This is a genomic window from Microbacterium sp. nov. GSS16 (assembly GCF_028198145.1).
Taxonomy (GTDB): Bacteria; Actinomycetota; Actinomycetes; order Actinomycetales; family Microbacteriaceae; genus Microbacterium.
The window spans coordinates 2,617,236-2,729,642 of the sequence record NZ_CP116338.1 but is presented as its reverse complement, the minus strand read 5'-3'; the positions used below and the strand labels follow the sequence as shown (position 1 = coordinate 2,729,642).

The 112,407-nt window shown below is 68.7% G+C and carries 107 protein-coding genes and 1 tRNA gene (2 of these 108 running past the window's edge); 55 read left to right on the top strand and 53 right to left on the bottom strand.

All coding sequences use genetic code 11. The features are described 5' to 3' along the window. The 3 genes in view from PGB26_RS13010 to PGB26_RS13000 are tightly spaced (at most 46 nt apart) and all read right to left on the bottom strand, a layout consistent with a single transcriptional unit that may run on beyond the window. Positions 1–394, bottom strand: partial view of a hypothetical protein gene (locus tag PGB26_RS13010; protein WP_271638069.1) — the start only. Its footprint begins 1,022 nt before the window's first position; the window shows 394 of its 1,416 coding nt (coding positions 1–394); the start codon lies at positions 392–394; its stop codon lies off the left edge, out of view. 46 nt (positions 395–440) lie between these two features. After that, the gene (locus tag PGB26_RS13005; RefSeq protein ID WP_271638068.1) at positions 441–1,181 is read right to left on the bottom strand and encodes an ABC transporter ATP-binding protein; all 741 of its coding nucleotides are present in this window, start codon (positions 1,179–1,181) and stop codon (positions 441–443) included. Next, positions 1,165–2,034 carry an ABC transporter permease gene (locus PGB26_RS13000; RefSeq protein WP_271638067.1) on the bottom strand — a complete coding sequence of 290 codons (870 nt, stop codon included), beginning with the start codon at positions 2,032–2,034 and terminating at the stop codon, positions 1,165–1,167. Before PGB26_RS13000 ends, PGB26_RS13005 begins: the two co-directional genes overlap by 17 nt. Before the next feature lie 181 nt (positions 2,035–2,215). Between PGB26_RS13000 and PGB26_RS12995 the strand changes: the two genes are divergently transcribed. Then, positions 2,216–4,141, top strand: coding sequence for a DUF6541 family protein (locus PGB26_RS12995; RefSeq protein ID WP_271638065.1), 1,926 nt, complete (start codon positions 2,216–2,218; stop codon positions 4,139–4,141). Positions 4,142–4,166: 25 nt separating this feature from the next. Beyond that, on the top strand, positions 4,167–5,060 hold the full coding sequence (locus tag PGB26_RS12990) for a glycosyltransferase family 2 protein (RefSeq protein WP_271638063.1): 894 nt from the start codon (positions 4,167–4,169) through the stop codon (positions 5,058–5,060). 13 nt (positions 5,061–5,073) lie between these two features. Here PGB26_RS12990 and PGB26_RS12985 read toward each other — a convergent pair whose 3' ends face one another. From PGB26_RS12985 to PGB26_RS12975, 3 genes are read right to left on the bottom strand one after another with little or no spacing between them, the layout of a single operon-like run. Then, complete coding sequence (locus PGB26_RS12985; protein WP_271638061.1) at positions 5,074–5,838, bottom strand: glycosyltransferase; 765 nt, start codon at positions 5,836–5,838, stop codon at positions 5,074–5,076. A gap of 41 nt (positions 5,839–5,879) precedes the next feature. Next, positions 5,880–6,980, bottom strand: a complete 1,101-nt coding sequence (locus tag PGB26_RS12980) for a glycosyltransferase family 4 protein (protein ID WP_271638060.1) — start codon at positions 6,978–6,980, stop codon at positions 5,880–5,882. Then, positions 6,980–8,251, bottom strand: coding sequence for a lipopolysaccharide biosynthesis protein (locus PGB26_RS12975; RefSeq protein WP_271638059.1), 1,272 nt, complete (start codon positions 8,249–8,251; stop codon positions 6,980–6,982). Before PGB26_RS12975 ends, PGB26_RS12980 begins: the two co-directional genes overlap by 1 nt. A 184-nt stretch (positions 8,252–8,435) precedes the next feature. On the opposite strand from PGB26_RS12975, the gene PGB26_RS12970 reads away from it, so the two are divergent. Beyond that, entirely contained in the window at positions 8,436–9,458 is a 1,023-nt protein-coding gene (locus PGB26_RS12970) for a glycosyltransferase (RefSeq protein ID WP_271638058.1), read from the top strand. Here the strand turns inward: PGB26_RS12970 and PGB26_RS12965 are convergent. Genes PGB26_RS12965 through PGB26_RS12950 form a run of 4 tightly spaced genes read right to left on the bottom strand, consistent with a single transcriptional unit; the run spans position 9,433 to position 13,550 of the window. Then, positions 9,433–10,341, bottom strand: coding sequence for a glycosyltransferase (locus PGB26_RS12965; protein ID WP_271638057.1), 909 nt, complete (start codon positions 10,339–10,341; stop codon positions 9,433–9,435). The two genes, PGB26_RS12970 and PGB26_RS12965, sit on opposite strands and share 26 nt — an antisense overlap. Then, the gene (locus PGB26_RS12960) at positions 10,325–10,735 is read right to left on the bottom strand and encodes a DUF2304 domain-containing protein (RefSeq protein ID WP_271638055.1); all 411 of its coding nucleotides are present in this window, start codon (positions 10,733–10,735) and stop codon (positions 10,325–10,327) included. The genes PGB26_RS12965 and PGB26_RS12960 overlap by 17 nt, the downstream gene beginning before the upstream one ends. Next, a complete protein-coding gene (locus tag PGB26_RS12955; protein WP_271639675.1) occupies positions 10,732–11,454 on the bottom strand; it encodes a glycosyltransferase family 2 protein in 723 nt (240 codons plus the stop codon). The genes PGB26_RS12960 and PGB26_RS12955 overlap by 4 nt, the downstream gene beginning before the upstream one ends. 50 nt (positions 11,455–11,504) lie before the next feature. Next, on the bottom strand, positions 11,505–13,550 hold the full coding sequence (locus PGB26_RS12950) for a hypothetical protein (protein ID WP_271638053.1): 2,046 nt from the start codon (positions 13,548–13,550) through the stop codon (positions 11,505–11,507). A 109-nt stretch (positions 13,551–13,659) separates the two neighbouring features. On the opposite strand from PGB26_RS12950, the gene rfbA reads away from it, so the two are divergent. The 9 genes from rfbA (at position 13,660) to PGB26_RS12905 (ending at position 25,528) form a co-directional block, all read left to right on the top strand. Beyond that, the gene (gene rfbA, locus PGB26_RS12945; RefSeq protein WP_271638052.1) at positions 13,660–14,529 is read left to right on the top strand and encodes a glucose-1-phosphate thymidylyltransferase RfbA; all 870 of its coding nucleotides are present in this window, start codon (positions 13,660–13,662) and stop codon (positions 14,527–14,529) included. Next, positions 14,529–15,527 carry a dTDP-glucose 4,6-dehydratase gene (gene rfbB / locus PGB26_RS12940; protein ID WP_271638051.1) on the top strand — a complete coding sequence of 333 codons (999 nt, stop codon included), beginning with the start codon at positions 14,529–14,531 and terminating at the stop codon, positions 15,525–15,527. The genes rfbA and rfbB overlap by 1 nt, the downstream gene beginning before the upstream one ends. Before the next feature lie 6 nt (positions 15,528–15,533). Next, a complete protein-coding gene (locus PGB26_RS12935) occupies positions 15,534–16,949 on the top strand; it encodes a bifunctional dTDP-4-dehydrorhamnose 3,5-epimerase family protein/NAD(P)-dependent oxidoreductase (RefSeq protein ID WP_271638050.1) in 1,416 nt (471 codons plus the stop codon). Positions 16,950–17,391: 442 nt separating this feature from the next. Beyond that, positions 17,392–18,528: a UDP-galactopyranose mutase gene (gene glf / locus PGB26_RS12930; RefSeq protein ID WP_271638048.1), complete on the top strand. Its 1,137-nt coding sequence runs from the start codon at positions 17,392–17,394 to the stop codon at positions 18,526–18,528. 11 nt (positions 18,529–18,539) lie between these two features. Continuing rightward, on the top strand, positions 18,540–20,435 hold the full coding sequence (locus PGB26_RS12925; protein ID WP_271638047.1) for a glycosyltransferase: 1,896 nt from the start codon (positions 18,540–18,542) through the stop codon (positions 20,433–20,435). Positions 20,436–20,644: 209 nt separating this feature from the next. Continuing rightward, positions 20,645–22,720 (top strand): acyltransferase family protein, encoded by a 2,076-nt coding sequence (locus tag PGB26_RS12920; protein ID WP_271638046.1) that lies wholly within the window; start codon positions 20,645–20,647, stop codon positions 22,718–22,720. 96 nt (positions 22,721–22,816) lie between these two features. After that, a complete protein-coding gene (gene glf / locus PGB26_RS12915) occupies positions 22,817–23,965 on the top strand; it encodes a UDP-galactopyranose mutase (RefSeq protein WP_271638045.1) in 1,149 nt (382 codons plus the stop codon). A gap of 7 nt (positions 23,966–23,972) precedes the next feature. Next, a complete protein-coding gene (locus tag PGB26_RS12910) occupies positions 23,973–24,791 on the top strand; it encodes an ABC transporter permease (protein ID WP_271638043.1) in 819 nt (272 codons plus the stop codon). Further along, positions 24,791–25,528: an ABC transporter ATP-binding protein gene (locus PGB26_RS12905; protein WP_271638042.1), complete on the top strand. Its 738-nt coding sequence runs from the start codon at positions 24,791–24,793 to the stop codon at positions 25,526–25,528. The genes PGB26_RS12910 and PGB26_RS12905 overlap by 1 nt, the downstream gene beginning before the upstream one ends. Before the next feature lie 55 nt (positions 25,529–25,583). Here PGB26_RS12905 and PGB26_RS12900 read toward each other — a convergent pair whose 3' ends face one another. The 4 genes from PGB26_RS12900 to PGB26_RS12885 all read right to left on the bottom strand — a co-directional run bounded on the left by PGB26_RS12900 (position 25,584) and on the right by PGB26_RS12885 (position 29,959). Next, positions 25,584–26,195: a hypothetical protein gene (locus PGB26_RS12900; protein ID WP_271638041.1), complete on the bottom strand. Its 612-nt coding sequence runs from the start codon at positions 26,193–26,195 to the stop codon at positions 25,584–25,586. After that, positions 26,192–27,151 carry a glycosyltransferase family 2 protein gene (locus PGB26_RS12895; RefSeq protein WP_271638039.1) on the bottom strand — a complete coding sequence of 320 codons (960 nt, stop codon included), beginning with the start codon at positions 27,149–27,151 and terminating at the stop codon, positions 26,192–26,194. The genes PGB26_RS12900 and PGB26_RS12895 overlap by 4 nt, the downstream gene beginning before the upstream one ends. Before the next feature lie 70 nt (positions 27,152–27,221). Next, the gene (locus PGB26_RS12890) at positions 27,222–28,547 is read right to left on the bottom strand and encodes an O-antigen ligase family protein (protein ID WP_271638037.1); all 1,326 of its coding nucleotides are present in this window, start codon (positions 28,545–28,547) and stop codon (positions 27,222–27,224) included. Further along, positions 28,544–29,959 carry an O-antigen ligase family protein gene (locus PGB26_RS12885; RefSeq protein ID WP_271638035.1) on the bottom strand — a complete coding sequence of 472 codons (1,416 nt, stop codon included), beginning with the start codon at positions 29,957–29,959 and terminating at the stop codon, positions 28,544–28,546. Before PGB26_RS12885 ends, PGB26_RS12890 begins: the two co-directional genes overlap by 4 nt. 205 nt (positions 29,960–30,164) lie before the next feature. Between PGB26_RS12885 and PGB26_RS12880 the strand changes: the two genes are divergently transcribed. The 3 genes from PGB26_RS12880 to PGB26_RS12870 all read left to right on the top strand — a co-directional run bounded on the left by PGB26_RS12880 (position 30,165) and on the right by PGB26_RS12870 (position 34,979). Beyond that, positions 30,165–30,482 carry a WhiB family transcriptional regulator gene (locus tag PGB26_RS12880; RefSeq protein WP_101187161.1) on the top strand — a complete coding sequence of 106 codons (318 nt, stop codon included), beginning with the start codon at positions 30,165–30,167 and terminating at the stop codon, positions 30,480–30,482. A gap of 67 nt (positions 30,483–30,549) precedes the next feature. Further along, positions 30,550–33,612 carry a glycosyltransferase gene (locus PGB26_RS12875; protein WP_271638032.1) on the top strand — a complete coding sequence of 1,021 codons (3,063 nt, stop codon included), beginning with the start codon at positions 30,550–30,552 and terminating at the stop codon, positions 33,610–33,612. Continuing rightward, positions 33,609–34,979 (top strand): DUF5719 family protein, encoded by a 1,371-nt coding sequence (locus PGB26_RS12870; protein WP_271638030.1) that lies wholly within the window; start codon positions 33,609–33,611, stop codon positions 34,977–34,979. Before PGB26_RS12875 ends, PGB26_RS12870 begins: the two co-directional genes overlap by 4 nt. Positions 34,980–35,015: 36 nt before the next feature. Here the strand turns inward: PGB26_RS12870 and PGB26_RS12865 are convergent, their stop codons facing one another. Beyond that, the gene (locus tag PGB26_RS12865) at positions 35,016–35,444 is read right to left on the bottom strand and encodes a hypothetical protein (protein WP_271638029.1); all 429 of its coding nucleotides are present in this window, start codon (positions 35,442–35,444) and stop codon (positions 35,016–35,018) included. Positions 35,445–35,511: 67 nt separating this feature from the next. Between PGB26_RS12865 and PGB26_RS12860 the strand changes: the two genes are divergently transcribed. Further along, positions 35,512–35,790 carry a DUF3499 family protein gene (locus tag PGB26_RS12860; protein ID WP_442922988.1) on the top strand — a complete coding sequence of 93 codons (279 nt, stop codon included), beginning with the start codon at positions 35,512–35,514 and terminating at the stop codon, positions 35,788–35,790. A gap of 89 nt (positions 35,791–35,879) precedes the next feature. Here the strand turns inward: PGB26_RS12860 and PGB26_RS12855 are convergent, their stop codons facing one another. Continuing rightward, positions 35,880–36,689: an RDD family protein gene (locus PGB26_RS12855; protein WP_271638027.1), complete on the bottom strand. Its 810-nt coding sequence runs from the start codon at positions 36,687–36,689 to the stop codon at positions 35,880–35,882. A gap of 16 nt (positions 36,690–36,705) precedes the next feature. On the opposite strand from PGB26_RS12855, the gene PGB26_RS12850 reads away from it, so the two are divergent. Beyond that, positions 36,706–37,695 carry a stage II sporulation protein M gene (locus PGB26_RS12850; protein ID WP_271639673.1) on the top strand — a complete coding sequence of 330 codons (990 nt, stop codon included), beginning with the start codon at positions 36,706–36,708 and terminating at the stop codon, positions 37,693–37,695. On the opposite strand, the gene PGB26_RS12845 is transcribed toward PGB26_RS12850, so the two are convergent. From PGB26_RS12845 to PGB26_RS12810, 8 genes are all read right to left on the bottom strand, one after another. After that, positions 37,682–38,500: an MIP/aquaporin family protein gene (locus PGB26_RS12845; protein WP_271638026.1), complete on the bottom strand. Its 819-nt coding sequence runs from the start codon at positions 38,498–38,500 to the stop codon at positions 37,682–37,684. The genes PGB26_RS12850 and PGB26_RS12845 overlap by 14 nt on opposite strands. A gap of 136 nt (positions 38,501–38,636) precedes the next feature. After that, positions 38,637–40,133: a catalase gene (locus PGB26_RS12840; protein WP_271638025.1), complete on the bottom strand. Its 1,497-nt coding sequence runs from the start codon at positions 40,131–40,133 to the stop codon at positions 38,637–38,639. Beyond that, positions 40,126–40,563, bottom strand: a complete 438-nt coding sequence (locus PGB26_RS12835) for a Fur family transcriptional regulator (protein WP_271638024.1) — start codon at positions 40,561–40,563, stop codon at positions 40,126–40,128. Before PGB26_RS12835 ends, PGB26_RS12840 begins: the two co-directional genes overlap by 8 nt. A gap of 53 nt (positions 40,564–40,616) precedes the next feature. Beyond that, positions 40,617–41,924: a DUF58 domain-containing protein gene (locus tag PGB26_RS12830; protein WP_271638023.1), complete on the bottom strand. Its 1,308-nt coding sequence runs from the start codon at positions 41,922–41,924 to the stop codon at positions 40,617–40,619. A gap of 1 nt (position 41,925) precedes the next feature. Then, positions 41,926–42,849: an AAA family ATPase gene (locus PGB26_RS12825; RefSeq protein WP_271639672.1), complete on the bottom strand. Its 924-nt coding sequence runs from the start codon at positions 42,847–42,849 to the stop codon at positions 41,926–41,928. Between the two features lie 56 nt (positions 42,850–42,905). Beyond that, on the bottom strand, positions 42,906–44,138 hold the full coding sequence (locus PGB26_RS12820) for a DUF4350 domain-containing protein (protein WP_271638021.1): 1,233 nt from the start codon (positions 44,136–44,138) through the stop codon (positions 42,906–42,908). Further along, on the bottom strand, positions 44,135–44,797 hold the full coding sequence (locus tag PGB26_RS12815) for a DUF4129 domain-containing protein (RefSeq protein WP_271638020.1): 663 nt from the start codon (positions 44,795–44,797) through the stop codon (positions 44,135–44,137). The genes PGB26_RS12820 and PGB26_RS12815 overlap by 4 nt, the downstream gene beginning before the upstream one ends. Then, positions 44,794–46,236 (bottom strand): hypothetical protein, encoded by a 1,443-nt coding sequence (locus tag PGB26_RS12810; RefSeq protein WP_271638019.1) that lies wholly within the window; start codon positions 46,234–46,236, stop codon positions 44,794–44,796. The genes PGB26_RS12815 and PGB26_RS12810 overlap by 4 nt, the downstream gene beginning before the upstream one ends. A 217-nt stretch (positions 46,237–46,453) precedes the next feature. Between PGB26_RS12810 and mtrA the strand changes: the two genes are divergently transcribed. From mtrA to hpf, 5 genes are all read left to right on the top strand, one after another. After that, the gene (gene mtrA / locus PGB26_RS12805) at positions 46,454–47,134 is read left to right on the top strand and encodes an MtrAB system response regulator MtrA (RefSeq protein WP_271638018.1); all 681 of its coding nucleotides are present in this window, start codon (positions 46,454–46,456) and stop codon (positions 47,132–47,134) included. Positions 47,135–47,148: 14 nt separating this feature from the next. Further along, positions 47,149–48,891, top strand: a complete 1,743-nt coding sequence (mtrB, locus tag PGB26_RS12800; protein WP_271638017.1) for an MtrAB system histidine kinase MtrB — start codon at positions 47,149–47,151, stop codon at positions 48,889–48,891. Continuing rightward, positions 48,888–50,606 carry an LpqB family beta-propeller domain-containing protein gene (locus tag PGB26_RS12795; protein WP_271638016.1) on the top strand — a complete coding sequence of 573 codons (1,719 nt, stop codon included), beginning with the start codon at positions 48,888–48,890 and terminating at the stop codon, positions 50,604–50,606. Before mtrB ends, PGB26_RS12795 begins: the two co-directional genes overlap by 4 nt. Before the next feature lie 92 nt (positions 50,607–50,698). After that, the gene (locus PGB26_RS12790) at positions 50,699–51,379 is read left to right on the top strand and encodes a ComF family protein (RefSeq protein ID WP_271638015.1); all 681 of its coding nucleotides are present in this window, start codon (positions 50,699–50,701) and stop codon (positions 51,377–51,379) included. 65 nt (positions 51,380–51,444) lie between these two features. Beyond that, positions 51,445–52,101 (top strand): ribosome hibernation-promoting factor, HPF/YfiA family, encoded by a 657-nt coding sequence (hpf, locus tag PGB26_RS12785; protein WP_271638013.1) that lies wholly within the window; start codon positions 51,445–51,447, stop codon positions 52,099–52,101. Between the two features lie 62 nt (positions 52,102–52,163). Here hpf and PGB26_RS12780 read toward each other — a convergent pair whose 3' ends face one another. Next, a complete protein-coding gene (locus PGB26_RS12780; protein WP_271638012.1) occupies positions 52,164–53,489 on the bottom strand; it encodes a hypothetical protein in 1,326 nt (441 codons plus the stop codon). Positions 53,490–53,578: 89 nt separating this feature from the next. Then, the gene (locus tag PGB26_RS12775) at positions 53,579–54,172 is read right to left on the bottom strand and encodes a PadR family transcriptional regulator (RefSeq protein ID WP_271638011.1); all 594 of its coding nucleotides are present in this window, start codon (positions 54,170–54,172) and stop codon (positions 53,579–53,581) included. Between the two features lie 216 nt (positions 54,173–54,388). Here PGB26_RS12775 and secA point away from each other — a divergent pair, with 216 nt between their 5' ends. Both secA and PGB26_RS12765 read left to right on the top strand, forming a co-directional pair. Continuing rightward, positions 54,389–57,139, top strand: coding sequence for a preprotein translocase subunit SecA (gene secA / locus PGB26_RS12770; RefSeq protein ID WP_271638010.1), 2,751 nt, complete (start codon positions 54,389–54,391; stop codon positions 57,137–57,139). 69 nt (positions 57,140–57,208) lie between these two features. After that, positions 57,209–58,432, top strand: coding sequence for a pyridoxal phosphate-dependent aminotransferase (locus PGB26_RS12765; protein WP_271638008.1), 1,224 nt, complete (start codon positions 57,209–57,211; stop codon positions 58,430–58,432). On the opposite strand, the gene PGB26_RS12760 is transcribed toward PGB26_RS12765, so the two are convergent. Beyond that, positions 58,380–59,585 carry an AAA family ATPase gene (locus tag PGB26_RS12760; RefSeq protein WP_271639671.1) on the bottom strand — a complete coding sequence of 402 codons (1,206 nt, stop codon included), beginning with the start codon at positions 59,583–59,585 and terminating at the stop codon, positions 58,380–58,382. The genes PGB26_RS12765 and PGB26_RS12760 overlap by 53 nt on opposite strands. Beyond that, a complete protein-coding gene (locus PGB26_RS12755; RefSeq protein ID WP_271638007.1) occupies positions 59,585–60,199 on the bottom strand; it encodes an SAF domain-containing protein in 615 nt (204 codons plus the stop codon). Before PGB26_RS12755 ends, PGB26_RS12760 begins: the two co-directional genes overlap by 1 nt. 97 nt (positions 60,200–60,296) lie before the next feature. Between PGB26_RS12755 and PGB26_RS12750 the strand changes: the two genes are divergently transcribed. Continuing rightward, positions 60,297–60,575, top strand: coding sequence for a helix-turn-helix domain-containing protein (locus PGB26_RS12750; protein ID WP_271638006.1), 279 nt, complete (start codon positions 60,297–60,299; stop codon positions 60,573–60,575). A 30-nt stretch (positions 60,576–60,605) separates the two neighbouring features. On the opposite strand, the gene PGB26_RS12745 is transcribed toward PGB26_RS12750, so the two are convergent. Continuing rightward, entirely contained in the window at positions 60,606–61,199 is a 594-nt protein-coding gene (locus PGB26_RS12745) for a hypothetical protein (RefSeq protein WP_271638005.1), read from the bottom strand. A gap of 148 nt (positions 61,200–61,347) precedes the next feature. On the opposite strand from PGB26_RS12745, the gene PGB26_RS12740 reads away from it, so the two are divergent. Together PGB26_RS12740 and PGB26_RS12735 are read left to right on the top strand one after the other, a co-directional pair. After that, complete coding sequence (locus PGB26_RS12740) at positions 61,348–61,740, top strand: Rv3235 family protein (protein ID WP_271638004.1); 393 nt, start codon at positions 61,348–61,350, stop codon at positions 61,738–61,740. A 43-nt stretch (positions 61,741–61,783) separates the two neighbouring features. Continuing rightward, a complete protein-coding gene (locus PGB26_RS12735) occupies positions 61,784–63,262 on the top strand; it encodes a sensor histidine kinase (protein WP_271638003.1) in 1,479 nt (492 codons plus the stop codon). 111 nt (positions 63,263–63,373) lie between these two features. Here the strand turns inward: PGB26_RS12735 and PGB26_RS12730 are convergent, their stop codons facing one another. Then, entirely contained in the window at positions 63,374–63,622 is a 249-nt protein-coding gene (locus PGB26_RS12730; protein ID WP_071641453.1) for a WhiB family transcriptional regulator, read from the bottom strand. 203 nt (positions 63,623–63,825) lie between these two features. Between PGB26_RS12730 and PGB26_RS12725 the strand changes: the two genes are divergently transcribed. Then, the gene (locus PGB26_RS12725) at positions 63,826–64,242 is read left to right on the top strand and encodes a hypothetical protein (protein WP_271638002.1); all 417 of its coding nucleotides are present in this window, start codon (positions 63,826–63,828) and stop codon (positions 64,240–64,242) included. Between the two features lie 145 nt (positions 64,243–64,387). Here PGB26_RS12725 and bcp read toward each other — a convergent pair whose 3' ends face one another. From bcp to aroA, 3 genes are read right to left on the bottom strand one after another with little or no spacing between them, the layout of a single operon-like run. Continuing rightward, on the bottom strand, positions 64,388–64,861 hold the full coding sequence (gene bcp / locus PGB26_RS12720) for a thioredoxin-dependent thiol peroxidase (RefSeq protein WP_271638001.1): 474 nt from the start codon (positions 64,859–64,861) through the stop codon (positions 64,388–64,390). A gap of 9 nt (positions 64,862–64,870) precedes the next feature. Next, positions 64,871–65,914 carry a ribosome small subunit-dependent GTPase A gene (gene rsgA, locus PGB26_RS12715; RefSeq protein ID WP_271638000.1) on the bottom strand — a complete coding sequence of 348 codons (1,044 nt, stop codon included), beginning with the start codon at positions 65,912–65,914 and terminating at the stop codon, positions 64,871–64,873. Beyond that, positions 65,911–67,236: a 3-phosphoshikimate 1-carboxyvinyltransferase gene (gene aroA / locus PGB26_RS12710; protein ID WP_271637999.1), complete on the bottom strand. Its 1,326-nt coding sequence runs from the start codon at positions 67,234–67,236 to the stop codon at positions 65,911–65,913. The genes rsgA and aroA overlap by 4 nt, the downstream gene beginning before the upstream one ends. Positions 67,237–67,285: 49 nt before the next feature. Between aroA and PGB26_RS12705 the strand changes: the two genes are divergently transcribed. The 4 genes from PGB26_RS12705 to PGB26_RS12690 all read left to right on the top strand — a co-directional run bounded on the left by PGB26_RS12705 (position 67,286) and on the right by PGB26_RS12690 (position 69,525). Then, entirely contained in the window at positions 67,286–67,954 is a 669-nt protein-coding gene (locus PGB26_RS12705) for a sigma-70 family RNA polymerase sigma factor (protein WP_271637998.1), read from the top strand. Beyond that, a complete protein-coding gene (locus tag PGB26_RS12700; protein WP_271637996.1) occupies positions 67,951–68,193 on the top strand; it encodes a zf-HC2 domain-containing protein in 243 nt (80 codons plus the stop codon). The genes PGB26_RS12705 and PGB26_RS12700 overlap by 4 nt, the downstream gene beginning before the upstream one ends. A gap of 37 nt (positions 68,194–68,230) precedes the next feature. Beyond that, entirely contained in the window at positions 68,231–68,776 is a 546-nt protein-coding gene (locus PGB26_RS12695; protein ID WP_271637994.1) for a GNAT family N-acetyltransferase, read from the top strand. Positions 68,777–68,838: 62 nt separating this feature from the next. Then, a complete protein-coding gene (locus PGB26_RS12690) occupies positions 68,839–69,525 on the top strand; it encodes a sterol carrier protein domain-containing protein (RefSeq protein WP_271637992.1) in 687 nt (228 codons plus the stop codon). 38 nt (positions 69,526–69,563) lie between these two features. On the opposite strand, the gene PGB26_RS12685 is transcribed toward PGB26_RS12690, so the two are convergent. Further along, a complete protein-coding gene (locus PGB26_RS12685) occupies positions 69,564–73,235 on the bottom strand; it encodes a multifunctional oxoglutarate decarboxylase/oxoglutarate dehydrogenase thiamine pyrophosphate-binding subunit/dihydrolipoyllysine-residue succinyltransferase subunit (RefSeq protein ID WP_271637991.1) in 3,672 nt (1,223 codons plus the stop codon). A 249-nt stretch (positions 73,236–73,484) separates the two neighbouring features. Here PGB26_RS12685 and PGB26_RS12680 point away from each other — a divergent pair, with 249 nt between their 5' ends. Then, a complete protein-coding gene (locus PGB26_RS12680) occupies positions 73,485–74,801 on the top strand; it encodes a hemolysin family protein (RefSeq protein WP_271637990.1) in 1,317 nt (438 codons plus the stop codon). Further along, on the top strand, positions 74,798–75,859 hold the full coding sequence (locus PGB26_RS12675; RefSeq protein ID WP_271637988.1) for a hemolysin family protein: 1,062 nt from the start codon (positions 74,798–74,800) through the stop codon (positions 75,857–75,859). The genes PGB26_RS12680 and PGB26_RS12675 overlap by 4 nt, the downstream gene beginning before the upstream one ends. Positions 75,860–75,918: 59 nt before the next feature. Here PGB26_RS12675 and PGB26_RS12670 read toward each other — a convergent pair whose 3' ends face one another. After that, entirely contained in the window at positions 75,919–77,001 is a 1,083-nt protein-coding gene (locus tag PGB26_RS12670) for an NADH:flavin oxidoreductase/NADH oxidase (protein WP_271637986.1), read from the bottom strand. A gap of 52 nt (positions 77,002–77,053) precedes the next feature. Here PGB26_RS12670 and PGB26_RS12665 point away from each other — a divergent pair, with 52 nt between their 5' ends. From PGB26_RS12665 to PGB26_RS12645, 5 genes are read left to right on the top strand one after another with little or no spacing between them, the layout of a single operon-like run. After that, positions 77,054–77,905, top strand: coding sequence for an ADP-dependent NAD(P)H-hydrate dehydratase (locus PGB26_RS12665; RefSeq protein WP_271637984.1), 852 nt, complete (start codon positions 77,054–77,056; stop codon positions 77,903–77,905). Between the two features lie 19 nt (positions 77,906–77,924). Continuing rightward, positions 77,925–79,130: a hypothetical protein gene (locus PGB26_RS12660; RefSeq protein ID WP_271639670.1), complete on the top strand. Its 1,206-nt coding sequence runs from the start codon at positions 77,925–77,927 to the stop codon at positions 79,128–79,130. Between the two features lie 46 nt (positions 79,131–79,176). Next, positions 79,177–79,509 (top strand): thiamine-binding protein, encoded by a 333-nt coding sequence (locus tag PGB26_RS12655; protein ID WP_271637982.1) that lies wholly within the window; start codon positions 79,177–79,179, stop codon positions 79,507–79,509. Between the two features lie 41 nt (positions 79,510–79,550). Next, positions 79,551–80,762 carry an MFS transporter gene (locus PGB26_RS12650; protein ID WP_271637980.1) on the top strand — a complete coding sequence of 404 codons (1,212 nt, stop codon included), beginning with the start codon at positions 79,551–79,553 and terminating at the stop codon, positions 80,760–80,762. 9 nt (positions 80,763–80,771) lie between these two features. Further along, entirely contained in the window at positions 80,772–81,416 is a 645-nt protein-coding gene (locus PGB26_RS12645) for an NUDIX hydrolase (protein WP_271637978.1), read from the top strand. A gap of 57 nt (positions 81,417–81,473) precedes the next feature. Here the strand turns inward: PGB26_RS12645 and metX are convergent, their stop codons facing one another. Beyond that, positions 81,474–82,679: a homoserine O-acetyltransferase MetX gene (gene metX / locus PGB26_RS12640; protein ID WP_271637976.1), complete on the bottom strand. Its 1,206-nt coding sequence runs from the start codon at positions 82,677–82,679 to the stop codon at positions 81,474–81,476. 902 nt (positions 82,680–83,581) lie between these two features. Here metX and PGB26_RS12635 point away from each other — a divergent pair. Beyond that, entirely contained in the window at positions 83,582–84,079 is a 498-nt protein-coding gene (locus tag PGB26_RS12635; RefSeq protein ID WP_271637975.1) for an endonuclease domain-containing protein, read from the top strand. Between the two features lie 302 nt (positions 84,080–84,381). Here PGB26_RS12635 and PGB26_RS12630 read toward each other — a convergent pair whose 3' ends face one another. Further along, positions 84,382–85,704, bottom strand: coding sequence for a bifunctional o-acetylhomoserine/o-acetylserine sulfhydrylase (locus PGB26_RS12630; protein ID WP_271637974.1), 1,323 nt, complete (start codon positions 85,702–85,704; stop codon positions 84,382–84,384). Between the two features lie 152 nt (positions 85,705–85,856). Here PGB26_RS12630 and PGB26_RS12625 point away from each other — a divergent pair, with 152 nt between their 5' ends. Genes PGB26_RS12625 through PGB26_RS12615 form a run of 3 tightly spaced genes read left to right on the top strand, consistent with a single transcriptional unit; the run spans position 85,857 to position 87,837 of the window. After that, entirely contained in the window at positions 85,857–86,639 is a 783-nt protein-coding gene (locus tag PGB26_RS12625) for an SDR family oxidoreductase (protein ID WP_271637973.1), read from the top strand. Beyond that, positions 86,639–87,337, top strand: a complete 699-nt coding sequence (locus PGB26_RS12620) for a uracil-DNA glycosylase (protein WP_271637972.1) — start codon at positions 86,639–86,641, stop codon at positions 87,335–87,337. Before PGB26_RS12625 ends, PGB26_RS12620 begins: the two co-directional genes overlap by 1 nt. Next, complete coding sequence (locus tag PGB26_RS12615; RefSeq protein ID WP_271637971.1) at positions 87,334–87,837, top strand: GNAT family N-acetyltransferase; 504 nt, start codon at positions 87,334–87,336, stop codon at positions 87,835–87,837. Before PGB26_RS12620 ends, PGB26_RS12615 begins: the two co-directional genes overlap by 4 nt. Before the next feature lie 28 nt (positions 87,838–87,865). On the opposite strand, the gene PGB26_RS12610 is transcribed toward PGB26_RS12615, so the two are convergent. From PGB26_RS12610 to PGB26_RS12585, 6 genes are read right to left on the bottom strand one after another with little or no spacing between them, the layout of a single operon-like run. Next, positions 87,866–88,681: an ABC transporter ATP-binding protein gene (locus tag PGB26_RS12610; protein WP_271637970.1), complete on the bottom strand. Its 816-nt coding sequence runs from the start codon at positions 88,679–88,681 to the stop codon at positions 87,866–87,868. Next, positions 88,678–89,481 carry an ABC transporter ATP-binding protein gene (locus PGB26_RS12605; protein WP_271637969.1) on the bottom strand — a complete coding sequence of 268 codons (804 nt, stop codon included), beginning with the start codon at positions 89,479–89,481 and terminating at the stop codon, positions 88,678–88,680. The genes PGB26_RS12610 and PGB26_RS12605 overlap by 4 nt, the downstream gene beginning before the upstream one ends. After that, positions 89,478–90,344: an ABC transporter permease gene (locus PGB26_RS12600; protein WP_271637968.1), complete on the bottom strand. Its 867-nt coding sequence runs from the start codon at positions 90,342–90,344 to the stop codon at positions 89,478–89,480. Before PGB26_RS12600 ends, PGB26_RS12605 begins: the two co-directional genes overlap by 4 nt. Next, complete coding sequence (locus PGB26_RS12595; RefSeq protein WP_271637967.1) at positions 90,344–91,297, bottom strand: ABC transporter permease; 954 nt, start codon at positions 91,295–91,297, stop codon at positions 90,344–90,346. Before PGB26_RS12595 ends, PGB26_RS12600 begins: the two co-directional genes overlap by 1 nt. Next, positions 91,294–92,820: an ABC transporter substrate-binding protein gene (locus PGB26_RS12590; protein ID WP_271637966.1), complete on the bottom strand. Its 1,527-nt coding sequence runs from the start codon at positions 92,818–92,820 to the stop codon at positions 91,294–91,296. Before PGB26_RS12590 ends, PGB26_RS12595 begins: the two co-directional genes overlap by 4 nt. A gap of 32 nt (positions 92,821–92,852) precedes the next feature. After that, positions 92,853–93,764 carry an alpha/beta fold hydrolase gene (locus tag PGB26_RS12585; RefSeq protein ID WP_271637965.1) on the bottom strand — a complete coding sequence of 304 codons (912 nt, stop codon included), beginning with the start codon at positions 93,762–93,764 and terminating at the stop codon, positions 92,853–92,855. 188 nt (positions 93,765–93,952) lie between these two features. Here PGB26_RS12585 and PGB26_RS12580 point away from each other — a divergent pair, with 188 nt between their 5' ends. Both PGB26_RS12580 and PGB26_RS12575 read left to right on the top strand, forming a co-directional pair. After that, positions 93,953–94,657 (top strand): tyrosine-protein phosphatase, encoded by a 705-nt coding sequence (locus PGB26_RS12580; RefSeq protein WP_271637964.1) that lies wholly within the window; start codon positions 93,953–93,955, stop codon positions 94,655–94,657. 67 nt (positions 94,658–94,724) lie between these two features. Continuing rightward, positions 94,725–95,186 (top strand): SIP domain-containing protein, encoded by a 462-nt coding sequence (locus tag PGB26_RS12575; protein ID WP_271637963.1) that lies wholly within the window; start codon positions 94,725–94,727, stop codon positions 95,184–95,186. Here the strand turns inward: PGB26_RS12575 and PGB26_RS12570 are convergent. From PGB26_RS12570 to PGB26_RS12555, 4 genes are all read right to left on the bottom strand, one after another. Next, positions 95,165–95,629, bottom strand: a complete 465-nt coding sequence (locus PGB26_RS12570; RefSeq protein ID WP_271637962.1) for a Fe-S oxidoreductase — start codon at positions 95,627–95,629, stop codon at positions 95,165–95,167. The two genes, PGB26_RS12575 and PGB26_RS12570, sit on opposite strands and share 22 nt — an antisense overlap. Beyond that, positions 95,626–96,432: an arginase family protein gene (locus PGB26_RS12565; protein WP_271637961.1), complete on the bottom strand. Its 807-nt coding sequence runs from the start codon at positions 96,430–96,432 to the stop codon at positions 95,626–95,628. Before PGB26_RS12565 ends, PGB26_RS12570 begins: the two co-directional genes overlap by 4 nt. A 58-nt stretch (positions 96,433–96,490) precedes the next feature. Then, entirely contained in the window at positions 96,491–97,231 is a 741-nt protein-coding gene (locus PGB26_RS12560) for a PspA/IM30 family protein (RefSeq protein WP_271637960.1), read from the bottom strand. 73 nt (positions 97,232–97,304) lie between these two features. After that, positions 97,305–99,281 carry a TPM domain-containing protein gene (locus PGB26_RS12555; protein WP_271637959.1) on the bottom strand — a complete coding sequence of 659 codons (1,977 nt, stop codon included), beginning with the start codon at positions 99,279–99,281 and terminating at the stop codon, positions 97,305–97,307. A gap of 170 nt (positions 99,282–99,451) precedes the next feature. Here PGB26_RS12555 and PGB26_RS12550 point away from each other — a divergent pair, with 170 nt between their 5' ends. The 7 genes from PGB26_RS12550 to PGB26_RS12520 all read left to right on the top strand — a co-directional run bounded on the left by PGB26_RS12550 (position 99,452) and on the right by PGB26_RS12520 (position 103,295). Further along, positions 99,452–100,291, top strand: a complete 840-nt coding sequence (locus PGB26_RS12550) for a DUF3097 domain-containing protein (RefSeq protein ID WP_271637958.1) — start codon at positions 99,452–99,454, stop codon at positions 100,289–100,291. 62 nt (positions 100,292–100,353) lie between these two features. After that, positions 100,354–101,079, top strand: a complete 726-nt coding sequence (gene trmB, locus PGB26_RS12545; RefSeq protein WP_271637957.1) for a tRNA (guanosine(46)-N7)-methyltransferase TrmB — start codon at positions 100,354–100,356, stop codon at positions 101,077–101,079. Further along, the gene (locus tag PGB26_RS12540) at positions 101,076–101,942 is read left to right on the top strand and encodes a CPBP family intramembrane glutamic endopeptidase (protein ID WP_271637956.1); all 867 of its coding nucleotides are present in this window, start codon (positions 101,076–101,078) and stop codon (positions 101,940–101,942) included. The genes trmB and PGB26_RS12540 overlap by 4 nt, the downstream gene beginning before the upstream one ends. Positions 101,943–102,006: 64 nt before the next feature. Beyond that, entirely contained in the window at positions 102,007–102,333 is a 327-nt protein-coding gene (locus PGB26_RS12535; RefSeq protein ID WP_271637955.1) for a DUF1304 domain-containing protein, read from the top strand. 68 nt (positions 102,334–102,401) lie between these two features. Further along, positions 102,402–102,474, top strand: a tRNA-Arg gene (locus PGB26_RS12530). Between the two features lie 71 nt (positions 102,475–102,545). Further along, complete coding sequence (locus PGB26_RS12525) at positions 102,546–102,761, top strand: DUF2945 domain-containing protein (RefSeq protein WP_271637954.1); 216 nt, start codon at positions 102,546–102,548, stop codon at positions 102,759–102,761. Between the two features lie 3 nt (positions 102,762–102,764). Next, positions 102,765–103,295 (top strand): DUF488 domain-containing protein, encoded by a 531-nt coding sequence (locus PGB26_RS12520; protein ID WP_271637953.1) that lies wholly within the window; start codon positions 102,765–102,767, stop codon positions 103,293–103,295. Here the strand turns inward: PGB26_RS12520 and PGB26_RS12515 are convergent, their stop codons facing one another. The 5 genes from PGB26_RS12515 to PGB26_RS12495 all read right to left on the bottom strand — a co-directional run bounded on the left by PGB26_RS12515 (position 103,296) and on the right by PGB26_RS12495 (position 108,444). Next, positions 103,296–104,090: an SGNH/GDSL hydrolase family protein gene (locus PGB26_RS12515; RefSeq protein ID WP_271637952.1), complete on the bottom strand. Its 795-nt coding sequence runs from the start codon at positions 104,088–104,090 to the stop codon at positions 103,296–103,298. 23 nt (positions 104,091–104,113) lie between these two features. After that, positions 104,114–104,947 (bottom strand): carbohydrate ABC transporter permease, encoded by an 834-nt coding sequence (locus PGB26_RS12510; protein ID WP_271639669.1) that lies wholly within the window; start codon positions 104,945–104,947, stop codon positions 104,114–104,116. Positions 104,948–105,024: 77 nt separating this feature from the next. Next, a complete protein-coding gene (locus PGB26_RS12505; RefSeq protein ID WP_442922987.1) occupies positions 105,025–106,044 on the bottom strand; it encodes a carbohydrate ABC transporter permease in 1,020 nt (339 codons plus the stop codon). Continuing rightward, complete coding sequence (gene ngcE / locus PGB26_RS12500; RefSeq protein ID WP_271637951.1) at positions 106,041–107,459, bottom strand: N-acetylglucosamine/diacetylchitobiose ABC transporter substrate-binding protein; 1,419 nt, start codon at positions 107,457–107,459, stop codon at positions 106,041–106,043. Before ngcE ends, PGB26_RS12505 begins: the two co-directional genes overlap by 4 nt. Positions 107,460–107,517: 58 nt before the next feature. Continuing rightward, positions 107,518–108,444 (bottom strand): MurR/RpiR family transcriptional regulator, encoded by a 927-nt coding sequence (locus tag PGB26_RS12495; RefSeq protein ID WP_271637950.1) that lies wholly within the window; start codon positions 108,442–108,444, stop codon positions 107,518–107,520. Between the two features lie 187 nt (positions 108,445–108,631). Here PGB26_RS12495 and PGB26_RS12490 point away from each other — a divergent pair, with 187 nt between their 5' ends. Both PGB26_RS12490 and PGB26_RS12485 read left to right on the top strand, forming a co-directional pair. Further along, on the top strand, positions 108,632–110,296 hold the full coding sequence (locus PGB26_RS12490) for an arginine--tRNA ligase (RefSeq protein WP_271637949.1): 1,665 nt from the start codon (positions 108,632–108,634) through the stop codon (positions 110,294–110,296). Positions 110,297–110,300: 4 nt separating this feature from the next. Beyond that, positions 110,301–111,068 (top strand): LmeA family phospholipid-binding protein, encoded by a 768-nt coding sequence (locus tag PGB26_RS12485; RefSeq protein ID WP_271637948.1) that lies wholly within the window; start codon positions 110,301–110,303, stop codon positions 111,066–111,068. An 82-nt stretch (positions 111,069–111,150) separates the two neighbouring features. On the opposite strand, the gene PGB26_RS12480 is transcribed toward PGB26_RS12485, so the two are convergent. Beyond that, the gene (locus PGB26_RS12480; protein WP_271637946.1) at positions 111,151–112,149 is read right to left on the bottom strand and encodes a YihY/virulence factor BrkB family protein; all 999 of its coding nucleotides are present in this window, start codon (positions 112,147–112,149) and stop codon (positions 111,151–111,153) included. Positions 112,150–112,325: 176 nt separating this feature from the next. On the opposite strand from PGB26_RS12480, the gene lysA reads away from it, so the two are divergent. Continuing rightward, positions 112,326–112,407, top strand: the beginning of a protein-coding gene (lysA, locus tag PGB26_RS12475) for a diaminopimelate decarboxylase (RefSeq protein ID WP_271637945.1). Its footprint extends 1,310 nt past the window's final position; the window shows 82 of its 1,392 coding nt (coding positions 1–82); it begins with the start codon at positions 112,326–112,328; the stop codon falls past the right edge of the window.

Genomic DNA, 112,407 nt, shown 5'->3' with positions numbered 1-112,407 from the left:
GAGTGCGCCCTTCACCCTTCGCAGGACCAACACCGGAGTAATGCCGGGGGATGGTGACAACCACGGGATCGAACTCCGCGTCGCGCTGCATGAGGTCGATCAGTTCGGCGATGGAGCCCCACGCCGTGGCGTTGTGCACTAGGAAGACGACCCGGATACGGGCTCGGATGGAGCCCAGACGTCTGACCGCGATCATACTGGCGCGCCGAGATTCGTCGACAGTCTCCGAAGTGGCGCGTGTGAGCGCGGTGAGAGAGGAGAGGTCCCCTGCCATCGACTCGAGCTGTGTTCGCAGTCCCGCCTGCTGTTCACCCAGCTGCTCAAGCGAGGCATTCACGCGTCGCATCCACGCAACGGCACGTTGAACCGCAGTCAACGGATTGAGATTCGGCATATCTCGCATTATGGCTTCTGAAGGCGTGGGCTGCGAAAGCTGGAGGTCACGCCCGCATGACCTCCACCGCCTCCTTGCTGGGGCCGTCGAAGCCCACTTTGCCGTCTCGTAGCAGGATCCCACGCTCGCAGAGGGTTGACACCATGTCGAGGTCGTGGCTCACGACCACGAGGGTCTTGCCTTTCGAGTGCAACTCCCGGATCCGCGCCAAGCACTTCTTCTGGAAAGGCTCGTCACCGACTGAGAGGATCTCGTCGATCAGGAGGATGTCGACTTGCGTATGAATCGCGACTGAGAAGGCGAGGCGGAGGAACATGCCGGAGGAGTAGTGCTTGACCTCGGTATCGATGAACTTCTCGATCTCACTGAACTCCACGATGGAGTCGAACTGCGCCTGAGTCTCCTGCTTCGACATCCCGAGGATGGCCGCATTGAGGTAAACGTTCTCGCGCCCGGAGAGGTCGGGGTGGAATCCCGCACCGACCTCGATCAGCCCAGCCACGCGTCCACGGGTCATGACCTTGCCCTGGTCGGGGCGGAGGACGCCGGAGATCATCTTGAGCATCGTCGACTTGCCGGAGCCGTTGAAGCCGAGCAGGGCGACGGACTCGCCCTCGCCGATCTCAAAGGACACGCCGTCGAGCGCTTGGAACTCCGAGGAGAGAGCCTTGCGTCGCATGGCGGCGACGAAAGTCTCCTTGATCGAATGGGTATGGCGCAGTTTGAAGTGCTTGTGGACATCGTCGACGACGATGCGCGGTGTCGACGGTTCAGAGGTCCTGGGCAAAACGACCCTCCAGGCGACGGAAGACGGCCTCGCCGATGACGAGGACGAGGATGGAGACGACGACGGCGATCAAGGCGTGGACCCACATAGCGGGGAGGGCCCCGGCATCGGCAGGGCTCAGCGCGTGCCAGATCCCGTAGTGGAACAGCTCCACAGCGACGGTGATCGGGTTTAGCGCGTAGAGCTGGAACAGCCAGTCCGGCACCTTGGAGGCGACCATCTGCCATTGGTACATCACGGGCGACGCCCAGACAGAGATCATGACGATGATTTCGACGAAGCTCTGCGCGTCGCGGAACGTCACGTTGATCGCACCGAAGAGCATGCCGAGACCGGTGGCGAGGAGCGCGATGATTGTTAGGCCCAGGAGGAGGGCGGCCACGCCGATGGGAGTCGGCGTCCACCCGAAGAACAACGCGATCACGATGACGACGATGATCTGCGGGATCGTGTTGATGGCCGCGACGAACGTGCTCGCGACGGGGAACATCTGTCGCGGGAAGTAGATCTTCTTGATCAGCGCGGCGTTGTCGACCAGCGATCTGGTGGCGTTCTGGAACGACTCGTTGAAGAACGTGACCGCCGTGATTCCCGACAACAGGTAGATGGGATAGAACTCGATGGTCTTGTTCAGATTGAGGAAGACGCCGAGGGCGAAGTAGAAGACGAGAAATTGAATCAGCGGCTTCACGTACGACCAGAGCCAGCCGAGTAAGGAACCTCGGTAGCGGATGCCGACCTCCTTACGGACGATCAGGCTGAGCAAGTAGCGACGTCGGAACACGTCGAAGAGACCGTTGGTTCCGCCGGGCTGCGCGAGCCTCTGGTCGGACGGCACGGATGTCTGGGACACGGCGGTTCCTCACCTCTTCCCGGCGCTCTCGGGCGAACGCCTCACCAATCATAGGTTGTCGCCGTTGGTTGAACCGTGAAGGCGCACGTCGGCAGGTGTGTCGGGTGTCGTCCAGCAGCTCACCGGTAGGATCAACGCCGGTGTGTCTCTTCTCGGCCGCCGAACAGGAAGGCGTTCGTACATGGGATGGTTGAACCTCGCGCTGGCTGTGATCACCGTGATCGGTGTCATCCTGATCCCCGGATTCCTGCTCTCCTCCGCCCTGGGAATGCGGGGCTTCGCACGACTTGCGCTGGCCGCCCCCGCAGGTACGACCGTGGTGGTGATGGCAGCGCTGATCGGCCCCGTCGTCGACCTGCCTTGGGGACTGCTGCCGATCGCGGTGACGGCCCTTGCGCTGACAGCCGTGGTCGCTGTGATCCGGCTGGTCCTGACCCGCTTCTCCGCGGCCGAGCAAACGTCGGAACGGAGCCCGACTCCGTTCCTCCTGCTCGGTGGCGCAGCCATCGTCGTGCTGATCCAGCTTTCCCTCGTGATCGAGTCTCCCGAGAACTTCTCGCAGACGTTCGACAACATCTTCCATCTGAACGCCGTCCGGTACGCCCTCGACACCGGATCGGTGTCGCCGCTGACCATCGGGTCGATGACTAGCGCGCCCAGCGGCGGGCTTCCGTTCTATCCATCAGGATGGCACGCAGTCACCGCCATCGCTGTGCAGATCGCTGGGGTGAGCATCCCGGTCGCGTCCAACGCGGTGATGTTCTTCTATGGCGCGGTTGCGTGGCCGACAGCGATCCTGTTCCTCGTGTCGACGCTGTTCGGTAGCGGACGCTCACTGCTCGTCACCGCGGCAGCGATGAGCGTCGCCACACCGGCCTTTCCGCTTCTCATGATTGACTACGGCGTCCTGCTCCCCTACATGATGGGGTTGAGCCTCGTTGCGGTGCCGACCGCCATGCTGATCCAAGCGAGCAGATGTACGACGTGGGGCGAACGTGTGCGGCTCATCGTTGCCGCCCTTGGCTCGTTGCCTGGTATCGCCGTGGCGCATCCGGGGGCCCTCGTGGTGTTCCTGGTCTTCACCGGAGCGATTCTTCTGATCCTGTGGGTACGCCTGCTCGCCGCCAATGCCTCACCCCGCGCGAAGATCATGGCATCGATCTGGATGGCGGCATTCGTGATCCTCGCCGCCGGCTTGTGGTACGTCTTGCGGCCGCCGGCCGCTGCTCGCACGTGGCTCACTACCGAGACTGTCGGGCAGGCGATCGGTGAGGTGCTCACGGGCTCCGTCTGGTTCGCGCCCGTGAACATCGTCCTGGCCGGGCTTGTCGTCATGGGAGGCGGGGTCGCCCTGCGACGTCGCCGCACGACCGACTGGATCGCGATCGCCTTGTTCGTCGTGGCAGCCGGCCTCTACATCGTCGTCTCGGGTTTGCCGTATCTGGAGCTACGCGACATCATCACGGGTGCCTGGTACAACAACGCACCGCGGCTGGCAGCGGTCCTGCCGCTCGCGTGGATTCCGCTCGCGGCGATCGGTGGCGAACGGCTGTGGTCACTGACCCATCGCGCGTACGACCGGGGCTCGAGCGCTTACGCGGGGCGAGTGCTTTCGGCCGCCTCGGCGGTGATCGTGCTCTTCGTGGTGCCTCAAGCCTGGAGTATGAGACAGGCAGTGACGAGCGCGCACGGCGCCTTCGCCGTCACCGACACGGCGCAACTGGTGACGTCGGATGAACTCGCGCTGATTGAGCGACTCGACGACGAGACCCCCGAAGATGCCGTGATCCTCGGCAGTCCGTGGACGGGAACAGGGCTTGCGTACGCGCTGGCGGATCGACGCGTGGTGATGCCGCACACGCTCATGGACATCACCGAGGACATGGAGACCGTGCTCCTCGGTCTCGATGACCCGCGACCGGGATCTGCGGTGTGCGACGCGATCTATCGACTGGGCATCAACTACGTCCTGGACTTCGGCACACAGGAGGTCAACGGTGGTCAACATCCCTATGACGGCCTCGACGAACTGAGCGACTCCGACTCGGTGAAGGAGATCGACAGAGTCGGCGACGCGGTGTTGTACCAGGTGGTGCTGTGCGACTGACTCTCGGGACTCGGACGGACTATTGATGATGACCCTCGACATCTTCGTCCCCTACTGGGGAGATCCCGGACTGCTCTTTCAGACGGTTGATTCCGTCCGGGCGCAGGATGATCCCGACTGGCGGCTTGTGGTCATCAACGACCGGTATCCCGACGAGTCAGTGCCCGCGTACTTCGACGCGATCGATGATCCGCGAATCGAGTACGTTCTCAATGATCGCAACTTGGGCATCACCGAGAACTTCCGAGAATCAGTTCGGCGAGCGACCAGCTCGCACGTCACGATCCCGGGTTGCGACGATCTGCTGCATCCCAACTACGTGCGCGTTGTCAAGAGCGTGATAGGCGGGATGCCCGACGCTGATGTGATCCAGCCGGGCGTGGACGTGATCGACGAGCATGGTCGACGCGTTCTTCCGCTCGTCGACCGAGTGAAGCAACGACTGCTCGCCCCCAAGGCCGTCGACGGCGTTGCGGTTCTCACGGGGGAGGAGATGGCAACCAGCCTCATCCGCGGCGATTGGCTGTATTGGCCGTCCTTGACGTTTCGCACGGAGACCCTGAAGCGAATCGACTTCCGGGACGGATTACCGATCATTCAAGATCTAGCTCTGCTGATGGACATCGCGTTTGATGGAGGCACGCTCGCGTACGTCCCGGAAAAGGCGTTCCTGTACAGGCGGCACGAGTCGAGTGCGTCTCAACGCGCGCTGCTCGACGGACGCCGGTTCCGTGATGAGCGCGACTACTTCGCCTTAGCGGCGCGACTGGCCGCTGAGAAGGGATGGCGGCAGACCGAGCGCGTGGCTCGGAACCGTCTGATCGCACGGCTGCATGGTCTTGCGGTGCTGCCGCATGTCCTCCGTCGCGGGGACGGGGAAGGTCGACGAGCAGCGCTGGCACACGTGTTCGCGCGCTGACACCGCCCGACCGTCAAGAGGAATGCCTGACGCGAGCGTGTGCTTCCCGCCATAGCCGTAGGAGCAGGAACCTCGATCGGAGCGCCTTCGCGACGCCGCGAGGCCTCGACGGAGAGGTGTTGTCGTCGTGAATTCGGCGCAGGATCGACGGTTTGTGGACGTGACGCATTGCTCTGGACGCGTTGCCGACAGTCGCGATCCACAGATCGTGGGACTCGTTGAGGTACGGCGGAAACGGCAGGATCAGATCGAGAGCATCCCGCCGAACCGCCATCGCGCAGCCGAAGTAGGGGGCATTGCCGATGAGCATGAGCAGCTCGTTGAGCAGGAACCTTCGATCGTAGTGGGAGAGCAACCAGGGGTGACCGGTCAGTGGAGAGGGTAGCGGTTGCTGCGTGCCAAGGAGCAGAAGGTTCGAGGCGACGACCGCGGAGTGCCGGGCAGCTTGAACGAGTTCGTCACGTCTTCCTTCGACCCACACGTCATCTTGGTCACTGAGCAGCAGTACGTCCCGCGTCGCGAGGTTCATCGCACGCTCGAAGGTTCGCACGTACCCTAGATTCTCTGAGTTCTGAACGACGACAACGCGAGGGTCATCGACCGCCGACAGGATCTGGAGCGTGCGGTCAGAACTCGCGTCGTCCACGATGAGCAATTCGTCGCCGTCATGAAGCTGGGCGAGGATCGAGTCGAGTTGCTCCTGCAGATACTTCTCGCCGTTGAAGGTGGCCATGCAGATCGAGGCCGAGACGGCGTGCGCGGTGAATTCTGCGAACATCTGACTCAGCGTATCGGTTGCGGCAGCATCATTTGCGGAGTTCAAACCCCGAGGATGCGGCGTATCTCTTGCGCGTTTCCTGCGTACGTCGTTCCCAAGATGCGCGTACGCGCGCGCTCCACGCGCTGCTGCGAGTCCTCGGTGTTGTCCAACGCGACGAGGATCTGTTCGGCTAGGCCGTCAGCGTCGCCGCGTGGCGCGTAGAGGGCATCATCGTTCATTGAGGCTCGCACGCCGCCGATGTCCGTGGACACGACGCTTGCCCCGGACAGAGTTGCTTCGGCGGGAGGTAAATGCCACCCTTCCTCGTCGCTGCCGCAGAGATAAACACGGCATGTCCGATACAGGTGGCTCAGACGGGTCGGGGAAGGGTCGGCCACGTAACGGATGGAGGCAGGCATGTCTGGTCGGTCGAGCGACTGGCCGAAGGTGTACAACTCGGCAGCCGGATCGCGTTCCAGAACACGGCTCAATGTCGCGATGACCACGTCGGGACGCTTGTATCGATGCGGTGCGAGCAGCGACAGAACGCGTCGGGGACGTTGGTCGAGGGACGGGCCAGGAGGGAAGCTCTCCGCGACGAGGGCGTTGGGCACCAAGTGCGAGTCCAGTCCGAGCTCTGCGCACTTCTCGGCCAACCAGGGCGCGATCACGATTCGTTCGTCGACGGCTGACCATGCCGAGGCGATCGCCTCCGGCGCAGCAGCCCACGTCTCATAGTGCTGGATGAGAGCAGCCGAACGAGCATGACGTCTGTCGGCTAATCTGCCGGCGAAGGACATGGTCTGAACCGCCGTCGCGATCACAGCGTCGCCACTAGCCAGTCCGATTCTCGGAAACCATCCGGTGGCGCGCACCGTGACGCGCGGGTCAAGGTCGAACCAGGTCACACCGTTCTTGCCCCAGTCGGCCCTGTGCCCGCGGAGCCACCAGGCTAGGAGACTCTTCACTGCCCGCGGTGTGCGTCGCCGGCTCCCGTAGGCTACCGAGAATGCCTCGGAGTGCCAGACAGTGACTGCGATTCCGAGGTCGACGAGTGCATTGGCGTACTCGTACGCGACCTTGTAGCCGCCGATCGGCGTCTTGGACGGCGCAAGAAGCAGGATATGCACCGCAGGACTGGTGAGCTGTTCAGAATTCATCATGCCTCCGACAGACCTGTCGACGTCTCGTGATGCGCAAGACCGGTGCGCAGGGTCAGATAGATACAGGCGATCAAAGTCGCGATCTCGCTGATCGCGAAGCCCGCCGCGACTCCGACGATGCCGAAATTCGCGCCGAGGAGCGCCATCGCGAGAACACCGGCCAACGCAGCGATCAGAGTGAACACGAACACTTGTCGTTCCTTACGCGCCGGGATCAAAACGTTGCGGATGAGCGGTGTCGACATTGTCACGCCGATGAACGCGATAGCGAAGTAGCCGAACGCGACTGGGTCGCCCTGCTTGTCCGCGCCGAACATCCAGCCGCTGAGCGCCGGCCCGAAGACGGCGAGCACCAGCCATCCGATGACCGCGATCACGGCCATGAGGAGGAGAGCAGCAACGTTGCGTTTCCGACGGTGATGATCCTGCGCCTCCAGAACCCATCCTTGGAGGGCGTTTCCGGCAGCGCCGACACCAAGGATGCCGTACCTGTAGATCTTGTCGTTCGAAGCGAACACTGCCGCAGCAGCGGGAGCCGCCACTATGCCTGCGAGCGGTACAGGAGCGTTCGCATACAAGCTCCCGACGGACTCGGTTCCCCACGCATGCCGCATGTCTTCGACATCGTTGCGAAGCGCCCGAAATCCTGGCCATTCAGGGAAGAGCCGTCCGTGAAGTGTCGTATGGAACGCGATCGTGCCGATGAAGACGGACAGGCAGAGCAGCAGCCCGTAGTAGACCACATCTCCTGTCAGGAGGACGATCCCGAGCGCTCCTGCTGTCGCGATCGTTCGCGGGAGGACTTCGTAGAGCAGCACAAGTCGAGGTGCGGCTACACCCACGGCGTACCAACTGAGGCTGATCCCATTGAGCGCGCTTGCCGTAGCGAATGTCGAGGCGACTGCCCACGTCCCGGATGGAGAGATTGCGCTCGCTACAACGGCGCTGATCGCGCTCGCGATCACGACGACCACGATGCGAATGTAGAACGAGCGGGCATAAAGTCGGTGTCGCTCGTCCTCGCTCTGAGCCAAGGCCACGAGCGGGGTGCCTAGAATATTCCAGCCCACAAGTCCGACGGCGGCTGCAAAGGCGCCCACGCTGAGCCCAACGTTCATTGCGGCCCAATCATCGGTGCTGGCGGCTCTCGCAACGATCGGAAGCGCGATGAGTGGCAGCGCCGAGGCGAGGAATGGCAGAGTGGAGAAGCCGAGCAGACGATGCGCGAGGGCGGCGGCAGGAGAGCCCCCGTTGCGGATGCGACCCATCAGGCGAGCGCGAAGCTGTCGTCCGAGCCGAGCAAGGCCGAGATAGCGAGCTGCGGGTGAGGAAGGCAGGGCATGTATTGATCCTAGGCGGTGGCGTTGTGCCAAACCCTGTCGGTTGCCCCGAGCAGCTGCGTACGCGACCCTAGACTGGGCGTGGAGAAGTCACGGGAGTGGAGCGAGAACGATGGTCAGCAATCCGGGACGCGGGACCATCGTGCTCGCAGCCTACGAGCCCAATCCCGAGCTGTTCGCTCGGCAGATCTCATCGCTGCGGGGACAAACTCTGCAGGACTGGGAATGCGTGATCTCGGTGGACGGGGACGATTCGACCGTTCGACGCGTCGTCGCCGAAGCCGCAGGTGAGGATCCTCGTTTCCGTGTGATCGCTGACGGTACTCGCTTGGGCTTCTACCTCAACTTCGAACGGGGCCTCGCTGCGATGGATCCAACGACGTCGTGGGTTGCTCTCTGCGACCAGGACGATTACTGGTACCCGGAGAAGCTGGAGACACTGGTGCCTCACCTCGATGAGGTAGCTCTTGTGTCCGGTCAAGCGAGGCTCGTGACTCATCCTGACGAGGTGACCACCGGGTTCACCGAGCGCCGTGACCTCGGCGGGATCATGACCACTCTGAACAACCAGTTCACGGGTTCGCTCTGCGTTCTGCGCGGTGAGCTCGCTACCAGGAGCCTCCCCTTCCCACGGATGTCGACCCGCGCAGCCGCCCACGATCACTGGTTGGCGGTACTTGCTGCTGCGGACGGCGGCACTCGCATTCTTGACGACGTCGTGCAGGACTACGTGCAACACGATTCGAATGTCTTCGGCGATCCGAGCAGGCTCGATGGCAAGGCGGGATTGCGTGCTGTCGTGAGTGCCATCGAGAATGCCAGGGCATTCACGCGGCGGTACGAACCGACCGGCTCGCTACTGTCGATGATGCGTATGTACTTCAAGGTATACGTCGGATGGCGTCAACTGATGGCGATGACCCTTGCCTCCCGCGTACCTGACGGAGACGCACGGATCGTCTCAGTGTTCGGCGTCGAGCGTCGATTCTGGCCGACCTGGCGGATGCTCCGAGATGCGCGTCGTGCAGGTCACGCGCCTGCGCGATTCGTGATCGAGTATCTCGGAAGCTGGATGATGGGGGTGGTGATCGGCGGACGTCGTTCGACCGTCACTCAGCCGTTGTCGACCACGTGATGGATGTCGCCTGCGCACGTGTGCCTTCGGGTATCCGGCCACCGCTTCCGTGCAGGCCGTCCCGGAAGCCGTCGCGGAGGACAGCCCACATCGCTCGCCGAGGTCTTGCAGAGGCGACGATCACCGTGAAGTACGCGAGATCCGTGAGGAGATCACCGAGCAGGCGGCCAGGTGAGGTGCGAGCGTACTTTCGCGTGAGCAGCATCCGGTTTCGCGCGCGATAGTAGTAGCGGAACGGCGTGCTCACCATGGTTGCGATCGTCACTGGAAAGCGGCCAAACGGTCGAAGACGGGCCATGCTTCCCAGCTCGTGATCGATCTTCGTGGGTGCGGCCACGATCCGGCCGCCTGACGCGATGACCCGCAACTCGAACTCGGTGTCCACCAGGTCGATGAAGAGGGCCTCATCGAACGCGCCGATACGCTCGTAAGTACTCGCGTCGATCATCATGCCGGACTGGATGACTCTTCTCGCATCGGGGAGCGGACGATTGGACACCGCCTGTCGCACACCTGCGAATTGCTCGGGGACGACGACGAGGTTAGCGCGCGAATTGAGACGATCGAACGTCCGTCTCAGCTCCCCGATCGTCTCCGCGCCCGGCGCGGAATCCTGGTCGAACGTCACGGCGTATCCAGCGCCGTTGGAGAATGCGTATCGCAGCCCTGCGTTGAGTGCGGCGGCGATCCCCAGATTCATCGGCTGACGGATCAGCCGGGCTCCGGCGGCTGCGACATCGTCGAGCACCGTGGTCGACGTCGTCGATCCATCGTCGACGACGACGACCGGGAAGTCGGCTAGAACAGCTATGACCGTCTCCGTGAACTGAGCGGTGGGGTTGAAGGTGGTGAAGATCACCGCGACATCAGTCGATGTCGTCATGCTCGTGCTCGCCCGATGTCGATGAATCCCGGTCGTCGTGGCTCAGACCCGCGATATCCCGTTCGAGCTGTTCCTGCCTCAGGCGGGTGATCGCCGCCTCTTCAGCGAGCCGCCGAAGCCGCTCCTCTGCGCGGGTGAGTTCCCAGGACAGGTGCAGTGTGACGGCGAGAAGCAGACCGATCGCCAGCGTGAAGATGAGGTTGGCGGGGAGTTGGAACCCCAGCACGGCCGTCAACCAGAAGAGGGCCTGCGGGAACACACCGAGGAGAAGCACGGCCAGTCCGATGGCAAGCCACAGCACCGCATATTTTTCACGAAGCTGCCGGCGCAAGAGCAGCGTCGTCACGGAAACCACGATCACGAGGCCCAGAGCGAGAGCTCCCAAGGAGATCATGCGCGCCCCCTGATGGGACGACGTACGATCGAGAGTGTGAGGGCGAAGACCGACCTGGCGAGATAGACGGTGGAGCTGGCGAAGCCCTGACTCGGATCGCCCGACATGCGGGGGCGCATGGCAACAGGAACTTGGGTGACTCGCAAACCGGCGTGCACAGCGGCGACCAGACTGTCGATCGTGTCGCCGAGATACTCCGCGGGGTAGTAGGCCACGTACTGATCGATTGCTCGCTCGTTGGCGGCGCGAAAGCCACTCGTGACATCCGTCAGCCGAGTCTTCGTTATGCGGGAGATCACGCCCGCGAGGAAGAGCATCGCCCAACGGCGCGGTCCGCTGGCTTTATAGGATCCAACCTCGGCGAACCGAGCCCCGATGGAGATATCGGCATTCTTCAATCCGGCGAGGACCCGACGTATGTCCTCGGGATTGTGCTGACCGTCGGCATCGACCTGGATAGCTGTTCGGTACCCGTTGCGCTGGGCGAAAGCGTACCCGGCTCGCATCGCACCGCCGACTCCCATGTTGTAGGGGAGGGTGAGGACCGCCGCGCCTGCAGCACGGGCCACATCGCCGGTCGTATCGAGGGAGCCGTCGTCGACCACGAGCACGTCCGCATCCGGGATCGCCCTGAGGATCTCACGAACCGTGGCGCCGACGTTGTTCTCCTCGTTCCACGCGGGCACGATGACCAGCAAGTCGTCAGTCCCCGAACACATGTGCTCAAGTCTAGGGGAGCCGTTCACTTGATCCTTGCCGCGCCGCTGGGTCACGGCAGCGGCGTACCGACGCTGTAGGCGGCGCGCCACTCCGGTGCGAGCTTCTCCACTGACGGCCAGGACGGGCTCGCGAGCCGGAGCAGGGTCGCGTTCGACTGCACGTGGCGGATCTTTCCTGCTTCGACATAGAAGATCTCGTCGGTGCCGAAACTCACGAACGTCTTGTCGGCGAGAAGCGGGGCGCCGACGGTGAAGGCTTTCCGAGTGTCCGAAGACCACGAGAAGAAGTAGAGGGCGCGGGTGCCGTTGGCTTCCTGAAGTCGCGCCTGGCTGCGGACATGGCGAAGTTGAGCGCCGGCGATCAAGTAGACAGGATCCGAACCGGGCGTCTGCGCGAAGACCGCTTCGTTGATCGTTCGTCCCGTCTTGGGCAGAGCGGAGCAGATCGAGTCGGGAAGCGAGACGATGGGCGCTCCCGTCGGCCTTGTGAGGATGCGAGTCAGAGCTCCACCGTCGGCGGCGTACACGGTACCTGCGCATTCCGAGAAGGGCGCGAGGTCGCCTGTCACTCGTGGGTTCGCGGAGAGTGTCCCGTCGGGCACTACGGCAGTCCGCCTAACTCCTGCGTCGTAGGCCACACCCCAGGTGGGGATGTGGACGATCTCCGCGCCCACACCAGTCAGGTAGACATCTGGAGAACTCGCTTCGCGGACGAGGGTGCGGGAAGGGAGGATCGACGGTCCATTGGGAATAGCTGCCACATTCGCTGCGGGCAGCGTAGCCACGTAGACACGTTCCGACGTGGGCAGTTCCGACCAGGCCTGTGAGTTCACGATGTGGCGCTTGGCGCCGTTCTCCCACCGGTAATAGGGATCGGATACATCGTCAGTGAACGAGGTGCCGACATTGGCGCCTGTTGGGAACCGGTCGATGACACTGCCGGGAAGAGAAGTGTAGACGGACATGCTGAACCCGAATCGCGTTACGACGTCGGCCGCGGTGAAGCGGTGCTTGGTGCCGTCCGGTTCGAGAAGGTACATCCCGCCGTCACGCGCGTCTCTGATGAAGCGCGTGGCTGAAGTCGCATTCGGAATCGAGGAGATGTAGCTGGAGGCGACCGTCTGGTACCACCCCAGCTGTGCCATGTACGCCGCCAAAGCGGTGCCGTCGGTGATGTGGTACTTGCGCGATTCGGCGAGGAGGTAGATCTCGGCGGAGTTAGACGCCTTGATCAATCTGGTCGCAGGCATCTGAGTGGAGCCGAACCAGTCGGTGAAGTAGTTGAAGAAGTTCCGGTTACCGTACGCGGAGCAGCCGTCGCCGGTGCCGTACCCCGCGCGCAGCGCGGCGGCGTTCGGCTGGTACGGCGTGTAGTAGTACAGCGCTGCGGTCGAGGCGTTCTCGATGTGCACGGGTCCGCGACCGCAAGCACTATCCGGGTTGTAGAGGATGTTCCAGGTCTTGCCGGGCGCGTAGTACGTGAAGTACCGGCCCTCGGTGTAGATCTTCATCTGCCGACCCGCACCGTAGATCTGATAGAAGAACCCTGCGAAGCTCGGGTCACATGGCGCGGTGTCCGGGCATCCTTGCCCGAGTGCCATCGAGTATCGCCAGTCGCTCGGCCACGTGTGCGTGACGAGGCTCTGTTCCTTCTGGAGCATGACGATGAAGACCTGGGGATTGATGTCGCACGATTGCGCGACCTTATGGATGATCGTCGCCGCCGATTCGTTGCTGCTGCCCGTATACCCATTGCAGTACTTGTCGGCGGCGCGATTCGGCGTGCTCTGGCGGTAGTCCTTCAGACACGTGTACCCGGACTGACAGGTAGACACTTTGCTGCGGAAGAACGAGTCGATCTGGGCCGCCGACATCGTCGTGCTGTCCGTGAAGACAGCGTCCGAGATGATGTTTCCCGCGCGGAACTGCGAGAGGTCGGCGGCCTTGACCACGCCGGTCGTCGCGGCGGCGCTGGACGGCTGGCTCGAGGCGCTTGACAGGGCGTCCGCCGGAACGGCAACGAGGACGGATGCGGCGACCAAAAAGGCGGCGGCGGTGGCGACGAGCGCGCGCAGGCGGGGGATGGTGCCATTCACCTGACCCATTGTGGCGGAAAGCCACAGATGTCGCCACTGTGGCTCATGTTACGCAAGTGGACTGAGAGGCGGGCGGAATGACTCAAGCACTGTGTGGCACGATGTTGGGGTGAAAGGCATCATTCTCGCTGGCGGCTCCGGAACGCGACTGCACCCGATCACCATCGGCATCTCTAAGCAGCTCATCCCCGTGTACGACAAGCCGATGGTCTACTACCCGTTGTCGACGCTGATGCTCGCAGGCATCCGCGACATCCTCATCATTACTACACCGCACGACGCCGAGCAGTTCGAGCGCCTGCTCGGCGACGGCTCACAATTCGGCGTGAACCTGACATTCGCTCAGCAGCCGTCGCCTGACGGTCTTGCGCAGGCGTTCGTGATCGGCGCCGACTTCATCGGTGACGACAAGGTCGCGCTCGTCCTCGGCGATAACCTGCTATACGGTCCTGGACTCGGGACGCAGCTCAAGCGTTACAACGACGTCGAGGGCGGGGCGGTCTTCGCGTACTGGGTCGCGGAGCCCAACGCCTATGGCGTGGTCGAGTTCGACGACGGGGGCCGCGCGATCTCTCTCGAGGAGAAGCCTGCCCAGCCGAAGAGCAACTACGCGGTCCCCGGACTCTACTTCTACGACAACGACGTGGTGGAGATCGCACGGAACCTCGAGCCGAGCGCGCGGGGCGAGTACGAGATCACCGACGTGAACCGCGCCTACCTTGAGCGCGGATCACTGCAGGTCGAGGTGCTTCCGCGCGGAACGGCATGGCTCGACACGGGGACGTTCGACCAGATGTCGGATGCCGGCGACTACGTCCGCACGATGGAACGTCGCACCGGACTCCGTATCGGAGTACCGGAGGAGGTCGCCTGGCGTCAAGGCTTCCTCTCAGACGACGAACTACGCGAGCGGGCGGAGAAGCTCGTCAAGTCCGGCTACGGAACCTATCTCCTCGAGACCCTGGAAAGAGGTCGCTGATGTCGAACCTTCTCGTCACCGGCGGCGCCGGCTTCATCGGGTCGAACTTCGTCCACTACGTCGTGGAGAACACCGATCACACGGTCACCGTGCTCGATGCGCTCACTTATGCGGGCAATCGCGCTTCGCTCGACGGGCTCCCCGAAGATCGTCTGACGTTCGTGCACGGCGACATCACGGATGCCGAGCTCGTCGACGGTCTTGTCGCCGACTCCGACGCGGTCGTGCACTACGCAGCGGAGTCGCACAACGACAACTCGCTGCACAGCCCCCGCCCGTTCCTCGACACGAACATCGTGGGCACCTACACGCTGCTCGAGGCGGTCCGGAAGCACAGCACTCGTTTCCACCACATCTCGACCGACGAAGTGTACGGCGACCTCGAGCTCGACGAGCCAGAGCGGTTCACGGAGCAGACTCCGTACAACCCGTCGTCGCCGTACTCGTCGACGAAGGCGGGCAGCGATCTGCTCGTCCGCGCCTGGGTCCGCTCGTTCGGCGTCGAGGCGACGATCTCCAACTGCTCTAACAACTACGGTCCGTACCAGCACGTCGAGAAGTTCATCCCGCGCCAGATCACGAACGTCATCCGCGGCATCCGTCCCAAGCTCTACGGCGCGGGAGAGAACGTACGCGACTGGATTCACGCCAACGACCACTCATCGGCGGTGCTGACCATCCTCGAGAAGGGTCGAATCGGCGAGACCTACCTGATCGGTGCCGATGGTGAGCGGAACAACAAGGAGGTCGTCGAGCTGATCCTCGAGGGCATGGGACAGCCGCGCGATGCCTACGACCACGTGGCGGACCGTGCCGGGCATGATCTCCGCTACGCCATCGACTCCACGAAGCTGCGCACCGAGCTCGGCTGGTTGCCGAAATTCGCTGACTTCGAGTCCGGACTCGCCGACACGATCCGCTGGTACCGCGACAACGAAGCATGGTGGGGGCCGTCGAAGGACTCCACCGAGGCCTTCTACGCGTCGAAGGGACAGTAGGACAGCGTGACTGACATCGATTTCGGCAAGAAGCTGGGCTCGGCTGAGACCGGCATCCCGGGACTGGTCGTATTCGATCTGCCTGTCCACGGCGATTCGCGAGGGTGGTTCAAGGAGAACTGGCAGCGCGAGAAGATGACGGCCATCGGTCTGCCCGATTTCGGTCCGGTGCAGAACAACATCTCGTTCAACGATGCTGTCGGGACCACCAGAGGCATCCACGCCGAGCCATGGGACAAGTGGGTGTCGGTCGCCGCCGGGCGGATCTTCGGCGCCTGGGTCGACCTGCGCGAAGGACCGTCGTTCGGCGCTGTCTACACGACCGAGCTCGATGCGTCCAAGGCGATCTTCGTCCCACGAGGCGTCGGAAACTCGTATCAGACGCTCGAACCCAACACCGCCTACACGTATCTCGTGAACGACCACTGGTCGCCCGAAGCGTCGTACTCGTTCCTCAATCTCGCCGATGAGACCGCCGCGATCGAATGGCCGATCCCGCTAACGGAGGTCGAGATCTCCGATAAGGATCTTGCACACCCGAGGCTGCCCGGCGTGGTTCCCATCCCGCCTCGGAAGGTCCTGGTGATCGGCTCCCGCGGTCAGCTCGGGCGTGCGCTGCGGGCCGAATTCGGGGATGCTTCGAACGTCGAGTGGACAACGCGGGAGGATTTCGATCTCCGTGCTCCCGATCTTAGCTCCGAGCGGCGCTGGCGTGACTACGAGACGATCATCAATGCTGCGGCCTATACTGCGGTCGACCTCGCCGAGACGGCTGAGGGCCGCACCGATGCCTGGTCGGCCAACGCTGCGGGCCCCGCAAAGCTCGCTCGCGTCGCCTCGGAATTCGGCCTGACGCTCGTACACGTCTCCAGCGACTACGTCTTCGACGGCAGCGCGGAGGGCGAATACGACGAGGAGCGAGCGTTCGCGCCGCTCGGTGTCTACGGCCAGTCCAAAGCCGCGGGCGATGTGGCTGTCAGCACGGCCCCGCGACACTACATCCTGCGCACCTCCTGGGTGATCGGCGACGGCAAGAACTTCGTCCGGACGATGGCGAGCCTCGCGGAGAAGGGGGTCGATCCGAAGGTGGTTGACGACCAGCGCGGACGACTGACCTTTGCATCGGAGATCGCGCGAGCCATCGCGCATCTGCTGCGCGAGGGAGCGCCCTACGGGACGTATAACCTCACCGGAGCCGGAGAGCCGCGCACATGGGCGGAGATCGCCGCCGACGTGTTCGACATCACAGGAGCGGAACGCGCGCGGGTTTCCGGTGTCAGCACGGAGGAGTACTTCGCGAACACGATCGGTCCGATCGCGCCCCGGCCCCGGAACAGCGTGCTGTCGCTCGCGAAGATCGAGGCGACGGGCTTTGCGCCCCGGGATGCCGGCCATCAGCTGCGCGAATACCTGAGCTCGTGAGCGCGCCCGCTCCGGCGGGCATCATTTCTCGTGCGGCTGCTCGCCGACAATTATTCCGTCAGGACATCCAAGCGCTGAGGGCTCTGGCGATTTGCCTGGTGGTGCTCAACCACCTCTGGCCTGGGCGTCTGAGCGGCGGTTACGTCGGGGTCGACGTCTTCTTCGTCATCTCCGGGTTCCTCATCGGGTATACGTCCAGGGTCTGCTGACGCGGGTCGGTGAAGCTCACCAGTGGACTTCACGCCGTGATCGTGACTCCGGAAGCCGGTATCGCGTGGATCAGAACGTCTCACGTGCATCGCGTGATACGGCTTCGTGTGGACCTACGGTCTGGTGTGGCCTCAGGCTGATCACATTCACCTCCGGGTAACATTTGCGAATGTGTGCCTCCTCTCCCTAGGGGAGCACCCCTTCGCCGTCTAGCGTCACGAAAGTTGCATACATGGATCTCCTCGTCGTTGGGTCGGGTTTCTTCGGCCTCACCATCGCTGAGCGCGCAGCTGAAGCCGGTCGTAAGGTCACCGTCATCGATCGGCGACGCCACATCGGCGGTAACGCGTACAGTGAGGCCGAGCCCGAGACGGGCATCGAGGTGCACCGGTACGGTGCGCACCTGTTCCACACGTCGAACGCGACGGTGTGGGAGTACGTCAACCGATTCACGACCTTCACGAACTACGTGCACCGGGTCTACACGAACCACAACAGCGTCGTGTATCCGATGCCGGTGAACCTCGGCACGATCAACCAGTTCTTCAACGCTGCCTATTCGCCCGACGAAGCGCGTGCGCTGGTCAGGGAGCAGGCGGGGGAGTTCGACGTGAAGTCTGCGCAGAACTTCGAGGAGAAGGGCATCGCCCTCGTCGGACGCCCGCTCTTCGAGGCGTTCTTCCGCGACTACACCGCGAAGCAGTGGCAGACCGACCCGCAGAAGCTCTCCGGGGACATCATCAGCCGGCTCCCGGTGCGCTACACCTACGACAACCGCTACTTCAATGACACCTGGGAAGGGCTGCCGACCGACGGCTACACCGCGTGGCTGGAGCGGATGGCTGATCATCCGAACATCGAGGTGAAGCTGGATGTCGACTACTTCGATGAGACTCAGCCGCTGAACAAGCGCGACACGGTGGGACAGCTGCCGGTTGTCTATACGGGTCCCGTTGACCGCTACTTCGACTACGCCGAGGGCGAGCTGAGCTGGCGCACGCTGGACTTCGAGCAGGAGGTTCTGAATGTGGGTGATTTCCAGGGCACGAGCGTGATGAACTACCCCGATCTGGATGTGCCGTTCACCCGCATCCACGAGTTCAAGCACTTCCATCCGGAGCGCAAGGCGATCTTCGAGTCTGACAAGACGGTCATCATGCGCGAGTTCTCGCGATTCGCGAACCGCGAGGACGAGCCGTACTACCCGGTCAACACGCCTGCGGACCGCGACGGTCTGCTGGCATACCGCGAGCTCGCCAAGGGCGAGCAGGGCGTGCACTTCGGCGGTCGCCTCGGCACGTACCAGTACCTCGACATGCACATGGCGATCGGCTCCGCCCTCTCCATGTGGAACAACCAGCTCGCGTGAAGGACAGCGACATGACTGACGAACAGAACAAAAACTACATTGCCGTCAACCACACCGTCTTCCCGATCGAGGGAGTGGCGGAGGTCTCTGCACTGTACGTGGACACAGGCTCTGGCGACGGATCTCAGCCCGGGGAGGCCTACGAGATCATCGACCGGCGTAGCATTCGCGTCTACGCCCACCGCCGCGTGTCGCTGAGCACGTACTTCAACGCGTTCCCCGCGAGCTACTGGCAGCACTGGACGCGGGTCCGGTCTGTGCGGCTGGTCGCCACAGTCAAGGGGCGTGGCCTCATCTCGGTCTACAAGTCGAGCGCGCGAGGACGGGCGTCGGCGCTGGCTTCGAAGACGTTCGCCGACGAGATGGTGACCTTCGATCTGCCAATCACATCGTTCATCGATGGCGGTTCGTACTGGTTCGACCTCGCATCAGGCGACGAGGACGTCACTCTCGTATCGGCGGAATGGCAGGTTGCTGAACCCGAGAATTGGAAGCCCGGCAAGACAACCGTTGGCATCACGACGTTCAATCGACCCACCTATTGCCTCAATCAGATCATCGCCGTGGGGCAGAACGAGCACGTGCACGAAGTGCTTGACCGCGTCATCGTCGTCGACCAGGGCACCGACCTCGTGTCGGACCAGCCGGGCTTCGCGGCTGCCGCCGCGGCCCTCGGCGACACCCTTGAGATCGTCCGACAGCCGAACTTGGGAGGGTCCGGCGGATTCTCGCGCGCCATGCTCGAGGGGCTCAGCTCAGAGAATAGCGACTACGTGCTGCTGCTCGACGACGACGCCATCTCCGAGCCCGAGGCGATTGTGCGTGCAGTACGCTTCGCCGACTTCGCGGTGACACCCACCATTGTGGGAGGGGGTATGCTCCACCTCGACGATCGCTCGGTGCTCTACACCCAGGGCGAGGTGTGGGACCCGCGCAAATCCTGGATGCGCCCCTCGGGCGCGAGCGAGTACGACCACGATTTCGCCGAGGAGCCCCTGCGCGAGACGCCCGAGCTGCATCGCTACCTCGGTGCCGACTTCAACGGCTGGTGGATGTGTCTCATCCCGACGTCGATTCTGCGGGAGATCGGCCTCTCGCTCCCGGTCTTCCTGAAGTTCGACGACATCGAGTTCTCTCTGCGGGCGCGGGCGAAGGGGTACCCTACCGTGTGCCTGCCCGGTGTGGCGGTGTGGCACATGGCGTGGCACGACAAGGACCCCACGCGCACGTGGGAGGAGTACTTCATCCACCGCAACCGTGTGATCACCGGTCTTCTGCACTCGGATGTGCGCAACGGGGGATACCTTCCGCTGCACTCCTTCCTCGGCGACATCAAGCTGCTGTTCATGCTGCAGTACTCGGCGGTTCGCCTTCGCCATGAGGCGCTGAAGGACGCGTTCCGCGGGCCGTCCCTCCTCCCGGACCTGCTTCCGAGCAAGCAGGCGGAGATCCGTGAGCTGCGCACGAAGTACGTCGACTCCAAGGTCGTCGACGACTTCTCCACGCTCCCGCCGGTTCGCCGCTCGTCGGTGGCTATCCTCGGCGGCGTGCGCAAGCCGACGAATCCGGTGGCTACTCTTGCCCTCGCCGTCCGCGTCGCCATGCGCCAGCTGCTGATCAAGCAGTCAGTAGGCAGTAGGCGCAACCCCGAGCGCGTCATCCCCGCGCCGGACATCACCTGGTGGCGATTCGCCGACATCGATTCCGCGCTGGTGACCTCTCCTGACGGCCTGGGCGTCGCGTGGTACCAGCGCGACCGCGCGACGATGCATCGGTTCCTCTGGCGAAGCATCCGACTCAACCTCAAGCTCGCCCTCGGATGGAGGCGGCTGGCCGAGCAGTACTCGAAGGGTGCGCCGACGATCACTTCTGCGGAGCAATGGCGCGAGACCTTCGACAGCGTGTAAGACCGCGTCCATTCCGCTATCGCGGGGCGGTCTGATCAGCGCGCAATGGAGATGAGCAGGGCCAGCCTGAAACTCGACTGCGCTTGGGCGCTTGTCTCGCCGCCCTCCGCGCGGCGGACGCGTCACTCGGCGTCGAGCACTAAGGTGGGAAGTTGGCTCGGCCGCGCCGGATGACTGCGGCGGTCCCGTACACGTCACGACAACCTGCTATGAACCTCAATCCTCTTCGAGGTCGCGACAACGCACCAGACGCGACCACTGCTCCCGGCTACCGTGCCGACATCGATGGGTTGAGGGCGCTCGCAATCCTCCTCGTCGTGGTGTACCACGTCTGGCTCGGTCGCGTTTCGGGCGGCGTCGACGTCTTCCTGATGGTGTCGGCGTTCTTTCTCACAGCCTCGTTCGTGCGGCGCGTGAGATCCGACCGGCCGCTCGAGCTCGGAGCGTTCTGGCTCCGCCGCTTTCGCCGGCTGCTTCCGGCGGCGGCCGTCACGATCGCCGGTGTGCTCGCGGTCGCGTTTCTGAGCTACCCGGAGACGGAGTGGCCTCGCGTGTGGTCGGAGGGGTGGTCCAGCCTCTTCTACGTAGAGAACTGGACACTCGCGTTCTCCGAAGTGGACTACTACGCGCGGGATTCTGTGAGACCCAGCCCGTTCCAGCACTTCTGGTCGTTGTCCGTTCAGGGGCAGGTTTTCGTCCTCTGGCCGTTGATCGTCGCGGCCGTCTGGCTGTTTCTCCGAAAGCGTCGGTATGCCATCATCCCGGCGCTAGCGCTCGTGTTCAGCGCCATCTTCGTCGGCTCTTTGGCTTTCTCGATCATCGAGACTGCTCATGCTCAGTCGTTCGCCTACTTCGACACCCGCACACGCTTATGGGAGTTCGCCGCCGGTTCGCTTGTTGCGCTCGCGCTCCCGTTCGTGCGCATCCCGCGGTGGAGTGCAGCCATCCTCGGATGGGTGGGGGTCTTCGGGATCGTGCTGTGCGGTGTCGTCCTCGACGTTCAGGGCGGCTTCCCCGGATATCTGGCGCTGTGGCCGGTCGGCTGCACCGCGCTTGTCATCATCGCGGGAGTCGACCGCGTCCGAAGCGGGCCGTCCGCGTTCCTCGAGTCTGCGGCTCTTCGCTACGTCTCCCGCGACGCCTACGCCCTTTATCTTGTGCATTGGCCTGTGCTGGTGACGTGGATGGTGCTGAGCGGGCGCTCGCAACCGGGGTGGCTCGCCGGTCTGGGGATCGTGGGACTGTCGTTCATACTGGCGCGCCTGGTGTCGGCACTCGTCGAGCAACCCATCCGTGTTGCCCCAGCGTTCGACCGGCTGCCCCGGCTGGGAGCGATGGTGCTCGTCGCGTCTGTCGCGGTCGTCGCGGTTCCCCTCGGAGCATGGCAGCTCGCGATCAAACAGAAGGAGACGACGTTGATGGCCAGCGAGTCGGCGGGCTACCCCGGCGCGGCGCAGGTCGATGGTCCCGTAGACCTTGCGGGCGTCGACCTGCCGTTGAGACCGCTTCCCACCGCGCTTGACGACGAATGGGTGGACCTTGGGCTCTCGTGCTCCGGACCCCTGGAGCCCACGGACTCCGCGCTGAGAGGCAGTTGCGTACAGACGCCGGGTGCCCAGGATCCCGCAACTACTCGCGTGCTCGTGATGGGAGACTCCCATGCGCAGCAGCTCATGTCACCGCTCGTCACGCTAGCCGATGAGCAGGAATGGGAACTGATTTCTCTTCTCAAGGGGGGATGCTCTATCGGCATCGGCGCCCCCTCGTGGTCGGGCAGCGGCCCTCCCTGCGACGAGTGGAGAGTGGCCGCCGTTGACTATGCATTGCGCATTCAGCCGGATGCCGTCTATCTCGTCGTGACACGCGCGACGCCCGCCTCGCCGGAGGTGCTGGTGGAGGGCATCGACGTGGTGATCGATGCTCTGACAGCACAGGGCATCGAGGTGATCGCCGTCAGAGACAACCCTCGCTTCGACTTCAACATGTATGAGTGCGCGCTCGCGGAATCGGAGGCTGTGCCAGGCGAGAACCCAGCGCCTTGCGGCGTCCCCGAGGTCGCCCTGGAGAGCGGGAACGCGCTCAATGCGATCGTGGAGAACCCCGGCGTTACTCTGGTGGATTTCCGCCCTTGGCTCTGCCCCGACGGGGTCTGCCGCGGCATCATAGGAAACATAGCGGTCTATATCGACGACAACCACCTGTCCAGCACGTATGGCCGCACGCTTGCGCCGATGCTGAAGCGAATGCTCGAGGCAGGAGAGCGACTTGATGTGAACGCCGCTTGACAGGTGACACACCGCACGCCCCGGGTAGAGTGGACTGCTGTGTGCCGCGGCCAGTTCCGCGCATCCGTGAGCCTTCATCGGGCAGAAAGCAGGAACATGGATCTCCTCGTCGTCGGGTCGGGTTTCTTCGGCCTCACCATCGCTGAGCGCGCAGCTGAAGCCGGTCGTAAGGTCACCGTCATCGATCGGCGACGCCACATCGGCGGTAACGCGTACAGTGAGGCCGAGCCCGAGACGGGCATCGAGGTGCACCGGTACGGTGCGCACCTGTTCCACACGTCGAACGCGACGGTGTGGGAGTACGTCAACCGATTCACGACCTTCACGAACTACGTGCACCGGGTCTACACGAACCACAACAGCGTCGTGTATCCGATGCCGGTGAACCTCGGCACGATCAACCAGTTCTTCAACGCTGCCTATTCGCCCGACGAAGCGCGTGCGCTGGTCAGGGAGCAGGCGGGGGAGTTCGACGTGAAGTCTGCGCAGAACTTCGAGGAGAAGGGCATCGCCCTCGTCGGACGCCCGCTCTTCGAGGCGTTCTTCCGCGACTACACCGCGAAGCAGTGGCAGACCGACCCGCAGAAGCTCTCCGGGGACATCATCAGCCGGCTCCCGGTGCGCTACACCTACGACAACCGCTACTTCAATGACACCTGGGAAGGGCTGCCGACCGACGGCTACACCGCGTGGCTGGAGCGGATGGCTGATCATCCGAACATCGAGGTGAAGCTGGATGTCGACTACTTCGATGAGACTCAGCCGCTGAACAAGCGCGACACGGTGGGACAGCTGCCGGTTGTCTATACGGGTCCCGTTGACCGCTACTTCGACTACGCCGAGGGCGAGCTGAGCTGGCGCACGCTGGACTTCGAGCAGGAGGTTCTGAATGTGGGTGATTTCCAGGGCACGAGCGTGATGAACTACCCCGATCTGGATGTGCCGTTCACCCGCATCCACGAGTTCAAGCACTTCCATCCGGAGCGCAAGGCAATCTTCGAGTCTGACAAGACGGTCATCATGCGCGAGTTCTCGCGATTCGCGAACCGCGAGGACGAGCCGTACTACCCGGTCAACACGCCTGCGGACCGCGACGGTCTGCTGGCATACCGCGAGCTCGCCAAGGGCGAGCAGGGCGTGCACTTCGGCGGTCGCCTCGGCACGTACCAGTACCTCGACATGCACATGGCGATCGGCTCGGCGCTCTCGATGTGGCGAAACGAGCTGTCGGGTCAGGACGACTGACGGAAATATGAGCAGGACCACCGTCGGCGCGCCCGGCACTCCGCAGCGGTACGTTCATTCGCTGTGGTTGCTGTCGGCGCGCGACCTCAAGGTCCGTTACTCCACGAGTGCGCTGGGGTACCTCTGGTCGGTGCTCGACCCGCTGGTGATGAGCGCGATCTACTGGTTCGTGTTCACGCAGGTGTTCCAGCGTGACGTCGGCGAGGACCCGTACATCATCTTTCTCATCAGCGGCCTGCTGCCGTGGGTGTGGTTCAACTCTTCCGTATCGGACTTCACGAAGGCCTTCAAACGCGACTCCAGGCTGGTTCGATCCACCGCCATTCCCCGCTCGATCTGGGTCAACCGGATCGTGCTGAGCAAAGGCATCGAGTTCCTCTTCTCCTTGCCCGTGATGGCGCTGTTCGTCGTCGTGAACCTGCTCACGGAGAGCGATTCGGGTCACACCGTGCAGATCGGGTGGGGGATTCTGTGGCTGCCGGTGGCGGTGGTGCTGCAGATCATCCTCCTCGTCGGGCTCGGATTGCTCGTGGCACCGCTGTGCGCCCTGTACGCCGATCTCGAACGCACGACCGGACTAATCCTGCGGGCGCTCTTCTACGCGACCCCCATCATCTACAGCGTTTCGAACCTGCCTGAACCGTTCGATGTGATCGGTGCCTTCAACCCCCTCGCAGGCATCTTCACGCTGTACCGGATGGCCTTCTTCCCTGATCAGTGGAACGCGCTCACCGTGGTGATCAGCGCGGTGATGAGCTTGATGATCCTTGCGCTGGGCGTGTGGGTGTTCCGGACGCTCGAGCGCCCCGTGTTGAAGGAGCTGTGATGACCGCAGCAATCGAGGTGAAGGACCTCGGCGTGCACTTCCGGCGCAACCGCCGCGGCCGCCGCAGCTTCAAGGACCTCTTCGCCGGAGCATCCCGTCGCTCCCGGCCCGGCGAGTTCTGGGCCCTGCGTGACGTGAGCTTCACCGTGCAGCCGGGGGAGTCGATCGGCGTGGTCGGCCGAAACGGCCAGGGCAAGTCGACCCTGCTCCGCCTCGTCGCCGGCGTGCTTCTTCCCGACGAGGGACAGGTCGCCGTGCACGGCGGCGTCGCGCCCCTGATCGAGCTCACCGGTGGATTCGTCGGCGACCTCACGGTCCGCGAGAACGTGCGGATGACCGCGGGCCTCCACGGCATGTCGCGCGCCGAGGTCACGAAGCGCTACGACGAGATGATCGAGTTCGCCGAGCTGACTGATTTTCAGGACACGCCGTACAAACACCTCTCGAACGGAATGAAGGTCCGTCTGGCCTTCTCCGTGGTCTCTCAGCTCGACGAGCCCATCCTGCTGGTCGACGAGGTGCTCGCCGTTGGAGACAAAGCATTCCGAGACAAGTGTTACAAGCGAATCGATGAGCTGCTCGCTGAGGGACGCACCCTCTTCTTCGTGAGCCACAATGAGCGCGATCTACGGCGCTTCTGCAAGCGCGGGTTGTATCTCGACAAGGGTGCGCTCGTACTCGATGCATCGATCGGAGACGTGCTCGAGCGTTACAACGCCGATCACAACGCCGGCTGATCACTCCGCTCGGGAGCACCTTGGCGTCGCATGTCACACTCTCATGGCGTGCTGATCACAGCCCGACCAGGTCTCGCAGGCGCTTAGCGGAAACGCGTGCAGCATCGACTGAAACGTCCGATCCCGACGAGACCGCTTTCCTGAGCTCGGTCAGGCGTCCGCTGTAGTCCGACACCGCCTCGCTCCAGTCGGAGCTGATCGAAGACGGCGCGGGTACCTCCGCGAGACGCTGAGCGTCGTCCCTGAGGTTGTCGACGACCGGCACAGCGTCCGACCCCTTGCTGTCCGCGACGATGTCGAGTCCGGTCAGCGCATCATCGAGCCAGCCGCCGACCTGGCCACGGAACGCATCCATGCTCGGGTCGACCGGCGGGGGAGGTGTGGTCACCGGCGTCATCGACGGCTCGGGCGCCTCGGACGGCGCCGCAGAAGGAGTCGCGGACTCCGTTGCAGAAGCAGACGCCGAGGGCGAAACGCTCGCAGACGGCGTCGCGCTCGGCGTCGCGGTCGCACTCGCGAGCGGCGCACCGGGCCGCAGGAACAGCCAGAACACCAGCGCCGCGATCACGACCGCAGCCACCGCCAGACCGACGATCAGCCAGGTGCGGCCGCGCTTGGGCTTCTCATCCGGATACGCCCACACGTACTCGGGCTGCTGCTCGCTCATCGTGCCTCCAGTGTCGGCATGGGCTGCCAGGTGCGGTCGCGGCCGATCCGTCCGCCGTCGCGCAGGCCGCGGAACAGGTTGCTCGTGCCGCGTACCGTCCGCTCGACGAAGAGCAGCCGGATCAGCTCCTTGAAGAACGTCGCCGTGGTGCCGAGGCCGAACAGCACCGGGCTGTACGCCCCGTGCACCCGGTAGTAGTGCTTGATATATGCGCGATTGCGCATGATGTAGTAGCGGTACGCGTTACTCGACGCGTTCATGTGCCGGATGCCCATGTCCCACTGCTTGATCTCACGCGTGCGGCGCAGCACGAACTCGTCGACGATGACGGCAGTGGTCAGGCGTGATGCCAGCCAGCCATACATCTGGTCATCCCAGTAGATGAAGAAGCGCGGGTCGGGCAGGCCGATCTGCGCGACGATCGAGCGATGGATGAACATGCCCTCGAAGCATCCGCTGTTCATCTCCTTGAAACCCGACGAGTCGAACTTCGACGGAGCGAAGGGGATCGGGATGCCCATCCGGTCGGCGATGCGGTACTGCCAGTAGAACTCGCTGCCGTCGTAGTCGTAGCGCCGGCCCTGGATGCTCTTGAAGCGCCGCGACCAGCGACCCATCTTCGCGAGGCCGTCCGGCAGCACCTCGACGTCGTCGTCCATCATCCAGATCCATTCGGATCCCAGCTCGTACGCTGTGCGCATGCCTTCGCTGAAGCCGCCGGAGCCGCCGGTGTTGGTCTCGAGGCGGCGGTAGACGATCTCGGTGCCGATGTCGTCGCGGAAGGAGTCGACGACCTCGGTCGTGTCGTCCGCCGATGCGTTGTCGATGACCACGACGCGGCCGGGCTTCGGATCCATCGACCGGATGCTGGTGAGCAGCCCGCTCAGCAGATGCGAGCGGTTGTACGTGACGATGACGATCGACGCGGTGGACGGATCGAACGCGCTGCCGGTCATGCCCAGCTCTCCGAGCGGGTGCGGATGGGCAGGGATTCTGTCACGGGGGTCACGGGATCACAGTCTATCTTCATGATCCTGTGGCGCCCGGGAGCGGAGGGCGCTCCGACCCGAGCGCCGGGATCGCGCCGGTGTGGGCCGCGTCGATGCTCTCCCGCCACGACCTGGTCTGCCCGGCCCGCAGGGCGCAGAGCACGAGCAGCAGCCAGCCCGTCGAGGTGAGAGCGAAGCTCTCGAACATCGACTCCACCCCGAGCGTGACGAGCACGAGCGGCGCCCACGCGTACACGACCGAGCGGCGCACGCTCGCTACCAGCCACGAGCGCACGAGGGCGACCCCGCCGAGCACGACGAAGAGCGCGAGCCCCGCCCAGCCCAGCTGCAGCAGCAGGTCGAAGTACGCGTTGAGCGCCGACTGGTGGTGATCCGACAGCAGGAAGTTGATGTACGTGAACGGGTACTCGCCCCGCGGCCACGGCCCGAACCATCCGTAACCGGTGATCGGCCGCTGCGCGATGAAGTCGAGCATCATGTTCCACAGGTCGGCCCTGGTCGAGAAGTCGGAGCCGGCATCCAGCAGACGGATGATCTGGTGCCGGAGCGCGAATGCGACGATGAGCCCCAAGACCACCAGCCCTCCCAGCGCCACCTGGACGGCGCTGCGGCGGTGGGCGGGGGTGTGTCGCACGATCACGAGCGCGACAGTTGCCACACCGACGGCTGCGGCGAGCACCACGACGGTCGGCGAGGCGGAGAACAGCGCGAGCGACCCGCCGAGCGCCACCGACAGCACGCCCGCGACGCGACCGATCGACTGCGTGCGCCATTCGATCACGAACGTGATCAGGGCGATCACCGCAATGAAGCCGAGCATGTTCCGGGTGCCGAAGATGCCCTGCACCGGGCCGCCGACCGCGAGCGAGCCCTCGATGCCCAGCAGGCGGAACGGGGTGTCGAGCAGGATGCCGAACACGATCTCGAGCGCCAGCGACAGGCTCAGCAGCCAGCGCAGCGTGTCGCCGATGGCTCGCACGGTCTGCAGCGTGTCGCGCACGTGTCCGATCGTGATCGCGATGACGGCGTAGCCGAGCAGGGTGAACCAGCCGGCGACCGTGCCCCCGCGATCCGAAGACCACAGCACGCTCAGCAGAGCGAGCAGCAGAAAGCCGAGCAGCGACGTCGGTGCGAGCCGAAGCAGCGAGAGCTCCTCGCGGCGCACGACCAGCACCGCGGCGCCGATCACGGCGAGGGCGCCGATGATGGTCGTGAGGCTCACCGGAGACATCATCCGCTCGATGAGGAACGACGAGAAGACGGCGGTGAGCGAGGTCAGCGTGTAGGCGCGGGCGAACAGCGCCGAACCCAGCAGCGAGACGACGAAGCGCCGCGGCGTCATGGCACCTGCCGCGGCTGCGGGCCGTGCGAGATGAGCGGCGTGCGCTCGCCGACCCCCACGCCGATGAGCGGCACCGCCTTCATCTTGAACGAGAGCAGGATCAGCAGCAGCCAGCCCCACAGCATGATCGGCGCCGATTCGGCGAGGCCCTCCACGAGCAGCACGGCCGTGAACAGCACGGGCAGCAGCGACAGGGGGGAGTAGGGGCGACCGGCGTCGAGATCCCACCGTGGCCGGTCGACGGCGAAGAACCACGCCCGCCACAGCAGCGCCAGCCAGGCGACCGCCATCAGCACGACGCCGACCACGCCGAGCTGCAGGAACACGTCGAGCCACATGTCGTGCGCGTGGAAGACGCTGAGCCCGTGGTTCACGATCCAGCCGTCGAACGCCGGATCCCAGGGAACCCAGGGGGAGGAGAAGCCGTTGCCGAACACGGGCCGGGTGATGGCACGCTCCCACACCGCCTGCCAGATCTCGATGCGCCCGGTGAGATCCGAGCCCTTGCCGAGCGCCGACAGGAGCTGATCGCGCAGCAGCACCGCGCCCCCGACGCCGACGACGGCGACAGCGGCGAAGAGCAGGTACAGCCGGCCGCGCCCCCGGGGCGTCGCGGCACGCATCAGCATCACGGCGGCCAGCACCGCCACGACGACCGCGATGCTCAGGTAGACCGTGGCCGACGCGGCTTTGACCAGCAGCACGACGGCGAGCACAGCCCAGAAGATCAGCATGGTGCGCCGTCGCACCTGCGTCGCGTACAGCACGGCGAACACGATCAGCGCGAACAGGCACATCATCGCGAGGGTGTGCGCGTTGCCGACGACCCCCTGGATCCGGCCGTCGTCGAAGAGGTTGCCGCGCACCCAGTAGAGGTGGGGGTCGATCTTCCCCTCCGGCAGATCGACGAAGTTCGGCAGCAGCGGGTGGCGCAGCACGAGCGCGACCCATAGTTCGATAGCGAGGGAGAGCCCCAGGATCAGCTTGAGTGCGGTCGAGATCGCGCGGGCGATCTCGTTCCAGGTAAGGGTGGTCGCGATGAGCACCGCGGTAACGGTGATGGCGGCCAGCAGCGACCAGGTCAGCAGCGTGGCGGCGGGCCAGCGAGACCAGAGGGAGGATGCCAGGGCCAGGGCCGCATAGCCGAGTGCCGCCCACGGCAGTCGGCGCCAGGGGAAGCGGGTGGGACGCTGCGCGACGACCTCCGGCACCCAGATGGCCAGCGCGCCAGCCGTGAGCAGGACGAGCAGGATGCCTGATCCGAGCGCCCCGAAGGTGTTGTACACGGCCGTGTGCGCGAAGACGCAGAACAGAGCCAGGACGCTGTACGCGCGCACCAGCAGGTGCCCGGTCGTCTCGCGGGGCGGCGCCGCGGGGCGAGGGGCCACGGGATGCTTGCTGTACACGGCCATCGGGTTCAGGCTACCGCGCCCGGCCTCGCTCGCACTCGCCTCTAACCGTGCTCGCGTACACCGGCGCGACACGCCGATGGGCGTTCAATGAACCTTAAACGCCCCGTTGAGGGTTTACGATCCGCGACTTGACCGCAGCGAATGACACGGGTGTAATTAGTGGTGCACGGCCCGGAGGGGGCACAAGCAGGGTTGGGAGATCGAGATGACGGGTTACCGGTCAGACGTTCCCGAGAATTGGTTCGTCGATCCAGTGAACCTCGGCGTACCCGGAGTACGCCGGGCTGACGCCGAAGATGATGGCGCGCTCGCCTGGCAGGTCGACGCGCTGTGCGCGCAGACCGACCCCGAGGCGTTCTTCCCCGAGAAGGGCGGCTCGACGCGCGACGCCAAGCGCATCTGCACATCGTGCGACGTGCGGGGCGAATGCCTCGAGTACGCGCTCAGCAACGACGAGCGCTTCGGCATCTGGGGCGGTCTCAGCGAGCGCGAGCGCCGCAAGCTCAAGCGCCGCGCGAGCTGACGGCTTCGCGGGCACGCCGAGGTCGATGATCGGCGCCCCGCGGATGCCTGTCTAGGCTGTCTCTGCCATGCCATCCCGAGTACACGCCATCGTCGTCGCACGCACCGGCGACTCCGCAGCAGCACAGCTCAGCGAGACCCTCGACGCCCTCCGCGCTCAGACGACCCCGCCTGACGCCGTCACCGTCGTGGTGCTCGGCAGCGGTGCCCAGGTGCGTGCCATCGACGGCATCGGGCACAGCGTCGAGGCGATCATCGAGGCGCGGGCGACCACGACGTTCGCCGAAGCCGTCGCCCTGGCGCAGCCGCGCGTGGCGAGTGGCAGCTCGGTGTGGATGCTCACCCACGACTCGAGGCCGCGGCGCAAGGCGCTGCAGCTTCTCGCCGGTTCGCTCGAGCGCTCGCCGTCGGCCGCTCTCGCCGCCCCGAAGCTCGTGCGATACGACGACGACCGCGAGATCGTGTCGATGGGCGTGAGCATGAGTCGGTTCGGCAGAGCCGTCGAGCTCGCCGCCGACGAACTCGATCAGGGGCAGCACGACGCCGCCGAAGACGCCCTCGGTGCAGACGTGCGCGGCATACTCATCCGCGGAGCCGCGCCCGTCGTGCTGCGGCCCGATCCCGGTCTCGGCGGCGCCGATGAGGGTCTCGACCTCGGCGTGCGCGCCCGGCTCGGCGGCGCACGCATCGTGCTCGTGCCGAAGGCGCGCATCGGCGTGCGACCCGACGGCGTCGCCGCACTCCCGCAGAGAGAAGCCGCGCGCACGTGGGCGACCCGTCGCGCCCAGCTGCACCGGCGCCTGGCCTACGCGCCGGCCTTCGCTGTTCCGCTGCACTGGCTGAGCCTGCTGCCGCTGGCCCTCTGGCGGTCGATCGTGCACCTCATCGGCAAGCGGCCGGGTGCTGTCGCCCCCGAATGGGGAGCGGCCCTGGCCGCCATGCTGGCGGTGCCGGCAGTGGCGCGCTCACGACGCGCGATCCGCTCGTTCCGCACGGCGTCGTGGGCCGGGATCGCTCCGCTTCGCGTGACGCGGACCCAGCTGCGGCACCGCCTCGATGACGGGCACGGCAGCGAGCGCGGCGCGGTCAGTGAGCTGCACTTCTTCAGCGGCGGGGGTGCGTGGGCGGTGCTCGCGGCGCTCGTGGTCAGCATCGCCGCGTTCTTCCCGCTGCTCGCCTGGCCCAGCATCGGCGGCGGCGAGCTTCTTCCCATGCAGCAGGCGGTCGCCGACCTCTGGAACGACGCCGCTTGGGGTCTGCGCGATCTCGGCCCCGGCATCATCGGACCGGCAGACCCGTTCGCGGCTGTGCTCGCGGTGCTCGGCACCCTGTGGCCGGGTTCGCCGTCGTTCGCGGTCGTGCTGCTCTGGCTGGGTGCCCTTCCGCTCGCGGTGCTCGGCGGGTGGTTCGCCGCGACCAGGATCACCGACCGTGCCGGCCTGCGGATCCTCGGCGGCGTGCTGTGGGCGCTGGCTCCCACGTTCCTCGCCGCTCTCGTGCAGGGCCGACCGGCGGCGGTGCTGCTGCACCTGCTGCTGCCCTGGCTGTTCCACTCCGCGGCCGTGGCGCACCGATCCTGGGGAGCGGCGGGAGCGGCATCCCTGCTCGCGGCAGCCTCCCTCGCCTGTGCGCCGTCGCTCGCGCCGGCTGTCGTCGCGCTCTGGGGCCTGGCGGTGATGGCGATGCTCGCCGCCGGCCGGGTGCGCGGAGCCGTGCGCGTGTTCTGGCTGCTGATCCCCGCGGCCGCGTTGTTCGCGCCCCTGGTCTACTGGCAGCTACGCCACGGCGAACCGTGGGCGCTGCTGGCCGACCCCGGCGCCGTCGCGCCCCTCGCCCAGGCGGCCTCGGACGCCGCAGGACGCCTGCTCATCGCTCAGGGCTTCCCGTCGCCCGACCGCGGCGGGTGGGAGTGGCTGCTGGGCGGCAGCTTCGCGCCGTTCGCCTTCCTGCTGCTGCTGCCGGTGGCGGTGCTCGCCTTGACCTCGGCGCTCTCTCCGCGGTGGCGCGCGGGCTTCGCCCTTCTCGCGACCACGATGGCCGGACTCGTCACGGCGATGATCGCGGTGGGCGTGCAGGTGTCGTTCGCCCAGGGCGAGGCCGTCGCCATCTGGCCCGGAACCGGACTCAGCTTCGCGTGGCTCGGTGCAGTCGGCGCTGCGCTGGTCACCCTCGACACGGTCGTGGCGGTGCCCGCATTGCGCTCCGCAGCGGCGCTCGTCACCGGCGTCGGGGTGCTCGTGTGCGCTGTGCCAGGCCTGCTCGCGGTCAACCTCGGTGAGGCGCAGATCCGCAACGGAGCCATGAGCACGCTGCCGGCTCTGGTCGCAGCCCACGCCTCCGACGACGCCGACAGCGGCACGCTCGTCATGACGCCCCTCAACGACGGCTCCCTCGCCACCCAGGTGGTGTGGGGCCCCAGCGCCACACTCAGTGCACAGAGCACGATGCTCACCACTGCGACGCGTGTGCGCGACGACTCTCTCGCCGCTGACGCGGTCGACCTGCTCTCGGCGCGCGACTTCGATGCCGCGGCGGCGCTCACCGATCGCGGGATCGGCTTCGTGCTGCTCTCCTCGCTCCCCGGCCAGAGCGATCAGGCTCGCCGCATGAGCGAGACCGCGATCACGGCGATCGACCAGCGCGCCGGTTTCGTGAAGGCGGGCGACACCCCCAACGGGATGCTGTGGCAGACGGCCACGACACCCGCTGAGCGCGCACAGCCCTCGCATGCGCAGAACGCCCTCGGCAACCTCATCGGGCTGGGCCAGCTCATCGTCGTGCTGGCCGCCGTGCTGCTGTCGATCCCGACGCGCGCGTCGCGTCGAGCCGCTCGCGCTCGCTCGCGTGTCGTCGGCCGCTCACTCGACGAGCCGATCGCCCCGCGACGGGCGGATGGCGATGCCGCTGCATCTGATGCCGATGCGCAGGGTTCCGATGCGCAGGGTTCCGGTGCGCAGGATTCCGGTGCGCAGGTCGCCGATGCGCGCGACGGCGACGCCGCTGACGACGACGCACGCCCCGCCCAGTCCGACCCATCGGCCCGGGAGCGTCAGCCCGAACCCGCCGGAGTCGTGTCGCCCACCGCGGCAACGGCGACTCCGCATCCCGCCGCCGAGGAGAACAGCCGATGAAGCAGAGCACGATCCGCCTCGCGGCCACCGGCGCCAGGCTCGCCACCGGGGCGGTCGTCGCCGCGGCATGCGTTCTCGGCGTCGTCGCCGCGGTCGCCACGCCGTGGCCGAGTGTGCAGAACGAGCCCGCCGCCGCGACGGTCACCCCGGTGCCGGGCGATGCGACGATCGTGTGCAACGGAGCCTTCCGTGCGCTGGGGCGCGACTCCAGCCGGGCCGAGTCGCTGGTCTCGGCGGCCGCCCCCACGGTGCGGATCGACGCGCGCGAGCACGAGACGACCACGACCGACCTGGCGATGCCGAACGTGCTGGGCGGCGAGGGCGCGCAGAGCATCACGGCGGCCGTCGCGGATCGCACCGCGCCGCTGATCTCCGCATCGGAAGCGGTCAGCCTCGACGAAGAGGATCTGCGCGGATTCGCCGCCGCGCCGTGCCGCGAGCCGGGGATGAGCTCATGGCTGGTCGGCGGCGACGGGTCGACGGGATCGTCCGACCTGATCCTGCTCTCCAACCCCGCCGACGTCCCCTCCACCGTTCAGCTGAACGTCTACGGCGCCCAGCGCAAGACGACCACCAAGATCGTTCCGCCGAAGACGCAGACCACCCTGACGCTGGCATCCGTCGCGGGTGCCGAGCCGCGTCCGGTCATCGAGGTGATCGCAGCCGGAGCGCCCGTGCGCGCAGCGCTGCAGTCGGCGCACGTGCGCACGCTCGACGCGGTCGGCATCGACGTGCAGGACGGCGTCGGTGGCGCGCAGCGCAGCCTGCGCCTGCTGGGCGCCCAGTCGCAGCCGATCTCCGAGGGAGACGACTCGACCGGCATCCTGCTGCGCATCCTCTCGCCGCGGGAAGACGCCACCGCGACGGTGCGCGTGCGCGGCGCGGACGGCACGGTCGACTCCGACGAGTACGTGATCGATCTCACCGCGGAGACCCCCACCGAGGTCTCCCTGACGGGGATGGGCGCGGGGGCGCACGACATCGAGATCGATGCGACCGCGCAGGTCGTCGCCGGTGCGCGTCAGACGGTGCGTGCCGACGGGCGCGAGGACTTCGCCTGGATGCTGCCCGCCCCGCAGCTGACCGGCACCGTGCCCTTCAGCGTTCCCGGTGGTGCGGCGGCGACGCTGTACCTCAGCAACGCCGAGGACAGCACCGCCACGGTGACCCTCGAGGGCGTCGACGAGCGAACGGTCGAGCTGGCGCCGAACGGCGTGGAGCAGGTCTCGCTGCAGCCCGGCGAGCATCTGCTCACCGCCGACAGGGCGGTTCACGCCGCGGTCGGCCTGCTCGGCGACGCGGCGATCGCAAGCTGGCCGCTGTGGGCGCCGCCGGCGACGCAGCAGCCGATCATCGTGCACCCCTGACGACCCGTCGGGCCCGTCCGGTCCGCGCGCGAGCGATCAGTGATCGCGGCCGTCCGGCCCGAGCTCCCAGGGCTCGCGCCCCACGTACTCGGCCGCCGCATGGAATACGGCGCTCTCGACGGCCATGCGGCGATGGGCCGCGTCGTCGTGTCCCTTCGGCAGCAGGCGCTCGATCGGCACCCGGTACAGCGTCACCCGCTGCGCAGCAGGGTCGGCACGCCACAGCGGGATGCCGTCGGCGCGATCGTGCGCGGGCATCGCGGCGATCTCGAAGCGCACGTCTCGCAGCTCCTCCCAGGTGCCGCGAAGATACTCGACCGCGCTGCCGACCGTGATCTCGAACCGGTCGAGCCGCCCGTCCAGCGGCGGCAGGGGCGGCCTGACCACCTCACTGCGCCCGAGTCGACCGTGGCGGCCGTGACGCGTGCCGCGCCGGGGTGCGGGGGAAGAGCGTCGGTCGGGCATGCCGAAAGTCTATTCGCTGCCGCGCGGCTGCACCCCGCTCGCACGACCCGGTCATAGTGTGGAGGCGATGGACGACAGACTCCGACTCGACGATGCGCCGCGACGCGACAGAGGATCGCGCCTCGACGCGCACCTGGCCGTCGGTGAACGGCTGTGCTCGAAGGTCGCCTGTGCGCGCGAGGCGATCGCGACGCTCACCTTCGACTACGGCGACCAGATGGCCGCGCTCGGTCCGCTCGGGCCCGGTGGCGACCCGCACGCGCACGACCTGTGCGCCCAGCACGCCGATCGGCTGTCGGTGCCCGCCGGGTGGCTGGTGATCCGCCACGAGGCGCTGCGCTCGTGAGCGCCCCCCCTGATGACCACGCCCTGATGACCGCACCGTCAGCCGCTGCGCTCGTCACGGACTGACGAGCGCCGATCGCGGCGACGCGCTCAGAGCCCGATGCGCCGCCCGCTCAGGCGCTCGGCGCGCTCGTCGGCGAGCGCGAGCGCGCGCTGTTCGCGCCGGCGGCGCAGCACGGTCACCCCGAGCAGCAGCTCCTCGGGAGACACCGCCGGCACCGGCGAGATGAACGGCTGCGCTTCGAGGGCGAGCTCGTGCGCGACGCTGGCTCGTGCCGAGGGTGAGAGACGCTGAGCGCCTGCGAGGAACTGCGAGATGCGCCGAGCGAGCCGATCGGGCATCCGCGCGACGTCGGCGACGGCGGCCCACCCCTGCAGCGACGGCGGCAGGTACGGCTGATGCGACGGCAGGGCGGGGGTGCGCACGCGCTGCGAGTAGGTTCCGGCGACCAGGTCGCCGAGTCGCTGCGAGCGGGCGGTGAGCGCACCGGTGATCACGGCGGCCCCGCCGAAGGTCATGTACACCTCGAGCACCCCCACGAGGGCGCGAATGAACGTGTGCCGGAAGGTGATCGCCCCGCCGTCGACCCGCACGATGCGCCCGCCGACCGCGAGCTTGCCGACGCTGCGGCCGCGCATGGCCACCTCGACGGTGATCGGCAGCACGAGAAAGCTCAGCACGGCGGCGCAGATCATCAGGATGCGGAAGGTGTGCTCGGTCAGCAGGCCCTCGGTCATCAGCCACACCTGCACGAACGTGACGGCGAGGAACAGGGCGAACCCGATGGCCATATCGATCAGAGCGCCGGCGGCGCGCAGCACGAAGCCGACCGGCTGCACGTCGATGGCGACGGCCTCGCCCGACAGGATCTCCTGCTCATCGGTGATCGTGGCTGACATGAGTACAGTAAATCAGGTGGATGCCGATGCCCTCGCCGACGCCCGCCGCCCCGAATGGGAACGGCTCGATGCGCTGAGCCGCAGACGCCGCCTGAGCGGCGCAGAGGTCGACGAGCTGATCGTGCGATATCGCGCCGCGTCCGCCGACCTCGCCGAGCTGAAGACGTCGGTGGGTGACTCGCCGCAGGGCGCGTACCTGTCGACGATTCTCGCTGCTGCGCGGCTGCGATTCACCGGGGCGGGCGACAACGTGCTGGCGCAGGCCGCACGCTTCTTCGCGCTGCAGCTGCCCGCGGCGCTGTACCGGATCCGCTGGACCACCGCTGTCATCGCGATCTCCTTCGTGCTCGTGGTGGCGCTCACGACAGCGTGGATCGCCTCCGATCCTGCGCTGATCGCGACGCTGGGGCCGCCCGATGTGCTGCGGCAGTACGCCGAGGAGGACTTCGTAGACTACTACGGCCCGATGGCGTCGTTCGCGGGGATGGTCTGGCTCAACAATGCGTGGATCGCCATGCAGTGCGTGCTGTTCGGCGTGACGGGCATCTGGCCGGTGTGGATGCTGATCCAGAACGCCTTCGGACTCGGCGTCTCCGCCGCGGTCATGTCGGCCTACGGACACCTCGACACCATGGTGCTGCACATCCTGCCGCACGGGCTGCTCGAGCTCACCGCCATCTTCGTCGCGGCCGCTGCGGGCCTGCACATCTTCTGGGCGTGGGCAGCCCCCGGACGGCGGACCAGGGCTGAGTCGCTGGCCGCCGGCGGTCGTGCTCTCGCTACCGTCGCGATCGGCCTGGTCTTCGCCCTGTTCCTCTCGGGTCTGGTAGAGGGCTTCGTGACCGGCTCGAACCTGCCGTGGCCCGTGAAGATCGGGATCGGCGCGCTGGCGCTCGGCGCGTTCCTGTTCTACATGCTCGTCATCGGCAGGCGCGCAGCGCGTCGGGGCGAGAGCGGCGACCTCGTCGAGTACGAGGCGGGCACGCCGACGCTCACGGCTGGGTGAGCGAGGACCACCCTCCGGAGTCGTCGTCCGACTCGCCGCCATCCGGTTCGACTGTGCCATCGAAGAGAGCACGGTACGCGATGCCGATCGCCGCCGCCGCGACGCCGGGGAAGACGAGGAACACCCAGAGCTGAGCGAGCGGGCCGATGCCCCCGTATATCGCCGTGGCGATCGCGCGCGCGGGGTTCGCGGCGCCGCCGGCCACCGGGATGGCGACGAACTGGATCGCCGCGAAGGTGAGGCCGATCGCCACACCGCCCGCCGCGGTTCGGCGCTCGGGGTGGGTCACGCTGAGGAAGACGAGCACGAGAAGCGCGGTGAGGATGATCTCGATGACGATCACCGCGGGCATCCCGAACCCGCCCGGCGAGAGCGTGCCCCAGCCCGTGCTCGCGAACCCGGCATCCTGCACGCGCTCCAGCCACCGCTCCGGGCCGAACAGGCCCACGACGATGAGCGCCGTCGAGGCGATCACCGCGCCGACGACCTGCGCGAGCACGTACGGCAGCGCGTCGCGCCATGCCAGGCGGCCGGCGGCAGCGGCGCCGATGGTCACCGCAGGGGAGAAGTGCCCGCCGGAGATCCCCGCGAACGAGCTGAAGGCGGCGAGCAGTGCGATGCCGAATGCGAGCGCCACGGTCAGATTCACGGCTGAGCCCGCGCCGGGATCGGCGAACAGCGTGGCGGTGAACAGCGACGCGCCCACGCCGAGGAAGACGATCAGGAACGAGCCGAATCCCTCGGCGGTCAGCCGGGCGCCACGGGAAGCGGCCGCGGCTGCGACGGACGTGCGGGGTTCGGTCATGCCGGCTCTCCTCATCATGCCGGCCACGCGCCGGATCGTCCTTCGATGATCCCGCATCACCGGGTGAGCCGGGCGGGCACACGCCGAGGCCCCTCCATCGCGGCGATGAAGGGGCCTCGTGTTCGCGTGAGCGGGATTACTCGCCGATGCCGATCGGCTCGGGCTCGCCGATCGGCGCGCCCGCGAGCGCCCGAAGCTGAGCCTCCAGGTCCTGGTCGACCTGACCCCAGTACCAGAAGAAGCGCTCCTGGATGGCGGGGACGGTCAGCCCGTTGTACTGGCCGACGAGGGTCTGCACGAAGCGCTCGCGCGCCTCGTCGTCGAAGACCTCGCGGTAGAGGATGCTCGCCTGGACGAAGTCGCCGTCGTCCTCGCGCAGCGTGGCGGCGGAGCGCACCAGCTCGCCGTCCGACTCCCAGCTCGCCTCGACGCCGAGCAGCGGGTCGGCCTCGGGGCCGCCTGCGGCACCGTACGAGTTCGGGGTGTACACCCGGTGCTCGGCCGGGGCGTAGTGGTACTGCATCTGACCCTCGTGCATGTAGTTGCGCACCTGGGCCGCGTGCGGCTGGTTCACCGGCAGCTGGTTGAAGTTCGCGCCGATGCGGTACCGCTGCGCGTCGGAGTACGAGAACACGCGGGCCATCAGCATCTTGTCAGGCGAGATGCCGGTGCCGGGAACCTGGTTGCCGGGCGAGAAGGCGGCCTGCTCGATCTCGGCGAAGAAGTTCTGCGGGTTGCGGTTCAGCGTGAACGTGCCCACCTTGATGCGCGGGTAGTCCTTCTTCGACCAGGTCTTGGTGAGGTCGAAGGGGTTGTAGCGGTAGGTCTTGGCCTCTTCGTACGGCATGATCTGCACGTACACGTCCCACTTCGGGAAGTCGCCGCGCTCGATCGCCTCGAACAGGTCGCGGCGGTAGTAGTCGGCGTCCTCACCGGCGATGCGCTCGGCCTCGCCGGCCGACATGCGCTCGACGCCCTGGTGGGAGAGGAAGTGGTACTTCACCCAGAAGCGCTCACCGGCGGCGTTGACCCACTGGTAGGTGTGCGAGCCGTAGCCGTTGAGGTGGCGCCACGAGCGCGACAGGCCGCGGTCGCCCATGACGTAGGTGACCTGGTGGGCCGACTCGGGGGAGAGGGTCCAGAAGTCCCACTGCATGTCGGCGTCGCGCAGACCCGACGCGCCGAGGCGCTTCTGCGAGTGGATGAAGTCGGGGAACTTCATCGCGTCGCGCAGGAAGAAGGTCGGGGTGTTGTTGCCGACGATGTCCAGGTTGCCCTCGGTGGTGTAGAACCGCAGCGAGAAGCCGCGGACGTCGCGCCAGGTGTCGGGCGAGCCCTGCTCGCCGGCGACGGAGGAGAAGCGCAGCAGCGTCTCGCTCTTCGCGCCGGGCTGGAAGACGGCGGCGCGGGTGTACGCCGAGACGTCCTCGGTGACCTCGAACTCGCCGAACGCGCCGCCGCCCTTGGCGTGCGGGTTGCGCTCCGGCACGCGCTCGCGGTTGAACGATGCGAGCTTCTCGACCAGGTAGCGGTCGTGCAGCGCGGTGACGCCGTCGGCGCCGACGGTCAGCGAATGCGCATCGCTTGCGACGGGCGTTCCTGTCTGTGTGGTGGTTGCGGGCTTGTCAGCCATTGCCGTTCCTTTCGCATTCGTGACAGAGGGCTCGGTAGGTGACCGCGGCTTCGAGGATTCGCATGCCGTGGTCGTGAGAGGGGTGCAGGCAGGGGGCGGCGCCGATCGCGCAGGCGACGTCTTCGACGCGCCCGCAGCTCACGCACTGCACGTGGTGATGGTTGTCGTCGGTGCGCAGCTCGTAGAGGGCGCTGCCGACGTCGGGGAGATTCACGCGCTGCACGATGGCGGCGTCGGTGAGATCGTTCAGGATGCCGTGGACCGTGGCGAGCGCGATGCCAGGAAGCGCGTCACGGATGCCGGTGAAGACGACCTCCGCCGAGGCGTGGGGCCTCGCGGCGAGGGTCTCGAGCACCCGGATCCGCTGCACGGTGACGCGCAGGCCGGCATCGCGCAGGCGCTGCTGAGCAGCGACGTCGGAGAGGGGCATGCCCCCACCTTATTCTGAATCAGTCAGAAAAGCGAATGCATCGGGTCAGCGTGTCACAGGCGACCTGCTGCCTTCAGCTCGAGGTAGCGATCGGCGATGCGCGGCGGGAGCTGCTCAGGATCGGCTGCGATCGCCTCGCCGCCCGCGCGCCGGATGGCATCTGCGACGACCTGCGCGTCGGCCATGGTCTGCTCGGCGGCCGCGGCGAGATAGACGTCGGCTCTCGACTCCCGTCGCCGGGCGAGCTCTGCGATCGCGTCGTCCGTCACCGAGCCCACCAGCACGGTCGTCGCCCGCGAGGCCGTCGGGAACGCGCCGAGGAATCCGCGCGCCGTCTCGGCCGCATCCTGTGCGGTCAGCACGACGATCAGCGACGGTCGCGTCGTCAGCGTGCGGATGGCGGCGAAGGCGCCGGCCCAGTCGGTGTCGACCAGGCGTGCGTGCACGGGCGCCATCGCATCGGTCAGTGCCGGCAGCAGCGCCGCACCCTCGACGCCGGTGACGCGCGCGCGGGCCACCCGGTCGTACATGAGCAGGTTGACGTGGTCGCCCGCCCGAGCCGCGAGGGCGGAGAGCAGCAGAGCGGCTTCGAGCGAGGCATCCAGCCGGGTGCCGTCGCCCACGCGGGCGGCGGCGGTGCGGCCCGTGTCGATCAGGATGACGACCTGCCGGTCGCGCTCGGGGCGCCAGGTGCGCAGCATCGTCGTGCCGGCGCGTGCGGTGGCCCGCCAGTCGATCGAGCGGATGTCGTCTCCGCGCACGTACTCGCGCAGCGAGTCGAACTCTGTGCCCTGGCCTCTGACCTGGATGGAGGTGTTGCCGTCGAGCTCGCGCAGCCGCGCCAGGCGTGAGGGCAGATGCTTGCGCGAGCTGAACGCGGGCAGCACCCGCAGCGCCCCCCGCACATCGTGCCGCGCCTGCCGTCCCGCAAGACCCAGCGGTCCGCGCGAGCGCACCACCACGAACTCGCTGACCAGCTCGCCTCGGCGGCGCGGGCGCAGCGGCACATCGAAGCGCCGACGCTCTCCGGCGGGGACACTGAGCCGCACGCGCTCCTCGCCGGCTCCCGCGGTCGGCTGCCAGGCGTCGCGGAGCTGCCCGCGCAGGGTGCGCGTGCCGATGTTCTGCACGGCGACGCTGGTCTGCACCGGCTCGCCGAGCCGTGCACGAGCGGGAATCGACCGAGTGACGATCAGCGAACGCGGATTCGGGGCAGTCACGACGTCGATGGTCACGAGCAGGACGCACAGCAGCACCCAGCCGCCGAACACCGCCCACGGCGGCGCGCCGGCGACGCTCAGCAGCGCCGTCGGCACGACGCCCAGCGCGATCAGCGGGGCGAGAAGAGCGGTGACGAACATGTCAGATCGGCACGCGAGTCTGCTGCACCACGGATTGCAGCACGGCGTCGGCGGAGACGCCCTCCATCTGCGCATCCGGTCGCAGCTGCAGGCGGTGACGCCATACCGGCATGAGCATGGTCTGCACGTGGTCGGGCGTCACCGCGGTCGAGGCGTTCAGCCACGCCCAGGCCTTGGCGGCGGCCAGCAGCGCGGTCGAGGCGCGGGGGCTCGCGCCCAGCTCGACCGAGGGGGAGTGTCGCGTCGCCCTGGCGAGGTCGACGACGTAGCCGAGCACGTCGTCGTTGACCTGCACCCGCGCCGCGGCATCCTGCGCCGCGCGGATCTCGTCGGCGCTGACGGCGGCCTGGACCCCGGTGAGCAGGCGAGGCGAGAATCCGCTCGCGTGCAGGCGCAGCACCGAGACCTCGGCGTCGCGCTCCGGCATGCCGACGACGAGCTTCATCAGGAACCGGTCGAGCTGCGCCTCGGGCAGCGTGTACGTGCCCTCGTGCTCGACGGGGTTCTGCGTGGCGGCGACGAGGAACGGGTCGGGCAGCGGACGGCTCAGGCCATCGGCTGACACCTGGCGCTCCTCCATGGCCTCGAGCAGGGCCGCCTGCGTCTTCGGCGGCGTGCGGTTGATCTCGTCGGCGAGCAGGATGTTGGTGAAGACGGGCCCTGCGCGGAACTCGAATTCGCCGGTGCGGGCGTCGTAGACGAGGGAGCCGGTGACATCGCCCGGCATGAGGTCGGGGGTGAACTGCACGCGCTTGGTGTCGAGCCCCACGGCGCGGGCGAAGCTGCGCACCACGAGGGTCTTCGCCACGCCCGGCACGCCCTCCAGCAGCACGTGCCCGCGCGCCAGCAGCGCCACGAGCAGACCGGTGACCGTGCCGGCCTGCCCGACCACGGCCTTGTCGACCTCGGTGCGCACGCGGTGCATCGCCTGGCGCAGCGCGTCGTCGTCCAGCGTGGCTGTGGGGGTGGTGCACTCGTCGCTCACGGGCGATTCCTTTCGGTATGGGCGGCGTCGACCGCCGTCTCGAGTTCGGCGAGTCGTCTGGCGAGCTCGACGAGCTCGCGGTCGTCGGTGGGGGCGGTGCCGCCGAGCAGATCGTGCAGCGATCCCCGGGGGATTCCGAGTCGATCGGATGCCGCGTCGGCGACCTCCACGGCCGTCGCCCGGGCACTGAGGGCGAGGCGCTGTGCGAGTCTGGCGCGCGTGCCCGCTCGGATCGCGGCGGCGGCATGCGCGGCATCCGCGGCCTTCGCGGTGAGACGGGCACGGCCGTGCATGGTCTCGGACGCCCGCACGGTCACCGGCAGCGACTCGGCGACCAGCGGGCCGAAGCGCGCGCCTCGCCACCAGATCGCGGCGACGCCGGCGACGAGCAGGAGCAGGATGGCCGGGGTGAGCCAGGCCGGAGTGAGCTCGCCCAGAGTCGCAGGGGCATCGGCCACCCGGTCGCCGTCTTCGAGCGATCCGACGTACCAGACCACGTGATCGGTCTGCGCGAGCAGCGCGAGCCCGAGCGCGGCGTTGCCGTCGTCTGCGAGATGACGGTTGGAGAGCATGCGGGTCGCCTCGATGAACGAGATGCGCGCTCCCTCGCGGTCGGCGATCAACAGGGCGGCGCCGCCGTCCGAGCCCCGGAAGCAGCCCTCGACGCCGTCGGCGGGGTCGAACATGCGCTCGGCCTCGACCGTTCCCGTGTCGGAGAACTCCGCGCGATCGCAGCCGGCCTCGACGGCGCCGAGTCCGCCTGCACCGGTGCCGAGCTCGAGCAGCTCGAGCATCCGGGCGCTCGTGCTGAGCAGGATCAGGCGATCGGCCCCGTCGATCAGGTCGAGTACCGCGGTGTCGGTGAGGGCGACGGGGTCGGCCAGCACCAGCGCGCTGCCGGGCTCGAGCGCGGCGGCGGCCGCCGCGCGGCTGCGCACCACCTCCACCTCGGTGCCCTGCTGGCGCACGAGCTCGGCTATCGCCTTCGCGCCGCCCGGCGCCGGCGACTCGGGATTGAGCACGCCGCCCAGCGGAGGAGCGGTGCTGACCAGGCGCAGCGAGAGCAGTGCGATGCCGATCAGCAGGGCGACGACGAAGACCCAGCCGAGCACGTTGCCGCGGCGGCCCGGTCGCCGTGCGGCGGCCGTGCTTCCCGCAGCGTCGGCAGGGGAGGTGTTGCTCGAGTCGGCTGCGCCCGCGCTGTTCGTGCTGATGTCGGTCGTGCTCATGCGTGCACCGTCCCGGCATCGGCGGTCAGGCGTGGCGCGGTGTTCCGGACGCGGTCGTCTGCGGCAGCGAGGGTGCGGTAGTCGGCCTCGCTCGCGGGCGCTCCGAGATAGCGCACCGCATCGAAGAGCGTGGCCGCCTCGTGCAGCGTCTGCGTGAGCTGCGGCAGAGCGGGCGCGGCCTCGCGAGCGATGCCCTGTGCGGTGGCGCCGGGGGCGGGGTCGATGAGGTCTCGCTCGAGCAGTCCGCGGGCGAGTGCGCGGAAGCGCAGCACGACCGCGCCGTCCCAGTCGCCCTCGCGCGCGCGGCGCTCCGCGTCGGTGCGCAGCTGCGCCGCCGAGCGGTCGTCCTTCTCGCCGAGCAGGTCGGCGCGTCCGCGCATCGCCCTGGAGGCGCGGGGCCTGCCCCAGACGAGGAGGGCGACGACCACCGCGGCGACCACGACGATCGTGATCATCGTGAGCGCCAGAGGCGCGACGGCGCCCGTTCCGTCGCCGTCGAACAGCCCGAAGAACCAGTCTGCGACGTCAGCGGCGAGCTGATCGAACCAGTTCGGCTTCGCCGCCTGGTACTCGGGCTTCGACAGCTCCTCCTGCGCGCGACGACGCGCCTCGTCGCCGTCGGGCACGAACACGTCTGCGGCGGCGAGCAGTGCGATCATCCGGCTCCGCCCGGTGCGGCCCAGTCGTCGGAGGAGGACGCGGTCGGCGGTGACGAAGGCGCAGCGCTCGGGGTCTGCGGCATCGGCGGCTGGGGCGGGGCGGCGTAGGGCGGCAGCTGCCCGGACGCGGGCGATGCGCCGGAGGCGGGCGGCTGCACCGGATACGTCTGCCCGGGGTGGCCCTGTGCCGCCTGCTGCTGGCCGGGGTAGGGCTGGCCGGAGTACTGCTGGCCGGCGTAGGGCTGAGCGCCGTACTGCTGGACGGGGTACGGCTGAGTCCCGTACAGCTGGCCGGGGTAGGGCTGAGCGCCGTACTGCTGGACGGGGTACGGCTGAGTCCCATACGGCTGAGTGCCGTACTGCTCGCCGGGGTGAGTGCTCGGTGCGTACCCGGCGTACGCCGGTGCCTGCTGCTTGGGCGGGGGAGTCTTCGACACCGCGCGCGCCGGATCGACCGCGTAGGGGTCGCCGAGCTCGTCGTCCGATGCGCCGTGGGCGCTGCGCTCGACGAAGCGGATCAGGGTCTGGTCGAGGCCCTCGTAGCGCATGCGGCTGTCGAGATAGATGAGAGTTGCGCCCGTGCCCTGCACGACGAGGGTGATGGCCTGCACGGCGAGCACGAGGATCTGCGGCAGGATCGTCAGCGCCAGGAAGCCGATCACCTCGCTCTCATCCGGCGATCCGGACGGCGCCATCACGCCGCCGAGGACGCCGGAGAGGATCGAGCCCGGCACGCTCACCACCTGAGCGGCGAGGCCCATGATCGCGCCGATGAGGAACATCACGCCGAGGGCGGGCCAGAAGCGGCCGCGGATGAGACGCCACGAACGCACGAGCGCCGCGCCCAGCGGCGCCCGCTCCAGAACCAGAGCCGCGGGCACGACCAGCAGCTTCGTGCTCAGCCAGACCACCAGCGGGATGCTCGCCAGCACGAGCAGAACCACCAGGCCGATGGCGAGACCGATCGATCCGCCCGAGAAGTCGCTGCCGGCCATGATCGCGATCGCGGCGCCGGCGATGGCGAGCATCCAGAGCAGCACCGCGAGCCCCTGCAGCAGCGCGAAGGCGAACAGCCGCCAGAACGCGGGACGAACCCGCGACCACAGCGAGCGCAGCGGGGCCCTCCGCCCGAGGGCGGCGAACGACACGTCGGCGGCGACCAGGCCCTGCACGATCGAGGTGAACGCCACGCTCGCCAGAGTCAGCACGATGCCGACGACGATGCCCAGCGCGACGGTCCCGGCGATGATCGGGCCCTGATCCGGCGATCCCGCCGGCACGCTCGCGATGCGGGCGGCCGAGAAGCCCGCGACGAGCACGATCACGACGACGGCGATGGCCGTGATGCCGAACTGCACCGCGACGGCGAATCCGAACAGCACCTTCGGGTTGTGCCTCAGAGCGCTGAACGATCGCCCCAAAATCATCCCGAACGTCATCGGGTGCAATGGGATCGCACTCTTCCTCGGTGCCGGGGTCCAGGTCTGACCGCTCATTCGCACTCCCTCCCTGCGCCCTCCCATCGTGGCACATGCCCCCGACCGGACGCGTGCTCCGCCTCCGCGCGCGAAGAGCATTCTCAAGTAGGCTGATCCGAGTCGCCTCCCCGGGGCGCTGCCGGTGCCGCACAGGAAGAAAGCTGAGGCTGAGCGGAACATGACCTCTCGTATCCTCGTGGTCGACGACGACACGGCGCTCGCCGAGATGATCGGCATCGTGCTGCGCACCGAGGGCTTCGAGGCGCTGTTCTGCGCCGACGGCGCGCTGGCTGTCGACGAATGGCGCTCGAGCCGGCCCGACCTGGTGCTTCTCGATCTCATGCTGCCCGGGATGGACGGCATCGAGATCTGCACCCGCATCCGAGCCGAGTCCGGCGTCCCCGTCATCATGCTCACGGCCCGCAGCGACACGGCCGACGTGGTGCGCGGGCTCGAGGTCGGCGCCGACGACTACATCGTCAAGCCGTTCAACCCGAAAGAGCTCGTCGCGCGCATCCGCACCCGTCTCCGCCCCGCGCCGCAGGCCGAGACCGAGGTGCTTCGCGTCGGCGATCTGACGATCGACGTCGATGCGCACGAGGTGCGCCGCGGAACGGCTCCCATCGCGCTGACCCCGCTCGAGTTCCAGCTGCTCGTCGCCCTGGCATCCAAGCCGCAGCAGGTCTTCTCGCGCGAGATGCTTCTCGAGCAGGTGTGGGGCTATCACTATAAGGCCGACACGCGCCTCGTGAACGTGCACGTGCAGCGCCTGCGGGCGAAGGTCGAACTCGACCCCGACAACCCGCGCATCGTCACGACCGTCCGCGGGGTGGGCTACCGCGCCGGCAGCGTCGGCTAGATCCGATCGTGGCCGTGAATCCTCCGACGCGCGTCACCGCAGCGCTCTGGGGCGGGCCTCGCCGTTGGCCCGACGTCGTCTCCGGCCTGTGGCGCACCTCGATGCGCTTCCGCGCCACGGCGATAACCCTGCTGCTCACGTCGCTCGCGATCTTCATCATCTGCGTGGTGATCGCCCTGGTCATCCGCGGCGATCTCTTCGAATCGCGCAAGGACGAAGCGCTGCACAACGCTCGCGCAGCGGTGTCGGCTGCGCAGAAGCAGCTCGACTCGGGGCAGACCGGAGATGATCGCGCGACGATCGCGGCGGTGTGGGGGGAAGCGCAGCGCGTGCTGGGCCGCACGGCCTCGTCGAGCCGCATCGTCGGCTTCATCTCCGCGGCACAGGGCGACGGCTACACGCCGACCGGTTTCCGCAGCCTGGAGTACTCGTCGGGGCAGCTGGCGCTCAGCGACGAGCTGCGCACGCGCGTGACGCAGGTGACGACGCGCCAGGCCTGGCAGTCGATCGCCCTGCCCCAGCCCGATGGCACCGTCGCCGCGGGCATCGTCGTCGGGCAGTTGCTCGAGTTCCGCGGCGTCGGCACATACGAGGTGTACATCGCGTACGACCTGGCAGACGCCGACGAGACCCTGCTCTTCGTGCAGCGCACCCTCTGGTTCGCCGGACTCACCCTGGTGGCGCTCATCACGGCGATCCTCTGGCTCGTCCTGCGCTCGGTGTCGGCACCGATCGTCGAGGCGGCCGAGACCAGTGAGCGCCTCGCCGCGGGCGACCTCGAGGTGCGCCTTCCCGTGTACGGCGAAGACGAGCTCGCGAGTCTCGGACGCTCGTTCAACGCGATGGCAGACAGCATTCAGAGTCAGATCAGAGAGCTCGCCGAGCTCTCGCTCGTGCAGCAGCGCTTCGTCTCGGACGTCTCGCACGAGCTGCGCACGCCGCTGACGACGATCCGCCTCGCCGCGGAGATGATCAACGACACCAGGCACGATTTCGATCCGGTCACCGCCCGCACCGCCGAGCTGCTGCACACCCAGGTGCAGCGCTTCGAGACCCTGCTGGCCGATCTGCTCGAGATCAGCCGATACGACGCGGGATCCGTGCAGCTCGAGGTCGAGGCGACCAGCCTCGCTCAGCTCGCGGAGGAGATGGTCGATCAGATGCGACCGCTCGCAGCCGCGCACGGCAGCGAGCTGCGGCTCGTGGCGCCGGGTGGCTACTCACCCGTCGACATGGACCCGCGCCGGGTGCGCCGGGTGCTGCGCAACCTCATCGGCAATGCGATCGAGCACGGCGAGGGCGAGCCGATCGTCATCACCGTCGACAGCGATCAGCACGCCGTGGCCATCGGCGTGCGCGACTTCGGGCTCGGCATGCGCCCCGAAGACGCCGAGCACGTGTTCGACCGGTTCTGGCGCGCCGATCCGTCGCGCAAGCGCACGATCGGCGGAACCGGTCTCGGGCTCTCGATCGCACTCGGCGACGCCAGACTGCACCGCGGAACCCTGGACGTGTGGTCGGAGCTGGGCGTCGGTACGAACTTCGTGCTGACCATCCCGCGCGGCCCTGACATCGAGGTCGGGCGCGGTCCTGTGCCGCTGGAGCCGACGGAGGGCGTCGTCGACCTGATCGATGTCACCGAGCCGATCACGCTGCGCGGTGCGCGGGACGAGCCCGAAGCGGGCGCCCCGGAGCCGAGCGACGGCGATCCCGGCCGCCCCGGCGATCTCGGCGAGAAGGGACGGCGGAGACCATGACCTCGCGCACGGGCATCCGTCTTCTGTCGGCGCTCGCCGCCGCGCTGGCCGCCGCGGTCGTGCTGGCCGGCTGCACCGGACTGCCCACCTCCGGCCCTCCCAACGCGGGACTCGCGGTGGGGGAGGAGATCGAGGAGCCCCCCTTCTCGTTCATCGCCGACGATCCCGAGCCCGGCGCGGGCCCCGCGCGGATCGTCGAGGGATTCCTCGACGCGTCGATGTCGCCCGCTGATTCGTGGAAGACGGCCAGGAAGTTCCTCACCGACGACTTCCAGAGCACATGGAAGCCCGACGCCGGTGTCACCATCGACAAGTCGGTTGAGGATCGCGACTACGACTCGACGGTCGAGTCGGATGACGAGGACGCCACCTCGGCGGAGGTCAGCGTGTCGCTCGCGCAGGTGGCGAGCGTGGACGGCACGGGGGCTTACAGCGCCGACACCGGCACGGCGAACGCCACCTACCGCCTCGTGCGCGAGAAGGGCGGCGAGTGGCGGATCGCCGAGGCACCCGACGGCGTCACCCTCGACGTCGAGACGTTCTCGCAGGTCTACGAGAAGTTCTCGCTGAAGTACTTCGACCCCACCTGGACGCACCTCGTGCCGGATGTGCGCTGGTTCCCCCGCCGGGCGGCCATGGCGACGACGGTGGTGCGGGCGCTGATCTCGGGTGAGCCGAGCGAATGGCTCGCTCCGGCCGTGCGGCCGTTCTCGTCCGACGTCGAGATGGTCGGCGATGCGGTCACGGTTGACGCGGCGCAGGTCGCGTCCGTGCCCCTGAACCGCGCCGCGCTCTCTGCCTCGCCGACCGACCTGGCGCGGATGCGCACCCAGCTGGAGGCGAGCCTGCAGGGCGCGGGCGTCGCCGAGGTGCGGCTGCTCGTCGACGGCGTCCCGCTCGACGCGGGTCGCATCACGGTCGACGACCCGATCGTCGACCCCGGGGTGCTGGTGCTCGGCGACGAGATGTTCGGCACCGCCACATCGGGCGGCGAGATCGCTCCGGTCCGCGGTCTCACGGGGCAGATCGCGAAGATCGACGACCCGATCGCCGCAGTCGACGTCTCGGCCGACGCACAGCTCGCCTCCGTGCAGCTGCGCGACGGGCGCGTGTTCGCGGTGAGCGAGGGCCACACGAATCAGGTCGACGGTCGCTCCGGCCTGATCACGCCGTCACTCGATCCGTTCGGGCTGATCTGGACCGTCCCGACCTCGAACCCGACCGCGGTGCAGGCGTCGACCGCGCAGGCCGAGCCATCGGCCGTCGCCGACGCCTGGCCGTCGGCGGATGCCATCAACCAGCTGCGCGTGTCGGCCGACGGCGCGCGGGTCGCGGCGATCGTCACCTCGGGGGGCGAGCGCCGCCTCGTCGTCGCCTCGATCATCCGCGACGAGGAGCAGCGTCCGATCAGCCTCGGCACGCCCTACTACGACGTAGCGCAGCTCTCCGGAGCGGTTCAGGGGCTGTCGTGGGTCGGCGCCGATGCGGTCGCCGTGCTCAGCGCCACACCGGACCCGACGCTGACGACGCACATGATCGGCGGCCCATCGGCGGTCTCGTCGGCGCCGGCGGGGGCGGTCGCGCTCTCGGGAGCGAAGACGGTCACCGGGGTGCGCGTGCTGTCCACCGATCAGTCGGTGTACGCCCTGCGCGGCTCGTTCTGGCAGGAGGCGATCGCAGACGTGCGCGTGCTCGGCACCCGAGCGGGTTACTGAGTCGTCCTGCACCGGGGCGCGGAGCGCCGAGTTGTCCCCGACAGACGCGCTGCGCCGTGCGCGCGTTCCGCGCGATCAGGCACTGTCGACGCATGGACGCGGATTCCTGGCGACGGATCGGCGGCGACGCGCTCGCCCTGCTGCTCGCGGCGAGCTGCCCCGGATGCGACCGCAGCGGCACTCTGCTGTGCGATGGATGCCGGATGCTGCTGCGCGCCGATCCGCAGCAGGTGCGCACGCCGGAGGGCATGCCCGTGCACGCCGCGCTGCGATACGAGGGTGTCCCCGCGCGCGCGATCAGGCGACTGAAGGAGGACGGCGCGACCATGCTCGCCCGTCCGCTCGGCGCGGCGCTGACCGGCATCCTGGGCACGAGCGGCGCCGGGGCTCTCATCGTGCCGGTGCCCACCAGCCGCGCAGCCTTCCGCCGTCGCGGCTACCGGGTGCCGGATCTCTTGGTCCGCCGCGCCGGCGCGAGCGCGCACCGGCTGCTGGTGCCCGCACGGCGCACCGGCGATCAGCGCGGCCTGGGTCGCGAGGCGCGCGCTCGCAACGTCTCGGCCAGCATGCGCGCCGCCCGCCACGGGCGGGGGAGGGTCGTCATCGTCGACGACGTGGTGACCACCGGGGCGACACTCGATGAGGCGGCACGGGCGCTGCGCGCCGCCGGATTCACCCCCGTGTGCGCCGTCGCGCTCGCCGCGACACCGCGTCTGCACGACACGGTGAAATCATCGGGAGCGGATAGTGACATGTCGGTGTACGGCGACTAGCGTAGGGGGTCACAAGGCGACCACGGTCCGCCCTTGGCCGGGCGGACCGGGACAAGGAGACAGTGATGGAAACGAGCATCGTCGGCGTCGGAGTGAGCATCTCCGATCGATTCCGCACCGTTGTCGAAGAGAAGACAGCCCGTATCCAGACGCTCGCCCCGCGGGCGCAGCGACTCGAGATCAAGGTCACCCACCGTGCCTATCGCAACGGCCGGATACCCGATGAGACGGTCGAGCTCACGCTGCTCAGCAAGGGCCCGGTGATCCGGGCTGAAGCGGTCGATCCCGACAAGTTCGCGGCCTTCGACATGGCGCTCGACAAGCTCGCCGAGCAGCTGCGCCGCGCCAAGGAGAAGAGGATCGACGGGCGCAACCACCCCCGCGGTGCCCACTTCGAGAAGGAGAGCGGAGCGCTCGCCGGAATCGACGTGCAGCCGGCTTCGGTCGACGTGCTGCGCGCCGTGGCCACCGGAGCCATCCCCGTCCAGAGCGACGAGGAAGAGGAGTACTCGCCCGTCGTCATCCGCACCAAGAGCTTCGACGCCGAATGGATGACCGTCGAGGAGGCCGTCGATCGCATGGAGCTGGTCGGGCACGACTTCTTCCTCTTCGTCGACGCCCGCACCGACCACCCGAGCGTCGTATACCGCCGCAAGGGCTGGGACTACGGTGTCATCTCGCTGACCACCGCGGCCCCGCCCGAGGAGGCCATCGCCTCCTGATCGCATGAGAGGCGCCTTCCCCTCGGGGAAGGCGCCTCTGTCTGTCTGAGCTTGCCAGAGGGCTAGTCGAAGATGCCGTCGAGGATGCTGCCGATGACCAGGCCGCCGAGGACGCCGCCCATGATGTCGCCGCCGCCCATGCCGCCGCGGCGGCCCCCGCCACCCCAGCTGTCGCCGCCCCAGCCCTGGTTCTGCGGTCGGGACGAGTCGATGTCGCGCTGAGCGAGCTGCAGGGCTTCGGATGCCAGCAGCGCCACCCGCCGAGCGGCGGCCAGCGCCTGCTCGCGGGTGTCTTCGGCGGGGAGCATCGCGGGGACGTCCATGCGCAGCCGCTCGGCTTCGGCGAGTCGCGTGCGCGCATCGGCGCCGATCCAGCCGCGATGCCCGGCGATCAGACCGCGCGCCACGCCCAGCTGGCGATCGGCGTCGTCGAGGGCGTGCTGCACGTGGTCGAGAGAGGGCAACGGGTTCTGTGCGCGGTACTGCGCCTTCGCGATGGCGTCGTCGAGGGCCGTGTTGGCCGCGCGCAGCTGGGTGAGCTCGGCGAACGGATCGTTGCGGGTGCCGGACGGCGCGAGTGCGAGCAGCGCCTCCTCGAGCTCGCCGGTCGCCTTCGCCACCTCTGGCGTCTGCGGTGCGTTGCGGGCGGCGACGATGTCGCCCCGTGAATCGGCGACCACGTCCGCGAGCGTCGACTCGGCGCGCAGGGCCTGGATCTCGAAGTCCTCGACAGCGTCGAGGAGGGCGCCGGCGCGGCGCACGGCTTCGGTCGCCGTCTCGAGCGCGAGGTTCGCCTCCTCGTTCTGGCGGGCGGCCCGGCGACGCTCCGACACGTCGGCGCTGTGCGTGGCGAACGCGAGCAGCTGCTCGGCCTCATCGCCGGACGAGGCGATGCGGCGCATCGCGGTCTCGGAGTACCGCGACGAGAGACGCTCGATCGTCGAGCGCGCCTGGGGGATGCGCGCGGCGAGCGACTGTGCATCCCGACGCACCTGCGCGATGATCTCTGGGGCCCGGCGCACCTTCGCGACCGTCTCGGCGAGCTCACCGGTCTTCTCGTCGAGCAGGCTCTCGGCCCACTCGCACAGCTGCACGATCCGCGCGTTGCGAGTGCGCAGCTCTTCGGTCGTGTCGGGGATCTCGTCGTGGTTCAGCTGGTGCAGCTGGAACGCCTCGCCGAGGTGGGTGCGCACCGACCGCAGCGCGTTGCCGAGGTCGGCGGTCAGCGAGTCGCCCAGCTCGGCCTGTGCGAACGCGAGCTCGTCCGAGGTGGTGCGGATGCGCTCGTCGGCGGCGACCAGTGCCTGCTCGGCGCGGCGCGCCAGATCCGCGTCCTGCGCTGCGAGCGCTTCATCTTCACGTCTGCGTCTGCCCCAGAATCCGGCCATGTGACGATCCTACGGTCGAGGTCGATGCGCGTGCTGTGCATCCGATGCGCCGTGCGCGAACGTCACGGCCGCGTCGGCCGACGTCGACGTCAGGCGGGGGTCTTCGCGGGCCGGCCGCGCTTGGGGCGGTCGGTCGACAGCGCGAGCTGCATGGCCTGCAGCGGCTGCTCGCCGAGGCGCCGCTCGAGGTGATCGAGCCAGCGCGTCTCGGCCTCTGCGGCGAAGATCATCGAGTCGACCACCAGTGAGCGGGCGAGCTCTTCCGGGTCGCTCGCATCGGCACCCGCGCCGCGTGCCTCGGTCAGCTGGTGCAGCTGCTGCAGCGAGGCTGTCCGCTGTCGTCGGATGACGGCGCCGACGTCCACTCCGGGCAGGGTCGCGGCGACCGCCAGCTTGACGGCCAGCTCGTCGCGGGTGCCGTGCGCGCGCTCGACGGGTGATCCCAGCCAGTCGCGCACGTTCGCGCGCCCGGCAGCGGTGATCTCCCAGTACACGTGCCCGCGCTCGTCGACCGCGCCCCTCTCGACGAGGCCGTCGCGCTCAAGGCGCTCGAGCGTGTTGTAGATCTGGCCCACGTTGAGCGGCCAGGTGGAGCCCGTGCGACGATCGAACTCGGCGCGCAGCTGATAGCCGTAGCACGGCCCCTGGTCGAGGATGGCGAGCAGGCTCTGGCGGACGGACATGGTGACTCCTCGACCGGACGCACCGGTATCGCGTTTCTCGGTATATGCATATCCGGCAACATCGGATGCTCGTCGCAGCCCGCCCGGCGTGTCCGTTCGCCGTGAGCGTGCGCCGACCCGCCGGTGCACAGCGTGCGCAGGTCACGCGCCGGTAACATGGCAAAGCATGTCCGGTGCAGACCGTTGTTCCGGGACGTATACCCAAGGGAGACATCCGTGGCGAATCCTCTCGAGAAGCTGCTGCGCGCGGGCGAGGGACGCATCCTCCGCAGGCTCAAGCAGGTCGCGAAGGCCGTGAACGCGCTCGAAGACGACTTCGAGAAGCTCACCGACGACGAGCTGCGGAATGAGACCGCCGAGCTGCGCGCGCGGTTCGACAAGGGTGAGACGCTCGACCAGCTGATGCCAGAGGCCTTCGCCGCCGTGCGCGAGGCCGCGCGCCGCACCCTCGGTATGCGCGCTTACGACGTGCAGATCATGGGCGGTGCGGCCCTGCACTTCGGCAACATCGCCGAGATGAAGACCGGTGAGGGCAAGACGCTCGTCGCGGCCTTCCCCTCCTATCTCAACGCCATCGCAGGCAAGGGCGTGCACGTCATCACGGTCAACGACTTCCTCGCCTCGTACCAGTCCGAGCTGATGGGCCGCGTGCACCGGGCGCTGGGAATGTCCACCGGGACCATCGTCTCCGGTCAGACCCCGGAGGTGCGCCGCCAGCAGTACGCGGCCGACATCACCTACGGCACGAACAACGAGTTCGGCTTCGACTACCTGCGCGACAACATGGCATGGCGCAAGGAGGACCTCGTCCAGCGCGAGCACTTCTTCGCGATCGTCGACGAGGTCGACTCGATCCTCATCGACGAGGCCCGCACCCCGCTCATCATCTCCGGACCGTCGTCGGGCGAGGCCAACCGATGGTTCACCGAATTCGCCAAGATCGCCCGCACCCTCGAGCCCGGCGTCGACTACGAAGTCGACGAGAAGAAGCGCACCATCGGAGTCCTCGAGCCCGGCATCGAGAAGGTCGAGGACTACCTCGGCATCGACAACCTGTACGAGTCGGCCAACACCCCGCTGATCTCGTTCCTGAACAACTCGATCAAGGCCATCGCCCTGTTCAAGCGCGACACCGACTACGTCGTGATGAACGACGAGGTCATGATCGTCGACGAGCACACCGGCCGCATCCTCGTGGGGCGCCGCTACAACGAGGGCATCCACCAGGCGATCGAGGCCAAGGAGTCCGTCCCCGTCAAGGCCGAGAACCAGACGCTGGCCACCGTCACCCTGCAGAACTACTTCCGCCTCTACGACAAGCTCGCCGGCATGACCGGAACCGCCGAGACCGAGGCGGCCGAGTTCATGTCGACCTACAAGCTCGGCGTCGTGCCCATTCCCACCAACCGCCCGATGATCCGCAAGGACCAGCCGGACCTCGTCTACAAGAACGAGCAGGCGAAGTTCGCCCAGGTCGTCGAGGACATCGCCGAGCGGCACAAGGCGGGTCAGCCCGTGCTCGTCGGCACCGTGAGCGTCGAGAAGAGCGAATACCTCTCGCGCCTGCTCGCGAAGAAGGGCGTCAAGCACGAGGTGCTCAACGCCAAGAACCACGCGCGCGAGGCGGAGATCGTCGCGCTCGCCGGAAAGCTCGGTGCGGTCACGGTCGCCACCAATATGGCCGGCCGAGGAACCGACATCATGCTCGGCGGCAACGCCGAGTTCCTCGCGGTGCAGGAGCTCAAGGCCAAGGGCCTCGATCCGGAGGAGACTCCTGAGGAGTACGAGGCCGCGTGGGACGACACCTACGAGGCGATGAAGAAGAAGGTCGCTGAGGACGGCGTCAAGGTCGCCGAGGCCGGCGGCCTGTACGTGCTCGGCACCGAGCGTCACGAGTCGCGTCGCATCGACAACCAGCTGCGCGGACGCTCGGGCCGTCAGGGCGACCCCGGTGAGAGCCGCTTTTACCTCAGCCTCACCGACGACCTGATGCGCCTGTTCCAGTCGGGCGCGGCCGAGGCCATCCTGGCCCGCACGAACTTCCCCGACGACGTGCCGATCGAGTCGGGCCTGGTCAGCCGCGCCATCCGCAGCGCCCAGTCGCAGGTCGAGGCGCGCAACGCCGAGATGCGCAAGAACGTGCTGAAGTACGACGACGTGCTGAACCGCCAGCGCGAGGCGATCTACGCCGACCGTCGGCAGATCCTGCACGGCGATGACATCGCCGACCGCGTGCAGCACTTCATCGAGGATGCCATCGGCGGGATCGTCGACGACCACACCAGCACGGGTCACACCGAGAGCTGGGACTTCGACGCGCTGTGGGCAGAGCTCAAGACGCTGTACCCGATGGACGTGACGATCGACGAGGTCGTCGCCGAGGCGGGCGACCGCAAGGGCGCCATCACCGCCGAGGGCCTCAAGCGCGAGCTGCTCTCGGATGCGCGCATCGCGTACGAGAAGCGCGAGCAGACGCTCGGCGAGGCCGCGACCCGCGAGCTCGAGCGTCGCGTCGTGCTGCAGGTGCTGGATCGTCGCTGGCGCGATCACCTGTACGAGATGGACTACCTGAAGGACGGCATCGGCCTGCGGGCCATGGCGCAGCGCGACCCGTTGATCGAGTACCAGCGCGAGGGGTACGCGATGTTCCAGGCGATGATGGGCCAGATCAAGGAGGAGTCGGTCGGCTACCTCTTCAACCTCGAGGTCGAGGTGCGTCGTGCGGGCGAGGACCAGACCGAGGTCGAGGCCAAGGGCCTGGTCGACGAGCAGCCCGTCCAGAAGCTGGAGTATTCGGCGCCGAACGACGCCGGCGACGTCGAGGTGCGCAACGAGAGCGGCCAGGTGCAGAAGGCGGCCACCGCGCGGGCGTCAGCGCGCGGCGCGTTCGGTCAGTCGGTGGATGCCGATGAGCAGCCCGCCGGCAACCGTGAGCAGCGACGGGCGCAGAGCAAGAAGAAGAAGTAGTGCGCGCGGACGCGGGCGGCGGACGTCGCCCGCGTCAGCTCACTCTGCCGCTGCCGGTATCCTTGCGGAATGACCCGCCGCACACTTGATCAGTCGTCGAAGCTGAGGAACGTTCTCTACGAGATCCGCGGCAAGGCACTGGTCGAGGCGGCGCGCCTGGAGTCCGAGGGGCACCAGATCCTCAAGCTGAACACCGGCAACCCCGCGACCTTCGGTTTCGAGGCGCCACACCAGATCGTGCGCGACATGCTCGCGGCCCTGCCCACCGCGCACGGCTACAGCGAGAGCAAGGGCGTGATCACCGCTCGTCGTGCCGTCGTCAGCCGGTACGAGGAGATCGAGGGCTTCCCGCGCTTCGACCCCGACGACGTCTTCCTCGGCAACGGCGTCTCCGAGCTGATCACCATGGTCATGCAGGCGCTGCTCGACGAGGGCGACGAGGTGCTCATCCCCGCCCCGGACTATCCGCTGTGGACGGCGATGACCTCGCTCGCCGGCGGCACGCCGGTGCATTACGTCTGCGATGAGGAGAACGGCTGGCAGCCCGACCTCGACGACATCCGCTCGAAGGTGACGCCGCGCACCAAGGCGATCGTCATCATCAACCCCAACAACCCGACCGGCGCCGTGTACTCGAGAGAGGTGCTCGAGGGTCTCGTGCAGATCGCCAGAGAGAACGAGCTGCTGCTGCTCTCCGACGAGATCTATGACCGCATCCTGTTCGACGAGGCGACGCACATCCCCACTGCGACGCTCGCCCCCGATCTGCTCTGCCTCACCTTCAACGGGCTCTCCAAGACCTACCGGGTCGCCGGATACCGCTCCGGATGGCTCGTCATCACGGGGCCGAAGTCGCACGCGCAGGGGTTCCTCGAGGGCATCACCCTATTGGCATCCACCCGTCTGTGCCCCAACGTGCCCGCGCAGTTCGCCGTGCAGGCGGCTCTCGGCGGGGTGCAGTCGATCGACTCGCTGATCGCGCCGACCGGCCGACTGCACGAGCAGCGAGACATCGCGTGGCGCGGTCTCGAGTCGATCCCCGGCGTCAGCTGCGTGAAGCCCGCAGGAGCGCTGTACGCCTTCCCGCGGCTCGACCCCGAGGTACACGAGATCCGCGACGACGAGAAGCTCGTCTACGACCTGCTCGTGTCGGAGAAGATCCTGCTCGTGCAGGGCACCGGATTCAACTGGGCGACCCCGGACCACCTGCGCGTCGTGACCCTGCCCGAGGCCCGCGTGCTCAGCGAGGCGATCGAGCGCCTCGGGAACTTCCTCTCCAGCTACCGGCAGTGACCTCGGCGCGAGCGCCGAGGCCGGCGGCGATGCGCCGCACCGAGCTGACGAGCTGAGAGCGCGGCGAGACGTCGGCGATCGCCTTGGCGTGCAGTGCCGCGGCATCGGCCGCACGTTGATCCTGCGGGACGAAGGCGACGTCGTCGATCCCCGCGAACCGGCTCAGCGTGCGACGGATCTGCCCCCTCGCATCGATGCCGAGGGGACCGGGACGCGCCCGGTTGGCCACCACCGTCACGGGCGTGTCTCCCACCAGATGACGCAGCTCGGCGTACCCCCGAAGGAAGCGGCTGACGCCGAGCGGATCCGCACCGAGCACCGCGACAACCTCATCCGCCTCGAGCAGCACGGCGGCGGTGGCCGCGTGGCGCAGCGGCGCATCGGGCCCGAGCAGATCGTCGTCTTCGTCGAAGGCCGCTGCGACGTCGACGACGATCTCGTCCTGCCAGTCCCGGGCGACCGCGAGCGTCGCGCGCACGCGCGCCGCTGCGAGCTCCGGCCACCGGCTGGGACGATTGAGCCCGCTGAGCACGCCGAGCGCTCCCGCCGATGTCTCCAGCGTCACCGCGAGCCGCGCCAGCTCGGCGACGTCGAGGCTGCCCAGCTGCGCTCGCCGGCACGCGGCGGCGAGCCCCGGCGACTCATCGCCCAGCCCCAGCTGCAGCGCGACCGACGGTGCCACGGTGTCGGCATCGACCAGCGCGGTGCGGCGTCCCGCCCTGGTCAACTCCACCGCGAGCTGGATGGCCAGCGTGGTGCGCCCGGGTGCGCCGTGCGGCCCCCACACCGCCAGCACGCGGGGAGGCCGGGCGGGATCGGAAGCTTCGCCGGCGCCGCTGCCGCCGGCGATGGTGGCGAGGACGTGCGCGGCGGGCGTGTCGAACGGCAGGGGAGCGGGCAGCCCGAAGCGCGACGCGATCCGCGAATCGGTCGTGCCGACGGGCACCACGCGCACCGCCGCGCGATCGCAGGCGCTGATCAGCTCGGCCGTCAGCAGCGAGCGGATCGGCGGCACGAGCAGCGCGTCGATCCCGCTCAGCTGCAGAGCGGGCACGGCGTCTGGCGGCACGAGCGCGACCCGCGCCCCCTCGAGCTCGAGATCGGTCGCGAGCAGCGCCGCATCGGGCCCGTCGTCGACGAGGATCAGATTCATCACGAGCCCGCCCCCACAGGGACGATCGAGATGGCGTCCCCGCCCGTGATCGCAGCGAGCACGTCGGCGACATCGGCCCGGTCGACGATGACCTCGACGTCGGTGCGCGCTCCCGCCAGCATCCCCTCCTCCTCCGCGACGCGCGCGACGACCGCGTCGGCGACGAGGATGCGGGGCTCTTCGAACGCGCGGCCGTCCTCGATCGGAGGCGCATGCCACAGCTCGACGAACGCGCCGCTCGTGACATCGGCCGGCACGGCTGTGCTGCCGATCACGACCGACGTGGTTCTCAGGTCGTCGGCGCCTCCGACGGCGGCGAGCGGCACCAGCTCCCCGGCGGCGAGCGTGCGCACCGCGACCGCGCCTGACTCGAGACTGTGCGGGGCGAGATAGGAGTCCCCTAGCGACCCGAGCCCCACCTCCACGACCTGCAGGTCGGCAGAGCTGATCGACTCGCCGGGAAGCACCGTCCGCGTCGCCTGGAGCACCGGAGCGGTCTGACGTGAGGTCGAGACCAGGATCCAGACGCCGGCGACCGAGGCGATCACGAGCGCCACGCCGATCACGAAGCGCAGGTCGCCGAAGAACGGGCGATGGGCACGGGAGCGGATCATCCAGACATCGTCACAGAAGTCGGATGATCGCCGCCGAAGTTATCCACAGCGGCCTGTCCGCGACGGCTTTCATCCACCGGCGGGGGAGAATGAAGGCATGTCCGACGCATCCAGAGAGGCTCCGCGCTTCCTCGCGCCCGCGCAGGTGGCGGAGCTTCTCAGCATCGAGGTCGACGAAGTCATCGACCTCGTGCACGAGGGGCGCCTGCGCGGATCCCGGGTCGGATCGCCGCCGAGATGGCGGGTCGAGCACGCCAGCCTCGCCGAGTACCTCGACGCGCAGTCCGAGGAGGCGCGCCGGATGGCGCTCTGGCGGCAGTCGAACGAGGCCAGCTTCCCCGAGGTGTGGGGGACCGCGCCGCTCCGGAGGGACTGACAGCGTTCCCGGCTCCAGCAGGCCGACCGCTCAGACGACGCCGGAGGCGTCTTCGACGCGCACCCAGCTGAGGGCGGTGAACGGGATGCTTCGGAACCCGCGCACCGCGCGCACGCGTCGAGGTTCGTGCGGATCGTGCAGAGCGAGATCGAGATGGTCCGCACCCGCGCGATCGATCGTGCCGTGCTGCGGGTCGCCCGAACGCCTGCCCACCGTCACGGGCACCCGCCGCCGTGCGAGGTCGCGCAGGACGAACCCGAGCGTCATCCGCCCGCGCAGGCCGCCGTCGGGCGGGTCGGCCGAGACACTGCCGAGCAGGGTGCCGTGGTCGACCGCGACCGAGTCGACAGCCCCCAGCGGCGCGATCCTCATCCGGGAGTCACCGCCCGCGTTCACTCCCACCCAGTCGGCGCCGACCACGCGCAGCACGGCATCCCATCGCTCGCCGCCGACCAGCTCCAGCACCATCCTGCCCTCGGTCGCGCTCATCGCACGCAGGCGGTCGTGCAACGTCAGCTTCGAGATGCGCAGTCGCTCGGACTCGGCATCCAGCGCCGCCCGCTCCGCCTCCCACTCGGCCGCGAGCTGGCCCTCGAGGTCGTCGAAGAGATGATCCCATTCCACGCTGTCGACAGTAGAGGAGAACCGATCGGCATCATGCGGGTTATCCACAGCCGGGTGCGGACGCCCTCGTCACGGCCGAGGCCCTGTGCTACTTTCGTGGGGTTCGCTACGAAGATGAGCAGCACCACGAGCCGGGGGGTATCGCGGAATGACGACGACGTTGAACGAGTACTTCGCTCCGCAGCCGACCTCGGCGGCAGAGCTGCCCGATCCGGTGCCGCTGCTGCGCAGTCTGACGCAGGGGGCGCTGGAGGTGCTCGCCGGTGTGCGCGAGGTCGACCAGCTCGCGCGATGGTTCAGCGAAGACGCGTTCCGCGCTCTCGTCACCAGAGCGAACCTGTCGGCACGCGCTCGCAGCGCGCGCAACCAGGCGCCGACCCGCCCGAGCTTCCAGATCCTGTCGATCCGCGAGAGCGCGCCCGTCGACAATGTGATCGAAGCGGTCGTGGTGGTGGCGGGGCCCGGGCGCACGCGCGCCGTCGCGATCCGGCTGGAGGGCTTCGACGCCAGATGGCGGGCGAGCTCACTCGCCATCCTCTGATCGCTTCTCTGAACGGCGGGCGAGGCGCCAGTAGGCTGAAAGCGTGTCAACACTCAGCGACCTCGTCCACGCCCAGGGTCTTCTCACCGATGCGGATGTCGAGTGGCTCCATCGTCTGGCAGGCGACGGCCAGCTGCTGGCCGATCTCGCCTCGGCCGACATGGTGATCTGGATAAAGACCGCCGACGGCTCGTTCGTCGCCGTCACCCACTCCCGCCCGAGCGGCGCAGCCACCCTGTTCTACCGCGACCTCGTCGGTGAGAAGGTGCGTCCGCAGTGGCGCACACAGGTGCAGTCCGCATTCGAGTCCGGTGCGATCGTCGACTCGTCATCGCCGGACTGGTTCGAGGAGACTCCGACCCGGGTGCGGGCCGTGCCGGTGCGCCGCCGGGAGGGGAAGGATGAGGGGGAGATCATCGGCGTCCTCACGCGGCACACCAACCTCGGTGAGGTGCGGATGCCGTCGCGCCAGCAGATCAGCTTCGACGAGTGCGCGAACGACCTGTTCCACATGATCGCCTCGGGCGAGTTCCCCGACCTGGCCGCACCCACGGCACCGCGCCGCGGAGCGCCGCGTGCGTCGGACGGACTGATCCGTCTCGATGTGGACGGCATCACGACCTTCGCGAGCCCCAACGCGCTGTCCGCGTTCAACCGGATGGGTTTCGATGACGAGCTCGAGGGGGAGTCGCTCGCCGAGGTCACCACGCGCCTCGTGCCGCCGTCGCGCCAGGTCGACGAGTCGCTGCCCGTCGTCGTCACCGGTCGCGCACCCTGGCGCACCGACATGGAGGCGCGCGGTGTGACGGTGTCGCTGCGAGCGATCCCGCTGAAGGATCACGGCACCCGGATCGGTGCGATCGTGCTGTGCCGCGATGTTTCGGAGCTTCGCCACCAGGAGCAGGAGCTGATCACCAAGGACGCCACGATCCGCGAGATCCACCACCGTGTGAAGAACAACCTGCAGACCGTCGCGTCGCTGCTGCGCATCCAGGCCCGTCGCACGCACTCCGATGAGGCGCGCGAGGCGCTCACTCAGGCGATGCGGCGCGTCGAGTCGATCGCGGTCGTGCATGACACCCTGGCCAGCGGTCTCGCGCAGACGGTCGACTTCGACGAGGTGTTCGACCGGGTGCTCAAGCTCGTCGCCGAGGTGGCCGCCGCGCCCAACACCCGCGCGCGCACGCAGCTCGAGGGTCGCTTCGGCGTGCTGCCGAGCGAGTACGCGACCCCGCTCGCCCTGGCTCTCACCGAGGTGGTGACGAACGCCGTCGAGCACGGTCTCGCGGGTCAGGAGGGCACTGTGCACATCGAGGCGACCCGCACTTCGGAGCTGCTGCGCGTGACGGTGGCGGACAGCGGGCACGGCCTGCCCGAGGGGCGGGTGGGCCAGGGCCTGGGCACGCAGATCGTGCGCACGCTCATCCAGGGCGAGCTCAGCGGCAGCATCGAGTGGAAGGGCGCCGAAGGCGAGGGCACCGAGGTGGTCATCGAGATCCCGATGCGCTGGATCTCGGTCTGACCCGGACGACGCCGTCCCGCACCGCGCAGAAGCGCCGGTCATCGCTCAGGATGACCGGCGCTTCTGCGATCGTGGGTGCTTGGGATCGGATCGGGAGGCTGGCGGCCGGGGTCAGCCGGCGCGGCGTGCGCGGGCGGCGCGGCGCTTGAGAGCGCGACGCTCGTCTTCGGACAGGCCGCCCCAGACGCCCGAGTCCTGGCCGGACTCGAGGGCGTACTGCAGGCAGATCTCGGTGACGGTGCAGGTGGCGCACACGGCCTTCGCCTTCTCGATCTGGTCGACGGCCGGTCCGGTGTTCCCGACGGGGAAGAACAGCTCGGGGTCGACGGTCAGGCAGGCTGCTTTATCGCGCCAATCCATACGGGGGGCTCCTCAGAGATAGTGTTTCGGTGCGGGCGCCGTTCGCGCGGCGCTCAGATCGGGTGAGCGGATCGGGGTCGGCTACCCTGGTGATGCGGGCGATCGCCCGCCCCACTCCGATGTGGGAGCACATGGCTTGTTCCATTGTGTTACAGACGCAGTTTGAAATCAAGGGTTTTATGCAGCTCTTGAGAGGAGCACCCGTGCGCCCTTCCGGCCCGACCATAGCCGCCGCCATCGTTCTCGCCCTGGAGGGCATCGCGCTGGGCATCGTCAGCATCATCGAGCTGCTGGCGCTGGGCGGCGGTGGGACGTCGTCGACCATCGGCGGCATCGCGCTCATCGTGCTCACCCTCATCGCCGCCGTCGCGCTCGGCGCGTTCTCGTGGGGCACGCTGCGTCGTGCGTCCTGGGCGCGATCGGGAGGAGTGGTGTTCCAGGTGCTCGGGGTCGCCCTCGGGCTGGCTTCGCTCAGCCTCGAGCCCAGGGTGTGGCTGTTCACCCTCGGAGTCGGCGGGCCCGCGCTGATCGGCCTGGTGCTGCTGATCAGCGCCACGCGCCGCGACGGCGCATCCGATCCGCGGCTGCGGCGCGGCGACGAGCCGGGCCAGCGGGGCTGAGCCGGGCGACCGGGGCTGAGCCGGGCGACCGGGGCTGAGAGGGGCGCCCGCGGCTGAGGCAGGCTGAGCCGGGCGACCGGGGCTGAGCAGGGCGGGAGGGGCTGAGAGGGGCGCCCGCGGCTGAGAGGGGCGCCCCGCTCGGAGCTCAGGCGTCGATGCCGAGCATCTTGCGCAGCCGGGCGACGTGACCGGTCGCCTTCACGTTGTACTGCGCCGCGCTGATCGTGCCCTGCTCGTCGATGACGAACGTCGAGCGGATGACGCCCTCGACGACCTTGCCGTAGTTCATCTTCTCGCCCCACACGCCGTACGCGGTGTGCACCGCGTGGTCGGGATCGCTGAGCAGCGTGAAGGTGAGCCCGTCGCGCTCGCGGAAGGTGCTCAGCTTCTCAGGCTCGTCGCGGGAGACGCCGACCACAGTGTACCCGGCCCCCTGCAGCGACGAGATGCTGTCGCGGAAGTCGCACGCCTGGGTCGTGCAGCCGGGCGTCATGGCCGCGGGGTAGAAGTACAGGATGACTCTGCGGCCGCGCAGATCGGCTAGCGAGACGGTGTTGCCGTCCTGGTCGAGCAGCGAGAAGTCGGGGGCGGGCGTACCGGGTTCCAGGCGTGTCGTCACCGGTCCAGCCTATCCGGCGAAGGTGGCCAGCAGCCGCTGCAGCGACTCCAGCCTGGCCTGTCCGGTCTCGCTCAGCTCACCGTCTGCCGCCGCTTCGTTCAGCGCGCAGTCCTCGGCGTCGGCCAGGTGCGTGCAGCCGCGCGGGCAGTTCTCGGCGATCTCCGCCAGCTCGGTGTAGGCGGTGAGGATGTTGGCGGGATCGACGTGCCCGAGCCCGAACGAGCGGACACCAGGGGTGTCGATCACCCAGCCGCTGCCCGTCGCGCCGACGTAGCGCAGCGACACGGTCGACGACGAGGTGTGCCGGCCGCGGCCGGTGACCTCGTTGACATGTCCGGTCGCGCGGTGCGCCTCGGGTACCAGCGCGTTCACCAGGGTGGACTTGCCCACGCCGGAGTGCCCGACGAACACGGTGGAATGGCCCACCAGGGCCGCACCGATCTCGTCGACCGGCATGTGCCCGCGCGCGCTCGTGAACACCGTCAGGTCGAGACCATCGAAGTGCGCGAGGAAGTCGGCGGGATCGGCGAGATCTGTCTTCGTCACGACGAGCAGAGGGCGGATGCCGGCATCCAGCGCTGCCACGAGGTAGCGGTCGACGAGCCGGGCGCGCGGCTCGGGATCCGCCGCTGCCACGACGACGAGCATCTGGTCGGCGTTCGCGACGATGACGCGCTCGACCTGGTCGGTGTCGTCGGCGCTGCGGCGCAGCAGCGAGGTGCGCTCGACGATGCCGACGATGCGGCCCAGGGTGCCGTCGTCGCCCGACAGGTCGCCGACGACACGGGCTTGGTCGCCGGTCACGATCGGCGTGCGACGCAGTTCGCGGGCTCGGGCGGCGGTGATCATGCGCTCGTCGGCGGTGTCCTCGCCGAGCAGCACGCTGTACCGGCCGCGGTCGACCCCCAGGATGCGCCCGATCTCCGCGTCGTCGTGCGCCGGGCGGCGCTTCGTGCGCGGGCGGTTCGCCTTCGGGTTGGGGCGGGTGCGGATGCGGCTCTCGTCGAACTCCTCGACATCGTCGAGGTCGTCGTCGTCGCCGAGCCAGCTCACGCGATGGCGCCCGTCAGCATGCGCTCCCAAAGCCGGGTGAACTCCGGCAGGGTCTTGGCCGTCGTGCCGATGTCGTCGATCTCGACGCCGGGGACTCGCAGGCCGATGAGCGCGCCGGTGGTCGCCATCCGGTGATCGTGATGCGCAGGCCACACGCCGCCGCGCAGCGGGCGCGGGATGATCCGAAGACCGTCCGAGAGCTCCTCGGCCTCGCCGCCGAGGGCGCGCAGGTTGTTCACGAGCGCCGCGATGCGGTCGGTCTCGTGCGTGCGGATGTGCCCGACCCCGCGGATGGTGGTGGGACCGTCGGCGAACGCTGCCAGACCCGCGATGGTCGGCGTCAGCTCGCTGGCCGCCGACAGGTCGATGTCGAGGCCGCGGATGCCGTCGCCCGCGCGCACCGTGAGAGCACCGCCGTGCCGGCTCGTGTGGGCGCCGAGCGCGTGCAGGATGTCGGGCAGCAGGGCGCCCGGCTGCGTGGAGTGCAGCGGCCACCCCGGAACCGTGACCTCCCCACCGGTCACCAGCGCGGCCGCCAGGAACGGCGCGGCGTTGGAGAGGTCGGGTTCGATCGCCACGTCCTTGGCCCGCGGCACGCCCGCCTCGACGAGCCACTCGCCCGCGGCGGGGCGCTCGATGCGGATGCCCCGTCGGCTGAGGGATTCGATCGTCATGTCGATGTGCGGCAGGCTCGGCAGGCGCTCGCCGGTGTGCACGAGATGCAGGCCGACGTCGAACTTCGGTGCGGCGAGGAGCAGCCCGGAGACGAACTGGCTGGATCCCGAGGCGTCGATCTCGACCCGTCCGCCGCGGATGCGTCCGTGCCCGCGCACGGTGAACGGCAGTGACCAGGTGCCCTCATCGTCGACGTCGACACCGAGATCCCGCAGCCCGGTGATCAGCGCGCCCATCGGGCGGTGCAGCGCGCTCTCGTGCGCGGTCAGGTGCACCTCGTCGTCGGCGAGGCCCGCGAGTGGCGCGATGAAGCGCATCACGGTGCCGGCCTGACCGCAGTCGATGCTCACCCCTCCGCGGAGGCGCGCGGGCGTGATGACGAGATCCGGGCCGAACTCGCCGTCCGACGGCTCCTCCTCGATGCCGACGCCCAGCTGGCGCAGCGCCTCGATCATGCGACGCGAGTCGTCCGAGTGCAGCGGGCGGATCAGCCGGCCGGGACCGTCGGCGATCGCGGCGATCACCAGCTCGCGGTTCGTGAGCGACTTCGAGCCGGGGATCGTGACGGACGCGCGCACGGCGTGCTCGGCGGCCGGCGCGACGTACCGGCCTCGCGAGGATGCGGGGGAATACCGTTCAGTGCTCATCGGTTCTTAGCCTAGTGAAGGCCTGCGACAGAGGGAGAGGAGAAGACGGATGACGGCGAACGTGCTCCTCGACCGCGTCGACGCCCCCTCGGACGCGGTGCGCTCCCGCCTAGACTGGCCCGTGATGGACGAGACAGCTTCCAGCGATCCTCGACGCGACTTCGAGGAGCAGGCGATCCCCTTCATGGATCAGCTCTATGGCGCGGCCATGCGCATGACGCGCAATCCGGCCGACGCCGCCGACCTCGTGCAGGAGACCTTTGTGAAGGCCTACGGCGCGTGGTCGAGCTTCACGCAGGGCACGAACCTCAAGGCGTGGCTGTATCGCATCCTCACGAACACGTACATCAACATCTACCGCAAGCGTCAGCGAGAGCCGTTCCAGGGCACGATCGACGAACTCGAGGACTGGCAGCTCGGCGGCGCCGAGTCGACGACCGCGTCGCACGGCCGCTCCGCCGAAGCGGAGGCGATCGACCGCATGCCGGCGTCGGTGGTGAAGGACGCGCTGCAGGAGGTGCCGGAGGACTTCCGCCTCGCGGTCTACCTCGCCGACGTCGAGGGGTTCTCCTACCAGGAGATCGCCGACATCATGAAGACCCCCATCGGCACCGTGATGAGCCGTCTGCACCGTGGCAGGCGCATGCTTCGCGAGCTGCTGGCCGACTACGCCGCTGAACGGGGAATCCGCGCGGCAGAACCGAGGAGCAGGAAATGAGTGACTGCGGCTGCGAGAAGGCGCGCCGGGATCTGGAGGAGTACCTCCGCAACGAGGTGTGCCGCACCGGGCACCTCGAGATCCGCGAGCATCTCGAGAACTGCGAGGCATGCAAGGACGAGGCGCTCGTCGCCAAGACCCTCACCGAGGTCGTGGCGCGCGCCTGCAAGGAGACCGCACCCGAAGAGCTGCGCGACCAGGTGCTCGCGCGCCTGCGAGCGGCACAGGCGACTCACTGACGGCGGTGGCGGGAGCACGTCCCCCTAGGCTGGACGGATGACCGCATCGGAAGAGACCATCATCTCCGTCGACCTCGAGTCGCAGCGACGCCTGCGCGAGAAGGGCCTGGACTACCGCATCGCCGACATGGCGGTGGATGCCGACGCGGAGGGCTTCCTCCGCGCTGACTCGCGCGGCTTCCTCGATGAGGACCCCACTGACGCCGAACTGGCGCAGACCCGCGAGACCATGCGCATGCGGCGCAACATCGGCGTCTACGACCCGTCGGCCGGCACCTGGCCGATCGCCACGGTGAACAGCTGGGTGACGCCGTTGAGCGTCCCCGGTGGCGAGATCGACATGTGGGCGATCAGCTCGGTCACCGTCGCCGGCACCCACCGTCGACGCGGCATCGCGCGCAGCCTTCTCGAGGGCGAGCTGCGAGCCGCGGCGAACGCCGGCGTCCCGGTCGCCGGGCTCACGGCATCCGAGGCGACGATCTACGGCCGCTACGGTTTCGGCCCCGCCGTGCCCGTCATGCGATTCACCGTCGACACGGCCCGCGCGGGCTGGGGCGGGGTCGAGACGTCGGCCGGCGACTGATCTACGCAGACAAGCAGACTCTCGCCGACGACCTCGAGCGCCTGCACGAGGCATCCCGAGGCGTGCGTTCCGGCCAGATCCCCGGGTGGCGCGGTCGCTGGCAGCGCATGGCGGGCCTCGCCGAGGGCGACAAGGAGGCGGCGGCCGTCCGCGGGGTGCGGTTCACCGACGCGGACGGCGCGCTGCAGGGCGCCATGGCGTACACGCTCGCCGAGGTCCCGGGCGGCTTCCGCTCCGAGATGCGCATCCGCTCGATCATCACGACCTCCGACGACGCGCTGCGCGCGATCTGGCGGTTCGTCGTGCAGCACGACCTGGTGAACAAGGCGCGCGTCGACCTGCGTCCGATCGACGATCCGCTGCCCTGGCTGGTCGCCGATCAGCGCGCGGTGACGGCCGAGGTGCACGACCACGGCTGGCTGCGGGTGCTCGACGTCGAGGCGGCGCTCGCCGCGCGCACGTACCGTGCGCCGCTCGATCTCGTGATCCGCGTCGAGGACCCGCTCGGATTCGCGGCAGGCGACTGGCGGATCACCATCGACGACAGCGGCCGGTGCCGGCTGGGCGCGACGTCGGATTCGCCGGACGTCACGCTCGGCGTGGTCGAGCTGTCGACGATCTACGCCGGGGGAGTGCCTGCCGCGCAGCTCGCCGCAGCCGGTCGCATCCACGGCGCCGACGCCGCGGTCGAAGCCCTCTCCCTGGCGTTCCTGACGACGCCTTCGCCGCTGCTCGGCATCTGGTACTGACCGCCATCCGATGGCGGCCTCTCGCATCCGCTCGAGCGTCAGCCGATGCTCAGCGCGGTCTTCAGCAGAGCGACCTGCTCGGCCGCGTGCACCTTCGACGACCCGGTCGCCGGCGACGCGGCTGCCGGACGGGTCACCGCGTGGAACTGGCGAGGTCCGGGGACCTCGGCGAACTGCAGCGCCAGGAACGGCCAGGCGCCCTGGTTCTCGGGCTCGTCCTGCACCCACACGAGCTCGGCGTTCGGGTACGAGTCGGTGATCGCCTTCAGCTCGTCGATCGGCGTCGGGTAGAGCTGCTCGAGGCGCACCAGCGCGATCTGGCGATTCGGGTTCTTCTCGAGCTCGCTGCGCAGATCCCAGTGGATCTTGCCCGAGTGCACGAGCACCCGGGTGACGGCGTCGCGGTCGAGACCGCGGTCGTCGTCGATCACCGGCTCGAAGCGGCCCGCGGTGAAGTCCTCGACCTCGCTGGTCGCACCGCGCAGACGCAGCATCGCCTTCGGCGTGAAGACGATCAGCGGCTTGCGCGGACGGGCGTAGGCCTGGCGACGCAGCAGGTGGAAGTACGACGCCGGCGTGGAGGGGCGGGCCACGTACATGTTCTCCTGCGCGCACAGCTGCAGGAAGCGCTCCATGCGCGCGGAGGAGTGATCGGGGCCCTGCCCCTCGTAGCCGTGCGGCAGCAGCATGACCACGCTGGACTGCTGGCCCCATTTCTGCTCGGCGGCCGAGATGTACTCGTCGATCACCGACTGGGCGCCGTTGGCGAAGTCGCCGAACTGCGCTTCCCAGAGCACGAGGGCATCCGGGTTCTCGACCGAGTAGCCGTACTCGAACCCGAGCGCGGCGTACTCGCTGAGCAGCGAGTCGTAGACGAAGAAGCGGCCCTGACTGTCGGACAGGTTGGCGAGGGGCAGCCACTCCTGGCCGTTGCGGCGGTCGTGCAGCACAGCATGACGCTGCACGAACGTGCCGCGACGGGAGTCCTGTCCGGCGAGGCGCACGGGAGTGCCCTCGACGAGCAGCGACCCGAAGGCGAGCAGCTCGCCGAACCCCCAGTCGATGCCGCCCTCGCGGCTCATCGCCACGCGCTTGTCGAGCTGCTGCTGCAGCTTCGAGTGCACCGTGAAGCCGTCCGGCTTGTTCGCGTGCGCGTCGCCGATGAGGTGGACGACCTCGAGCGGCACGCCGGTGACGTCGGGGGCGCCCACCTGCGCATCGACCGGCGCCAGGTCGGGGGCGATCGGCGTCGCACCCGTCTCGGCGGCGTGGGTCTCGGCGAAGGCGATCTCGAGGCGGTTCTGGAAGTCCGCCTTAGCCTGGTCGTACTCCTCCTCGGTGATGTCGCCGCGGCCGACGAGGCCGTCGGTGTACAGCTTGCGCACCGACCGCTTCGCCTGGATGAGGTCGGTCATCAGCGGCTGGGTCATCGAGGGGTCGTCGCCCTCGTTGTGACCGCGCCGGCGGTAGCAGATCAGGTCGATGACGACGTCGCGGTGGAAGCGCTCGCGGTACTCGAAGGCGAGACGTGCGACATGGATGACCGACTCGGGGTCGTCGCCGTTCACGTGGAACACCGGCGCCTGGATCGTCTTCGCGACGTCGGTGGCGTACACCGAGGTGCGCGAATCGGTCGGCAGCGTGGTGAAGCCCACCTGGTTGTTCACGACGATGTGCACCGTGCCACCGGTGCGGTAGCCGCGCAGCTGCGACATCTGCAGCGTCTCGACCACCACGCCCTGACCGGCGAACGCCGCGTCGCCGTGCACCAGGATCGGCAGCCAGGCGAAGGTGCCGATGGGCTTGCGGTCCTGCTTGGCGCGCACGATGCCCTCGAGCACGCCGTCGACGGTCTCGAGGTGTGAGGGGTTGGCGGCCAGGTACACGGGCAGCTCGGCGCCGTCCTCGGCGATGAACGTGCCCTCGGTGCCGAGGTGGTACTTCACATCGCCCGAACCGCGCTGGTTGCCTGGGGTCAGCGATCCCTCGAACTCGCGGAACACCTGGCCGTACGTCTTGCCCGCGATGTTCGTGAGCACATTGAGCCGGCCGCGGTGCGCCATGCCGATCGCCGCGCCGTCCAGGCCGGCGTTCGCCGCGCCCTGCAGCACCTCGTCGAGCAGCGGGATGAGCGACTCGCCGCCCTCGAGCGAGAAGCGCTTCTGTCCGACGAACTTCGTCTGCAGGAACGTCTCGAACGCCTCGGCCTCGTTGAGCTTGCGCAGCACGCGCAGCTGCTCGTCGTGGTTGGGCTTGACGTACTTGACCTCGAGCTTCTCCTGGAACCACCGGCGCTGCTCGGGATCCTGGATGTGCATGTACTCGATGCCGAGAGTGCGGCAGTAGGAGTCGCGCAGCACACCGAGGATGTCGCGCAGCTTCATGACGCGACGGCCGCCGAAGCCGCCGGTCACGAACTCGCGGTCGAGGTCCCAGAAGGTGAGTCCGTGGCTCTCGATCTCGAGGTCGGGGTGGGAGCGCTGCACATACTCGAGCGGGTCGATGTCGGCCATCAGGTGACCGCGCACGCGGTAGGAGTTGATGAGCTCCTGCACGCGCGACTGCTTGTCGACTCGCTCGGCGAGGTCGACGGCGATGTCGGCGTTCCAGCGGATCGGCTGGTAGGGGATGCGCAGCGACGCGAAGATGTCCTCGTAGAAGCTGCGCTCGCCGATCAGCAGCTCGTGCACCTTCTTCAGGAACTCGCCCGACCCCGCACCCTGGATGACGCGGTGGTCGTAGGTGCTGGTCAGCGTGATCGTCTTGCCGATGCCCAGCTCGGTGAGCGTGCGCTGGCTCGATCCCTGGAACTCGGCAGGGTAGTCGAGGGCGCCGGCACCGATGATGCAGCCCTGGCCCTTCATGAGGCGGGGCACGGAGTGGACGGTGCCGATGCCACCCGGGTTGGTCAGCGAGACCGTCGTGCCGGCGAAGTCCGCCGCGGTGAGCTTGTTGGCCCGCGCGCGCGCGATGAGGTCCTCATAGGCGGCGAGGTACTCGCCGAACGTCATGGTGTCGGCGCGCTTGATGCTCGGCACGAGCAGGGCCCTGGTGCCGTCGGGCTTGGGGACGTCCACGGCGATGCCGAGGTTCACGTGCGCCGGCGCGACGACCGACGGCTTGCCGTCGACCTCGGCGTAGAACACGTTCTGGCTCGGGAAGTCCTTGAGCGTGCGGATCAGCGCCCAGCCGATCAAGTGGGTGAAGCTCACCTTGCCGCCACGGGTGCGCGACATGTGGTTGTTGATGACGATGCGGTTGTCGATCATCAGCTTCGCGGGGATCGTGCGCACGCTGGTGGCGGTCGGCACCGACAGCGACTGATCCATGTTGGCCGCGAGGGTCTTCGGCATGCCGCGCAGCGGCGTGACGCGCTCCTCCTCGGCCGGCGCCTCGTCCTTCGCCTCGCGCTTGGGTGCCTGCGCCGGGATCGGCGCCTGCTTGGCGGGCTTCGCCGTCGTGCGGGCGACGGGCTGCGCGCCGATCACGGGGATCGGCGCGGTGACGGGGTGCGCGGGTTCGGCAGACGCTGCCGGGGCGCCGCCGGCGGGCTGAGCCGCGGCATCCGGCGTGTACTGCTCGAGGATCGGCCACCACTCCTTGTCGACCGAGTTGCGGTCCTTCTTGAACTGCTCGTAGAGCTCATCCACGAGCCAGGAGTTGGCTCCGAACCCCCCGTCGCCACCGACGCCGGTCACCTGGTTCGACACGCTCTATCGCCCTCTTTCGTCGCTGAAGCTCACGTGCCACCTGGCGCTGGCTGCAGCGCCCGGGTCGCACTTGCGTAACAGTCATCAAGCCTAATGCCAAACGGATTCCGAATCGTCTGGCGCGCTGGCCGTTTCGCCCGATGCGAGCACAGCCGCATTCTGTAAGATCGTGCGCACTATGGACGACCCTCCTTCTTGTAGTACATCGCCCCACTGCCCGCTCCTCGAGGATGTCGAGGGACGCAGCTGATGGAATTCCTGCTGCTGGGCGTGGGGCTGCTGCTCATCGTGGGGACGGGACTCTTCGTCGCCAGCGAGTTCGCGCTGGTCAATCTCGACCGTGCAGAGCTCGAAGCCCGTCAGGCGCGGGGCGAATCCCGGCTCAGCCTGACGATCCGCGCGCTGAAGATCACCTCCACGCATCTGTCGTCGGCGCAGCTGGGCATCACGCTGACGACCCTGCTGACCGGCTACACGATGGAGCCCGCCATCTCGAAGCTGCTCGCGCCGCTTCTCGAGGCGTGGGGCATTCCGGATGCCGCGGCCACGCCCATCTCCGTGACGGTGGCGATGCTCGTCGCGACCTTCCTCTCGATGATCCTGGGCGAGCTGGTGCCGAAGAACTTCGCCCTCGCGCTGCCCCTCGCCACGGCGAAGCTGGTCATCCCGTTCCAGACCGTGTTCACCGCCGTATTCAAGCCCGCGATCGTGGTGCTCAACGGCAGCGCCAACGGCGTGCTGCGCAGCATCGGCATCGAGCCGAAGGAGGAGCTCTCGGGTTCGCGAAGCGCGGAGGAGCTCTCGTCGCTGGTGCGCCGCTCGGCGAGCCAGGGCGTGCTCGAGAAGGACACCGCGACGCTGCTGGATCGCAGCCTGAACTTCGCCCGCCTCACCGCAGACGACATCATGACGCCGCGGCCGAGCATGCACGCCATCTCGGTGGGCGACTCGGCGGACGACGTGATCCGGCTCGCCAGGCGCACCGGCCACAGCCGATTCCCGGTGTACGACGACGACCTCGACGACATCACCGGCGTCGTGCATGTCAAGGCCGCCGTGTCGGTGCCTCGTGAGAAGCGGGCCGAGGTGCCCGTCGGCGCGCTGAGCACCGAGCCGCTGCGCGTGCCCGAGACCGTGCACCTGGACGTGCTGGTCGCCGAGCTTCGCACGAAGGGCTATCAGATGGCCGTCGTGGTCGACGAGTACGGCGGCACCGCCGGGATCGTGACCCTCGAGGACCTCATCGAGGAGATCGTCGGCGAGGTGTCCGACGAGCACGACCGCTCCCGGGCCGGCATCGTGCGCCGGCTCGACTCGATCACGTTCCCCGGCGAGCTGCGTCCGGACGAGCTCCGCTCCCGCACGGGGATCGAGGTGCCCGAGGGTGAGGTGTACGACACCGTCGCCGGCTACATGATGAGCGTGCTCGAGCGGCTCCCCGTGCTCGACGACGAGGTGAGGATCGGCACCGGCGTGCTGCGCGTGGTGCGCATGGACGGCCGCCGGATCGACCGCATCCGGTACACCGCCGACCCGGCACAGGACGCGACGGAGGACGAGCGATGAGCGACTGGGCAGGACTCGTCTGGCTCGTCGTGCTGCTCGCCGCGAACGCCTTCTTCGTCGGCGGCGAGTTCGCCGTCATCTCGGCGCGTCGCTCGCAGATCGAGCCGCTCGCCGAACGCGGCTCCCGCGCGGCCAGGACAGCCCTGTACGCGATGGAGCACGCCACCCTCATGCTCGCGACCTCGCAGCTGGGCATCACGATCTGCTCGCTGCTGATCCTGAACGTCTCGGAGCCCGCGATCCATCACCTCCTCGAGGTGCCGATGCACGCGCTGGGCTGGGATCCCGCGGTGATCTCGGTCAGCGCGTTCGTGATCACCCTCGCGCTCGTGTCATTCCTGCACGTCGTGTTCGGCGAGATGGTGCCGAAGAACCTCGCGTTCTCGATACCCGACCGCGCCGTGCTCGTGCTCGCGCCGCCGCTGGTCTGGGTGTCGCGGGTGTTCCGACACATCATCTGGGCTCTGAACGGCATCGCCAACGGCGTGCTGCGTCTGTTCGGCGTGCAGCCGAAGAACGAGGCGGCCTCGACGTTCACGCTCGAGGAGGTCGCGACGATCGTCGACCGATCGCGGCGCGAGGGCGTGCTGACCGATTCTTCCGGTGCGGTCGCCGCGGCCGTGGAGTTCACCGACAAGAAGGCGCGCGACATCGCCGTGCCGCTCGCCGACCTGATCACGCTGCCCGAGACCGCCACGCCGGACGACGTCGAGCGTGCGGTCGCGCGCTACGGCTTCTCGCGATACGTGATCGTCGACGACGAGCACTCGCCGATCGGCTACGTGCACCTGAAGGACGTGCTGCGCGCGGCCGAGGGGCCCGAGCCCGATGAGAAGATCTCCCAGCCCCTGCCGGCCAAGCGCATCCACCACATGCTGCCCGTTCAGGAGGAGACCGATCTCGAGGATGCCCTGGCCTCGATGCGCCGCGCGGGGCGGCACCTCGCCAAGGTGCGCGACCGCTCGGGCGAGACCACCGCCGTGCTCTTCCTCGAGGACATCCTGGAGGAGCTCGTGGGCGAGGTGCAGGACGCGACTCGTCGCGGCCACGGCCGCTGACCCGCCGCTGACGCACGCCGGCCCGGCAGGGATCGCCTGCCGGGCCGGCTTTCGCGCAGTCAGCGCCAGTGGGCTCGCTGGTACTGCGGCGGCCAGGGCACCTCGGCGCCCAGCTCGTGGGCCGCGCGCAGGCCGAAGTGCGGATCCCGCAGCCACTCGCGTCCCGCGAAGATGGCGTCGGCGGCGCCCGAGGCGAGAACCTCCTCGGCCTGCGCTCCGGTGGTGATCAGTCCGACGGCGGCGGTGGGCACGCGCCCGCCCGCGCGGACGGTCTGCGCGAACGGCACCTGGAAGCCGGGGCGGTACTCGATCCGAGGGTGGGCGACGATGCCGCCGCTCGAGACGTCGACGAGGTCGGCTCCGGCATCCATCGCCCAGGCGGCCACCTCGGCGGCCTCTTCGGGAGTGAAGCCGCCGTCCGCGTAGTCCGTGGCCGAGAGCCGCACGAAGACCGGGGTCGCGTCGCCCGCGACCTCGCGCACGCGCTCGACGATGCGCAGCAGCAGCCGGGCGCGGTTCGCCAGCGGACCGCCGTACTCGTCGTCGCGCACGTTCGCCAGCGGGGAGAGGAACTCGTGCAGCAGATAGCCGTGCGCTCCGTGCACCTCGAGCACGTCGAATCCGGCATCCAGGGCGCGCCGGGCCGCAGCGGCGAACGCATCGACGATCCGCTCGATGCCCGCCGTGTCGAGCGCGGCGGGAGCCGCGTACCCCTCGAACGCGATCGCGGAGGGGGCGACCGTGGGCCAGCCGCCCTCGGCCGCGGGCACGGTGCCGCGCTGATCGGCCCAGGGCCACCACGTCGAGGCCATTCGCCCGGCATGGGCGAGCTGGATGCCGATCAGTCCGCCGCGCTCGTGCACGTCGTCGACGATGCGCGCCCAGGCATCGCGCTGCTCGTCGTTCCAGATCCCGGTGTCGCGCGGCGAGATGCGCCCCTCGGGCACCACGCCGGTCGCCTCGGCGAGGATCAGCCCGGCACCGCCGGACGCGAACTGCGCCAGGTGCGTGCGGTGCCAGTCCTGCGGCACGCCGTCGACGGCGCTGTACATGCACATCGGCGACACCCACAGCCGGTTCCGGACGGTGAGCGAGCGGATGTCGAGCGGGGCGAAGAGTCGTGGTGTCGAGAGTATGGTCACAGATCGACGCTATCGCCCGAGCGGGGGAGCAGGGCGCGCTAGCGTGTTCTTCATGGTGCGGGAGTGGACGAGGGCCGACACCGGTGCGCTGCTGCGGGTGCCGACCGCCGACGACGACAAGTACTCGCGCGGTGTCGTGGGACTGCGCACCGGCTCCGCCGCGTATCCGGGCGCCGCGGTGCTCGGGGTCGAGGCGGCCTGGCGGGCCGGGGCCGGGTACGTGCTCTACACCGGCGGTGCGCGCGATGCCGTGCTGGCCCGCCGGCCCGAGACCGTCGCCAGAGACGAGGCCGGCCGGACGCGGGTCGGTGCATGGGTGATCGGATCGGGGACGGATGCCGAGCACCGCGACGCACGCGAACGCGAGGTGCTCGAGGAGATCCTGCACGGCGACGCCGCCGTCGTCGTCGACGCGGGCGCGCTGGATCTCGCCGCCGACGGCACCGCTCCGATGGTGCTCACACCCCACGCCGGCGAGTTCGCGCGGCTGCGCGCTGGGCTGGGACTCGCGGAGGTCGACCTCGCAGGCGAGGATGCACGGGTCGAGGCGGCGTCCGAGACCGCGTCGCGCCTCGGGGCCACCGTGCTGCTCAAGGGCTCCCGCACGATGATCGCCGGGCCCGATCACGAGCCGATCGTCGTGGGGGACACCACGGCCTGGCTGTCGACCGCCGGCACGGGCGACGTGCTGGGCGGGGTGATCGGCGCGCTCATCGCAGCCGATCCGAGTCGTTCTCTCGCGGAATCGGCCGCAGCAGCCGTCTGGCTGCACGGGCGGGCGGCGGCACGGGCATCCGGAGTCGCGGGCGCATCGACGGCCGAAGGAGGGCGGGCCGGGCATCCGATCGTCGCGCTCGACGTCGCCGAAGCGCTGCCCGGCGCCATCGGCGAGCTGCTGTCATGACGCCGGGGCGCCGGAGGTGATGTCGCGCCCCTGGCCGGTATGGGCAGCGTTCCTCATCGTGCATGCGATCGTCGCGGCCGCCGGGTGGCTGCTGCCGAGCCAGCCGATGGGCGACGTCGTGCTCGTGTATCAGCCGTGGGCGCAGGCGGCGCTCGGCGGCGACGCTATCGTGGGGATCACCGAGAGCTGGGTGTACCCGCAGCTCGCGCTGCCGCCCATGCTGGCCGCGCACGCCATCGCCGTGCCGTTCGTGCCCCTTCTCGGTGGTCCCGGCGCGTACCTGGTGGGCTGGGCGCTGCTGGTGACCGCGTGCGACGCGCTCGGGCTCACCCTGCTGCTGCGAGGTCGCGGACCGCGTCGCCTCGCGGCCGCCTGGTTCTGGGTCGCCGCGCTGCTGCTGCTCGGCCCGATCGCGATGTACCGGATCGACGCGATCACCGTGCCACTCGCGCTCGCCGGAGGACTGTGGCTGGCCTCGCATCCGCGCCTGGGCGCGGCCGCGCTCGCCGTCGGCGCGTGGGTCAAGATCTGGCCCGGCGCACTGCTGGTCGCTGCGATCGCCGCCGGCCGACGCGGACGGGAGCTCGCGGTGACCGCAGCTGCGGTCACCGCCGCGATCGCCGCGACACTGCTGGCGCTCGGCGCGGGCGAGCGGCTCTTCGGGTTCGTCACCGCCCAGACCGACCGAGGTCTGCAGATCGAGGCGGTCGCCGCAACGCCGTTCCTGTGGGCGGCGGTCGCCGGCGACGCGAAGATCGAGTACAGCTTCGACATCCTCACCTTCCAGATCGACGCGGACGGAGCGGCCGCCGTCGCCGCGGTCACGACACCGGCCATGGTGATCGCGGTCGCGGGCATCCTGATCCTCGGAGCGCTTCGCGCGCGCCGCGGCGCCGCGTGGACGCATCTGCTGCCGCCGCTCGCGCTCGCCCTCGTCGCCGCGCTGATCGTCACGAACAGGGTGGGCTCGCCGCAGTTCACCACCTGGCTCATCGTGCCGGCGATGCTGTGGATCGTCTTCGACCACACCCGTGCGCACACGACGACGGCCCTCGTGCTGCTGGTGTGCGCGCTGACGTTCTGCATCTACCCGCTCACCTACGACGGACTGCTCGCCGCGCATCCGGTGCCGGTGCTGCTGCTGACCGTGCGCAATGCCATGCTCGTGGTGACGCTCGTCGTCGCCGTGCACGCTGTGCTGCGCACTGCCACGACGCGTCGCTGACGCGATCGACCACGAAAACGCGATCACCGCGAAAACAGGAGGAATCATGCTCGTCGCATTCTCCGTCGCCCCCTCGGGCGATGGCCGCTCCGGCGATTCGGTGCACGACGCCGTCGCAGCCGCCGTGAAGGTGGTGCGGGAGTCGGGTCTCGCGCACCGCACCACCAGCATGTTCACCGAGATCGAAGGCCCGGATTGGGACTCGGTCATGGACGTCGTCAAGCGGGCCACCGAGGCCGTGATGCCGTTCGGCTCGCGTGTCTCGCTGGTGCTGAAGGCCGACATCCGCCCCGGATACAGCGGCGAGCTGGATGCCAAGATCGAGCGCCTCGAGAAGGCGATCGACGCATCCGCCGACGGTGATGCGATCGGCCGGTAGCATGGGCGGGTGACTCCCTCGAATCCCTCGAGGGGGCGGCGATGAGGGCGCTCCTCTCCCTCGCCGTCGGCAGCTTCGGCATCGGCATGACCGAATTCGTCATCATGGGCCTGCTGCCCGAGATCGCCCAGGACCTGCTTCCCGACGTCTGGGCGGCGAGCAGCGAGCAGGCGATCGGCCAGAGCGGTCTGCTCATCTCGCTCTATGCGCTCGGCGTCGTGATCGGCGCGCCGACGATCGCCGGAGCTGTCGCGCGCTTCCCACGGCACCGCGTGATGCTGGCGCTCGCGATCGCGCTGACCCTCGGCAATGCGCTCACCGTGGTGCTGCCCGGCTTCGGGCTGGTCGGCGCGTCGCGGCTGCTCGCCGGCCTGCCGCACGGCGCGTACTTCGGCATCGGCGCGCTCGTGGCGGCCGACATGCTCGGTCCGGGCAAGCGCGCGCAGGGTGTCGCGTTCATCCTGACCGGGCTGACCGTCGCCAACGTCGTCGGGGTGCCGCTGGGAACCTTCCTGGGGCAGCAGTGGGGCTGGCGCACGGCATTCCTCGTGGTCACCGCCGTGTTCGCGCTCGCGGCGGTCTGCATCGCGCTGTTCGTGCCGGCGCACCCGGGCGATCCCGGACGCACGCTGCGGTCGGAGCTGGGCGTGTTCCGGGTGCCGCAGGTGTGGCTCACGCTCGGCATGGGCGCGATCGGCTTCGGCGGGTTCTTCGCCGTGTACAGCTACATCGCCCCGCTGGTGACCGAGGTCGCCGGCGCTCCGCAGTGGGTCGTGCCGGTGACCCTGGTGCTGGTCGGGGTGGGCATGACCGCGGGCAATCTCGCCGGCGGACGTCTGGCCGACCGCGATCTGCGAGCCACCCTGGTCTGGGGTCTCGCGGCGCTCGCGGCGGTGCTCGTGCTGCTCGCGGTGCTGTCGTTCTGGGTCGTGCCGCTGATCATCACCGCCATGCTCGTCGGCGCGATCGCCTCGGTGCTGAGCCCCGCGATCCAGACCCGTCTGATGGACGTCGCAGGTGACAACCAGTCGATCGCGGCGGCGCTGAACCACTCGGCGCTGAACATCGGCAACAGCCTGGGGGCCTTCCTCGGCGGAGCGGCGATCTCGCTGGGCTTCGGCTACACGGCCCCCGAATGGGTCGGGGCGGTGCTGGCCGTGCTCGGACTCGCGATCGTGCTGATCGCCTACCGTGCGCAGTCGTCGGCACCGGAGCAGACGCCGGCGCCGGAGACGGCGGCACGCGGCCGTTAGAGTGTCGGCATGGATGCCCCGATGCGTGTCGCCGGCACCGCCGTGGTGCTGCGAGACGCTGCGGACGGCGTCGAGGTGCTGATGCTGCGGCGCCCCGCGACCGGATCGTTCCCGGGCGCCTGGGTCTTCCCGGGCGGGCGCGTCGACCCTGGCGACGAGCGTGACGGTGACGACGAGGAGCAGGCCGCGTCTCGTGCGGCCGTGCGGGAGACCCGGGAGGAGGCCGGCATCGGCATCCGGGACCTGGCGACCCTCTCACGCTGGGTGCCGCCGGCCGAGACACCGGTGCGGTTCCGCACCTGGTTCTTCCTCGCCCGCGAGGACGGGGAGGCGCTGCGGCCGAACCCCGGCGAGATCGAGGAAGCGCTCTGGATGACGCCCGGAGGGGCGCTGGAACGGCACGCGGCGGGGGAGCTCACGCTCTTCCCGCCGACGTGGGTCACGCTGCATGCGCTGCGTGAGCATCGCACCGTCGATGACGCGTTCGCGGCGACCAGCGCCTTCGCCCGTTACGAGACGCGGATGCAGCAGCTCGAGCGCGGGATGCGCGCGCTGTGGGCCGGCGACGAGGAGCATCCGGACCAGCCGGGCGCGCCGGGTGCGCGGCACCGGCTCACGATGGCTGCGCTGCCGTGGCAGTACGAGCGGGGCTGAACGGGCATCCGGCGCACGCCCGCGCCTGCGCCTGCCCGACCGGGATCGGCATCCGCGTCACGAGGCGAGCAGACGCTCCAGATGCGCTCCGACGGGGTCCGTCTCGATGAGGAAGCCGTCGTGACCGAAGTCGCTGGTGAGGACCACGGCTTCATCGTCGATGAGATTCGGGATGCTGCGGGCGATGCGCTGCTGGCCGTCGACGGGGAACAGCCGGTCGGTGTCGATCCCGAGCACGAGGGTTCTCGCCGTCACGGTGTGCAGCGCCTGCTCGACGCCGCCGCGATCGCGGCCGATGTCGTGCGAGTTCATCGCCTCGACGACGGTGAGATAGCTGTTGGCGTCGAACCGGCGGGTGAACTTGTTGCCGTGGAAGTCGAGGTACGACTCGACCGCGAACCGTCCGCCGCGCCCGAGTGGCGACACATCCGACTGCCACGAGCGCTGGAAGCGCTGGTTGAGCTCGATCGGGCTGCGGTAGTTCAGCAGCGCCATCCGGCGCGCCAGCGCGAGGCCGCGGTGCGGGCCCTCGCCGAGCGCCGCGTCGTAGTACTCCCCGCCGGCGAAACGCGGGTCCATGCGCACCGTCTCGAGCTGCACGAAGTTCAGCGCCAGCTGGTCGGCGGTCGTCACCGGGGGAGACGAGAGCACGGCCAGGCGCTCCACGCGCTCGGGCTGCATCACGGCCCACTCCAGGGCGTGCATGCCGCCCATCGAACCGCCGATCACCGCAGCCCAGCACTCGATGCCGAGCGTGTCGGCGAGGCCGATCTGCGCCGCGACCTGGTCGCGGATGGTCAGGTAGGGGAAGCGGGATGCCCATTCCCGCCCGTCCGGCGCGATGCTCGCAGGTCCTGTCGATCCCTGGCATCCGCCCAGCATGTTCGGCGCGATGACGAACCACCGGTCGGTGTCGATCGCCGATCCAGGTCCGACGATGTCTTCCCACCATCCGGCGGTGGGGTGCCCGGCCCCCGCAGGGCCGCGGACGTGGCTGTCGCCGGTGAGGGCATGCAGGATCAGCACGGCGTTGTCGCGCGCCTCGTTCAGCTCGCCCCAGCTCTCCCACGCCAGGCGGGTGGCCGGCAGCAGCTGACCGTTCTCGGTGCGGAAGTCGCCGAGGAACGTGAAGTGCCGCTCACCCGCCGGATCGCCGTCCCGCCAGGCGCCCGTGGCCGGGGGGCGTGCGCGCAGCAGACGCACGTCGGCCTCGGTCACCGGGGCCGATGGCACCGTGTCCTCAGACGTCGTCTGCCAGTCCATGCGTCCATTCTCGCCTGTGGGTGACTGAGCCCGCCGCAGGTTACGGGTTGACGTGCCACGTCGGCCCGGTTGCTGCGGATGTGCTGGGCGGGAGCCGGATGTCGGTTCTCGGGCGTCTGCAACCGACGTCTAGCTCCCGGTGGACTCGGCGTGACTGCGCCCGCGTCATGGGCGGGAGCCGAATGCGGGTTCTCGGCCGTCTGTAACCGGCGTCTGGCTCCCGGACGCGGATCCGCAAGGTCCGTCGGCTGTCAGCCGCTTGCGTGGTGGGCGGGAGCCGAATGCGGGTTCTCGGCGGTCTGTAACCGGCGTCTGGCTCCCGGACGCGGGATCGGTAGCGCCGGACCACGGTGCACTGGACGGCTCGCGGAGGATTCGTCCACAGCCTGCCGCATCCGGGAAGTTGTGCACGGATGCCGGGATCTGGGCATCCGCACCTGTCGCGATGCGGCGACGATGTCGGGATGCGCCGACCGAAGCCCCTGCCCAGTCGCCTCGGTGACCGATTCACAACCCGTGCTGCTGCCGCTGCCGGAGTGGGGCGATCACGAAGAGACGCCGTTGATCTCGCTCGTCCGTTCCACGGTGCTCGTGCGAGAAGCGCCCCGGGGAGCTTTCGCGATCTGGTCGACTGCTATCGCGCCATCATGCTGCCCGGACAGGTGTTCGTCGGTCCCACCGCGATGCGTCTGTGGGGACTGCCGCTTCCGGATGCCTGGAGCGCTGCAGAGCCGCTGCATGTGTGCGTCGGGCCGGACGCGGCGCCGCCCCGCGGTGCGGGAGTGAAGGGACGTCGGCTGGTGCCGCACCGTGCCCGGCAGATGATCTTCACGGGGGCGGCAGTGGTCGACCCGGTCGCGGCAGTGCTCACTACGCGGTCCGCCCTCGGTTTCGCTCAGCTGGTGGCGGCCTTCGACGCGCTCCTCACCACCGCCGCGAACTACCCCGGGATCAAGGCACCGAGACCCTTGGCGACCCGTGAGGAGATCCGGTGCCGGCTGGAGGAGTGGGGGAGATTCTCCGGGTGTGTCAGGGCGCGTCGTGCGCTGGACATGGCGCGTGAGGGCGCCGAGTCTCCGAAGGAGTCCGAGACGCGCGTGCTGATCATGGATCACGGGCTGCCGGAGCCGGTGATGCAGTGGATCGTGCGCGACGGCGGTGATTTCGTCGCGCGCGTCGACCTGGCCTACCCCGAGCTCAAGATCGCGATCGAGTACGAGGGCGACGGGCACCGCACGGAGAAAGAGCAATGGCGTGCCGATATCCGTCGCCAACGTCGGCTCGAGGATCTCGGGTGGATCGTGATCCGGCTGACCGAGTCCGATCTGACCGACCCATCCGCGTTCCTCGGGCGGTTGACGCGTGCCCGAGCGGCGCGACTGGAGATCGCCACGGCCTGACGGGGCAAGTGGCCCCGACCGGCAGTTGGCCGGTGCTGCCGTCGGGTGTGTGTGGGGGAGCCGGATGTCGGTTGTGGGGCCGCGGGAACAGGCATGTGGCTCCCGCGCAGGATCGGCGGCTCGGCGGATGGCTGCCGCCGGGCGTGTGGGGGAGCCGGATGTCGGTTGTGGGGCCGCGGGAACAGGCATGTGGCTCCCGCGCAGCTCTCCCGCGGGGCGGGGCGCCGACGGAGGGCCGCCGGCCTGGAACGCACGGATGCCCCGGACCGTCCGGTCCGGGGCATCCGCGGGAGTGGAGGAGGTCAGGCGCGGGCGGCCTCGGCGACGCGGCGGGCGGCAGCCAGCGCGCTGTCGAGGTCGGCCTTGAGGTCGTCGATGTTCTCGATGCCGACCGAGAGGCGCACGAGGCCGGGCGTGACGCCCGCCGAGAGCTGCTGCTCGGGCGAGAGCTGTGAGTGCGTGGTCGACGCGGGGTGGATGACGAGCGAGCGCACGTCGCCGATGTTGGCGAGGTGGCTGAACAGGCTCAGGCTGTTCACGAACTCACGGCCGGCTTCCACGCCGCCCTTCAGCTCGAACGACAGCACCGCGCCGACGCCCTTCGGGGCGTACTCGTTGGCCTTGGCGTACCAGGGCGACGACGGCAGACCCGAGTAGTTCACCGAAGCGACGTCGTCGTGGTTCTCGAGCCACTCGGCGATCTCCTGCGCGTTCTGCACGTGGCGCTCGATGCGCAGCGACAGCGTCTCGATGCCCTGGATGAGGTTCCACGCGCTCTGCGGCGAGATGGCAGAGCCGAGGTCGCGCAGCAGCTGCACGCGGGCCTTGATGATGTACGCGAGTCCGTCGCCGACTGCGGTCGTGTACGACGCGCCGTGGTACGAGGGGTCGGGCTCGGTGAGTCCGGGGAACTTGTCGACGTGCTGCGACCACGCGAAAGTGCCGCCGTCGATGATCGCGCCGCCGATGGTGGTGCCGTGACCGCCGAGGAATTTCGTGACCGAGTGCGTGACGATGTCGGCGCCGTGCTCGAAGGGGCGGATGAGGTACGGCGTCGCGATGGTGTTGTCGACGATCAGCGGCACGTCGTTCTCGTGGGCCACGTCGACGACGCCCCGAATGTCGAGCACGTTGATCTTCGGGTTGCCGATCGTCTCGGCGAAGAACAGCTTCGTGTTCGGGCGCACGGCTGCGCGCCACTCGTCGAGGTCGTCCTGATTCTCGACGAAGGTCACCTCGACGCCGAGCTTGGCGAGGGTGTACTTGAAGAGGTTGTAGGTGCCGCCGTAGATCGCGCTGGATGCCACGAAGTGGTCGCCCGCCTGGGCGATGTTCAGGATCGCGAAGGTGGAGGCCGCCTGGCCGCTGGAAAGCACGAGGGCTCCGGTGCCGCCCTCGAGAGCGGCGAGGCGCTGTTCGAGCACGTCCTGCGTGGGGTTCTGGATGCGGGTGTAGATGTTGCCGAACTCGGCCAGCGCGAACAGGTTCGCGGCATGGTCGGCGTTGTCGAACACGTACGAGGTGGTCTGGTAGATCGGCGTGGCGCGGGCCTTGGTGACCGGGTCGGGCGCGGCGCCCGAGTGGATCTGCTTGGTCTCGAAGCGCCAGTTCTCGGCTGCGGTCATGACGTGCTCCCAGGTTCGGGTCGTGGGGTCGGTCGGCTGGATGCCTGCAAGCGACACTACGAACCCGCGCGGCGGGCGACAACCGCCGGGAAATGTTACGTAACACAGCGCGATGATCGGATAAGGGCCGAGTTCCGCATACGGTGGAGACCATGGTGATCAGACGTGCCGTGGTGACCGGAGCGAGCTCGGGTATCGGAGAGGCGACCGTGCGCGTGCTGCGCGCTCAGGGCTGGGAGGTGGTGGGCGTCGCGCGGCGGCAGAACAGGCTCGCGCAGCTGACATCCGAGACCGGGGCGTCGACCGTCGCATGCGATCTCACCGACTCGGACGCCGTCGCCGCGCTCGTCGCCGAGCTCGAGCGCACCGGGCCCGTGCACGCGCTGGTGCAGGTGGCCGGCGGCGCGCGCGGCACCGACAGCATCGAGCAGGGGTCGATCGACGACTGGCAGTGGATGTACGACGCGAACGTCCTCGCCACGCAGCGGCTCGTCGCGGGCCTGCTCCCGCTGCTGCGCCGCGCCGCTGCCGCGGACGGCCATGCGGACACGGTGTTCGTCACCTCGACCGCGGCGCAGGCCGGGTACCCGGGTGGCGGCGGATACAACGCAGCCAAGGCCGCCGAGGCGATGCTCGTGAAGGTGCTTCGCCAGGAGCTGCACGGCGAGCCGATCCGTGTCGTCGAGGTGGCGCCGGGCATGGTGCACACCGAGGAGTTCGCGCTCAACCGTCTCGGCGGCGATGCGGTCGCAGCCGAGTCGGTGTACGACGGCGTCGCCGAGCCGCTGCTCGCGGACGATGTGGCAGAGCTCATCGCCTATGCGCTGAACGCACCTCGTCGCGTGAACCTCGATCTGGTCACCATGCGCCCGCTGGCCCAGGCCGCACAGCACCTGCTGGCACGCGGCGCGCTGCACGTGCGCACGGACGACTGATGCGACGCACGCTCGTCGATCTCGCCGAGGACGGCGAGATCGACCCAGGCTGGGCGCAGGCGCTCGCGCCCGTGCAGCCGCTGATCACCGAGCTGGGCGACCGGCTGCGAGCCGAGCAGGCCGCCGGTCACGGCTATCTTCCTGCGGGTGCGAACGTGCTGCGGGCCTTCCAGCGTCCGCTGGCCGATGTTCGGGTTCTGATCACCGGGCAGGACCCGTATCCCACGCCGGGTCACCCGATCGGTCTGTCTTTCGCCGTCGATCGTGACGTTCGCCCGCTGCCGCGCAGTCTCGGGAACATCTACCGGGAGCGCCACAGCGATCTGGGCATCGCTCCGGCGCCGCACGGCGACCTGACCGCGTGGAGCGAGCAGGGAGTGCTGCTGCTGAATCGGGTGCTCACGGTTCGCCCCGGCGCCCCGGCATCGCACCGCGGGTGGGGATGGGAGAAGGTGACCGAGCTGGCGATCAGCACGCTCGTCGCGCGTGAGCTGCCGCTGGTCGCGGTGCTGTGGGGGAAGGACGCCGCAGCGCTGAAGCCCCTGCTCGGGCATACCCCCACGATCGAGTCCGCGCATCCCTCGCCGCTCTCGGCGAGCCGCGGCTTCTTCGGCTCCCGGCCGTTCTCGCGCGCGAACGCCCTGCTCGAATCGATGGGCGCCGATCCGGTCGACTGGCGCGTGGCGGGGGAGGCGTGAGCGAGCTGCGGGTGCGTCCGGTGACGGATGCCGATCTGCCGGCGATCCGCGACATCTACAACCACTATGTGCGAACCTCGACCGTGACCTTCGACGAGGTCGAATCGACTCTCGACGACTGGGCGGGCAAGGTGACTCGGATCGCCGAGGCGGGCATCCCGTTCCTGGTCGCCGAGACGCAGTCCGGCGAGCTGCTGGGGTATGCGCTCGGCGTGCCCTGGTCGGCGAAGTCGGCGTACCGGTTCACGATCGAGAACTCGATCTACCTCGCCCCCTCGGCGGCCGGCCGGGGCGTGGGCTGGGCGCTGCTGGCCGTCTTCGTCGACCGATGCCGGGATGCCGGTCTTCGCCAGGTCATCGCCGTGATCGCCGATCACGGCGCCGACGCATCGATCGCGCTGCACCGCAAGGCGGGCTTCGTCGACGCCGGCCGGCTCACCGAGGTGGGGGAGAAGTTCGGCCGCATCCTGGGCGTGCACTTCCTGCAGAAGGCGCTGTAGCTCTCGCCACCGCCCGCATCGCCGTCCGTCAGGGCGAGGGGATGACCGGCACCGCGGCGAGCAGGCGCTTCGTGTACTCCTCGGCGGGATGCTGCAGCACCGTCGCCACGGTCCCGCGTTCCACGATGCGGCCGTCCTTCATCACCGCGACGGTGTCGCTGAGGTGCTGCACGAGGCCGATGTCGTGCGACACGGTGATCATCGTCAGCCCCTCCTCATCGCGCAGCCGGGCCAGCAGGGCGAGGATCTGCGCGCGCACCGTGACGTCGAGCGCCGACATCGGCTCGTCGCCGACGAGGATGCGCGGGCGGTGCACGATCGCGCGAGCCAGCGCGATGCGCTGCCGCTGTCCACCCGAGAATTCGTGCGGATGCCGGTCGGCCATCTCGGCGTCGAGACCCACCTGCGCGAGCACCTCCCGCACCCGTGCACGATGGTCACCGGGAACGTCGAGGGCCCACAGCGGCTCGGCGACGATCCGGCCGACGCTCATGCGCGGGTCGAGCGATGCGTACGGATCCTGGAAGACCAGCCCGGTCTCCCGGCGCAGCCAGTGCAGCGACCTGGCGCTCGCCGAGGCGTCCACCTCGCGGCCGGCGACGCGCACCCGGCCGCCGGTGGGCCGGTCGAGTCCGAGCAGCAGCCGCACCAGCGTCGACTTGCCCGATCCGGATTCGCCGATCAGACCGAGCGACTCGCCTTCGGCGACCTCGAGGTCGGTCGGGTGCAGCGCGACGCTCGTGCGCGGTCGGTCGAACATCGTGCGACGTCTCACGGCGAAGCTGCGGCTCAGGGCCTCGGCGACGATGAGTCCGCGCTCGGCGGGCCCGGCGGGCGCGCTCATGATCCCGTCTCCTCGCTGCGGGCATCCGCCCGCCACAGCGTCGCCGTCGCGTCGCGCAGCAGCGCGCGCGTCACCGGTGAAGCCGGCGAGCCGAGCAGCGTCGAGATGGGCGCCTGCTCGACGACCCGGCCGTGCTCGAGGACGACCGCATGGGTCGCGACCTGGGAGAGCACGGCGAGATCGTGCGTGATGAACACCAGCGACATCCCCTCGTCGGTCACGAGTCCGAGCAGCAGCTTGAGCACCTCCGCCTGGATGGTCACGTCCAGAGCGGTGGTGGGCTCGTCGGCGATGAGCAGCCGCGGCCGGCACGCGAGCGCCATCGCGATGGCGACGCGCTGGCGCTGACCGCCGGACAGCTGGTGCGGGTACCGGTCGACGACGGATGCCGGATCGGGCAGCTGCACGCGGGCCGCCTCGACGATGGCGCGCTCGCGCGCCTCGCGCCTGCCGATCCGCTCGTGGATGCGGACGGATTCGGCGATCTGCCTGCCCACGGTGCGGATGGGATTGAGGGCGGTGCGCGGCTCCTGGAAGACCATGCCGATCTGATCGCCGCGCAGGCGGGCGAGGTCGCGGTCTGGCATGCCGACCAGTTCGGTGCCGTCCCAGCGGATGCTGCCGCCGACCTCTGCCCCCTCGGGCAGCAGCCCGAGGATCGCCAGCGCGGTCATCGACTTGCCGGATCCGGATTCGCCGATCAGGCCCACTCGCTGACCGTCCTGCACCGTGAACGTCACGCCGTCGACCACGCGTGCGCCGTCGATCTCGACGATCAGCGATTCGACCTCGAGGGTCATGCGACCACCTCCGGGACGTGCACCTGCGCGGAGCGGCGCGACAGCGTGGGGTCGGTGGCCTCGCGCAGCGCGTCGCCGAGCAGGTTGAGCCCGAGCACGGTGAGCGTAATGGCGATGCCCGGCCAGACGACGGTGAGCGGATGCACGCCGATGTAGCGCTGCAGATCGGCCAGCAGCGTGCCCCACGACGCCTCGGTGAGCGATGCGCCGAAGCCGAGGTACGAGAGCCCGGCCTCGGCGAGCACCGCGACGGCCATAGACCACGACAGCTGCACGATGAACACCGGGGCGATGTTCGGCAGCAGATGGCGCGCGAGGTTCTGGCCGGCGGTGAGCCCGGATGCCCGTCCCGCCAGCACGAAGTCGCTCTGCTGCACACGGCGCAGCTCGGGGCGCGTGACCCGGGCGATGCTCACCCCGAAGCCGATGCCCACGGCGAAGACGACGACCCACAGCGATCCGCCCCAGACGGCGGAGATCATCATGGCGATCATCAGCACGGGGAACGCGATGAGGATGTCGACCAGCACGGCGACGCTCTCGCGCACCCATCTCGCGGTCAAGGCGCCGAGGGCGGCCAGAGAGACGCCGACGAGCGTCGCCACGATGCCCGCCCCGACGGCGACGAAGGCCGTGGTGCGGGCACCGGCCATGATCAGGCTGAGGATGTCGCGTCCGGTGCCGTCGGTGCCGAGCAGATGCGGCCAGCCTGGCGCCGCCCAGCGCCCGCGCACGTCGGAGAGCATCGGATCGAACGGGGTCCAGAACACGGACACGAGGGCGGTCAGCGCGATCACGACCACGACGAGCGCGGCGAACCGGCCCGTCCACGATGACAGCAGCGTGCGCAGCCAGCGGGGCATCAGCTCTCCTCCGCTCTCTGCCTGGGGTCGACGGCGTGGTGCACGAGGTCGACGATGAAGCCGATGATCAGCACGAATCCGGTGAGCACGAGAAGCTCGCTCTGCACCTTGATCAGATCGCGCGTGCCGACGTCGGCGACCAGCATCCGCCCGATGCCGGGAAGGGTGAACAGCTGCTCGATGACGACCGAGCCCACCACGATGCCGGCGACCTGCACGCCGAGCACCGTGACGATCGAGAGCCCCACGGCAGGGATGCCGTGACGAATGAGCGCCTGGCGCCGTGTGAGGCCCTTCGCGGCCGCGGTGCGCACGAAGTCCTGGCCGGCGGCCTGCAGCGTGGCGCTGCGGACGAAGCGCATCAGCATGGCGCCCTCGACGATGCCGATGGTCAGCGCGGGAAGCAGCAGCGACTCGAGCGCCTTGGCAGGAGTGGTCCACCCCGCGCGGGGGAAGCCCTGCGCCGGCAGCCAGCCCAGCCAGTGGGCGAAGACGACGACCAGCATCATCCCGGCCCAGATCACGGGGACCGCGGCCAGGGCCTGTGCGCCGAGGCTCAGGGCGGTGCCACCGGCGCGGCCGCGCAGCAGGGCGGATGCCACCCCGAACGGCACCGCGATGAGCAGGGCGATGACGAGCGCCATCAGCCCGAGGGGAACCGTGACTCGCGACTTCTCGACCAGCTCGGAGCCCACCGAGGCGCCGCTGAGCTGGGAGGTGCCCAGATCGCCGCGCAGGATGCCGCCGATCCAGTCGGTGTACTGCGCGAGCAGCGGCTTGTTCAGGCCCAGCGATTCGCGCAGCGCCGCGACCGTCTGCGGGTCGGCCTGAGTGCCGGCGATGAGCTGCGCGACGTCCCCGGGGAACACCCGCAGCGTCAGGAAGATGATCGCGCTCGACACGAGGAGCCCTGCGACCAGCAGGGCTCCCCGTGTGAGCGCGTAGCGGATCACTCCGCGGACTTCGTCACGCCGGCGAGATCGATGCGCGAGTTGATCGAGTCGGTCGGGAAGCCGGCGACCGCCGCGGTGTGCGCGGTGAGCGTGGCGCCGTTGTACAGCCAGTCCGCCGCGTGATCCTCGGAGACGATGCGTGCGGCCTTCTTCAGCAGGTCGGCCGACTTCTTCGGGTCGATCTCGGTCTGCGACTGGGCGTACAGCTTCTGCACCTCGGCGTTGTCGTAGCCGAAGTAGTAGTCGGGATTGGCGAAGTTCACGAAATCGCGCGGTTCGACGTGCAGCACGAAGCTGAGCTCGTAGTCGTGGTTCGTGTAGACGTCGTCGAGCCAGGTGGGGAACTCCACGCGCTTGACCTCGAGTGAGACGCCCACCTTGGCGTAGTCCGACACCAGCACCTGAGCCGCGGTCGTGCCGTAGAACGACGGGATGGTGAGGGTGAGATCCAGCTCTTCGTGACCGGCCTCCTTCAGCAGCTTCTTCGCCTTCGCCGGGTCGTAGGGCGCGACGTCGCTGAGATCCTCGTGACCGGGGTCGAGCTCGGGAATCGGACCGTACAGCGTCTGGCCGGCGCCGATCGCCTCGACGAGCGCCTCGTGGTCGACGGCGAGACGCAGTGCCTCGCGCACCCGGACGTCGTCGAGGGGGGCCTTTCGGTTGTTGAAGGCGAGGGTCGCCTTGTCGGTGGTGCGGCCGCTCGTGATGGTGAAGTCGCCGGTGTCCTCGAGCTGGGAGACGAGGTTCGGGTCGACGGCGGTGAGCACGTCGAGCGTGCCGTCGAGCGCCGCGTTCACTCCGGCGGTGAAGTCGGGGATGTACTCGAACACCACCTCTCCGATCGTGGCCTTCTCTCCCCAGTACTCGTCGTACCTGTCGAAGGTGATGGCGCTGCCCTTCGCCCAGCGATCGAGCACGAACGGGCCCGTGCCGTTCTCATCGGTCTTCAGGTCGGTGGTGTCACCGTTCTTGAACACCAGTCCGGCGGGCCCGGTGAGGGTGAAGAGGAAGTTCTGGTCGGGCTGAGTGAGGGTGATCGTCACCGTCTGGGGGTCGGGAGCTGCGATCGAGGTGACGCCGGCGAACTCCGCGTTGCCCTGCACACTGGCATCCGTCCTGACGGTCTCGTACGAGGCGACGACATCGGCCGACGTGAGCGGAGTGCCGTCGTGGAAGGTGACGCCCTCATTGAGCGTGAACTCGTAGGTCAGTCCGTCCGCCGACACCTCGTACGCACTCGCCAGACGCTCTTCGATCCCGTTGTCCTGCGTGCGGGTGACGAGCCCCTCGTAGATGTTGTCGACCAGCACCTGTTCGAGAGCGGCGCCGCTGGTGTGCCGGATGTCGAGATTGGTGGGCTCGAGGACGAGTCCGACGGTGAGGGTCGCATCGGGGTCGACCGCAGCGGACGCCGTCGGCGTGGGCTCGGCGGCCGGGGCGCAGGCGCTGAGCGCGATCGCGCCGGCGGCGAGCAGGCCGAGGGCGGCGAATCCGGCGGAGCGCCGGGCGGGGGAAGCAGACAAGGGTCGTCCTCTCGAAGGGGTGCGGCGCGCGATCAGCGCGTCCCGCGGGTCAGCGCGCCGGTCACGATGGCGGCGAGGGAGTCGGGGGCCGTCTCCTGGACGTTGTGTCCGGCGTCGACGGTGATGACAGCGGCGGTGGGAAGGTGCTCGGTGAACGCGGCGACGTCGGCATCCTGCAGGAAGCCGCGCTCACCGCGCACCAGCGTGACCGGGGCGTCCATGGCGCTGAGCTGCGCCCACGGTGCGGCCCCTGGCGCGGTGCGCTCCGTCTTCAGCGAGTCGAAGGCCGACGCGATGATGTGCGCGAAGTGGTGCTTCCATTCGACGCGGCCGTCGTCGCGCACGCGCGTGTTGAAGAAGACGCCGCGCTCGGTGTCGGCTCGACTCCCGCCGAAGCCGAACGCCTGTGCGCGGTCGACCGCCTCATCGGGCGAGGCGAAGTCGGTGACCGCGTAGAACTCGCGCAGCACCGACGGAGCCGCGTCGGTGTCGAGGCCGGGCACGATGTCGACCAGAATCAGCTCGCGAACCAGTTCCGGATGCTCGGACGCGACGATCTGTGCCGTGAGCCCGCCGAGGGAGTGGCCGACGAGGATCTGCGGGCGCGGCGCCCAGGTCGCGAGAGCGCGCGCGACGTCGGCGGCGAGCACGGCGGGGGAGTAGTCCAGGTCGTCGCGCCAAGAGGAATCACCGTGACCGGCGAGATCGATCGCGATGGCCGGACGGCCGAGCAGCAGCGCGACAACGTCCCACGTGTGGGCGTTGAGACCGGCACCGTGCAGCAGCGTCACCTCGGGGTCGCCGTCGCCGAAGCGCAGCGCGCTGAGCGCGCGACTGTCGGGGAGGGTTATGGCGATACGCTCGGCGCGGGGCAGGTCGGTGCCCAGGGCCTGCGCCTGCTGGGGCAGGTAGCCGAACTCGCTGATGTCTTCAACCACGGCCATATTCTGCTCTTGCGGCGGGTGCAGCGAGAAATGCGGGATCAGTCTGCACGACTTTTGCGTGCCATACTTCGTATATTGCTCAGATATTCTCCTCGAGGCTTGTCTATCTGCATTTCAGGTGTTTCGTTTGACGCGCCCTATGGCGCGTAGGGTGGAGGCATGTCCCCGCGTCTGATCCGAGTGCGAGCATGAGTGTGCTCAGCGTCGGCGGTGTCGCGAATCTCCGTGACGTCGGAGGCATCCGCGCCGGCTCCGCGCGGGTGCGCTCCGGAGTGCTGCTGCGCTCCGGTCACCTCGCAGACCTCACGCCCGAGGGTGGTGCGCTGCTCGCCGACCGCGTGCGGCACGTGGTCGATCTCCGAGACGACGCCGAGGTGGAGCGGGAGCCGTCCGCTCTCAGCGGCGTCCCGATCACGCGGATCCCGCTGTTCCTCGGATCGGTCGGCTCGTTCTTCACGCTCAATATGGATCTGACCGCGATGTATCGTCATCTCGTGGACGAGTCCGCACCGAGGCTGGTGGACGCGGTTCGCATCATCGCGGCAGGCGAGCCGACACTCGTGCACTGCACGGTGGGGAAGGACCGCACCGGTGTCACGGTTGCTCTCGCGCTCAGTGCGGTCGGGGCAGATCGGGATGCCGTGGTCGCCGACTACGCGCTCACCGCGTCGCAGCTGCCGCCGGAGCGGAACCGCGCGATCGTGCAGTACCTGCGCGCGCACCTGCCCGACGCCACGAACGCCGTGCAGCTTGCGACCGAGTCACCCGCTCCCGTGATGGCGTCGCTTCTGGCCGACATCGACGACCGCTATGGATCGGTGGCCGCGTTCCTGCGCGACGCCGGGATGGCCGACGCCGAGCTCCATGCGCTGGCGGAGGCACTGCTCGTCTGATCGCGCCCGTCGGTGCGCGGTCGAATGAGGTTAGGCAACCCTACATAGGTGGTAGAGTGAAGTCATCATGGGCACCACTCAGACGTACGCAGCCGGCCGCGCCGCACGCCGAGCGTCCCGCCGACCGCAGGTGCAGCACCTGATCACGGCTGACGAGCACTCGCTCGCCGATCTCGAGCTCGCCCTCGCCACGCTGCCCATGTGCGCCGTCGGCCGCGTCTTCATCGAGGTGCCCGATGCCGGCGACATCGGCATCATCTCGGCGCCGCCGCGGATGACCGTGACCTGGCTGCCCCGCTCGCGTCGGGGCCTGCAGCCGCGCGCGACGGGGGCGGCGCTCAGCCGGGCCGCGATCGCCTGGGCGGACGAGATGCTCTGCGACGAATCCGGCGCCGGCCTGGGCACCGAGGTCATTCTGCTCGGCGGCTGGCTGAGCACCGCCGACATCGTCGACCACCTGACGAATGCGGGAACCGTGCCGGCGGAGGCGATCCACGCTCCGTCCCGTTACGGTCTCACGTCCGACTGACCGACTCGCCGCGACCGCGGCACGTAACCGCCGTCCTCCAAGCCCGCTTCGACCTCGAACCAGTTGCGAAGCGGATCCCGTCCCGCGAGCAGATACAGCACGGGCATCAGGAACCCGTATCGGCGCCACTGGCGCTTGTGGACGGCTTCGTGCCTGAGCACGGCGTCTGACGGACCACGGTCGCCGGTGAGGAAGCATCCGCCCACGCAGACTCCACCGCGCGCGAATGCCCACGCGGGCAGCCCCTGGAAGACCCAGAGTCCTTCTCGATGCTGCACTCTCCCCGTGCTCCACAGCGAACCCCATACCCAGCCGACGGCGGTGCCCCAGGCATAGCCCAGGCTGCTGATCGGCGAGTCGAGCAGCACCGAAGGCAGGATCCTGTCGACGCGGCGTCCGCGCGCGAGCGCGCGCGCTGCGTGGGCCCGCCACTCGGCCGTCATGCCACGGCGCCGATCAGACGAAGAATCGCGCCGAGGTCGAGCACGGCATCCGCCGGGCTGCGGGGCGCGAAACCGGCGATGGTCGCGCCGGCCAGCGGCACCTCCTCGCGAAGGCGCCTCAGCGCGGCGGCGAGATCAGTCGCGCTCACCCCGAAGGGCGCGGCTTCGGAGACGCCCTCGAACTCCGCAGGATCGAGCACGTCGACGTCGATGTGCACCCACACCCGACTCGCACCCGTCGCACGCACCGCTGCGGCCACGGCGCTGGCATCTGCCAGGCTGTCGGAGGAGAGCACGCTGACCCGCTCCAGGGCATCCCGTTCGGTGTCGTCTATGGAGCGCGAGCCCAGCAGAACGATCCGCTCGGCGGGCACCCCGGGTGACAGGGCGAGCTGCGGCTCGCCCTCGCCCATCACCGCGCGCAGCGCCATCCCGGCGAACGCTCCGGACGGCGAGGTGGACGCGTCGTTCAGGTCGGGGTGCGCGTCGCACCAGAGCACGGCGAGCTCCGAGGTGTCGATCGCCGAGAGGGCGAAGACGCTCACGCTGCAGTCGCCGCCGACCACCACGGTCGGCTCGCTCGTGCCGGCGATGCGCTCGGTGACGAGTTCACGAGTGCGCAGCAGAGCGCTCAGCCGCCGGATGCCGGTGCCGAGAGAGTCGCCGGCCTCCAGCGGCACGTCGAGCATCGTCGTATCACGGCGCGGCAGATCGCCGGCGATCGCGGCGGCGCCGTCGGTGAGCAGCATGGCGCGGGCCGACGGCGAGCCCTGCCACTGAGGCACGATCAGGAAACGGGTCATGGTCTCTCCGGGGGGAGAAGGAGGGGTGGATGCCGCGCACGGCATCCACCCCTCGGAATCACTCTGCTTCGAGGGCGGCACGCGAGGTGCCGCCGGACTTGAGCTCGGCGAGGCGGGCCTCGACCTCGGTCAGCTCGCCGAGGTCCTCGAGGCTCTCGAACTGCGCGTCGAGCGAGGAGGCCGCGATCTCGGCCTTGCCCTGGGCGAGGGCCTCCTGACGGCGGATCTTGTCTTCGAAACGACCGAGCTCGCTGGTCGGGTCGAGCACGTTGATCGAGCCGATGGCATCCTGCACCTTGGTCTGCGCCTCGGCGACCTTCGCCCGGGCGAGCAGCTCGCTGCGCTTCGTCTTGAGCTGGCCGAGCTTCTCCTTCATGCCGTTCAGCCCGCCCTTGAGCTTCTCGACGATCTCGGTCTGCGCCGCGATCTGCGGCTCGGCCGCCTGTGCCTCGCGCTCTTCGCCGATCTGACGCTGCAGGGCGATCTTGGCGAGGCTGTCGAACTTGTCGGCGTCGGTCGTGTTGCCGGCCGAGCGCAGCTCGTCTGCCTTGCGGCTGGCGGCGAGTGCCTTGTTGCCCCACTCGCGTGCGGCGCGGACGTCCTCTTCGTGGTCGCGCTCGAGCAGGCGCAGATTGCCGATGGTCTCGGCGATCGCCGACTCCGCGTCGGCGATGTTGTTGGTGTAATCGCGGACGAGCTGGTCGATCATCTTCTGCGGATCCTCGGCCTGGTCGAGGAGCGAGTTGATGTTCGCGCGGACGAGGGTCGAGATGCGCCCGAAGATGGATTCCTTGGCCATGTTCATTCCTTTGCTGTTCTCAGGTTGTCGTGGTCGATGGTCGTGTCAGATCGTGATAGGCCCGGCGTCGACGTCAGAACGCGCCTCCGCCTCCGCTGCTGCCGGAGCTGCCGCCGAAGCCGCCGACCGAGAAGCCTCCGCCGCCTCCGCCGCCGAAGAAGCCTCCGCCGCCGCTGCTGCCGCCGCCGCTCCAGCCGCCTCCGCCGGAGCCCCAGCCGCCGCCCCAGCCGCCGCCGTGATGACCGCCGGTGGCCTGGCCGATGAGGATGCCGCCGAGCAGAGCGCCGAGGGTGTCACCGCCGCGACCGCCGCCGCCGCTGAACCCGGAGTAGTCGCTCTGTGCGATCCGGATGGCCTCCGACGCCAGGGCGTCCGCCCGCTGGGCGAGCGAGAGCGCCGCGACCGGGTCGGTCTGAGCGAGTGATTGAGCCTGCTCGAGCGTCGCCCGTGCTTCGGCGAGACGGGTGCGCGCGGTCGATGCGATCGAACCACGGCGGTTGAGGATGTAGCTCTCCGCAGTGGAGATCTGCATCTCGGCGCGGCGCACCGCATCGGCGAGCATGCTGAGTGCGCGTGCGATCCTGGCTTGCTCGTCGCGGCCGTGCTGGATGACGGCGTCGATCGACGTGTTGGCGGCTTCCAGAAGCCGAAGGGCGTCGAGAGGCTCCCGCCCGGAGGGTCCGAGCATCGCCTGAGCGCGCTGGATGCCCTGCAGCGTGGCCGCCACCGCCTGAGCGATGCCGCCCTGCGAGTCGGGGAGGGAACGGGCCGTCTGCACATCGGCGTTCAGCTCGGAGATGAGCGCGGCGGCTCGTTCGTCGGCGGCCTGCAGATCGCTCTGCAGCTTCTCGACCGCGTCCTCGAGCTGAGTGGCCTGCTGCACGGCGCCCTCCGCCGCGCGGACGGCGACGGCGGCGTCGCCGGTCTCGCCCTCGGCGATCAGCGCATCGGCCTCCCGAATGCGCTCGTCGGTGAATGTCATGCGAGAGCGGGCTTCGGCGGTGTTGCCGACCACAGGGGAGATCGCTGAGGGCGCATAGACGGCGGCGAGGTCGTCGAGGATGCGATCGGCCCGCTCGATCTCGGCGCCGGCGGCGGCGCGCAGACGGCGCACGTTCTCGAGCGCGGCGGGGGCGTTCTGCTCGAGCTCGCGCAGCTCGTCGAACTCGGCCTTGCGCTCTTCGAGCACCTGCGTCGAGTCCGAGCACAGCTGCAGGATGCGCTGGTTCCACTCGATGCGCTGCTCGTCGGTGTCGGGAACCTCGTCGTCGAGCTTCTGCTGCAGCGAGAACGCCTGGTCGAGGTTGGTGCGCGAGGTCTGCAGGGCCGTCACGAACGGGCCGATCACCTCGTCGCCGAACTGCGCACGCGCGTACTCCATCTCCTGTTCGCTGGTGCGCACGAGGTCGTCGGTGCGCACCAGCGCGATGTTCGCCTGCCTGCCGAGCTCGGCCAGCTGCGCCTGCCGCACGGCCTGCTGCGCCGCCCGCCTGCGGGCACGGCGCACGAGCAGCACGATCACGACGATCACGACGACGACCACGACGACGATGCCGACGATGATCGCTGTGCGTGCGGCGATCTCCGCAGCGCGCTGCTGCTGCTCTGCCGCTCGCTGCGGCTCGAGCACGTAGATGTCGTACGCCCGGTCCGCGCCCGCGACCACGGCGCGGCTGAAGTCGCTCTCCGACAGATCCGGTCGCATGGCGGCGAGGATCTCGTCGCGCTGCTCGACGCTCATCTCGCCCCGGTCCGGGCGGTACATCGTGTAATTGCGACCCTCGGTCGAGACCGAGATGAGGTACTGGGTGTCGCTGAACCCGTTGCCCTGCGCCGTCTGCGTCGTCCACGCGGCAGGATCGGCCGGCGACGTGTACTGCGGCACCATGACGAAGAAGAGGTCGATGCCCGCCTCTTCGCGCAGCCTGTCGAGGGTCGCCTCGGCATCCGCCCGATCGGAGGCGGAGATCACACCGCTGCGGTCGGTGATCTGCCCGTCGAGCTCACCGGGATCGGTCGCGGACGCCATGCTCAGCGAGAGCGCGCCCATCAGAACACCGAGCAGGACCGCGGTCGCAGTCCGCCACCGATTCCTCATCGTGTTCCCTCCGGCCGGCAGGCGTGCACCATGGCACGAGTCTATGCACTGGGCCCGACCGGCGACAGCACCCACGGCGGGTTCGCCGTTCGCCCTCAGCGCAGACGCATACGCTGGGAGGCATGGACGACATGTACGGCTCCGACGTGCTCGCCGACGGCTGGCGGCAGCGCGGTTTCGCCAAGACGACCGAGGTCGCGGCAGAGAGGGATCTCGTCGTCGAGGTCGCGCAGGACGGGTACTGCGGTGCGGTCACCCGGATCGAGGCGGGCATGGTCGAGCTCGAGGACTGGAAGGGCCGTCGGCGCAGCTTCCCGCTCGGCGGCGGATTCATGATCGACGGCAAGCCGGTGAAGCTCGTCGTGCCCGTCGCGAAGCGGACAGGACCCCGCCGCACGGCATCCGGGTCGTTCGCCGTAGCCGACGACCGGGCGCGAGTGGCGCTGCCGAGCCGCATTCTCGTCGAGGGGCGGCACGATGCCGAGCTCGTGGAGAAGGTCTGGGGAGCGGACCTGCGCGTGGAGGGCGTCGTCGTCGAGTACCTGAAGGGTCTCGATCTGCTCGATGAGCTGCTCGCGGAGTCGCCGCCATCGGCCACCCGCCGCTACGGTGTGCTGGTCGATCACCTGGTGGCCGGCTCGAAGGAGACCCGCATCGTGGATCAGATCATGCGCGGTCCGCACGGCCGGCACCTGAAGATCGTCGGGCACCCCTACATCGATGTGTGGCAGTGCGTGACCCCTGCGGCGATGGGCATTCGAGCATGGCCGGAGATCCCGCGCGGCACGGATTGGAAGACGGGCATCTGCCGCGCCTTCGGCTGGCCGGCCGACGACCAGACCGACATCGCCCACGCCTGGAAGCGGATCCTCTCTCGCGTCACGACCTACCGCGACCTCGAACCCGCCCTGCTGGGCCGGGTCGAGGAGCTGATCGACTTCGTCACGGAGCCCGCGCGGTGACCGGCCGTTCGCGGGGCATTCCGTCCACGACGGCCGCTGACGCGCGCCGGTATCCTGGAGGGATGCCTGAACCACGCACCTTCCGCGATGAGCCGGTCTCGTTCGTGCGCCGCAGCGGCCGCATGTCGGAGGCGCAGGAACGGGCATTCGAGCAGCACGCGACGTTCTATCTGCTGGACGTCCCCCGCGACGTCGCCTTCACCTCGGTGCATCCGGATGCGCGGCTCGATGTCGCGGCCGAGTACGGGCGCGAGGCGCCGCTGATCGTCGAGATCGGCTCCGGCCAGGGCCACGCGATCGTCGCCGCCGCATCCGCCGCGCCCGACGCCGACTTCCTGGCGGTCGAGGTGTTCCGGGCGGGGCTGGCGCGCACCATGCTCGACGCCGCGGCCGCCGACGTTCGCAACCTGCGTCTGGTCGAGGCGAATGCTCCCGAGGTGCTCTCGACGTATCTGCCCGAGGGATCGGCGTCGGAGGTGTGGATCTTCTTCTCCGACCCGTGGCATAAGAAGCGCCACACCAAGCGGCGCCTCATCCGTCCCGGCTTCCCAGCGGCCGCAGCGCGCGCGATCGCCGCGGGGGGCCTGCTTCGCCTCGCGACCGACTGGGAGGACTACGCGCTGCAGATGCGCGAGGTGCTCGACGAGGCGCCCGAGTTCGAGCGCGCCTTCGACGGCGAGTGGGCCGCGCGCTTCGACGGCCGCGTGATGACCGCCTTCGAGCGCAAGGGCATCGCCAAAGGACGCGAGATCCGCGACCTCACCTACCGCCGGGTGCCGCGGGTGTGACGAAGACCGCCTGGCGCAGCATCCCTCCGGCGGCGCTGGTGTGCGCTGCCGCGCCCGCCTTCTTCGTGCTCGGCTGGACCTGGGCCGGGTGGCTTCTCATCATCTTCGGCCTCGGGACCGCCGCGCTGATCGAACGCAGGTCTCCGCGCTCGATCGCCGTGTCGGTCGGACACCGACCCGACCGGGTGATCCGCGAGCGACGCGTCCCGTCGCTGACTCGCGATCTGGCGCTGATCGCGATCGGGATGCTGATCGTGCACGCTATCTCACTCGAGGCGCAGCTCGACGACCTCTCGATGCTGCGCTTCACGCTCGCGCTCGGGGGAGCGGTGCTCGCGCCGTACCTGCTGTCGCGCTTCGCGTTCCGCGACCGGGCGATCTCGTTCCCCTGGCGCACCGGCAGGCGCTGGGCGCCATGGCAGTGGGTGTGGCTGATCGGGGTGCTTGTGCTCGGGTGGCTGATCCTGCCGTTCTACTTCATCACCAGCGGCGTCTACCACAACTGGCCGGTCGTGGACACGGCCGATCTCATCGCCCGGCTGTTCGTCGGCGTCGGCGCGGTGGGCATCTGGGACGAGCTGTTCTTCATCTGCACAGTCTTCGCGCTGCTGCGCCGGCACATGCCGGCTCTCAGCGCCAATGTGCTGCAGATGATCGTGTTCGTGTCTTTCCTGTGGGAGCTCGGCTACCGGGCCTGGGGACCGGTGCTGACCATCCCGTTCGCGCTGCTGCAGGGCTGGATCTTCCTGCGCACCCACTCGCTCGCGTACGTGGTGACAGTGCACCTGCTCTTCGACGCCGTCGTGTTCGCCGTGCTCGTGCACGCCCACAATCCCGGGCTGCTGCCGTTCTTCCTCGTCTGACCGGTCCTCGCCGGGCGGTCTCCGCGCCCGCGTCGGGGAGCCAGATGTCGGGTGCGCGGGCCCGGTGACCGGCATTCGGCTCCCGGTCAGGCTGGTGCGGCAGGGTCCGGCGCGGGTGGGGGAGCCTGCCGATGCCGAGACGACGCGGCCCCTCGCCTTCAACCAGGGCTTCTACAACCTCTTCCTCGCCCTAGCCGCGTTCCTCGGGGTCGTCCTGGTCGCGGTAGGGGCACAGACGGCGGGTGTCACCCTCGCCCTCGCCGGCACGGGGATGATGCTCGCCGCGGCCCTCGTGCTGGTCTTCTCCGACCGCACCAAGCTCTGTGCCGCCGCCACTCAGGGCACGGCGCCGCTGCTCGCCGTGATCGCACTGACGGTCTGGATGCTCTGAGCCGCTGGCGCGCAGCCGTCGCGCGCGTGCAATCCGCGGGGTGCGCAGCTGGTAGGCTCGACCGGTACGCCTCCGTAGCTCAGCGGATAGAGCGCCGGTTTCCGGTACCGTAGGTCGCAGGTTCGATTCCTGTCGGGGGCACGTATCGGAGAAGACCGCCCACGGGCGGTCTTCTCCGTCTCCGGCGGCGGATCTTCGAGAGGAGCGCGGCGATGACGAGAAGGTACAAGGTCGGAGAGCACGTCAGCTGGAACTCCGAGGCGGGGCGCGTGCGCGGGCGCATCACGAAGGTGCACACGTCCGATTTCGAGTTCATGGGCCGCACGCGACGCGCCAGTGACGACGACCCGCAGTACGAGATCAAGAGCGACAAGACCGACCACGTCGCGGCGCACCAGGGAAGCGCACTGACGCTGCTCGACGACTGACCGATGATCCTCACCGTCGGCCATTCCACCCACCCTCTGGACGAGTTCACCGAGCTGCTGGCCGCCGCAGAGGTGCGCGCGCTGGTCGACGTGCGACGTCTGCCCGGATCCAACCGGTATCCGTGGTTCAACGCCGACGCTCTCGCCGAGGCGCTGCCCGACCACGACATCCGATATCTGCGGATCGAGCAGCTCGGCGGTCGCCGGAGAATCCAGCGCGAGATACCCGACGAGATCAACGGGATGTGGCGCAACCGCAGTTTCCACAACTACGCGGATTATGCCTTGGGCGCAGACTTCGCCGAGGGGATCGCGGAGCTGCAGTCCGTCGCGGACGCCGCCGACGGACGAGCGGCCGTGATGTGCTCGGAGGCGGTCTGGTGGCGCTGCCACCGGCGGATCATCGCCGATCATCTGCTGGCGCGCGACATCGCGGTCGGCCATCTGATGCCCGACGGCCGCGTGGCAGAGGCGACGCTGACGCGCGGAGCCGTGATCAGCGGTGGAGTGGTGGAGTACCCGTCGACCGAGTGACTACTCGGCCGGCTTCGGCTTCGCCTCGTCGGCGGCGGTCACCGGGGCTGTCCTGAAGCGCTCGAGCGCGGCGGCGACCTTCTCTGCGAGGTAGGCGTGACCGGCATCCGACGGATGCCTGCGACCGGCGCCGACGTCGATCAGCTGCAGGTAGTTCGCGTCGGTGATCCAGTCGTCCTGCACGGGGGAGATGTACCACCAGCCCCGCGCCTCGGCGAGACGGGCGAGATCGCGATCGATGCGCGCCGTCGACGCGCCGACCGGCAGCTCGTGCGGCGCCGGTCCCAGGATGACGATCGGCACGCCGGGGTACTTCGCGACCATGGCATCCCACACCGCGTTCACCGCGGCGGGATAGGCCGCAGCGTCAGACAGCCGATCGTTGATCGATCCCTGCAGGATGATCAGATCCGGATCGATCCACGACTCCAGTTCGCCGACGCGGGTGAGGAAGTCCGGTCCGTCGAGTCCTGCTCGCTGGTACCCGCTGCCGCGCACCCCGCGCACGACCGTGTCGCCGGGGAGCAGTCGGGCAAGGCGGTACGCGTACCCGTCGGTCGGCACAGTCGCGGCCGAGCCGTAGGTCCACGAATCGCCGAAGACGAGTACCTCGGGATCGTCAGGCAGGGCGAGCGCCACCGGTGAGACGCCGTCTTCGGCGGCAGCCACCGGAGCGGTCTCCGCCGGCGGCAGCCAGGGGCGGGTGACGCCCAGGGTGACGGCGAGCGCCACCGCGAGGGCGCCTCCGATCGCAAGGGCCGTGCGGCGCCGTCGGGTCGGCGGGTGCAGGATCATGAGAAGAGCGTAAGCGAAGGATGCTACTTCGACGTGCCCTGCGTGACCGACCCCTGCAGCTGACGCTGGAAGAAGACGTACACCAGCAGCACCGGGGCGATCGTGATGATCACGGCGGCGAACAGCGCGCCGAAGTCCACCGCGTACCCGGCGGCGGACGCGAACGCCGCCATGCCCTGCGAGAGCACATACTTCGCCTGCTCGGTGTTCAGCGCCACCGGCAGCAGGAACTGGTTCCAGAGTCCCAGGAAGTTCAGGATCGCCACCGCGGCGAGTCCCGGCTTCGCCATCGGAAGCATCACCTGGAAGAATGTGCGCCACTCGCTTGCGCCGTCGACGTAGGCGGCCTCCTGGATCTCGTAGGGGAGCGACTTGAAGAAGGAGAACAGGAAGAACACCGTGAAGGGCAGGGCGAAGGCCACGTAGGTGATGATCAGTCCGGGCAGCGTGTTCAGCAGGCCCATCCCCTGGAGGATGAAGAACAGCGGCACGATCGCGAGGAACACGGGGAAAGTGAGCCCGGCCAGCATCAGGTAGTAGATCACCCGGCTGCCTGGCACCGAGAAGCGGGCCAGCACGTACGCGCACATGGCGCCGAGCAGCATCACGAGCAGCAGCGCCGATCCGACGACGACGACCGTGTTCAGGAACATCTGGCCGAAGTTGTACTTGCCCCAGGCCGAGACGTAGTTGTCGAAGTTCCACTGCGCCGGCAGGCCGAACGGAGACGCGAAGATCTCCTTCGTGGACTTGAACGAGCTCAGCAGCGTCCAGAGCATGGGCAGGATCACAATGATCGCCCAGATGGTCAGCACCACGTGCGAGACGGCGCCGACGACGCGGTCTCCTGCGGTCATGGTGGCCTTGCGATCGGCGCCGGCCTCGCGGCGCGCGCGTGCGGGATCGACCGCGACCAGGGTGCGGGTCTGCTGGCTCATGCTCGACCTCCGTCGTCCTTGCCGCCGGTGAGGCGGTTCACGAGGAACACGGCCGCGGCGAAGATGAGTGTGATCACGGCGAGCACCACGCCCATGGCGCTGGCGAGGCCGAACTGGCCCTTCTCGAAGGCCGTGCGGAACAGGTACTGGCTCATCACGAGCGTGCTGTTGCCTGGGCCACCGGTCGCGTTCAGCGCGACCATGTACACGTAGGCGTCCAGGGCCATGATGCCGAGGTAGATGTAGGCGGTCTGCACGTTGTCGCGGATGAGTGGCAGCGTGATGGACACCGTGGTGCGGAACCGGCCTGCGCCGTCGATGCGCGCCGCCTCGTAGATCTCGGCCGGCACCCCCTTGATCGCGGCGATGAACAGCACCATGTAGAAGCCGATCATGCCCCAGGCCATGACGAAGATGGAGGCGCCCATCGCGGTGCGCTCGTCGCCGAGCCAGGCGAAGTCGTTCATATCGATGCCGACCGCGCCGAGCAGCCCGTTCAGCAGGCCGCTGGGCGTGTAGATCATGCTCCACAGGATGCCGATGACGATGGCGGGGATGACGTACGGGAAGAACGACACCACGCGATAGAAGCTCGACGCACGCAGCCCGCGCACCTGGCCGCTGCTGGGGCCGCCGATGGTGATCATGCTCGCGAAGATGAGAGCGATCGTGAGGGTGATCAGCGGCAGCACGATGGCGAGCAGGATGTTGTTGCCCATCGCCTGCATGAAAGTCGAGTCGTTGAAGAGCTTGACGAAGTTCTTCACCCCGATGAAGTCCATCTCGGGGGTGAAGCCGGTCCAGTTCGTCATCGCGTAGTACACGGCCTGCACGAACGGCGAGATCACGAAGATCAGGAACACCGCGACCGGCAGGCCGAGGAACACCAGCAGGAAGGAGACGTAGTCGAAGGTCAGCGCGCGCCGCCCGAGGCGGGGCGGCTTGCGCCGCCCCGCCCGGGCCGCCGTCACGGCGACGGTGTCCAGCGCCGCGTCGACTCCGGGAGCAGTGGTCACTTGATCTCGATCTTGTTGATGGAGTCGTCCTCCCGCACCTTGTCGACCAGCGCCTGCAGCTGCTTGGTGAGCGTGGCGACGTCCATCTTGCCGTCGAGGAACGAGTTCCAGATCGGCAGCTGGTCGCCGTTCATGCCGTACAGGTTCGTCGACTTGATCGTGAAGACGTTGCTGCCCGCCGCATCGATGATCTCGGACTGCGAGACCAGCGCGGTCGAACCGAATCCGTCGGCCGGGACGGTGTCCTTGACGACCGTGGGCGCGAGCTTGCTCTTGGCGAAGTCGGTGGCAGCCTCCTTCGACAGCATGGTGCGAAGCAGCTCCTTGCCGCCCTCGGGGTTCTTCGCCTTCGACGGGACGATGAACGGCTCGCCCGCCTCGACGCGTGCCGTGCCGGCGGGCGTCGTCTGGTTGCCGTCCAGCGGCAGCTCGGAGATGCCCTTCATCTTGAATCCGTCGGCCGTCTGATCCTTCATCTCGTTCTCGATCCACGAGCCCGACGGGTAGAGCAGGGCCTCCTGGCCGTTGCTCCACTGCGCCTGCGCCTCGGTGAACTGCGTGCCCGAGCCGCCCGGCTTGACGTAGCCGGCCTGGATCAGCTCGTAGAAGATGTTCAGGATGTCCTGCAGCACAGGGTGCGACCAGGCGTCTTCGGCGAGGTTCTCCAGGGGGAGTCGCACGTCGTCGCCGGCCTGGACGACCGCCGAGTCGATGACCATCGTCTGGTAGTAGGTCGCCGCCTCCTTGCCCCAGAGGAACAGGTACTTGCCCTGCTCCTTGGCCTTGGCGCCGAGGTCCTTGAGGTCCTGCCAGCTCGTGGGAACCGTCCAGCCGTTCTGCTCGAAGAGGCTCGACGAGTACCAGATGCCGTAGACCGTCAGCACGTAGTTGAGCGCGACGAACTTGCCATCGAACGTGCCGGGGTCCTTGACACCGGCGAAGACGGTGTCGCTGATCGTCTCACCGTCGCTGTTCTTGGCGTCGAGCACGTCGTCGAGCTCTTCGAGCTGCTCGAGGATCGTGTTCCAGCCGATCGAGTTCGCACCGGAATTGTCGATGAGGTCGGGCGGGTTGCCGCCGACGAACCGCGGCTGCAGCTCGGTGGCGATCTTGGTCGACGGCGAGACCTTCACCGTCACGCCGTCCAGGCCCTTGCTCTTCTCCATCAGCTTCGCGGAGTTCTCGACGTAGTCGATGCCGTAGCCGCCGTTGAAGATGACCGCGTCGACCTTCGAGTTGGCTGCCACGCCGAACGGGTTGTCCGCGGTGACTTCACCGGCCGGTGCCTTGTCGCCTCCGCCGCCGCCGGGAGCAGCGCACGAGGCGAGGGTGGCGCTGAACGGCAGCAGCAGCGCTGCGGCCGCTGCACCGCGCAGCAGGTTGCGACGGCTGATGGATGCGTCCTTGATGTCCATCTCTTTACCTTCCGTTGTGGGTGTGAATCGGTATTCGGGTTCGGGGTCTTCCGTGGGTTCAGGGCACGGCGGCATCGGGCCGGTGGGTGCGCGGCGCCCGGCGGTGCGGAGCCACGGCCATCGCGCTGGCCGCCAGGCGGGTGGAGGCCACGCCGAAGGTCTGCTGCGCGGCGAGCACGTAGAGCAGGTCCAGCACGAGCAGCTGGGAGTGCTTGACCGACAGGTCGTCCGGACGCAGGTAGGCGGTGGGCTCAGCGGTGGCGAGCGAGATGTCGGCGAGCGCGGCGAGCGGCGAGTCGCTGTCGTGGGTTATGGCGACGGTGAACGCCCCGGCCGAGCGCGCCTGGGAGAGCATCTGCACCGTCTCCTCGGTGCGACCGGTGCTCGAGATGCCGATCGCGACCGACGACTGATCCTGCAGGACAGCGCTGGTGAGACCGTCGTGCACGTCGGACCAGCTGTGCGCGTTCACGCCGATGCGGTACAGCCGCCCCTGGAACTCCCGAGCCATGACCCCGCTCCCGCCGACACCGTAGATGTCGACGTGGCGCGCCGCCGTGATCGCGTCCGCCGCGCGCAGGACGGAGTCGAGGTCGAGGCCGGAGGCGGTGCTCTGCAGGCTCTCGATGTGCAGGCTCAGCAGCGTCTGCAGGATCTTGCCGGGCTCGTCGGATGCGCTCAATTCGCGCCCCATGTCGGCGTGCCAGCTCTCTTCGGCATCGCCCCGACCGATCTCGGAGGCGACGCCCACCCGGAACTGCGTGTACCCGTCGAAGCCGAGCGCGCGGCAGAACCGGGTGACGGTGGCCGCCGACGTTCCGGCGTGGCCGGCCAGTTCGGTGATCGTCATCTCGACCGGAGCGGCAGGATGCTCGGCGATGACGTCGGCGATCCTGCTCATCGCCGCCGGCATGGCGCGACGACGGTCTGCGATGCGTCGTGCGATCGTCAGGCCGTTTCCGTTGTCGCGGGTCCGTGGCACCATTGCCTCCAGGTTCTTTGCGGGGCGAGAGCGCGAGCCCTCGTCCGGGATCCCCGTTGCACTGAAAACTATTCTCATGCGACGAAAACGTCAAACATCGCCTCGTCACGAATGAATCACGAAGGCCGGCGGCGCCACCGCCCCGCCTGTTTCGAGTCGGAGATGCGGCGAGCCGTAGACTTGGTCTCCTATGAACCCTGAAGCCCTCTCCGCCGCCGTCCTCGCCGTCCTCGACCCGATCGCGGCGTCGCTGCGACCGGATGAGGCACTCGGCGTCGACGCTGCGGACATCGTGCTCGAGCGTCCCCGCAATCGGGATCACGGTGACTGGTCGACGAACATCGCGATGCGTCTGGCCAAGCGGCTGGGCTCGAGTCCCCGTGATCTCGCGCAGCGGATCGCCGACGACCTGGCCGGAATCGACGGCATCCAGGGTGTCGAGATCGCCGGTCCTGGATTCATCAACATCCGTCTCGAGGCCGGCGCGGCCGGCGCCCTCGCGAAGACCATCGTCGATGCGGGCGCGTCGTACGGCACCAACGAATCCCAGGCCGGAGTCTCGGTGAACGTCGAGTTCGTCTCGGCGAACCCGGTCGGACCGCTGCACATCGGCCACACCCGGTGGGCTGCTCTGGGTGACTCGATCGTGCGCCTGCTGCTGGCCAGCGGGGCGGATGCCGTGCGCGAGTACTACATCAACGACGCCGGGGCGCAGATGGAGCGGTTCGCGCAGTCGATCGTCGCGGCCGCCAAGGGCGAGCCGACGCCGGAGGGCGGCTATCCGGGGGAGTACATCGCCGAACTCGCCGCACGCGTGCTCGCCGCGCACCCGGGTCTTCTCGATCTTCCCGAGGTCGAGCAGCTCGTGATCGCGCGTGATCAGGCATACGAGTATCAGCTGGCCGAGATCCGGGCATCCCTCGCCGCGTTCAACGTGCCCTTCGACGTGTGGTTCTCGGAGCGGACTCTGCATGCCGCGGGACCTGACGGCGCGAGCCTCGTCGATCAGGCGGTCGACCGGCTGCGCGCTCAGGGGCATGTGTTCGACGAGGAGGGCGCCGTCTGGGTGCGCACCACCGACTTCGGCGATGACAAGGACCGCGTCATCCGGCGCTCGAACGGCGAGTACACGTACTTCGCCGCCGATGCCGCCTACTACCTGAACAAGAGCGACCGCGGCTTCCAGAACAAGATCTATCTGCTCGGTGCGGACCACCACGGTTACGTGCACCGCCTCAAGGCGGTCGCGGGCGCGGCGGGTGAAGACCCCGAGAAGAACATCGAGGTGCTGATCGGTCAGCTCGTCTCGGTGCGTGGCGCTCGTCTGTCCAAGCGTGCCGGGAACATCATCGAGATGGACGATCTGCGGGCATGGATCGGCACCGATGCGCTGCGCTACGCGCTGGAGCGCTCGCCTGCCGATTCGCCGCTCGATCTCGATCCCGAGCTGCTGCAGAAGCGCACCAACGACAACCCGGTGTTCTACGTGCAGTACGCGCACGCTCGCACGCACAATGTGGCGCGCAATGCCGGCGACTCCGGCGTCGACCGTTCGGAGTTCGCTCCTGAGCTGCTCACGCACGAGACCGAGAGCGCTCTGCTCGGCGCGCTGCAGGAGTTCCCCCGCCTGGTGGCGTTCGCCGCCGAGGTGCGTGAACCGCATCGCATCGCGCGCTACCTCGAGGAGCTCGCGGGCCTGTACCACCGCTGGTACGACAGCTGCCGCGTGATCCCGAAGGGCGACGATCCGATCGAGACGGTGCATCGCACGCGGCTGTGGCTGAACGACGCCACCGGACAGGTGCTGCGCAACGGGCTCGACCTGCTCGGCGTCTCGGCCCCCGAGCGGATGTGACCCGATGACGAACGCGGCCGCCACCACGCGTCGACCTCGCTGGCCTTGGGTCGTGCTCGTCATCGTGCTGGTGCTGGCGGCTCTCGTGGCCGCGGGAGAGCTCGTCGCGCGTGCCATCGTGCCGAACACGATCCGCTCGCTCGTGATCTCGAACCTCGATCTGCCCGAGGAGCAGCAGCTCGACGTGCAGGTGGCGGGAGTGATGCTGCCGCAGCTGATCACAGGCACCCTCGACGAGGTGAAGCTCGCCTCGGAAGAGGTCACCATCGGCGGCATCACCGGCTCCGCGCGGGTCACCGCCCGCGACGTCCCGGTCTCGGGAGGAGCACTGGGCGCGGCGGAGGGCACGGTCTCGATCGATCAGAGCCAGTTCGGCTCGCTGCTGGAGGCGTCGTCGCTGCCGATCTCGGGCATCGAGCTGACAGAGCCTGACGCGACGATAGAGGCCGACCTCGAGCTCTTCGGCAGTCGGATCCCCGTCGGGCTCACCGTGACGCCCGGGGCCGAAGACGGCGATCTGGTGCTGACACCCGTCGCGGTGATGTTCAACGGAGCGGCGGTGAACCTGGATGCCGTCTCGGGCCTGGTCGGTGCGGCGGGCGCGGCGATCACACAGCCGCAGCGCATCTGCATCGCCGACCGTCTTCCCGCCGGCATCACCCTCACCGGTCTGCGCGTCGAGGGCAGCCGCGCCGTCGCCGACATCGCCGCCGATGGTCGCATAGCGGTCGACCCGGCGCTCCTCGAGCCCGGGACCTGCCCCCGCTCCTAGCTCCCCGGACCCTCGACCCGTCGAGAGCCCGCCCGCCCTGGGAGCGCGGCCCTTCGGCAGGCTCAGGCGGCCGCAGTGCGGGTCACTCGGGAGCTGCCGCCTTCTGCGCCGCGCGCAGATTCGCCGTGGCGGCTCGCACGTCGTCCTCTGCCCGACGCAGCGCGAACTCGGGCAGCGTCTCGGCGCCGAAGCGCTCCGCGACCCGGTCGCTGCGCTCGCGGTGCGAGATCGTGATCAGGGCACTCGCCAGCAGGATGACCTGCGACGAGAGGTTCAGCCACAGCAGCAGCGCCAGCAGCGACGCGAACGAGGCGAGCAGCGGATTCGATCTCGCGCCGCCGACGAACAGGCTCGACAGCTCCTGAAGGACGAGCAGGCCCACCGCACCGATCGCGGCGCCGCCCCACAGCACGCCGGCCGAGGCGCGCACGCCGGACAGCATCCGGTACACCGCGGCGATGAGAACGGCATCCAGCGCGAACACGATCACCATCGACAGCAGACGCACCGTCCAGAACACCACGGCCGAGTCGCCGGCGACTCCCACGATCCCGGCGAACCAGCCCACGATCAGCTCCCCGGCGAAGGTGAGGCCTGCGGCGGCGACGAAGGTGCCGCCGATGATCAGCGCGAGCAGCACGCTGCGCAGCAGCACGAGGTACCACATCACATCGGCGGACTCCGTCCCGGCGATCGTGCGCACCGCATTGCGCATCGACCCGATCGCCCCGAGCGCCGAGCCGATGAGACCGATCAGCGAGATCACCCCTGCGACCGACAGCCCGCCCGGCGCCTTGATGTCATCGAGGTCGACGATGCCCTTGTCGTCGCCGGTCGCGATGAGACCGGGCACTGCCGAGTCCACGGCCGAGACGACGGCGGTCCAGGCCGCGGCGTCCTGTGAGAGCCAGAGCGCCGCCGCCGAGAACCCGAGCAGCACGGCGGCGAACACGCTGAACAGCGCGCGGTACGTGACCGCATCGGCGAGCATCGGCCCGCGCCTGCCGGTGTAGAGCAGCGCGGCGCGCACGATGCGCAGCTGCAGCAGGCGGCGGATCACCTTCGCAGATGTCCGCGCCATCCATCCCTTCTGCTCAGGGGTCGAACCGGGGTCGGAACTCGTCGGCCTCTCCATCTTCACCACACTATTGAGTGCGTCGGAATGTGAACGGGGGTTGACTCGGGGGTGTCCTAGAATCAGGGTCGACCTCGTCTCCACGGCGAACCCCGTCAGAACCGTGACCCGATTGGCGCTGCGTGCATTCCCCCGACTCCTCTCCCGCCCCCGGATGGCTGGTCGTCCCCGACGACGCCAACGACCTGGTCGAGGGGGTGTGGC

Excerpts from the sequence above, each read along its gene's own strand:
- PGB26_RS12995 (WP_271638065.1), top strand. The coding sequence starts at position 2,216 with ATGGGATGGTTGAACCTCGCGCTGGCTGTGATCACCGTGATCGGTGTC.
- PGB26_RS12990 (WP_271638063.1), top strand. The coding sequence starts at position 4,167 with ATGATGACCCTCGACATCTTCGTCCCCTACTGGGGAGATCCCGGACTG.
- PGB26_RS12985 (WP_271638061.1), bottom strand. The coding sequence starts at position 5,838 with ATGTTCGCAGAATTCACCGCGCACGCCGTCTCGGCCTCGATCTGCATG.
- PGB26_RS12980 (WP_271638060.1), bottom strand. The coding sequence starts at position 6,980 with ATGAATTCTGAACAGCTCACCAGTCCTGCGGTGCATATCCTGCTTCTT.
- PGB26_RS12975 (WP_271638059.1), bottom strand. The coding sequence starts at position 8,251 with ATGGGTCGCATCCGCAACGGGGGCTCTCCTGCCGCCGCCCTCGCGCAT.
- PGB26_RS12970 (WP_271638058.1), top strand. The coding sequence starts at position 8,436 with ATGGTCAGCAATCCGGGACGCGGGACCATCGTGCTCGCAGCCTACGAG.
- PGB26_RS12965 (WP_271638057.1), bottom strand. The coding sequence starts at position 10,341 with ATGACGACATCGACTGATGTCGCGGTGATCTTCACCACCTTCAACCCC.
- PGB26_RS12960 (WP_271638055.1), bottom strand. The coding sequence starts at position 10,735 with ATGATCTCCTTGGGAGCTCTCGCTCTGGGCCTCGTGATCGTGGTTTCC.
- PGB26_RS12955 (WP_271639675.1), bottom strand. The coding sequence starts at position 11,454 with ATGTGTTCGGGGACTGACGACTTGCTGGTCATCGTGCCCGCGTGGAAC.
- rfbB (WP_271638051.1), top strand. The coding sequence starts at position 14,529 with ATGTCGAACCTTCTCGTCACCGGCGGCGCCGGCTTCATCGGGTCGAAC.
- glf (WP_271638048.1), top strand. The coding sequence starts at position 17,392 with ATGGATCTCCTCGTCGTTGGGTCGGGTTTCTTCGGCCTCACCATCGCT.
- PGB26_RS12925 (WP_271638047.1), top strand. The coding sequence starts at position 18,540 with ATGACTGACGAACAGAACAAAAACTACATTGCCGTCAACCACACCGTC.
- PGB26_RS12920 (WP_271638046.1), top strand. The coding sequence starts at position 20,645 with ATGAACCTCAATCCTCTTCGAGGTCGCGACAACGCACCAGACGCGACC.
- glf (WP_271638045.1), top strand. The coding sequence starts at position 22,817 with ATGGATCTCCTCGTCGTCGGGTCGGGTTTCTTCGGCCTCACCATCGCT.
- PGB26_RS12910 (WP_271638043.1), top strand. The coding sequence starts at position 23,973 with ATGAGCAGGACCACCGTCGGCGCGCCCGGCACTCCGCAGCGGTACGTT.
- PGB26_RS12905 (WP_271638042.1), top strand. The coding sequence starts at position 24,791 with ATGACCGCAGCAATCGAGGTGAAGGACCTCGGCGTGCACTTCCGGCGC.
- PGB26_RS12900 (WP_271638041.1), bottom strand. The coding sequence starts at position 26,195 with ATGAGCGAGCAGCAGCCCGAGTACGTGTGGGCGTATCCGGATGAGAAG.
- PGB26_RS12895 (WP_271638039.1), bottom strand. The coding sequence starts at position 27,151 with ATGACCGGCAGCGCGTTCGATCCGTCCACCGCGTCGATCGTCATCGTC.
- PGB26_RS12890 (WP_271638037.1), bottom strand. The coding sequence starts at position 28,547 with ATGACGCCGCGGCGCTTCGTCGTCTCGCTGCTGGGTTCGGCGCTGTTC.
- PGB26_RS12885 (WP_271638035.1), bottom strand. The coding sequence starts at position 29,959 with ATGGCCGTGTACAGCAAGCATCCCGTGGCCCCTCGCCCCGCGGCGCCG.
- PGB26_RS12880 (WP_101187161.1), top strand. The coding sequence starts at position 30,165 with ATGACGGGTTACCGGTCAGACGTTCCCGAGAATTGGTTCGTCGATCCA.
- PGB26_RS12875 (WP_271638032.1), top strand. The coding sequence starts at position 30,550 with ATGCCATCCCGAGTACACGCCATCGTCGTCGCACGCACCGGCGACTCC.
- PGB26_RS12870 (WP_271638030.1), top strand. The coding sequence starts at position 33,609 with ATGAAGCAGAGCACGATCCGCCTCGCGGCCACCGGCGCCAGGCTCGCC.
- PGB26_RS12865 (WP_271638029.1), bottom strand. The coding sequence starts at position 35,444 with ATGCCCGACCGACGCTCTTCCCCCGCACCCCGGCGCGGCACGCGTCAC.
- PGB26_RS12860 (WP_442922988.1), top strand. The coding sequence starts at position 35,512 with ATGGACGACAGACTCCGACTCGACGATGCGCCGCGACGCGACAGAGGA.
- PGB26_RS12855 (WP_271638027.1), bottom strand. The coding sequence starts at position 36,689 with ATGTCAGCCACGATCACCGATGAGCAGGAGATCCTGTCGGGCGAGGCC.
- PGB26_RS12845 (WP_271638026.1), bottom strand. The coding sequence starts at position 38,500 with ATGACCGAACCCCGCACGTCCGTCGCAGCCGCGGCCGCTTCCCGTGGC.
- PGB26_RS12840 (WP_271638025.1), bottom strand. The coding sequence starts at position 40,133 with ATGGCTGACAAGCCCGCAACCACCACACAGACAGGAACGCCCGTCGCA.
- PGB26_RS12835 (WP_271638024.1), bottom strand. The coding sequence starts at position 40,563 with ATGCCCCTCTCCGACGTCGCTGCTCAGCAGCGCCTGCGCGATGCCGGC.
- PGB26_RS12830 (WP_271638023.1), bottom strand. The coding sequence starts at position 41,924 with ATGTTCGTCACCGCTCTTCTCGCCCCGCTGATCGCGCTGGGCGTCGTG.
- PGB26_RS12825 (WP_271639672.1), bottom strand. The coding sequence starts at position 42,849 with ATGCACCGCGTGCGCACCGAGGTCGACAAGGCCGTGGTCGGGCAGGCC.
- PGB26_RS12820 (WP_271638021.1), bottom strand. The coding sequence starts at position 44,138 with ATGAGCACGACCGACATCAGCACGAACAGCGCGGGCGCAGCCGACTCG.
- PGB26_RS12815 (WP_271638020.1), bottom strand. The coding sequence starts at position 44,797 with ATGATCGCACTGCTCGCCGCCGCAGACGTGTTCGTGCCCGACGGCGAC.
- PGB26_RS12810 (WP_271638019.1), bottom strand. The coding sequence starts at position 46,236 with ATGACGTTCGGGATGATTTTGGGGCGATCGTTCAGCGCTCTGAGGCAC.
- mtrA (WP_271638018.1), top strand. The coding sequence starts at position 46,454 with ATGACCTCTCGTATCCTCGTGGTCGACGACGACACGGCGCTCGCCGAG.
- PGB26_RS12795 (WP_271638016.1), top strand. The coding sequence starts at position 48,888 with ATGACCTCGCGCACGGGCATCCGTCTTCTGTCGGCGCTCGCCGCCGCG.
- PGB26_RS12790 (WP_271638015.1), top strand. The coding sequence starts at position 50,699 with ATGGACGCGGATTCCTGGCGACGGATCGGCGGCGACGCGCTCGCCCTG.
- hpf (WP_271638013.1), top strand. The coding sequence starts at position 51,445 with ATGGAAACGAGCATCGTCGGCGTCGGAGTGAGCATCTCCGATCGATTC.
- PGB26_RS12780 (WP_271638012.1), bottom strand. The coding sequence starts at position 53,489 with ATGGCCGGATTCTGGGGCAGACGCAGACGTGAAGATGAAGCGCTCGCA.
- PGB26_RS12775 (WP_271638011.1), bottom strand. The coding sequence starts at position 54,172 with ATGTCCGTCCGCCAGAGCCTGCTCGCCATCCTCGACCAGGGGCCGTGC.
- PGB26_RS12765 (WP_271638008.1), top strand. The coding sequence starts at position 57,209 with ATGACCCGCCGCACACTTGATCAGTCGTCGAAGCTGAGGAACGTTCTC.
- PGB26_RS12760 (WP_271639671.1), bottom strand. The coding sequence starts at position 59,585 with ATGAATCTGATCCTCGTCGACGACGGGCCCGATGCGGCGCTGCTCGCG.
- PGB26_RS12755 (WP_271638007.1), bottom strand. The coding sequence starts at position 60,199 with ATGATCCGCTCCCGTGCCCATCGCCCGTTCTTCGGCGACCTGCGCTTC.
- PGB26_RS12750 (WP_271638006.1), top strand. The coding sequence starts at position 60,297 with ATGTCCGACGCATCCAGAGAGGCTCCGCGCTTCCTCGCGCCCGCGCAG.
- PGB26_RS12740 (WP_271638004.1), top strand. The coding sequence starts at position 61,348 with ATGACGACGACGTTGAACGAGTACTTCGCTCCGCAGCCGACCTCGGCG.
- PGB26_RS12730 (WP_071641453.1), bottom strand. The coding sequence starts at position 63,622 with ATGGATTGGCGCGATAAAGCAGCCTGCCTGACCGTCGACCCCGAGCTG.
- aroA (WP_271637999.1), bottom strand. The coding sequence starts at position 67,236 with ATGAGCACTGAACGGTATTCCCCCGCATCCTCGCGAGGCCGGTACGTC.
- PGB26_RS12705 (WP_271637998.1), top strand. The coding sequence starts at position 67,286 with ATGACGGCGAACGTGCTCCTCGACCGCGTCGACGCCCCCTCGGACGCG.
- PGB26_RS12700 (WP_271637996.1), top strand. The coding sequence starts at position 67,951 with ATGAGTGACTGCGGCTGCGAGAAGGCGCGCCGGGATCTGGAGGAGTAC.
- PGB26_RS12695 (WP_271637994.1), top strand. The coding sequence starts at position 68,231 with ATGACCGCATCGGAAGAGACCATCATCTCCGTCGACCTCGAGTCGCAG.
- PGB26_RS12680 (WP_271637990.1), top strand. The coding sequence starts at position 73,485 with ATGGAATTCCTGCTGCTGGGCGTGGGGCTGCTGCTCATCGTGGGGACG.
- PGB26_RS12675 (WP_271637988.1), top strand. The coding sequence starts at position 74,798 with ATGAGCGACTGGGCAGGACTCGTCTGGCTCGTCGTGCTGCTCGCCGCG.
- PGB26_RS12665 (WP_271637984.1), top strand. The coding sequence starts at position 77,054 with ATGGTGCGGGAGTGGACGAGGGCCGACACCGGTGCGCTGCTGCGGGTG.
- PGB26_RS12660 (WP_271639670.1), top strand. The coding sequence starts at position 77,925 with ATGTCGCGCCCCTGGCCGGTATGGGCAGCGTTCCTCATCGTGCATGCG.
- PGB26_RS12655 (WP_271637982.1), top strand. The coding sequence starts at position 79,177 with ATGCTCGTCGCATTCTCCGTCGCCCCCTCGGGCGATGGCCGCTCCGGC.
- PGB26_RS12650 (WP_271637980.1), top strand. The coding sequence starts at position 79,551 with ATGAGGGCGCTCCTCTCCCTCGCCGTCGGCAGCTTCGGCATCGGCATG.
- PGB26_RS12645 (WP_271637978.1), top strand. The coding sequence starts at position 80,772 with ATGGATGCCCCGATGCGTGTCGCCGGCACCGCCGTGGTGCTGCGAGAC.
- metX (WP_271637976.1), bottom strand. The coding sequence starts at position 82,679 with ATGGACTGGCAGACGACGTCTGAGGACACGGTGCCATCGGCCCCGGTG.
- PGB26_RS12630 (WP_271637974.1), bottom strand. The coding sequence starts at position 85,704 with ATGACCGCAGCCGAGAACTGGCGCTTCGAGACCAAGCAGATCCACTCG.
- PGB26_RS12625 (WP_271637973.1), top strand. The coding sequence starts at position 85,857 with ATGGTGATCAGACGTGCCGTGGTGACCGGAGCGAGCTCGGGTATCGGA.
- PGB26_RS12620 (WP_271637972.1), top strand. The coding sequence starts at position 86,639 with ATGCGACGCACGCTCGTCGATCTCGCCGAGGACGGCGAGATCGACCCA.
- PGB26_RS12610 (WP_271637970.1), bottom strand. The coding sequence starts at position 88,681 with ATGAGCGCGCCCGCCGGGCCCGCCGAGCGCGGACTCATCGTCGCCGAG.
- PGB26_RS12605 (WP_271637969.1), bottom strand. The coding sequence starts at position 89,481 with ATGACCCTCGAGGTCGAATCGCTGATCGTCGAGATCGACGGCGCACGC.
- PGB26_RS12600 (WP_271637968.1), bottom strand. The coding sequence starts at position 90,344 with ATGCCCCGCTGGCTGCGCACGCTGCTGTCATCGTGGACGGGCCGGTTC.
- PGB26_RS12585 (WP_271637965.1), bottom strand. The coding sequence starts at position 93,764 with ATGGCCGTGGTTGAAGACATCAGCGAGTTCGGCTACCTGCCCCAGCAG.
- PGB26_RS12580 (WP_271637964.1), top strand. The coding sequence starts at position 93,953 with ATGAGTGTGCTCAGCGTCGGCGGTGTCGCGAATCTCCGTGACGTCGGA.
- PGB26_RS12575 (WP_271637963.1), top strand. The coding sequence starts at position 94,725 with ATGGGCACCACTCAGACGTACGCAGCCGGCCGCGCCGCACGCCGAGCG.
- PGB26_RS12570 (WP_271637962.1), bottom strand. The coding sequence starts at position 95,629 with ATGACGGCCGAGTGGCGGGCCCACGCAGCGCGCGCGCTCGCGCGCGGA.
- PGB26_RS12565 (WP_271637961.1), bottom strand. The coding sequence starts at position 96,432 with ATGACCCGTTTCCTGATCGTGCCTCAGTGGCAGGGCTCGCCGTCGGCC.
- PGB26_RS12560 (WP_271637960.1), bottom strand. The coding sequence starts at position 97,231 with ATGGCCAAGGAATCCATCTTCGGGCGCATCTCGACCCTCGTCCGCGCG.
- PGB26_RS12555 (WP_271637959.1), bottom strand. The coding sequence starts at position 99,281 with ATGGGCGCGCTCTCGCTGAGCATGGCGTCCGCGACCGATCCCGGTGAG.
- PGB26_RS12550 (WP_271637958.1), top strand. The coding sequence starts at position 99,452 with ATGGACGACATGTACGGCTCCGACGTGCTCGCCGACGGCTGGCGGCAG.
- trmB (WP_271637957.1), top strand. The coding sequence starts at position 100,354 with ATGCCTGAACCACGCACCTTCCGCGATGAGCCGGTCTCGTTCGTGCGC.
- PGB26_RS12525 (WP_271637954.1), top strand. The coding sequence starts at position 102,546 with ATGACGAGAAGGTACAAGGTCGGAGAGCACGTCAGCTGGAACTCCGAG.
- PGB26_RS12520 (WP_271637953.1), top strand. The coding sequence starts at position 102,765 with ATGATCCTCACCGTCGGCCATTCCACCCACCCTCTGGACGAGTTCACC.
- PGB26_RS12515 (WP_271637952.1), bottom strand. The coding sequence starts at position 104,090 with ATGATCCTGCACCCGCCGACCCGACGGCGCCGCACGGCCCTTGCGATC.
- PGB26_RS12510 (WP_271639669.1), bottom strand. The coding sequence starts at position 104,947 with ATGACCGCAGGAGACCGCGTCGTCGGCGCCGTCTCGCACGTGGTGCTG.
- ngcE (WP_271637951.1), bottom strand. The coding sequence starts at position 107,459 with ATGGACATCAAGGACGCATCCATCAGCCGTCGCAACCTGCTGCGCGGT.
- PGB26_RS12495 (WP_271637950.1), bottom strand. The coding sequence starts at position 108,444 with ATGGTGCCACGGACCCGCGACAACGGAAACGGCCTGACGATCGCACGA.
- PGB26_RS12490 (WP_271637949.1), top strand. The coding sequence starts at position 108,632 with ATGAACCCTGAAGCCCTCTCCGCCGCCGTCCTCGCCGTCCTCGACCCG.
- PGB26_RS12485 (WP_271637948.1), top strand. The coding sequence starts at position 110,301 with ATGACGAACGCGGCCGCCACCACGCGTCGACCTCGCTGGCCTTGGGTC.
- PGB26_RS12480 (WP_271637946.1), bottom strand. The coding sequence starts at position 112,149 with ATGGCGCGGACATCTGCGAAGGTGATCCGCCGCCTGCTGCAGCTGCGC.